The following is a 110914-nucleotide window of genomic DNA, read 5'->3' as shown; positions in this document are numbered from 1 at the left end:
GCTCCTGCCGCCGACCGATCGGCAAAGCCCACATAGGCGACGATCGAATTGCCGACGGCGACGCAGGCGCGGCTGACCATGCCGAGATCGAGCGGCATCGCGCGCAGGACATTCGCGTCATAGGCCGTCCGCACCAGCGCCGCGCCATCGTTGCTCAGGGTCGGCGGATTGCCTTTTGCCGTCGTCGCGTCGAGGCGCTTGATCAGCGTTTCCGCCGATGTGATCAGCCCCTCGGCATCGGCCGAAGGGTCGGCGGCGCTGGCGGGCGCAGCCCCGGCGAACGCGGCAACGGCGAGCAGGACGCCCAAAAAGCAGGACCGGAATGTCATTCTGTTTCCCCCAACCTGTGACCCCTGCCGATCCGTACGCAGCCCGCCGCGGCTTGGCCAGAGGCAATCGCGCCGCGCCGATTGCGCCTGCACCGCAGCTTGCTTAGAGTGATGTCAATAACGCGCACGAAGGGTCCCCCACCTCGATGAACAGCCTCCACGACTGGTCGCACGACTACCGCCATCCGACGCCGTGGGACCAGCCGTTCGAGCCGCTGTCGCTTCCGGACATGCTTGCCGCCAGCGTCGCAAGAAAGGGCGATGCGCCGATGCTCGATTTCATGGGTCGGCGCTTTTCCTATGCCGAAGTCGCAAGCGGCGTCGCACGGGTTGCCCGCGGGCTGCAGCTCCAGGGGGTCGGCAAGGGTAGCCGGGTCGGCCTCTTCCTTCCGAACGTCCCGCACTATGTCGCGGCCTATTATGGCGCGCTCGCTGTCGGCGCGACCGTCGTCAATTTCTCGCCGCTCTATACCGTCGCCGAACTCGAGGCGCAGGTCGAGGATTCGGGCACCGACACGCTGGTGACCATCAGCGCCGCCGCGCTGCTTCCGACCGCGCTCGCGGTGCTCGACGGGTCGAGCCTGAAGCGGCTGGTCGTGGGGTCAGTCGCGGGCGGTCTGCCGGCCGCGAAATCGGTCCTCTACCGCCTGTTCAAGAAGAGCGAGGTCGCGGCGCTTCCCGACGATCCGCGCGTGATCCGCTTCTCGGCGCTGGCCGACAATGACGGCAAGCCGGAGCCGGTTGCGGTCGATCCCGAAACCGACATCGCGCTGATCCAGTACACCGGCGGCACGACCGGCACGCCAAAGGGCGCGAAGCTCACGCACCAGAACCTCACCGCCAATGCGCGGCAGGTGAATGCCATCGACCCCGATCATGACGCCGGCGACCGCATCCTCGGCGTCCTTCCCTTCTTCCATGTGTTCGCGAACACCTGCGTGCTCAACCGCACCGTCCTCAACGGCGGGATGATCGCGATGCTGCCGCGTTTCGACGCGAAGGCCGCGCTGCAGACGATCACGCGGACGAAGGCGACCGCGCTGCCCGGGGTGCCGACGATGTATCAGGCGCTGCTCGATCATCCCGATATTGCGAAGACCGATTTCTCCTCGCTGCGCGTCTGCATCTCGGGCGGCGCGCCGATGCCCGCCGAGCTGCGCGAGAAATTCATCGCCGCAACCGGCGCGTCGCTCGTCGAAGGCTATGGCCTGACCGAAAGCTCGGGCGTCGTTGCCACCAATCCCTATGACGGTCCGGTCAAGCCCGGCACGATCGGCCAGCCGCTTCCGGCGACGCACATCCGCCTGCTCGACAAGGAAGACCCGACGAAAGACGCGCCCGCCGGCGAACCCGGAGAACTCGCGGTCAAGGGGCCGCAGATCATGCAGGGCTACTGGAACCGGGCGGACGCGGACAAGGACAGCTTCACCGCCGACGGCTGGCTGCGCACCGGCGACGTCGCGACGATCGAGGCGGATGGCTATATCCGCATCGTCGACCGGCTGAAGGACATGATCGCGGTGGGCGGTTTCAAGGTCTATCCGAGCGTGATCGAGGCGCATCTGCACGAGCATCCCGCGGTCAAGGAGGCGATCGTCCTCGGCGTACCCGACAGCTACCGCGGCGAGGTACCCAAGGCGTTCGTGACGCTGGAGGAAGGCTTTCAGGTCTCGGGTGAAGCGCTCGCCGCCTGGCTCAATCCGCAGCTCGGCAAGCATGAGCGCGTGAGCGCGGTCGAAGTGCGACTGAACCTGCCCAAGACGATGATCGGCAAGCTCGACCGGAAAGCCCTGCGTGCGGAGGCGGGGATCTGAGCTCCCGCACACCCCTCCCGTCACCCCCGCGAAGGCGGGGGTCCAGCTTCTTGATGGGATAGACCATGGCCAAAGGCGGATATGTCTACATCATGGCCAATCGCTACCGCGGCACAATCTATATCGGCGTCACCGCCTATCTCCCGCATCGAATCGTCCAGCATCGCGATGACAAAGGCGCAGAGTTCTGCCTGAAATATGGCCTGAAACGGCTCGTCTACATGGAGCGACACGAGGACATCCGCGACGCCATCGCCCGTGAGAAGGCGCTGAAGAAATGGAATCGCGATTGGAAATTCCGCCTGATCGAGGAGGGCAATCCCGATTGGCTCGATCTCTTCGAAACTCTCAACGGTTGAAAAAGCTGGACCCCCGCCTTCGCGGGGGTGACGACGGATGGCGAACAAATGTTGCAATGAGATATTGTAACCTTGGCCATGTTATGCCATATCAATCCTCGTAGTTGGACCAACGGAGTAGAGGGTGACCCGAGTCGCCGATCATAGTCATGCCTGGCCGCGCTTCGGTGCGCTGGTTCGGGCTGCGCGCGATTCGCGGCCGCTGACCTCGCTCACCGGTGACCAGCTTGCGATGGGCCTGTCGGGACTCTGCCTCGTCCACTGCCTCGCCAGCACGATCTTCTTCGCGTCGGTCGCCTCGGTCGGCGGGGCGCTGCTCAATCCCGCCTTTCACGAAGTCGGCCTCGTCATCGCGATCGGCTTCGCGCTCGTCACGCTCGTCTCGGGCGTGCTCAGCCACGGCTATATGATGCCCTTTGCCGTCGGCTGCTTCGGGCTCGGCATGATGGCCGGCGCACTGTCGCGCCCGCACGACGGCAGCGAGATTCTCGCGACGATGATCGGCGTCGCGGTCGTCGCGCTCGGTCACGACCTCAACCGCCGCGCGCGGAACTAGGTAGCGCCCGCAGCTTGCGGGTGCCCTCCAAACAACATACATTGTTCCCGACTGGGGCAAGCAGGCGCGGGTGCCGCGCATAAGGAAACGCCGATGGGCAAGCATGAACATCCGCATGTCGAGGCGACCGGCGCCTCGCTCGCCAGCGCCGCACAGGCCGCGCTCGAAAAAGGCGGCGAAGCGTGGACCGACATGCGCGCCGAGATTTTCGACGCGGTCGCCGCGATCGGCAAGCCCGCAAGCGCCTATGAAATCGCGGACATCGTGTCGCAGAAGCGCGGCAAGCGGGTCGCGCCGAACAGCGTCTATCGCATCCTCGACCTGTTCGTCGCGAACAACCTCGTGCGCCGCGTCGAGAGCGCGAACGCCTTTGTCGCGAACAGCCATCCGGGCTGCCTCCACGACTGTATCTTCCTGATCTGCGACAGCTGCGGCACCGCGGTGCATGTCGACAACGACAAGCTGTCCGACGGCGTGCGCGCCGCTGCCGAAGCCACCGGCTTTGCTGCCGAGCGCCCGGTGATCGAGGTGCGCGGCAAATGCACCGAGTGCCAGTAAGTTGAATCCGCACGAGCTGCCGGCAGCACGCTGGTGGCTCGCGGCGCTATTGTTCGGCATCGGTGTCCTGATCGTCGGCGCGGTCCTGGGCTACACATTTCCGCAGGCAAGCCATTCCGCCGATCCGGGCTATGGAGCCCCGGTGCTCGCATTCGAATTCGTGCGCGGACAGGACGATCTGCTCCGGGTCTTCGGCCCCGACACCGACCCGATGCAGGTCGCACGGCTCGCCGCGATGCGTACCGGCAACGAACGCGACTATCTCTATATGCTGCTCTATGCAGGCTTTCTGGCGAGCGGACTTGTGGCGCTCGGCCGCGAGCTGCGGTCGCGCCCCTTGCTCGCCGCGGCCGGGCTGCCGATCCTTGCCGCGCTGTGCGACGCCTACGAGAACTGGCTGCTCTTCGATATCCAGGCCGCCTTCACGGCGGGCGATTATTCGCCGGCGATGGCGAGCCTGCCTTACCCTGTGATCGCCAAATTCCTGCTGCTCGCCGTCACCAATGTCGCGATCGGCTTCGCGCTCGCGCAGCTCGGGCGCTGGTGGCTGCTCGCCGGGACGCTCGTGATCGTCGCTGCGGTCCCGACGGTGATGGCCGTCACCGCGCCGGAGAGTTTCGGCTGGACATTGATCGCGGCGGCGGGCGGCGGCTGGGTCGCGCTGCTTGCAACCGCAGCGATCGCCAGCTGGAGGGCGCTCGCGAAGAAGCGGCCGCTCGCCGATTCCGAAGCAGCGGCATCGCGGCCCCGCACCGCACCGGCCGGGGCCGCAACGCCGCGCAGGATGTTCGGCAAGCGCAAGAGCTAACCCCTTCCCACCCCGCCCGCCCGGGTCTAGGGAGTCGGCGAATCCTGACACAGGAATTGAAGGGGGCTGCACCCATGAACACCGTCGTCATCCGCGAGGACGATCTCATTGAAACGATCGCCGACGCGCTCCAGTACATCAGCTATTTCCATCCGATGGATTATATCCGCGCGCTCGCCGCGGCCCATGAGCGCGAGGTCTCGCCCGCCGCGAAGGACGCGATGGCGCAGATCCTCTCGAACAGCCGCATGTGCGCCGAGGGGCATCGCCCGATCTGCCAGGACACGGGCATCGTCACCGTCTTCATCAAATGGGGCATGGACTGCCGCCTCGACAGTCCGCGCAGCCTGCAGCAGGTCGTCGACGAGGGCGTGCGCAAGGCGTACCTCCACCCCGAAAACAAGCTCCGCGCCTCGATCCTCGCCGACCCGGCATTCAGCCGCGTGAACACCAAGGACAACACGCCGTCGGTGCTCAACGTCGAGATGGTCCCCGGCGCCAAGGTCGTGATCGACGTCGCCGCGAAGGGCGGTGGCAGCGAGAACAAGTCGAAGTTCAAGATGATGAACCCGTCGGACTCGATCGTCGACTGGGTGCTCGAAATGGTGCCGCAGATGGGCGCCGGCTGGTGCCCGCCGGGCATGCTCGGCATCGGCATCGGCGGCACCGCCGAAAAGGCGATGCTGCTCGCGAAACAGTCGCTGATGGATCCGATCGACATGACCGAGCTTCTCGCGCGCGGGCCTTCGTCGCCGACCGAGGAACTGCGCATCGAGCTGTATGAAAAGGTCAATGCGCTCGGCATCGGCGCGCAGGGACTCGGCGGCCTCGCGACCGTGCTCGACGTCAAGATCGCCGACTGGCCGACGCACGCCGCGTCGAAGCCCGTCGCGATGATCCCCAACTGCGCCGCGACGCGCCACGCGCATGTGACACTCGACGGCAGCGGCCCGGCGTTCCTCGAACAGCCGGTGCTCGCCGACTATCCGCAGATCGACTGGGCGCCCGACAAGGCAGCGATCCGCGTCGACCTCGACACGCTGACTCCCGAAGTGGTCGCGAGCTGGAAGCAGGGCGACCGCATCCTCCTGAACGGCAAGATGCTCACCGGCCGCGACGCCGCGCACAAGCGCATCGCCGACATGCTGGCGAAGGGCGAAGAACTGCCCGTCGAGTTCAAGGGCCGCGTCATCTATTATGTCGGCCCGGTCGATCCGGTCGGCGAGGAAATCGTCGGCCCCGCCGGCCCGACGACCGCGACGCGCATGGACAAGTTCATGGACATGATGCTCGAACAGGGCCTGCTCGCCTGTGTCGGCAAGGCCGAACGCGGCCCCGCCGCAACACAGGCGATCGCGAAGCACAAGAGCGCCTATCTGATGGCGGTCGGCGGCGCGGCGTACCTAGTCGCGCGCGCGATCAAAGGCAGCAAGGTCGTCGGCTTCGCCGACCTTGGCATGGAGGCGATCTACGAGTTCGAGGTCAAGGACTTCCCCGTCACCGTCGCGGTCGACAGCGAAGGCCAGAACGTCCACGTCAACGCGCCGAAGCTGTGGCAGAAGCGGATCGCGGACGAGGGGTTACTCGAGAAGGCGTGAGGCTTTCTTTGTAAGGCGCTCCGATACAAGGTGACGGCGGTAACAGCCGCAGAATTGATCACTATGGGGCAGATCCTGTCGAAAGGATCTACCCCATGGGCGATAACTCTGAAGCGGCTTTGCTGAAGGCCCGGTCACAACGAAATCGCAAGCATCGTTTCAAAAATTCGCCGTCACCCCGGCGGAGGCCGGGGTCCCGCCTTCTCGACCCGAAACCTCCGAAACGGTGAGATCCCGGCCTCCGCCGGGATGACGATGCCGGGTAGGGTCGCGCAATGCGCCGACCCTGCACCTATATTCTTACGAATCGCAGCAATATGCTCTTCTACATCGGCGTGACGAGCGACATCGCGACGCGCATGACGCAGCATCGCGCTGGAGAAGGCTCTTCACATTGCCGCCGCTATAAGATCTACAAGCTCGTCCATGCCGAGTTTCACGCGACCATGCATGAAGCCATCGCGCGCGAGAAAGCCCTCAAGGAATGGCATCGCGACTGGAAGCGACGGCTGATCACCGAAAGCAATCCGGAGTGGGAGGATTTGTTCGACAAGCTGTTGGCTTGATGCATAACTGGCGAGATCCCGGCCTTCGCCGGGATGACGTTGGAGGGATCACATCATGGCGAAGAGCGAAGACATCGACCTTTACTCGCCGCTCCCGCCCGAAGAGATCGCGCGCAAGCTCAAAGTCATCATGGACGATCCGATGCCGACCGCGACAGCGCGGGTCTTCGGCAACGGCAGCCAGTATGACATGACGCTGCGCTATGCGCGCCGCAATGTGCAGAATCCAATGGCGCCCACCCTCGAAGCCGCGATGGAGCCGCAGGGCGAGGGTACGCGGATCACCGGCACGCTCGGCCAGACACGGTCGGGCCGCCTCTTCCCCTTCGTCTGGCACGGCTTCCTGTCGCTGTTCGTCATCGTCGGGGCCACCGTCGCCTGGTTCGTGCCCGACGCCTTGCTTTTCGGCGCCATCTTTGCCGGCATTCCGCTTTTCATGATGGTCATCGGCGCGGTCTCCTTTCGCGCAGGCGCGGCAAAGGACAATGAGGACCGGCGCGAAATCCTGCGCTTCCTGACCAAGGAACTCGACGCGAGGCCAGCCGCCTAGCGCTGGCTGCGCATACGCTCGACGAACAGCGCGACATCCATCGCCTCGTCGCCGGGCTCGCGCGGCGCATATTCGGCAAAGGCGGCATAGGCCTCGGCCCAGCGCTCCTCCATCCGCACGACATTGTACGGATGGCTGACGAGGTAGAACCCGCCCGCCTCCATTTGCGGCACGATGCGCTCCGCGAAGACATCGGCGTCCATCGCTGGCGCGGCGTGGCGCGTCATGTCGGATTTGACCCAGCCCGGGATGATGACCCCGACCTCGACATTCGCGGGCGCCTCGTTGCGCAGCGTGTCCATCAGGCCGACGACCGCATGCTTGCTCGCCACGTAAATTCCGCCGTTCCGGCGCACCGCATTGAACAGGCCGTTCTCGGACGCGGTCGCGTAGATGGCCGACGGTAGCCCGTCGTCGCGATACCGCCGCCCGAAGGTCCGGACACAGTTCCACACGCCCCAGAAATTGACCTCCATCAGCGCGCGCGCCGCCGCATCGTCGGTGTCGAGGATTTCGCTGCGCACCCCGCCGACACCCGCGTTGGCGATGATGGCATCGGCGCGTCCATGTCGCTCCCACGCAAAATCTGCGAGCACATCCACGGCAGCCGCGTCAGTGACATCGCCGGCAAGCGAACACGCATCGATCCCGAGCACGCCCAGCGCTTTCACCGCCTCGGCCAGCTTGTCCGCGCGCGGCTCGAACAGGATGATCCGCGCGCCCGCGCCGCCGATCCGCTTTGCCAGCGCAAAACCGATCCCCGTCGCCCCGCCGGTGATGACGACGCTCTTGCCCTGAAAGTCCATGACCCCTCTCCTTCCTTGCAAGGCTAGGCGCGCTGCGCCATCAGCGTCAACGCAGCAGGGGATCCCATATGACCTTCACCCTCACCCCCATCGGCCACGTCCGCGGCGGCCGCACCGACGCGATCGACGACGACTGGGGCGCGAGCCGCGCGACGATCGCGCTCGACGCCGCGAACTTCACGCCCGACGCGCTCGCGGGGCTCGCCGATTTCAGCCATGCCGAGGTGATCTTCCTGTTCGACAAGGTGCCCGACGAAAAAATCGAGACCGGCGCGCGCCATCCGCGGAACCGCGCCGACTGGCCGCTCGTCGGCATCTTCGCGCAGCGCGGCAAGAACCGCCCCAACCGCATCGGCCTCACCACCTGCCGCATCGTCGCGGTCGACGGGCTGAGCGTCGAGGTCGAGGGGCTCGATGCGATCGACGGCACGCCGGTACTCGACATCAAGCCGGTGATGGTGGAGTTTCTTCCGCGTGGGGATGTGCGGCAGCCCGACTGGTCGCACGAATTGATGCAGGGATATTGGGTCAAACCGTAACGACAGCGAAAAGGGGTTCAGCATGCGCGACGACGATCAGGCTTTCCAGACGATGTTCGAAAGGCGCGGCCTGCTGCGCGGTGCCGCGATGCTCGGCGCCGGCGCCGCGGTGATGAGCCCGCTTCCCGCGCTCGCCGCGAGCAGCCAGAGCGCCGCGATCCGCAAGGCCGCCGAAGCCGGCAAGGAAGCCTCGATCAAGCGGCTGCGCGACTGGATCGCCCTTCCCTCGATCGCCGCCGAGAACCGCAACATGCCCGAGGGTGCGGCCTATATGGCCGAGCTGGCGAAGGACGCCGGCTTCACCAATGTCGAGATCGTCCCGACCGACGGGCATCCCGGCGTCTTCGGCACGATCGACGTCGGCGCGAAGCGCACACTCGGCATCTATTTCATGTACGACGTGAAGCAGTTCGATCCCGCCGAATGGTCGTCACCGCCGCTCGAAGGCAAGATGGTCGACAAGCCCGGCTTCGGTATGTCGATCGTCGGTCGCGGCGCGGTGAACCAGAAGGGCCCCGAATCGACCTTCCTCGCTGCGCTCCACGCGATCCGCGCCGCCAGGGCGAAGCTGCCGGTGAACATCGTCCTCGTCTGCGAGGGCGAGGAAGAGATCGGCTCGCCGCACTTCCGGCAGGTCGCTACCAAGCCGAACGTCCTTGCCGCGCTCAAGAAGTGCGACGGCATCTTCATTCCCTTCGCCTCGCAGGACAAGACCGGCGCGGTCGACGTCAATCTGGGATCGAAGGGGATCATCGAGCTCGAACTGATCGCAAGCGGTGCGAAATGGGGCCGCGGGCCGAAGGGCGACGTCCACTCCAGCCTGAAGGCGATGATCGACTCGCCCGCGTGGCGGCTGGTGCAGGCGCTCCAGACGCTCGTCACCCCGGACGGCAACACCCCGGCGATCGAGGGCTGGTTCGAAAATGTCCGCCCGCTGACCGACCGCGAAAAGGCGCTGATCCGCGAAGCCGCGAAGGGCGCCGACGAGGCGGCCGACAAGGCGGCGCTCGGCGTCAACGTCTGGATCGACAATCTCAAATATGACGACGCGCTGATCCGCCTCGCGCAGGAGCCGACGGTCAATATCGAGGGCCTGGTCGCGGGCTATACCGGCCCCGGCGGCAAGACGATCCTGCCCGGCAAGGCGGTCGCGAAACTCGACCTCCGCCTCGTCCCCAACCAGACGCGCGCCGAAGCCGAGAAGAAGCTGCGCGCGCATCTCGACAAACATGGCTTCACCGACGTCGAGATGAATGTGTCGGGCGGCTACGACCCGACCGAAGTCGCCGAGGACAGCCGCCTCGTCCGCACCGAGCTTGCGACCTACAAGACGCTGGGCGTCAAGGCGAACATCAACGCGCGCCTCGCGGGAAGCTGGCCCGGCGCGACCTTCACCGCCCCGCCGGTGTCGATCCCCGCCGCGCACTACGGAATCGGCCACGGATCGGGTGCGCATGCACCCAACGAATATTATCTGATCGATTCGACCAATCCGAACGTCGCGGGGATGGTCGACGCGACGATGGGCTTCGTCGAATTCCTCTACACGCTCGCAGCGATCAAGTAGGAGGCAGAAAATGAGCGGGCTCAACGGCGTCGCGCATGTGATCCTGACGGCGGGCGATTTCGCCCGCTCGACGGCGTTCTGGCGCGACGTCATCGCCTATCTCGGGCTCAAGAAAGTGCTCGACAGCGACTATATGCTCTACGGCGTCGGCGGCCGCACCGCGATCGGCATCCGCACGCCCAGCCCCGAAAATGCCGGAAAGCGCTTCGACCAGGGCGCGCCGGGGCTGCATCATGCCTGCTTCCGGATGCGCGACCGCGCGGCGGTCGAGGCGATTCATGATTTCCTGAAGGACCGCGATGATATCCATATCGTCCACGCTCCGCAGGAGGAGCCGTGGGCGCCCGGCTATTATTCGATCCTGTTCGAGGACCCCGACGGCATCCGCATCGAATTCAACCATGTCCCCGGCGCGGGCCTGCTCGTCGACGGCGAAGAGATCGGCGGCGCCGACGCGTTCGACGGCAGCTAGAATCCGTACACGAGGGTGAAGCGCGTCAGCGTGTCGACCTTCTCGATCCCCGGCGGCGGGTTGCTGTCGATCTCGGCCGAATAGGCGACCCGCGCCGACAACGCGCCGGTCAGCTTCGCATTGAGCGCGGTCAGCGAACTCGCCGTGGTATTGCGTTCGCCGACGATGGTCGAGGCGACCTGGGTCAGCCGGACGGTCGGCGACAGCTGCCAGCCGAAGTCGAGGCCGGCGAGCGCATTGATCTCGCTCTCGTTCCGGCCGCTGGTGAAATCGGTCTGCCGCCAGGTCGGCCCGCCCTTGAGGCTGAGCGTCAGGCCCTTGGTGTCGATCACCTTGTAGCCAAGCCCGGCCGACAGGTTCCAGCGCGCGTCATATCCCAGGATGCGGTCCTGTTCCCAGCGGCCCAGCCCATAGGCAAAGCCGCGATCGCTGAATTTATACTGCGGCTCGGCCTCGACCAGAAAGCGCTCGACCGAGGTTCGGCCGTTTGTGCGCTGATAGTCGGCCTGCGCGCGGAACCGGTAATCCCACTCAAGCCCCTTGCGCGTCATCGCCAGCCCCGCGCTCAATCCCTTCGAGCGAGTGTTGCCGGTGGCGAGCGAGGCGCCGATCTGCCCCTCGCCCTTCCAGTTCTGCCAGATTTTCGCCGCCGCCAGCTTCGCGCGCGCCGCTGCGGCCGCTTCGTCCTTGATCCGCTGTTTCTCGGCCCGATAGGCGACCACCCGCGCATCGATCTCGGCCGCCTGCTCGGGATTCGTTTCCTTCGCCAGCTTGGCGACCGCCTCGACATCGCCGTCCTTACCGCTCGCGATGGCGGCGGCGAGCAGTTCGCCGATCGGGTCGGGGGGAAGCGCCACGCGGTACGCGCTCCGATAATAGGCGACCATCGCATTGATTTCGCCGAGGCTGGCGGGGTTGGTCTGTCTTGCCAGCCTGACCACCGCCTCCACATCGGTATCCTCGCCGGTGGCAAAAGCGGCGTCGATCATCGCACGCACGGCATCGGGCAGCGGCGGGTCGGGCGGCACCAGCATCGTGGGGAGCGGACCGGCCAGCACCGGGTCGACGAGCGCGGGATTCGGCTGCAGCGAATCCCCGGGCTCCTGCGCGGCATGAGCCGGGGCCGCCGCCAGCACAAGCAGGCCGAGGGCCGCGAAGCGGGGGAGAGAGGTCATCGAAGGTTCCTTCTTCGGGGGATCGGGTTCGTTCGACCGGCGCAGGCGTGCACGACGCCACATCCGGCGTGTCCATAACCTGAAAGAGGCTGGCATTTCCACCCCGCCTGCCCCATCTGCAAACCTATGCTCATCGCGATCATCGCCATTTTCTGCGCCGGCGTCGGCAATTTCGCCATGCACCGGGCCTTCATGGAAAGCGACGATCCGCTGGTACAGCAGATGGTGAAGCCGCTCGCCGACAGGGTCGGGCCGAACATCACCTATATCTTCGAATTCCTGCTGCTGGTCGGCGCGATGGCGATCGCGACGCGCAACTGGTTCACCGGCCTGCTGCTCTATGGGCTTTATACCATCTTCAATGCGATGGCGTTCAGCTGGGTGATGCACCGGCCGCGCTGAAGTGCCAGGCGGGGCCGTCGATCGGCAGGCCCTGCGCCTGCAACCGGTCGAGAACGCCGTCCTTCTCGGCAAGAATCCGCAGCGGCACGACAGCGAGCGTCACCCCCGGCTGCGCGGTGGCATCGCGGATCGCGCCGACCCATTGCTGGCGCAGTTCGGGGCCGAAGCTGTCGTTTGTCCACGGCCAGCAGCGTCCGAGCGCTTCCTCGAGCGGATTGGCCATGACGGCGGGCACGTCGAAGCGGGTCCAGGCCTCGCCGCGCGCCGTCACTATGTCCGGCCCGGCCTCGGTCGCCGTCATCGCCGCCTCGAGACAGGGAATGTGCGTTTCTGGCGCCGCGGCGAACAGGTTGTCGAGCATGTCTTCGCCGCGCACCTCGCCGACGGGCTGGGTCGGAATCTTCGACTGGCGTGCCGCCTTGCGCACGACATCGGACGCGTCGTCGGCGGTGTCCCTGTTGAACGAAAGCCGCTTCGACAGCAGGTCGAACGCGGTCATCAGGAAGTTCGAGCGTGCATAATCCTGATCGAACCGCGTTTCGAGCGCCTGCAGCCGCTTCATCTGACCGGCATCCAGATAGTCGGAAGCGACGCGTCCCTTCGGCAATTTCACAAGCCCGCCGCCCTTGAAGATTAGGCGCAATATGTCGCCTGGCGACACCTTGGCCTTCGTTCCCAGAATGACCCGCTGCGCGCGATCGGTCGCGCCTTCGAGGCGTTCGGGACGCCACGGTGTCGCCTTGGGCACCCCCGCAATCTCGCCGACCAGGACGACGGTGCCTGCGGCGGTCCGGATCGTCCACATCGGCGCACCCGAACGGCGCGCGGTGACGACGATATCCTCGCCCGCATCGGCCTCGGCCACGGGGTCGGAGGCAATGGCATGCGATGCCGCGGGCGCTCCTGCGGCCAGCAACAGCGCCACCAGCGCCGCCCTTACGCGACCCCGTGGTACCACCACACCCCATCGCGATCCTCGCGCTTCACGCGTCCCTCGACCTCGAGCCGCTTCAGATGCGCGAAGGCCTCGCCGGTCGCCAGATTCTGGTTGTGACCGCCGATCGGGCGGTTGAACAGCAACGGAAAGCTGTCGATCGCGCGCATCGGCTTTTCGGCAATCGCCTCGGCGAGCTTGTAGAGCCGCATGCGATGCTCGTCGCGCAGCGCCATCAGCCGGACATGAAGCCCCCGGAAGGGTTCGCCATGCGCGGGGCAGGTGATCACGTCGCCCGGGATCGTCGCGATCAGCTTGTCGATCGACGCCAGCCATTCGCCGAGCGGATCGGCGTCGGGTTCGGTGATGTTGACCGACACGTTCGAACTGATCCGCGGCAGCACCTGGTCGCCCGAGACGAGGACGCCCTCGCGCTCGTTCCACAGGCACGCATGTTCGGGGCTGTGCCCCGATCCCGTGACGACGCGCCATTGATGTTTGCCGAAGTCGAGCCGTTCGCCGTCACCGATGCGGACATAGGAGCGCGGCAGCGTGAAGATCATGCGCTGGAACATGTTCCAGCCGCGCGCGCGCTGCTCCTCGATCACGGCCTCGTCCCAGCCCGCGGCGCGTGTTTGCGTCAGCACTTCGTCGGGCGCGGTGTCGGAGGAATCGGCGACGATCGCGCGTGCGGTCAGCATCTCGCCGCGCGTCATCCACAGCTTCACGCCCTGCTTCTTCGCGATCCAGCCGGCGAGGCCGATATGATCGGGATGCAGGTGGGTGCCGAAAACGCGCGTGATCCGCGTGCCGTTCAGCGCGCCGGCATAAAGCGCCTTCCACGCATCCGAACAGATCGTCAGGCAGATGCCGGTGTCGACGATCGCGACGCCGTCATGGTCGTCGAGCAGCCAGCTGTTGATGTGGCCGAGCGAGCCCGGCATCGGCAGCCGCGCCCAGCTGATCCCGTCGGCGATGCGGATCGTCTCGCCCGCACCCGGCGCGGCCTCGCCCCACGGATAGACGAGCCCGGCGTGGCTGGTCGCGGTAAAGCTGTCGTCCTGGGTCAGCGAGGCGTCCGGCGAGCCGCTGGCCGCCGGAATATTATCCTCGTCGCTCGCTCCGGCCCCGGACATCGGCTTACGTCAGGCTTCGCCGTCGGCCTGTGCCTCTTCGGCCGCGCGTGCTTCGGCGGCGGCGGTGCGTTCGGCGCGCAGCTCTTCGAGCAGCGCTTCGCGATCGCCTTCGAGGCGGCTGTCCTCGGGCGCCTTGATGCCGGCCTTCTTCGCCGCCTTGGCGACGAGCGCGTCGAGTTCGCGCTGCGAGCAGAGGCCGAGCGTGACCGGATCCTTCGGCACGATGTTCGCGCTGTTCCAGTGGCTGCGGTCGCGGATCGCGCCGATCGTGTTGCGGGTGGTACCGATCAGCTTGCCGATCGCGCCGTCCGACACTTCGGGATGGTTCTTCAGTATCCAGGCGATGCCGTCGGGCTTGTCCTGGCGCTTGCTGACTGGGGTATAGCGCGGGCCGCGGGTGCGGCGGATCGTGTCCTGCGCCTGCTTGGTCATCTTGAGCTTGTAGTTCGGGTCGGCCTGACCCTTTTCGATCTCTTCCATCGACAGTTCATGCGCGCGGACCGGATCGCGGCCGGTATATTTGGTCGCGGCAGTCTCGTCGGCGATCGCCTGGACCTCGAGGATGTGGATGCCGCAATATTCGGCGATCTGAATGAAGGTGAGGCCGGTGTTGTCGACCAGCCAGGCGGCGGTCGCGTGCGGCATCAACGGGGTGGCATCGGCATTGGCCATGACTGCTCTCCAAAAGCGCAAATAATAAGGGCCGCCCCTCGCGGGGCGGCCGGACATTGGCGGCGGATATATGCCGGATTGACGAAAGGGGCAAGTGCGGGGATTCGCGGCCCGATATTCAGCGACGCGTACGCCAGCTTTCGTCGGGCCGTTCGGGTGCGGGAACGGCAAGCATGAGCAGACGCCGGAAGATCGCCGACAATTCGGCGCCCTCGCGCTGGCCATGGTTGAGACCCCGCGTAACCTGCCATCCCGCGGCCTGGACCCGCAGGTCCAGTCCCGTGCCGTCCGTCACCACACTGATACCTTCACCGTCATTCCCCGGCGTGAAGGTGCCGGGCGGCGGCGTGACATGCGGGACGATGGACCGGGCGACCGTCTCGTAATCGGCGGCGGTCAGCGGCACTTCCCAGCGGGTTTCGACATCATAGATATTGCAGTCATAGCGGCCGAGCAGACGCACGACCGACAGCGTGGCCGGCTGGCCATGCGTACGCTGGAAAAGGCGGATCACCCACGCACGCTGCGGAAACTCCAGCGATGGCACCGCCGCAAAGGTGACGACATTGCTGAACTGGCTGACCTCGGGCAGGTCGGCCGATTCGATCGCGGGCGGCATCCGCTGCGGTTTCGTCGGACACGGCCGCTTGGCCGCGTGCAACGGAGCCGCAAGACCGACAGCGATGAGGAAGACCAGGAAAAGTCGCAGCATCTTGAATCCATCCCCTTGATATCCCGAGATAGAATCCAAAAGCGCGAGCCCGTCAACCGGCCATCGCCACGAACCCCGGCTCGGCCTCGAGCCGCGCGATCCAGCGCTGCACCGCGGGCGTATCGCCCAGCGAAAACAGTCCGCTGTCTTCGGCGACATGCGTATAGGCATAAAGCGCGATGTCGGCGATCGACAGGTCGGGCCCCGCGAACCAGTCGTGCCGCGCCAGATGCTCGTCCATCAATGCCAGCGCGGCCTTGCCCGCTTCCTGCTTCGCCGGGACGAGCGCGCGCTGGAGATCGGTGAAACTCGCCTCGCCGATCCACCGCATCCAGAAGCGCAGCGTCGCGATGTTCGGTTCATGATTATATTGTTCGAAGAACATCCAGCGCAGCATGTCGGCGCGGTCGAAGCGGTCGTGCGGAACAAGGTGCGTGCCGTCGGCGAGCCAGAAACAGGCAGCGTTGCTTTCGGGCAGGAAGCGGTCGCCGATCTGCAGCACCGGGATACGCCCGTTGGCATTGACGTTGGTCAGGAAGTCCGCCGTCCGCGTCTCCCCCTTCATGATGTCATATTCGCGCCGCTCGATCGGCATTTCGAGAAACGCCGCCGTCAGCCGGATCTTGTAGCAGTTTCCGCTCGCGGCATATTCGTGAAGGATCGGCCAGTCGCTCATTGCGCCCCCCGGGATCTGGTGAATCGCCGCCGTCCCCCGACGCGCCGGCCGCGTTTCTATGCTGCGATCCCTGAAGCGTCGCAAGCGGTCATGCCAGGAATTGTTCGCCTATCTGGCCAGCAGGCCCCTGACGACGCCGAGTACCGAGGTCGCCGCGACAACAATCGCGACCCCGGCGAAAAGCGCGATCGCGCCCCAAGGATAGAATCCGAACGGATCATGCGCCGGGCGATCCAGCCAGATCAGCGAGAGGAGAAGGAGCGGCGCAAGGCAAAGCGTGGCCCAGACCACATGCCGCCGCGCGATCACCGCGACGACACAGCACAGGGCCCAGGCAAGGAACAGCAGCATCGGCAAAGATTATCGCGCGTGACAGCGCCTTGCAATCGCAAGCATCGCCGCGGGTTCAATCCACGGTCAGCACGATCTTCCCGACATGCGCCCCCGCCTGCATCCGCGCATGCGCGGCGCTGGCTTCGGCGAGCGGGAAGCTCTGGTCCATCGCGGGCTTCCAGCCGCCTTCGGACAGACGCGGCCAGAGCGTACGGTGGATCTCGTCGGCGAGCAGCGCCTTGAACTCGCTGCTGCGCGCACGCAGCGTCGAGCCGGTCATCGTCAGGCGGCGGCGCATCAGCTGCGATATGTCGATCTCGACCTTCGCGCCGCGCTGGAACGCGATGGTGACGTGGCGGCCATCCTCGGCCAGACATTCGAGGTTGCGCGGCACATAGTCGCCGCCGACCATGTCGAGCACGACCTCGACCCCCTTGCCGCCGGTGAAGGCCTTCACCGCCTCGACATAATCCTCGGACGAATAGTCGACGGCAAGGTCGGCGCCGAGCGCGCGCGCCGCGTCGCATTTGTCGGCGCTGCCGCAGGTGACGATCGTCCGGATGCCGAACAGCTTGCACAGCCCGATCGCGGTGGTGCCGATCCCGCTGGTGCCACCGTGGATCAGCGCGGTCTCGCCCTCGCGGACATAGGCACGCTCGAACAGATTGTGCCACACGGTGAAGACGGTCTCGGGCAGCGCTGCGGCCTCAGCCATCGAAAAGCCCGCGGGAACCGGCAGGCAGCTGCCGACCGGCGCGACGCAATATTCGGCATAGCCGCCGCCCGCGATCAGCGCGCAGACCGACTGACCCAGAAGCTCGGGATCGCCCCCCGGCCCAACCGCGACGACGGTGCCCGAAACCTCGAGCCCCGGCAGGTCCGACGCGCCCGGCGGCGGCGGATAAAAGCCCATGCGCTGGAGGACGTCGGGGCGGTTCACCCCCGCCGCGGCGACGCGGATCAGTGCCTCCCCCGGCCCCGGCTGCGGCACCGGCCGCGCCTCGGGCACCAGCACTTCGGGTCCGCCCGGTTCGCGGATCGCGATGGCGGTCATGGTCGCTGGCAGGCTAGTCACTGATATTCCCCCACATTCATTCGGGCGTCCCCACAACGCCCATGCCCCGCCTTATTGACAGAGGTGCGACACGGGTCAACAGTCGCGCGCCTTCGATCAGGGCTCGCGAGAGAGGATGTGCCATGGACGATGACGACCTTCCCCGCCGCCGCGACGATATACTTGCGGCGCTGATCAAGCAGCCGCTCGACCCGCTGTCGGTCGACGAACTCGACGACCGCGTCGCAGTCCTCGAAGGCGAGATCGAACGCGTGAAGGCGCACAAGGCCGCCGCGGGCAGCTTCAAGGCGAGCGCCGAGGCGCTGTTCCGCAAGGGGTGACGACTAACGACCTATTGCGGGCGTTGATTTCACGCTTTGTTATTCCGGAGGCTCAAAATCTTGGCAGGGCCAGCATGACGACGGGCGGAAAGCTTCCGCCCGCTATCGTCAAATAATAGCGCCCCGAGGAGCCTTGCTCCTTTGTGATGACATCGACCTCTTGATTCTGAAACCACACCCAGAAACGGTGAGTGCCGGCATTGATCCAGTCAACGATCTGATCGGTGAGGAACAAGCTCTCGCCCACCTTTACCGCAGCAATATGATGCGTCCGGCCATTCCCGGCACCTTCGCGGACGGCTATAATCTCATAACTGGCCATATCTTGAAGTCCGATCCTGTTTCGCGTCACATCTAGTATCTGACTGGAACGATGCGGATCCGATCAATGGCGCCAGGGGACGCACGCGACCGGGCGATGGCCGCGGCGCGAAGTTCATCGAGAGCGATTGCTTCATAGCCGTTTTCATCGGGCTGCATGGGAAGGTCGGTTTCGACGACGAGAATGATCTTTCGCGCAAGGCCGTCGATTTCCCACTCGAACCAGCAGCGCACGATATGGCTCGCACCTTCGCGATCATCCTCCATGGGGCGCATCCTGAACTAGGGATCGTGCGCGGAGTTCTCGCTCCACGCTTGCATAGCCAGCCTCGCTTTGCGTCGCGACGACGATGGGACGCCCGCTCAGAATTGCGTCTTCGGTGTTGAGAAAGTCGATTGCTGCGTCCCGCCCGCCGAGCAGCTGGAACGCCAGCGCGCTGATCGCGCCTTGCCTCTGCGCATCCTCCGGCGCAAGCGGCGTGACCTTGCGATTTCGCCGAAACGGGTTTGTGCGCGCGCTCGTCAGGGCGATGCGGGGCTTCTCGTGCTCAGGCGTCATTGGCCTGCTCTCCTTCTGCTCCGCTTCCGGAGCTCTGGCGCCGGAGCGCGGCACGCGCGTCGTCGATGTTCGAATACCGGAATGGCCCCACCCGGAACTGTTCCACATATGTGTGGACAATGCCTTCGTCCGATATCGATCTGAACGGCTGGAGATGCACGGCATCGCCTTGATGCAAATCGGGCAAGTCAGGCAACTTGGCCGCTAGCGCAGCCAGCTTGTCCTCGTCGAGGCCAAGCGCGCGATAGATGTCGCGTCCGATAACCCAGATATCCTCTTGGATCTCCGCAAGCCGACCGACGATGTCGTCAAGGCCCAATGACGCCCTTTCCTCCACGGTCATGGCAAGCGCCTCGTTGACAAGTAATTCGGCGATCAGCGTGTCGCCAAGGAAAACCGGATAGCCTGAGGCAGGCTCGGAAACTGGCGGATCGGCCGTTGGGCCACCATGTCCGGGCGCCACAAGCGCAGCAAAGCCGTCCGCAAGGCCCCGGCGCTCGCGATACTCGTTGATCCGCTTCGCATAATAGCGCGGCAAGTCGAAGTTCGGGAGTAAATGGCCATCGCGCCGCGCCTGGCTCACTGCCATGAGCGCCATCTGATGATGATAAAGAAGTTGATTGAGATCCATGTCAGCCTCCCTTTTTGCGGGAGCGCTATCGTCTCTCAGGCATCGGCATGCAGAACAAAGCCGACGATAGAACATAGATGGGGGTTGCAGCACCTTCTTTCAAGATGATGTGCCGGCTCGCCGGTTACCCGACCTGTCGGATGACCGCTTTCTACCCCAAAGCAGACTCCACGCTCGCAGAATCTCAACCTCTCATTAATCATAAAACAACGGTGTCATCGTAATTTCACACACGCCTCCGCTTTTCCCTTGCGGTGGGGCGGCGGCATCGCCACGTTATGTTCCTAAGGGGGCCGCCATCTCCCCGGCCTGGTCCCCGCAAGGAGATGAATGACCATGCCGTCTTTTTCGGAAAGCCTCGAAAAGACCCTCCATAACGCTCTGAAGGCCGCTTCGGAGCGCCACCACGAATATGCGACGCTCGAGCATCTGCTCTATGCGCTGATCGACGACGATCATGCCGCCGAAGTGATGCGCGCCTGCGGCGTCGCGCTCGACGATCTGCAATCGGCGGTCGTCCATTATCTCGACACCGAACTCGACAGCCTGAAGGTCGAGGGACACAGCGACCCGTCGCCGACGAGCGGATTCCAGCGCGTCGTCCAGCGTGCGATCCTGCATGTCCAGTCGTCGGGCAAGGACGAGGTGACGGGCGCCAACGTCCTCGTCGCGCTTTTCTCCGAACGCGAAAGCTATGCCGTCTATTTCCTGCAGCAGCAGGATCTGACGCGCCTCGACGCGGTCTCCTACCTCAGCCACGGCGTCGGCAAGGGCGGCAAACCCTCGCCCTCCGCCGAGCCCGAGGAAAAGGAAGAGACGAAGGACAAGAGCGAGGGCAAGTCCAAGAAAGAAACCGCGCTCGACCAGTTCACCGTCAACCTCAACGAAAAGGCGAAGGGCGGCAAGGTCGACCCGCTGATCGGCCGCAGCGCCGAGGTCGACCGCACGATCCAGATTCTCTGCCGCCGCAGCAAGAACAACCCGCTCTATGTCGGCGATCCCGGCGTCGGCAAGACCGCGATCGCCGAAGGCCTCGCGCGCAAGATCATCGAGGGCGACGTGCCCGAGGTGCTGCTGCCCGCGGTCATCTATTCACTCGACATGGGCGCGCTGCTCGCGGGCACGCGCTATCGCGGCGATTTCGAGGAACGGCTGAAGCAGGTCGTCTCCGAACTCGAGGGCCTGCCGCACGCGATCCTGTTCATCGACGAGATCCATACGGTGATCGGCGCCGGCGCGACGAGCGGCGGCGCGATGGACGCGTCGAACCTCCTGAAGCCCGCGCTGTCGGGCGGCGTCATCCGCTGCATCGGTTCGACGACGTACAAGGAGTTCCGCAACCACTTCGAAAAGGATCGCGCCCTGCTGCGCCGGTTCCAGAAGATCGACGTGATCGAGCCGAGCATCGAGGATACGAAAAAGATCCTCGCAGGCCTCCGCGAAGCGTTCGAGAGCCACCACAACGTCAAATACACCGCCGACGCGATCAACGCCGCGGTCGAGCTGTCGTCGCGCTACATCAACGACCGCAAGCTGCCCGACAAGGCGATCGACGTGATCGACGAGGTCGGCGCGATGCAGATGCTCGTCCCGCCGTCGAAGCGCCGCAAGACGATCACCGCGAAGGAGATCGAGGCGGTGATCGCGACGATGGCGCGCATTCCGCCCAAGTCGGTGTCGAGCGACGACAAGAAGGTTCTCGAAACGCTCGAGACCGACCTGAAGCGCGTCGTCTTCGGCCAGAACACCGCGATCGAGGTGCTGTCGTCGGCGATCAAGCTCTCCCGCGCGGGCTTGCGCGATCCCGAGAAGCCGATCGGTAACTATCTCTTCTCGGGCCCGACCGGCGTCGGCAAGACCGAGGTCGCGAAGCAGCTCGCGTCGATCATGGGCATTCCGCTCCAGCGCTTCGACATGTCCGAATATATGGAACGCCATTCGGTCAGCCGCCTGATCGGCGCGCCTCCGGGCTATGTCGGTTACGATCAGGGCGGCCTGCTCACCGATGCGATCGACCAGAACCCGCATTGCGTGCTGCTGCTCGACGAGATCGAGAAGGCGCATCCCGACCTGTTCAACATCCTGCTGCAGGTGATGGACAACGGCCGCCTGACCGACCACCACGGCAAGACCGTCGACTTCCGCAATGTCATCCTGATCATGACGACCAATGCGGGCGCCAGCGACATGGCGCGCGAGTCCATCGGCTTTGGCAACTCGACGCGCGAGGATGTGCAGGAAGAAGCGGTGAAACGCATGTTCACCCCCGAATTCCGCAACCGCCTCGATGCGATCGTGCCGTTCGGCTATCTGCCGCCCGAGGTCGTGGCGCGCGTCGTCGACAAGTTCATCCTGCAGCTCGAGCTGCAGCTTGCCGACCGCAACGTCCACATCCAGCTCGACGACGGCGCCCGCGAATGGCTCACGTCGAAGGGTTATGACAAGCTCTATGGCGCACGTCCGATGGGCCGCCTGATCCAGGAAAAGATCAAGCAGCCGCTCGCCGAGGAACTGCTCTTCGGCAAGCTGGTCCATGGCGGCGAGGTCAAGGTGAAGATGAAGGAAGGCGAGGACGCCAAGGTCGGCAACCCGCTCACCTTCGAAATCACCCCCGCCGCGCCCAAGGCGGCCAAGGGCAAGGCGAAGGCCAAGCCCGAAAAGGCGGCAGAATAAGGCCGGATAAAGGTGACGGGGCGGCCATGGTGCCGCCCCTCGCTTTTTGAGGCATCAGCGACTATATCGTCCCCATGTACGACTATGTCTCCGTAACCGCCGACGAAGCGTCGGCACCCGCCCGCGTCCGCGACGGTACGATCAAGCTGCACGACGCGGCGGGCTTTGCCGGGATGCGCAAGGCGGGCCGGCTGTCGGCCGAAATCCTCGACGCGCTCGTCCCCTTCGTCCAGCCGGGCGTGACCACGGCGGAGATCGACGATCTCGTGCGCACGATGATGCTCGACGGCGGCGGCATCCCCGCGACGCTCGGCTATCGCGGTTTCACGCACAGCTGCTGCACCAGCATCAATCATGTCGTCTGCCACGGCATTCCCGACGACAAGCCGGTGCGCGAGGGCGATATCGTCAATATCGACGTCACGACGATCATCGACGGCTGGCACGGCGACACCAGCCGCATGTATCTGGTCGGCGACGTGCCGATCAAGGCGAAGCGGCTTGTCGAGGTCACCTATGAATGCCTGATGCTCGGCATCGAGCAGGCGAAGCCCGGCAACCGCATGGGTGATGTCGCGCACGCGATCCAGAGCCATGCCGAACGTCACCGCTATTCGGTCGTCCGCGACTTCTGCGGCCACGGCCTCGGCCAGATGTTCCACGACGCGCCCGAAGTCGTCCACGCCGGCCGTCCCGGCACCGGCCCCGAACTCCGCCCCGGCATGTTCTTCACGATCGAGCCGATGATCAACACCGGCAAATATGCGGTGAAGATGCTGCCCGACGGATGGACCGCGGTAACGCGCGACCGCTCGCTCTCGGCCCAGTTCGAACACAGCATCGGGATCACCGAGACCGGCTGCGAGATTTTCACCGCCAGCCCCAAGGGCCTGAACGCGCCGCCCTGGCAGTAAGGGCGGCCACCCCCTCTCCGACCCCCCATTTTCCCGCTTGCGCCTCCGGCGCTTCGGGCGCAGTCTTGACGTTAACGTCAACGATAGGCGTGGGAGAGGGATATGGCGAAACGGGTCTTTTCGGCCGTACTGCTGGGCAGCGCGGTTCTGGCACTGGCGGCGTGTAACGCATCGAAGAACGACAGCATCTCGGGCGCATCGCTCGACGACGCCGAAAAGGCCAGCGAGGCCTTGCTCAAGACCGGCGGCAACGGCGATAACTGGGCCGGCATCGGCTACAGCTACGACGAACAGCGTTTCAGCCCGCTCACCGACATCAACGACAAGAATGTCGGCGAACTCGGCATCGCCTGGTTCGCCGATCTGGAGGACGCGCGCGGGCAGGAAGCGACCCCGGTGGTCGTCGACGGCACCCTCTATGTCAGCCACGCCTGGTCGAAGGTTGACGCGTGGGACGCCGCGACCGGCAAGAAGCTGTGGTCCTTCGACCCCAAGGTTCCCGGCGAACGCGCGGTCAGCGCGTGCTGCGACGTCGTCAACCGCGGCGTCGCCGTCTGGGGCGACAAGCTGTTCGTCGGAACGCTCGATGGCCGCCTGATCGCGCTCGACAGGAAGAGCGGCAAGGAGCTGTGGTCGACGCAGACCTTCGACACCTCGAAACCCTATACGATCACCGGCGCCCCGCGCGTCGTGAAGGACATGGTGCTGATCGGCAACGGCGGCGCCGAATTCGGCGTGCGCGGTTACGTCACCGCCTATGACGCCGACACCGGCAAGGAGCGCTGGCGCTTCTACACCGCCCCGAACCCGAACAAGGAAAAGGACGGCGCGGTCAGCGACGATATCTTCGCGTCAAAGGGCAATGCGACCTGGTCCGACAAGGGCGAGTGGAAGGTTTCGGGCGGTGGCGGCACCGTGTGGGACGCGATCGTCTATGACAAGGATCTCGACCAGATCTATCTCGGCGTCGGCAACGGCAATCCGTGGAATCATGGCGAGCGCTCGAACGGCGAGGGCGACAACTGGTTCCTCTCGTCGGTCGTCGCGCTCGATGCCACGACCGGCAAGTATAAGTGGCACTATCAGGAAACGCCGGGCGAGACGTGGGACTATACCGCGACCCAGCCGATCATCCTTGCCGAGCAGGCGGTAAACGGCAAACCGACCAAGGTGCTGTACCACGCGCCGAAGAACGGCTTCTTCTTCACGATCGACCGCACGAACGGCAAGCTGATCGATGCCAAGCCGTTCGTCGACGGGATCAACTGGGCGACCGGATACGACATGGCGACCGGCCGGCCGATCGAGAAGCCCGAGGCGCGCTTCTACAAGACCGGCAAGCCCTTCATCGCGATTCCGGGCGCGCTCGGCGCGCACAACTGGCATCCGATGAGCTTCAATCCGAAGACCGGCCTCGTCTATATCCCCGCGCAGCAGATCCCGCAGGGCTATCTCCAGGACATGGACGAGCTCGACAAGCGCAAGGTGCTGGGCTTCAACGTCGGCACCTCGCTCAACAAGACGATGCTCCCCGACGACAAGGCGGCGTTCAAGGCGGCAATCGCCGCGACGACCGGGCGGCTCGTGGCCTTCGATCCACGCACCGGCAAGGTCGCGTGGGGCGTCGACTATCCGGCGGCATGGAACGGCGGGACGATGACCACCGCGGGCAATCTTGTCTTCCAGGGGACGAGCACCGGCCGCTTCCGCGCCTATACCGCCGACACCGGCAAGCAATTGCTCGATCTCGACATGCAGTCGGGGATCGTCAGCGCGCCCTCGACCTTCCGCGTCGGCGGCGTCCAGTACATCGCCTTCCAGACCGGCAAGGGCGGCGCCTTCCCGCTCGTCGCGGGGGTCGCGGGCGGCGTGACGCGCAAGCTCCCCAACCTGCCGCGGCTCGTGGTGCTCAAGATCGGCGGCACGGCCAAGCTGCCCGCTCTCGCTGCCGCGACCCCGCTCGCATGGAACCCGCCGCCGCAGTTCGGCACGCCGGCACAGATCGCGACGGGGAAGGCGCATTTCGGGCGCTATTGCATCGTCTGTCACGGCGACAGCGCGATCGGCAACGGCTTCACCCCCGACCTGCGCGTTTCGGGAGCCCTTGCCAACGCCGACGCCTGGAAGTCGGTGATTCTGGACGGCGCGCTGAAGGACCGCGGGATGGTCAGCTTCTCCAGCGTCCTGACCCCCGCCGACGTCGAGGCGATTCGCGCCTATGTCATCGACCGGTCGAACTGGACCAAGGCGAATCTTGCCGACACGGCGGCGCCCGTCGGGCGCTGACCGGAGCGATTGCCTATTTTTTGAACACCGAATCCGCGGCGTTGCACACAGGTTGGGCAACGCCGCAACCTCCTGTCACAAATCTTGCCGAAAGCTTGCGATTCGCCAATTGGCACGGCTTTTGATTGGTGCAAGATGATGGGGCCTCAGCGACTCAAGGAGGAGCAAACCGGACCAGGCGGGCCCTGATCCGGCTTTGGCTGCAGGCACGAGAGACAGACCCAGTGGGGGACAAGACGCGTGAAGAAGATTGAGGCGATCATCAAGCCGTTCAAGCTCGACGAGGTGAAGGAAGCGCTGCACGAAGTCGGCGTCAGCGGCATCACCGTGACCGAGGCCAAGGGCTTCGGCCGGCAGAAGGGCCACACCGAACTTTATCGCGGCGCCGAATATGTCGTCGACTTCCTGCCGAAGGTGAAGCTGGAAGTGATCGTCGAGGACAGCCTCGCCGAACGCGTCGTCGAGGCGATTGCCGCGGCCGCGCAGACCGGCCGCATCGGCGACGGCAAGATTTTCGTGATCCCGGTCGAGACCGCGCTGCGCATCCGCACCGGCGAACGCAACGAGGACGCGCTGTAAGAGGCCCGACGCTCTCCAATCCTGTTCAACCAGACCCCGGCGCCAGCCGGACATCATCGCAAGAAGGAAGTATCTACCATGGCTACGAAGCCCAAGGATATCATCGCGCGGATCAAGGAAAACGACATCGAGTGGGTCGACCTGCGCTTCACCGACCCCAAGGGCAAGTGGCAGCATCTGACGATGTGCGCCGGCGTGATCGACGAGGACGCGCTCGAAGACGGCCTGATGTTCGACGGTTCGTCGATCGAGGGCTGGAAGGCGATCAACGAGTCCGACATGATCCTGATGCCCGACCTCGACGCGGTGTATGACGACCCCTTCTCGGCGACCCCGATGCTCGTGATCTTCTGCGACATCGTCGAACCCTCGACCGGCGAAGGCTATGCCCGCGACCCGCGCACCACCGCGAAGCGCGCCGAGGCCTATGTCGCATCGACCGGCGTCGGTGACACCGTCTATGTCGGCCCCGAAGCCGAATTCTTCATGTTCGACGACGTCCGTTTCGAGACGGGCTACAACAAGTCGGGCTTCGAGATCGACGACATCGAGCTGCCGACCAACACCGGCCGCGCTTACGAAGGCGGCAACCTTGCCCACCGTCCGCGCGCCAAGGGCGGCTACTTCCCCGTCGCGCCGGTCGACAGCGCCGTCGACATCCGCGCCGAGATGGTCTCGACGATGCTCGAAATGGGCCTGCCCTGCGACAAGCATCACCATGAAGTCGCCGCCGCACAGCACGAACTCGGCCTGACCTTCGGCACGCTCACCGAAACCGCCGACCGCATGCAGATCTACAAGTACGTCGTGCACCAGGTCGCGCATGCCTATGGCAAGACCGCGACCTTCATGCCGAAGCCGATCCGTCAGGACAATGGTTCGGGCATGCACACGCACATCTCGATCTGGGAAAAGGGCAAGCCGCTCTTCGCGGGCAACGGCTATGCCGGCCTTTCGGACATGTGCCTCTATTTCATCGGCGGCGTCATCAAGCACGCCAAGGCGCTGAACGCCTTCACCAACCCGACGACGAACAGCTACAAGCGCCTCGTCCCGGGCTTCGAAGCGCCGGTGCTGCTCGCTTACTCGTCGCGCAACCGTTCGGCCTCGTGCCGCATCCCCTACGGCGCGGGCGCCAAGGCGAAGCGCGTCGAATTCCGCTTCCCCGACGCGATGGCGAACCCCTATCTCTGCTATTCGGCGCTGCTGATGGCGGGGCTCGACGGCATCCAGAACAAGATCCACCCCGGCGACGCGATGGACAAGAATCTGTACGACCTGCCGCCCGAGGAACTGGCCGAAGTCCCGACCGTCTGCGGCTCGCTTCGCGAAGCGCTTGACTCTTTGCTCGCGGACCATGATTTTCTGCTCAAGGGCGACGTCTTTTCGAAGGATCAGATCGAGGCCTATGTCGAGCTCAAGTGGGCCGAAGTTTACAACTTCGAGCAGACGCCCAGCCCGGTCGAGTTCGACATGTACTACAGCGCCTGATCACTGGCAGGCGCTACAAGGGGGGGCGTCCGGTCTGGGGGGATCGGACGCCTTTTCAATATCTGGCGGTTACAAGGCCTAGCGGCTCATCATCCCGCGCCGGCCGATCGCGACGAACGACCCCGCGAGCATCATCGCCGACAGCGTCGTCACGACGTCGATCGGCGTCAGCGCGAAGCCGAAGCCCAGAAAGTCGGCTGCTCCCCAGAGCGTCAGCAGCACCCAGCTGAGGCAGAAAGCCCAGAAGCAGCCCTCGAGCCCCAGCTGGCGATTGAGTTCGTCATAGCGGTCGCGCCACGCCCAGCTCGCGACGATCCCGCCCGCGACCGCGACCGCCAGCGCCGCCATCGCGACCCCTGCAGGAACCGGACCGGCATCGAAACCCGGCGCCCGTGCGACCGCGAGCAGCAGCAGAACGAGGCCCAGCGTGCCCATCGTGATGACCGAGGTCATCATGCCCGCCCGTTCCTCGCGAAGTTCCTCGACATCGCCGACGTTCAGCAATCGCGCGCCGGCGCGCGGGGCCGCGAGGCCGAAGCCGACGAGCGCCGCCATCATCGCATAGACCAGACCGACCGTCGCCAGTGCGACACGCGACGGCCCCATCGCATCGAGCAGCGCCGATCCCGCTATCCCGAGCGCCCCGGCCGCGATCACCGCCCCGAAGGCGCCGCCCGCGAGCAGCTTGAGGATCGTTCTTTTCCATTTCGGGGCGGCATCCTGCGTCATCGCGTTCATCCTTCGTCCTCCGGCAGCCAATGGTCGATAAACAGCTCGCGAACCTCGAGGCCGAACAGCCGTGCCATACGCAACGCGAGCGGCAGGCTGGGATCATATTTGTCGGTCTCGACCGCATTGATCGTCTGGCGCGACACGCCGAGCCGGCGAGCGAGTTCGCCCTGACTCCACCCCGCCCGCTCGCGGCAATCACGCACCCGGTTTTCCAAACGACCATCCTTTCGCCTGTCAAACACTCTTTACACTCATCCATGCGGTCTGTCAAGAACTCTTGACACACAGCCCGGCGGCGACGGAGGTTAAGAAACCCGATTAACGGTGGTCCGCTTTGCCTGTTGCGACCCCGGACCGCGGATGGCACATTGCCGGTCGAGGGGGCGCGTGTAGCGAAAGGCTGATCGGCCATGCGGTTGCGTGTCTCCCCTGCTCCTCTCCTGATCCTGCTACTGGCGTCCTGTGGTGGCGGAGGGGGTGGCGGCGGAGGTGGCAATCCGCCGCCCGCCAACAATTCGCCGCCCAGCTTCACTTCGGCGCAGACCGCGAGCATCGCCGAAAACATAACCGCGGCCTATCAGGCAACGGCGAGCGATCCCGACGGGGGCACGCTGACCTTCACGATCGACGGCGGCGCCGACGCGGCGCTCTTCTCGATCACCGCAGCGGGGGCGCTTCGCTTCAACGCCGCGCCCGACTACGACCTGCCCGGCGATGCCAATGGCGACAATGTCTATGCGGTGACCCTCCGCGTCAGCGACGGCAGCGCCAGCGCGACCCAGCCGGTCAACATCACCGTCACCAACAGCCGCGAGGGCATTTCTGTCGTTCGCGTCGGAACGGGTTTCAGCCAGCCGCTCTATGTCGCGCCGATCCCCGGCAGCACCAATGTCTATGTCGTCGAGAAGGGCGGCGACGTCTATCGCTTCGACCCCGCGAACGGCAGCCGGACGCGCGTGCTCGACATCACCGACATTTCGACGAGCGGCGAGCGCGGGCTGCTCGGCCTAGCTGCCTATCCCGATCACGCAACGTCGCAGCGGCTGCTCGCGGTGGCGACCGCCGCCGACGGGACGGTGCAGGTCCGCCGCTACACGCTCGGCCAGCCGAACAGCTCGACGGTGTACGACACGGTGCTCGGCGTGCCGCATCCCGGCGCCGACAACCACAACGGCGGCTGGATCGGCTTCGGCCCCGACGGGCTCGTCTATGTCGGCATCGGCGACGGCGGCGGGGGCGGCGACCCGAACAACAACGCCCAGAACACCAATCTGCGGCTCGGCAAGATCCTGCGCTTTACCGTGGGCGCGAACGGCAGCAGCTATGCCCCCGCGCCGGGCAATCCCTTCCTCGGCGGCGGCGGCGATCCCTATGTCTACGCCACTGGCCTCCGCAATCCGTTCCGCGCGTCGTTCAACGGCTCTACGCTCGTCATCGGCGATGTCGGGCAGGGCGCGGTCGAGGAGGTCGACCTGCTCACCACGACGCAGCCCGGCGCCAATTTCGGCTGGCGCTTCAAGGAAGGAACGCAGACCTATTCGGGCACGCCGCCTGGCGGCCTCATCGACCCCGTCGTCGAATATGGCCATGGCAGCGGCCCGCGGCAGGGCAATTCGATCACCGGCGGCTATGTCTATCGCGGCCCGGTGACCTCACTCGCCGGGCAATATGTCTTTGCCGACTTCGTCTCGGGCAATATCTGGTCGATCCCCTTTTCCAGCTTCGCGGCGGGCCAGACGCTGCCGTCGTCGCGCCTCGCGCGGCGCAACGAGGATTTTACGCCCGACGCCGGCACATTGAGTTCGATCGCCTCGTTCGGCGAGGACAGCGCGGGCAATCTGTTCATCGTCAGCATCGGCGGCGACATCTTCATGGTGCGCCCCGGCTGACCGCTTGCGGCAACGCGTCGGCCGCGCCACAAGGGGATGTCCAGAGGAGTCCCCCATGAAATCATTGCCTTTCGCCGCTCTCGTCGCCCTGCAGCTCGCGCTCGCGCCCACCGCGCACGCCAAACTCACCGCGGCCGAGACGAAGATGGCGAAGACCGTCGAGGCCGAGAAGGACCGCAGCCTCGCGCTGCTCGAGAAGCTCGTGAACCAGAACAGCGGTTCGCAGAATCTGGAGGGCGTCGAAAAGGTCGGCGCGATGATGCGCGCCGAACTCGAACCGCTCGGCTTCAAGGTCGAGTGGAAGGACATGCGCGACACCGGCCGCGCCGGCCATCTGATCGCGACGCATGTCGGCAAGCAGGGCGGCAAGCGCCTGCTCCTCATTGCGCATCTCGACACCGTGTTCGAACCCGACTCGCCGTTCCAGACATTCGTCCGCAAGGGCGACATGGGTGAAGGCCCCGGTGCGGGCGACGACAAGGGCGGGATGGTCGTCGTCGTCGCGGCGCTGCGCGCGATGCAGGCGGCGGGCACGCTGAAGGACGCGAACATCGAATTCCACATGACCGGCGACGAGGAGGACTCGGGCACCCCGATCGAAAAAGCGCGCGCCGACCTGATCGCGGCGGGCAAGCGCGCCGACGTCGCGCTCGATTTCGAGGGACTCGTCCGCGACAACGGCGCCGACATGGGATCGGTCGCGCGGCGCTCGTCCGATAGCTGGACCGTCACCGCAACGGGCAAGAGCGCGCACAGCTCGGGCATTTTCAGCGCAGCGGCGGGCGACGGCGCCATCTATGAACTGACGCGCATCATCCACCGCTTCCGCACCGAACTGCCCGAACCGAACCTGACCTTCAACGTCGGGCTGATCGCCGGCGGGCAGCAGGCCGACCTCGACGCCGGCGGCATTCGCGCCACCGTCAGCGGCAAGACGAACATCATCGCCGGCACCGCAGTCGCCCGCGGAGATCTGCGTGCGCTGTCGCCCGAACAGATCGAGCGGGTGAAGGCAAAGATGGCCGCGATCGTCGCCGAGCATGCGCCCGGCACCGATGCGAAGATCAGCTTCGACCCCGGCGGCTATCCGCCGATGGCGCCGACCGACGGCAACCGCGCGCTGCTGGTGAAGCTCAACGGCGTGAACCGCGACCTCGGCCTCGCCGAAATGGCGCCGCTCGATCCGCTCAAGCGCGGCGCGGGCGACATCAGCTTCGTCGCCGCCGACGTCGACGGGCTCGCCGGACTCGGGCCGTACAGCACCGGCGACCATGCGCCCGGCGAGGCGGTCGACATCCCGAGCATCAGCCGGCAGGCAACCCGCGCTGCCATCCTGATGTCACGCCTTTCTGCTGAAAAGCGCTGACCCGCCAGTTTTCGCAGTTGGCCGTGCTTGATTCATCGGGCACAGTGATTAGGTAGCAATCCGAGACGTAAATTCACGCCGATGGGAGAATGAAAATGAGCACCGAAACGCACATGAAGCAGCACTACATCGGCGGCAAATGGGTCGACAGCCAGGGCGGCAAACTCCACGAAGTCATCAACCCCGCGACCGAAGAGGCGGCCTCGACCGTCGTGCTCGGCACCGCGGCCGACGTCGATGCCGCAGTCGCCGCCGCGAAGGAGGCCTTCAAGACCTTCTCGCAAACGACGCGCGAGGAACGGCTCGACCTGCTGAACCGCATCGTCGAGGAGTATAAGAAGCGCGGCGCCGATCTCGCCAAGTCGATGGCGAGCGAAATGGGCGCCCCGGTCAGCTTCGCGGGCACCGCACAGGTCGGCGCCGGGATCGGCGGCTTCCTCGGCACGATCGCCGCGCTCAAGGATTTCAGCTTCACCGAAAAATATGCCGCGGGCGTCATCGCCTATGAACCGATCGGCGTCGTCGGCATGATCACGCCGTGGAACTGGCCGCTCAACCAGATCGCGCTGAAGGTCGCCCCGGCGCTCGCCGCCGGCAACACGATGATCCTGAAGCCGTCGGAAGAATGCCCCGGCAACGCGGTGATCTTTGCCGAAATCCTCGAAGCTGCAGGCGTCCCGCCGGGCGTGTTCAATCTCGTCCAGGGCGACGGCCCGACCGTCGGCAACGCGATCTCGTCGCACCCCGGTATCGAAATGGTCAGCTTCACCGGTTCGACCCGCGCCGGCATCCTCGTCGCCAAGGCGGCGGCTGACACCGTCAAGCGCGTCCATCAGGAACTCGGCGGCAAGTCCCCGAACATTGTCCTGCCCGACGCCGACCTTGAAGCCGTGCTGCCGCCGACGGTGCAGGGCGTGCTCGTCAACACCGGCCAGAGCTGCATCGCGCCGACCCGCATTCTCGTCCAGAAGGACCGCGAGGCCGAGGCCATCGGCGTCATCAAGGCGATGTTCGACGGCACGCAGGTGGGCGATCCGCAGGCCGAGGGCGGCCATATCGGCCCCGTCGTCAACAAGGCGCAGTATGACAAGATCCAGGGCCTGATCCAGTCGGCGATCGACGAAGGCGCGACGCTCGAAACCGGCGGCACCGGCCTGCCGTCGAACGTCAACCGCGGCTATTACATCAAGCCGACGGTCTTCTCGGGCGTCACGCGCGACATGCGCATTGCCAACGAGGAAATCTTTGGTCCCGTCGCGACGATCATGGCCTATGGCGACCTCGACGAAGCCGTCGATATCGCCAACGACACCGAATATGGCCTGTCGGCGGTCGTCTCCGGCGACCCCGCCAAGGCGGCCGAAGTCGCACCGAAGCTGCGGGCAGGCATGGTCGCGGTCAATGCGTGGGGCCCCGGTCCGGGCGCGGCGTTCGGCGGCTACAAGGCATCGGGCAACGGCCGCGAAGGCGGCGTGTTCGGCCTCAAGGATTTCATGGAAGTGAAGTCGATCAGCGGCATCCCCGCCTGATCGCATCCAAAGCCTGATTGACGTCGGGGGCGTAGCGGTTAAGCGGGCGGCATGACCACCCGCTCGCCGCTCGCCCCCGACTCTTTTCCGGCTCTCCCCGATATCGCCGGGGTGACGCGCCGCGTTGCGCGCGCGCAGTACAAGAACTGGGACCGCTGCGACCTCACCTATGTCGAGCTCGCGCCCGGCACGACCGTCGCGGGCGTCTTCACACGCAACGTCTGTTGCTCGTCCGAAGTCGAGCTCGGCCGCGAACAGGTCAAGGGCGGCACCGGCCGCGCGCTGATCGTCAACGCAGGCAACAGCAACGCCTTCACCGGCTATCGCGGCCGCGAGGCGGTCGAGCAGATCATGGAACAGGTCGCGGGCCACCTCGGCTGCGCGTCGAGCGAAGTCTTCGTCAGCTCGACAGGCGTCATCGGCGTGCCGCTGCCCAAGGACAAGGCCCGCGCCGGGGTCGAGGCTGCGCTGACGGCAGAGCCCTGCTCGTGGGAAGCGGCCGCGGAGACCATCTGCACCACCGACACCTTCGCCAAGGGCTCGACCGCGAGCGCGATCGTCGGCGACAAGACCGTCCACGTCGCGGGCATCGTGAAAGGATCGGGCATGATCGCCCCCGACATGGCGACGATGCTCGGCTATATCTTCACCGACGCCGCCGTCGCGCCTGCCCTGCTGCAGGAGATGCTGAGCGAGGCGACCGGCGGCAGCTTCAACAGCATCACCGTCGACAGCGACACCTCGACCAGCGACACGGTGCTGCTCTTCGCAACCGGACGGGCGGGCAACACGCCGCTCGCGACGCGCGACGATCCCGGCGCCGACGCACTTTACGCGGCGATCCGCGCCGTCGCGCTCGACCTCGCGCATCAGGTCGTCCGCGACGGCGAAGGCGCCTCGAAATTCATCGAAATCCAGGTCACTGGCGCGACGAGTGACGACAGCGCGAAACGCGTCGCGCTCGCCATCGCCAATTCACCGCTCGTGAAGACCGCGATCGCGGGCGAGGACGCGAACTGGGGCCGCGTCGTGATGGCGGTGGGCAAGGCCGGCGAACCCGCAGACCGCGACCGGCTCGCGATCCGCTTCGGCGACCATTGGGTCGCGAGGGACGGGCTGCCCGTCGACGGCTACGACGAAGCGCCCGTCGCGGCGCATCTGAAGGGTCTCGATATCCGCGTCGGTGCCGATCTCGGTCTGGGTGAAGGCCGCGCCACGGTATGGACCTGCGACCTGACGCACGGCTATATCAGCATCAACGCCGATTACCGGAGCTAGGCCGATGCTCACCATCTGGGGCCGCCTCAACTCGCACAACGTCAAAAAGGTCGCGTGGTTCGCGGTCGAACTCGGCCTTCCCTTCGAACGCCACGACGTCGGCGGGCAGTTCGGGATGGACGCCGCCTATCTGGCCAAGAACCCCAACGCGCTGATCCCGACGATCGAGGACGACGGCCTCATCCTGTGGGAATCGAACGCGATCCTGCGCTACCTTGCCGCACGGCATGGCGGCGAGCGCTTCTGGCCCGCCGACCCAGCGGCTCGCGCCGCCGCCGACAAATGGATGGATTGGCAGGCGGGCTATGCCGACGCCCAGCGCGACGCGTTCCTCAACATGGTTCGCAGGGCTCCGGCCGATCGCGATACCGCGGCGGTCGCCGCATCGGCGGTGCGATGTGCGAAGCAGATGGCGATACTGGATCGGGCGCTGGCGCAATCGCCCTGGCTCTCGGGCGCCGAATTCGGCATCGGCGACATTCCGATGGGCGTTTATGCCCACACATATTTCTCGATCGATATCGAGCGGCCGGCGCTGCCGTATGTCGAGGACTGGTATGCGCGTATCAGGGCGCGGCCGGGCTACGCCGAACAGGTCATGATCCCGCTGACCTGAAAACAAAAGGCCCCGGCTTTCGCCGGGGCCCGATGTTCGGTCAGAGAGCGCCTTCGAGCCAGCCCTTGAGCGCGCTCTTCGGCGCAGCGCCGACCTTGGTCTCGGCGATCTCGCCATTCTTGAACAGGATCATCGTCGGGATACCGCGCACGCCATATTTGCCCGGCGCGTCGGGATTTTCGTCGATGTTGATCTTCGCGATGACGACCTTGCCGGCGAGCTCGTCCGAGATTTCCTCGAGCGACGGGCCGATCATCTTGCACGGACCGCACCATTCGGCCCAGAAATCGACGAGGACGGGGGTGTCGCTGTCGAGCACGTCAGCCTGAAAGCTGGCGTCGGTGATGGCTTTGGTACCCATAGTCTGAACTCCTGAAATTCCTTTGGCCCCAAGCTAGGGCGTCGGCGCGTCCGGCTCAAGAGCCGAACCCGGCAAATTCGCCTTGGTTGCCAGCAAGCCGGGCTTGTGCGCGTCGAGCAGCGCGTCATCGAGCACGATCAGCCGCGGCGCAGCGGAGTAGAGCAACGCCGCCTCGACCCGCCGGCCGGGAAAGATCACGCGCAGTGCGTCGCGATAGGCCGCCATCTGACGCAGATACGCCGGCTGCACCGCTCCCGCGCTTTCGGGCACATGTCGACCGGTCTTGTAGTCGATCACCGTCACCGCTTCGTCCGTTACCAGCAGCCGATCGACGATCCCCGCAACGACCATGCCATCGACCACCGCCGACAGCGGCACCTCGGCAAGGCTGCCGGGGCCGAAGATCGCGGCGTGGGCGGGATCGTCGAGCACCGCGAGCACTTCGCCGACCATCGCCGACCGCGCCGCGTCATCGAGCGTCGGCGCCTGCAAGCCGAGCCAGCGCAGCGCCGCCTCGCGCCGCCTGTCCGCCCCGACCGGCGGCAATCGCTCGAACAATGCATGGAGCAGCAACCCGCGCTCGACCGCGGCAACGCGCGCCGCCCCCTGCGGCGGCACCGCGACATCGTCCTCGCCCAGCGCCGACGGCGCGAGCGGGCGAGGCGGCCGCGCTTCCTCGGGCGCGGGCCGGTGCGCCCATTCGGGGAGCACCAGCGCGGGCGCCGCGACCTTCGCGGCCTTCTCCTTCTTAGCCCATTTGCCGGCATTTGCGCGGTGGACGCGGCGCTGTCCCCACGCCCCCGCCTCCTCCCATTCGCTGCCCATGCCGGCGAGCACGTCCTCGACCGCCGCGTGCCAGCTTCCCTCGGGGATCGATCGGTCGGCCTTCTTCGTCACACCGGCAACGACGAGGATTTCCTCGGCGCGCGTCATCGCGACATAGAAGAGCCGCCAATGCTCCTCGGCCGCGGCCCGCGCCGCCGCCGCATGCGCATCGGCCAGCTTGCCGTGCCGCTCGTCGGCGGGCACGGCAAACACCGGCAATTTCTCCCAAGCCGCGACATCGACGCTGAACGGACGGTGCCCCACCCCGGCATCGTCGGTCGCATCGGCAAGGATCACGATCGGCGCCTGCAGGCCCTTCGACCCATGCACCGTCATCACGCGCACGACGTCGCTGCGCGCCTCGGTCTGGCGCTTGATATCGGCGGCGCTCGCCGACACCTGCGTCAGGAAGCCGAGCAGCGACACGGTCTCACGGCTCTCGAACGCCAGCGCCTGATTCAGAAGCTCGTCGATCGGATCGCGCGCTTCGCGCCCCAATCGCGCATAGAGCCGCCGCCGCCCGTCGATCGGCCCCGACAGCACCGTCTCCAGAAAGCGGAACGGCGTCGTGAAGTCGGCCATGCCGAGCAGGTGCCGCAGCGCCGCCATCGCCGCCGCGGGTACATCGCCCTCGCTCGCTCGCAGATGCTCCCACAGCGCCGCGCGGCCGCGCCCGTGCGTGCGCGCGTAAAGCTCGTCCTGCGTCCAGCCGATCAGCGGCGACACGAGAAGCGAGGCGAGATTGAGGTCGTCGAGCGGCTGCACCGCGAAGCGCATCGCTGCGATCAGGTCCTGTACCGCAAGCGGCTGGGTCAGCGCGAAGCGATCGACGCCCGCGACGGGCACATGCAACGCCTGCAACCGCGCGACGATCCGCGCCGCCAGATCGCGGCGGCGGCGCACGAGGATCATGATATCGCCCGGCAGGACGGGCCGTCCGTCCTTGCCGTTCGCGATCCAGTCCTGCACCTCGTCCGCGATCGCTTTCGCGAGCCGCATCGAGGCGGGATCCGAAGCGGGCGCGCTCCCGTCGCCCTCTCCTTCGCCGCCGTCGTCGTCGGCCGCGGCATCGAGCGCCTTGCCCACCGGCAGCGGCTGCCACAGCTCGACCTGCCCCGCATGCACCTCACGGAATGGCCGGTGCGGCGGCTCCTCGCCGTCGAGCCCCATTGCCGCGGCACCGCCCGCCGCGAGCCAGGCATCGACCACCGACAGCACCGCCGGGGTCGAGCGATAATTGGAGACGAGATCGACCTGCCGGAACGGCTGCCCGCCGATCTCGCCCATCGCGTGGAACATGTCGCGCGCGGTTGCGAAGGCCTTGGGCTCGGTCCCCTGAAAGCCGAAGATCGCCTGCTTGCGGTCGCCGACGGTGAAGAGCGTGCGGATGCGCTCCTCCTTCGCCCCGACGCCTGCGAAAAACTCCTCGGCCAGCGACAGCACGATGCCCCACTGGCGCATATTCGTATCCTGCGCCTCGTCGACGAGGATGTGGTCGGTGCGCTGGTCGAGCTTGAAGCGCACCCATTCGCCGAAGCTGCTGACGCGCAGCAGCGATCCCGCGAGCGTGATCAGATCGTCGAAATCGGCCAGCCCCTGCTCGCGCTTGGCGAGGGCATAGCCCTCGACAAAGCGGCTCCCGAGTTTCCACGCGGCTGCGAGATCGTCCGCCACGCGCATCGCGGTCGCCGTCCCGAGCAGCCTTTGCACCGCATCGACGATCCGCACGGCGCTGTCGACGCAATCGGTCATCTTGCCCTTGTCGCCCGCGAAATCGGCGCGCAGCTCGCCCTTGCCGGTCAGGAAACAGCCGAGCAGTTCGCCAAGCATCGCGGCGCGCTTCGCCGGATCGGCGATCAGCCAGCCGATCATCACATCGTTGCACGCCAGCCCCGTCTTGGTGCCCCAGTCGGCCCCGCTCGCCGCGACCGCCCTGATATCGCCCTCGTCGATCACCCCCGCCGCAAGCTCGCTTGTCACCCACGCATCGGGATCGCCGCCCGGCAGGTCGAACGCCGCGCGCAGGTCATGCGCCGACGGCGGCAACGCCGCACGCGGCCCGCCGAACACGCTCGCGCAACTCGACAGGAAAGACAGCGCCGCATCCTGCCCCAGCCGCCGCGACAGCATCGCCGCCGCCTCGCGCAGCACCGCGCGCTCGTCATCCTCTTCGAGCAGGCGGCTGAGCACCTGCCGCTGCAACGCCCCTGCCTCATCCTCCTCGATCGCCCGAAAGCCCGGAAGCAGCTTCGCCTCGAGCGGGAAACTCGCGAGCAAAGTCTGACAGAAGGCGTGGATCGTCTGCACCCGGATCGCGCCGCCCGGGCTGTCGATCACCGTCGCGAACAGGGATCGCGCGCGCGTCATCAGCCCCGGCCGGTCCCACTCCAGACCCAGCGCACGGAGGTCGAGCCGTAGATCGCCGTCGTCCATCCGCACCCACGCCGCGAGCCGCTCGTGGATGCGGTGCGCCATCTCGGCCGCGCCCGCCTTCGTGAAGGTAATGCAGAGGATCGCTTCCGGCGATACCCCGTCGAGCATCAGCCGCAGCACGCGCGCTGACAGCACCTGCGTCTTCCCCGTCCCCGCCGACGCGCCGAGCCAGACATGGCTTTCGGGATCGGCGGCGGCGCCCTGCCGCGGGTCGAGCGTTGCAAGGCCGGACGGCTTGCTCATGTGCCCTCCTCCCCGCGCCCAAACCATTCGTCGCGGCGCATCAGCTGATCGTATTCGCCATAGCCCGCGGCTTCGCCCGGCACGAAGGGCGCGTCGCCGAACAGGTAGAGCGCCGCGAGCTCCGCCAGCGCATCGGCGGCATGATCGATCGCCTGCCCGGCATTCTTGAGGTCGCTGCGCGAGCCATATGTGTTCGATATCTTCCCCGCACCGCCCGCGCGGCGATCGGGCCGCAGACTCCAATATTCGAGCGCCTCGACCGGCGCCGCAGCGACATCCGCCATCCCGCCCTCGCGCGCGATCAGCCCGAGCAGGCCGAGCTGGTTGTCGAGCTTGTCAAACGCCGCCTTCGCGCTCGGCGCACCGCCCGATTTATAGTCGACGATCGACAGCCGCCCCTGATCGTCGCGGTCGATCCGGTCGGCCTTGCCGTGCAGCGTCAGGCCGTCCGCGACATATTCGCCCCGCACCTCGACATCGACAGGCGTGCGATCTTCGCGATCCCAGACCTGCGCCGCCGCCCAGCGCAACGCCGGCTCGATCCGCGGCAGCCAGAAAGCGCGCGCGATCGCATCGAGCGCGGCATCCTCGCGCAACGCCACCAGCTCTGCCTCGAACCCGTCGCGCGTTGCGCCGCCGCGCACCCAATCCTCGAACAGCCGATGCACCCGCGTCCCGCGCCAGCGCGGATCGGGCGCGGCGCTCAGCGGATCGAGCGCCGACAGACCGAGCATCTGGTTCGCATAATAGCCAAAGGGATCGCGCGCGAGCCGATCGACCGCGGTCACGCTGATCCTGCGCGGGCGGTCGTCGACCGGCGGCCGCGGCGCGGGCCTGCCCACCGGCTGCGCACCGCCCGCAGGCAGATCGAGTTCGGCCGCGAGCCGGGTCAGCGCGACACCCCCCGGCATCGGCTCGGGCAGATCGCCCGCCAGCGCCGCCAGCCGCAACCAGAAGCGCGACGCCACCGCCGGATCGCCGCCGCTTCGGTGCGCGCGTGTGACGACGATCTCGCGCGCCGCCAGCGCGCTCGCGAAATCATGCGCCGCCATCCCCTGCTGCCGCTCGGGCGCGGGCAGGCCGAGCAGGCGCCTGATGCCCGGCGCGAGCCATGGATCGGGCTGCGTCGCCGCGGGCCAGCGCCCCTCGTCGAGCCCGCCGAGGATCATCAGGTCGGCGCGCTGCAACCGCGCCTCCAGCAAGCCCCAGATGAACAGGCGCGGATGCCCCCCATAGGGCGGCCGTACGCTCGCCTGCGCGAGCAGCTGGCCCAGCATATCGGGAAAGTCGGCGGGATCGACGAGCGCCGGCCCGTCGCCGCGCGCCAGCGCCCATTGGTCGAACAGTTCGGCGAGCATCCGCCCCGCCGGTCCCGCCCAGACCGCGTCGCCGGTGAGCCATTCGGCCGCCTGCTGCAGCGCCGCCAGCAAGGTCGCTGGCGGCGTCGGCCCGGAGAAGGGTGCCAGCGCCGCGCTCAGTGCCGCCGACACCTCGTCCCACCAAGGCAGCAATTGCAACGCCAAGCCATGCCCGCGTGCTTTCGGATCGGCGACGCGTTCGGCAATCCGCGCGCTCACCCCGTCCCATCCCGGAAGCAGCCCCGGCTCGCGCAGAATCAGGTCGAGCCGCCGCAGCTGATCGAGCCACGCCGTCCGCCCTTCGCCCTTGCGCACCAGCGGATGCCCCAGCAGCGACACCAGCGCGACCGGATCGAACTCCGCCGCGAGCTTAGCCAGCAACAACAGCAACGCCCCCGGCGGCGTCCGCGACAAGGGCTGCCCCGCACTGTCGTCGACCGAAATCCCCCAGCGCGCGAGCGCCGCCGCGACGCGCTCGGCCAGCCCGCGGTCGGGCGTCACCAGCGCCGCGGTCCGCCCCGGCGTCTCGATCGCCTCGCGCATCAGCAGCGCGATCCCCTGCGCCTCCTGCCCGTCGTCGGCGAACACCGTCCCCGAAATCCCTGCGGCCGCTGCCGACAGGTCGCCCGCCGCCTGCCACTGCGCGGTATAATCGGCCGGCGCGAAGAGCAGCGAGACGAAGGAGGTGCGCGCGGCGGGACCGTCGAATTCCGAGGTCGCCTCCCACTCGACCACTTCGTCGCGGCTCGCGCCCATCCGGTCGAGCAGCAGCTTCAGATGATATTGTGGATGCGTCTCCAGCGGCCGCGCCGGATTTTCGGGATCGGGCCGCGTCGGGCCGAGCGCTCCCCACTCGTCGGTCGCCATCAGCCGGTCGACGCCCGGCAGCACGACCATCCCGCGCTCCATATCGGCGACCGTGCGCAGCAACCGCGCGATCGCGGGCGCGGCCGTCGTGATACCCGCCGCAACAACAAAGCGCGCGGGCGGCATCGCGCGCCACCCTTCGGTCACACGATCGAGCAGCCGGTTGCGCCGTTCGGCGCGGTCGATGCTCCCGGTCTTCGCGAGCACCGCCGGCCAATGATCGACGAGCAGCCGCAGCCGTCCGAGCGACGCCTGCCAATGTCCGGCGAACGCCCCGAGGTCGAGGTCGACGAGATCGCCGACGCGCACCTCCTCATAATGCAACTGATCGATCACCCGCGCGAGCCCGTCGGCAAGCTGGAAGGCCGCCGCGCCTGCAATCGGCGCTTCGCCCGCCGGCGTGTGGCGCTCGATCAGCTCGGCAAGCAGCAGGCGCCGCCGCAACGCATCGATCGCGGGCGGTAGCGGATCATCGTCGATGGCATCGAGCGCCAGCGCGACGCTTTCATCGAGATCGGCGTCGCCGATCACCGCGAGCCGCGGCATCAGCAGCCCCGTCCCGCCCGCGCGCACGAACGCCGCCTGCACCGCGCTCCGCGCGCGGTTGCTCGGCAACAGGATCAGCCCCTCGGCCAGCCCCAGAGCGCCGTCTGCAAACTCCGCGATAATTCCGGCGGCGAGCGCGTCGGCGAAGGCCCGGTGGACCGGGATCGAAAAAATGCGCGGCTTCGCGTCAGCCATCCGTCAGCGCGGCTTCGGTCGGCGCAATCGCCGCAGGCGTCCCGACATCGAACCACTGCCCCATATGCGACAGGCCATAGAGCCGTCCCGCGGCGATCGCGCGGTCCCAGAAGATATTGGTCGAAAAGGCCGCCTCGGGCGCATCGACGAGCAGCCGCCGCGACACGAGCTGGATGCCGGTATAGACGAAGGGCGCGATCCGCCCCGGCTTGCGCCGCGACAATTGGCCGTTGGGATCCATATGGAAATCGCCCTTGCCGCCGTGCCCTGCCGCGCTCGCCTGCCGGATGACCAGCAGCAGCGCGTCCATCTTCGTATCGTCCCAGTGCCGGGCGAGGTTGGCGATGCTGTCCTGCGGCCCGTCGGTCCAGATATTGTCGCTGTTGACGATCAGGATCGGGTCGCCGGTGAGCAGCGGCAGCGCCTTCATCATCCCGCCGCCGGTTTCGAGCAATTGCGTCCGCTCGTCCGACACCGCGATCGTGAAGCTGCGCTTCTGCGCCGCCAGATGCGCTTCGAGCGCGTCGGCGAGATAATGGACGTTGACGACGACATGGCCGATACCCGCCGCCTCGATCCGGTCGAGGCTGTGATCGATCAGCGCCTTGCCCGCGACGCGCACCAACGGCTTCGGCCGCGTCGCGGTCAGCGGGCGCATCCGCTTGCCGATCCCCGCCGCCATCACCATCGCGCTTTCGATCTTCGCCGTCACAACCAAGCCTCCGCCCGTTTCGAAACGGGGACATTGGCGTCAAACCATTGCCGAACGGGGACAAGCGCCGGATGCTGCAAATCGCGTTCGAGCAGCCCCCACATCCGCGGCTGGAACTGGCGGTATCCGGGCTTGCCGTCGCGCTTCCACAGCCGGACGAAGACGCCGAGGATGCGCGTGTTGCGCTGCGCCGCGAGCGCCCAATAGGCGTTGCGGTACGTCTCGCCCTGCCCCGTCGCCGCGACATAGCGGTCGAGCATCGCCGCCTCGACGCTCGGCGTCACGTCGCGCCGCGCGTCTTCAAGCACCGAGGCGAGATCATAGGCCGGATGTCCGACGAGCGCGTCCTGAAAATCGAGCAGGCCGTAATGCGCGATCCCGTCCTGCCCCTGCACCAGCATGATATTCTCGGCATGGAAATCGCGGAGTACCGTGACGCGCGGCAGACCGTCGCTTTCGACCGGCGCCAGTGCCGCTTCCCACGCCGCGCCGAACCCGTCGCGGTCGACCTCCAGATCGAGCGCCGGACAATACCAGTCGGTGAACAGCATCACTTCATCGAGCCACTGTTCGAGCCCGTGTACCGGCAGCCCCGCCATCGCCGGACGCGCATGCAGGTGAACCAGCAGGTCGGTCACGCCGGCATAATAGTCGGCTTCCTTGTGCAGCGCTTCGTCGACCGTTTCGCGCAGCCGCACATCGCCGAAATCCTCGATCAGCAGCAGCCCCTGCTCGAGGTCGCGCGCGATGATCGTCGGCGCGTTCAGCCCCTGGTCGCACAGGAATTCCGCAATCGCGATGAACGGACGCGGGTCCTCGTGCGGCGGCGGCGCGTCCATCAGCACCGCCTGCCGGTCGCCGTCGACGACGCGGAAATAACGGCGGAAGGACGCGTCCCCCGCGAGCGGCAAAATCCGGGCGTCACCCCAGCCATGAGCGGCGAGGAACGCCGGGGCGTGGGCGGGCGGAATCATCGGAGCGGCCATCGCGCTTCCCAAGCCGCCGGCACTTCGGCTGTCAAGACGCGCGCGTCGCCTTCACCCGAAATCCGCAAGGTCAACGCCTCGGGCCAGCCCTGCGCACCAAGTCGCTCGGGCCATTCGATCAGCAACGCGCCGTCATAGAGATAATCGTCGAGCCCGAGTTCGATCAGCTCGTCCTCTTCCTCGATGCGGTAGAGATCGACATGTGCGATCGCCAGATCGACCTCGGGCGGCGCATAGGGCTGGACGATCGCGAAAGTCGGGCTCGGCGCTTCGCCGGCAAGCCCGCGCTGTTTCAGGATCGCGCGCGCCAGCGTGGTCTTGCCCGCCCCCAGATCGCCCGATAGCAGCACAACGTCCCCGGGCATCAGCGCCGCGCCGATCGCCTCGCCGATCCGTCCGGCCTCCTCCAGCGAATAATCGGCACGGAAATTCACGCGCGCGGCAGGCTCACGCGCACCAGCGTCCCCTGCCCCTTCTCGCTCATCACCTCCATCGTTCCGCCGTGCGCGGCGACGAGCTGGCGCGCGAGCGCGAGCCCGATCCCGCCGGTCTGGGTGCCAGCCTGCGTGCCCTTGGTCACCGCAGCGACCGCTTCGGGCATCCCGGGGCCATTGTCGGAAACGACGATCTCGACCCCCCTGTCATCGCCGTCGGCGTGGAGCAGCACGCGCCCGCTGCCGCGCTTGACCGGCGCAGTGAAGCGGATCGCATTGTCGAGCAGTCCGCCGATCACGCGTCCCAGCCGCGACGCATCGCCTTCGATCACGCCAAGCGTCGCCGAAAGCTGGCTGGCGAGCTCCATCTTCTCCGCATCGGCGAGGATTCTCGCTTCGGCGAGCGCCTTGTCGAGCAGCGCGCGGACGTCGACCGGCGCGCGTTCGACGGCAAGCGTCCCCGCCTCGCCCTGCGCAAGGTCGAGCACATTGTCGATCTGGCGCCCGAGCACACCGACCGAATCCATGATCGCGTCGACATACGCCTTGGCGGGCGCGGGCAGTTCACCCGCATAGCCCGCCTGCAGCATCTCTCCGAAGCCGCCGATCGAGGTCAGCGGCGTGCGAAGTTCATAGCTCATGCGCGAGAGGAAAGCGGTCTTGACCTTGTCGGCCGCCTCGAGCGCCTCGTTGCGTTCACGCAGCGCGCCTTCCATCTTCCGGCTCGCGGTGATGTCGAGCATGATCAGCAGCGCATTGCCGTCGGGCAGCGGGATCGACGCAAAGTCGAAATGACGCCCGTCGGCGAAGCGGACCTCGCCGACACGTTGCGTGCGCTCCAGCGTCGCGGCGCGGATCACTTCCTGCACGATGCTGATCTGGTTGGGCTTGGCGAGCCGGTCGGCGAGCCCGCCCATCAGCACGTCGACGCGCGGATGCGCCGCGAGCGTGTGCTCCTCGACATTCCACAGCCGGCGGAAGCGCTGGTTCCACAGGTGCAGACGCCCGTCGGGGGCGAACACCGCGACCGCTTCGAACAGATTGTCGAAGGTCGCCGTGCGCACCCGCAGCAACGTGTCGCGCGCACCGGCCAGCTGTACCTGTTCGGTGCGGTCCTCGGCGATCAACAGCAGGCCGCCATCGGGGGTCGGCTGCGCGACGACGTGCAGGTGCGTCCCGTCGCGCAGCAGCCACTCCTCCTCGCTCGCCTCGGCGCGTGCGAACCAGTCGACATGCGCCTGCCGCCATTCGGGATAGTCGCGCACCTCGGGGGTCCGTCCCCCCTCGCGCCAGAGGTCGAGCAACCGGGCAAAGGGGCGCGCCTCGGACACATCCTCCGCCGACAGGTCGAACAGGCGCCGGAACGGCTGGTTCGCGAAGACAAGCCCCTGATCGGGGCCGAACTGCGCGACCGCGGCCGACAGCCGGTCGAGCAGCTCGCGCTGGGTGTTGACGAAGCGGCGATGCGCGCCGCGCTCGCTTTCGAGCTCCTGGATGTCGATGGCATAGCCCGCGATCCCGATCACGCGGCCACCTTCGGGCGCCAGCGGAACGTCGACGACGCGCATGATTCGCCGCTCGCCCTCGATCGTCACGGGCACGGTTCGCTGTTGCGCCGATCCCGCAGCGCGCGCCGCTTCGGCGGCATCGCTCGCGCTGACCCCCGCGATCGGCTCGCACAGTTCGATCCCGCCCTCGATCACCGTCCCGGCGCTCTTCGCCTCGACCGCGCGGACATAGGCATTGTTGACGAGCGCGAGCCGCATGTCGCTCTCGCGGAACCACATCGGGAAGGGCGCGGCCTCGATCAGACCCGACAGCGCCTCGAACGCCGCCATCGCCTCGTCGCGCTCGTGCCGCGCCTGCGCCAGCGACTGCTGCCCGTCGGTCGCGTCGCTCATCCAGAGGAGGACGCTGCCGGGTCCGCCGACCGCGGGCGGTGCCGCGGCGCCGTGAAAGACGATCGTCCGGCTGCTGCCCTGCGGCCTCACGCTGAGGACGAAAGGCTTTGCCCCGCGCTGCGCGCCGAGGATCGCCTGTCGCAACTGCTCGTGCCCGGCCGGGTCGAGTCCCGCGTCGAGCCCGCGCAATTCGTCGAAATTGCGCGGTCCCTGCGCCAGACCGAGCCAGCGTCCGAGCCGCTCGCTCGCCTCGATCCGCCAGTCGGCGCGGACGATCACCGGCAGCTGCGGCGATGCCTCGACCAGACTGGCAAGCCGCTCGGTCTGCCCGGCGACGAACGCCGAACGGCGCTGCATCGCAATCCCGCGGCCGACCGCCCACACCCCGGCGAGCAGCCAGAGCGCGACGAACAGCCCGACGGCAAAGAGCGCCCCCGACGACAAGGTCATGGGAGCGCCACCGCGGGAGAGGAGGGATGGGCCGACGGGCGAATTGCCATCCGACCGCCCTATCGCCTGTATCCGCCGGTTTCAATCGCCCGGCGTCAGGCCGGGCGATGCGGGCGGTTATCGGCCGCCCGGAAGGCTGTGGCTTTCGAGTCACACAAATTTCTAAAATTGTCGCAAATTGTCGCGCGCGCTTGATTTGATGTTAAAGCTCTGGAACCCTTGGTTTTGCTCGGGTTGTCCCCCCAAAAGTCCGGGAGCGCGCTTGACCTTGTGTTAAGGCCTGTCGGGCAAGAGGCTGCCTGAACGATCAAAAAACCAGGGAACAGCTATATGAAAATGATTCAAGGGACTGCGCTTCGGGCGCGGCGGCAACTCGGTTTGGCAAGCCTTTCGGCACTCGCGGTCATGCTCGCGGCGCCGGCACACGCACAGGACGAGGTGCAGGGCGACCAGCAGGCGGACGAAACCGCGGACAGCGCCGACACCGGCGAAGCGATCATCGTCACCGGTTCGCGCATTCGCAGGCCCAACCTTGAATCGCAGGTTCCCGTCGTATCCGTCGGCGGCGAGGAGTTCTTCCAGCAGGGCCGCACCTCGATCGGCGACGTTCTCAACGACCTGCCGTCGCTGCGCAGCACGATCGGCCAGTCGAACTCGACGCGCTTCCTCGGCACCTCGGGTCTCAACATCCTCGACCTTCGCGGCCTCGGCACCCAGCGCACGCTCGTGCTGCAGAACGGCCGCCGTCACGTCGGTTCGGACATCCTCAGCAACGCGGTCTCGGTCGATACCAACCAGATCCCGACCGACCTCATCGAACGCGTCGACATCGTCACGGGCGGCAGCTCGGCCATCTATGGTTCGGACGCGATCGCGGGCGTCGTCAACTTCGTGCTGAAGCGCGACTTCGACGGCCTCCAGATCCGCGGCCAGTCGGGCATCAGCCAGCATGGCGACGCCGGCCAATATTATGTCAGCGGCGTGTGGGGCACCAACTTCGCCGAGGGCCGCGGCAACGTGGCGGTCAACGTCGAATATGCCCGCCAGGAAGACTGGTACGCCTCGCAGCGCAAGTCGTATCGCACCCAGAACACCTTCGTCCAGGTCGACAGCGATCCGTCGGGCCTGACCAACGGCAGCGACGGCATCCCCGACTCGGTCTTCACGCGCGATGTTCGCAGCGGCCTCTATTCGAACGGCGGCACGTTCCTCGGCTGCTGCGATGCGAGCGGCAATTATCTGCAGCCCTATCTCTTCCGCCCCGATGGCACGCTGACGCCGCAGACCGGCGATTTCATCGGCGTCCAGGCCTATCCGACCGTGGTCGGCGGCGACGGCAACAATTTCCGCGACGGCACCCAGACGGGCTTCTCGCCGGCGCTCGACCGCGTCAGCGTCAACCTGATCGGTCACTTCACCGTCAGCGACGCCTTCGAGCCCTTCATCGAAGCGAAATATGTCCGGACCAATTCGCTCGGCAACGCCAGCGGCCCGTTCTTCTTCTCGGGCGGCACCACCGGCTCGCCGCGTGAAGTGTTCAACACCGACAACCCGTATCTGAACCCGCAGGCGCGCCAGTTCCTGCTCGACTATTACGGTTCGGCGACCGACGTGCCCTTCTATTTCCAGAAGAACGTCGTCGATCTCGGCAACCGCGAGGAAAAGGCGCAGCGCGAAACCTTCCGCATCGTCGCCGGTGCCCGCGGCACCTTCAACGACGACTGGACCTATGAAGTTTCGGGCAACTACGGCGAGTTCACCGAGTCGACCCGCATTCTCGGCAACCTGAACGTCCAGCGCTTCCTGCTGGCGATCGACGCGGTCGATCAGGGCCTGTTCCAGAATGGCGTCGCCAACGGCAATATCGTCTGCCGCGCGCAGGTCGATCCGACCGCCGCGATCGCGTTCGAAGGTGCACGCCTGCCCGCCTATGCGCAGGCCCAGCTCGCGAACGACGTCGCCGCCTGTAAGCCGGCGAACATGTTCGGCGAGGGCAATATCTCGCAAGACGCCAAGAACTACATGATCCAGGACACGGTCTCGCGCGGCAAGATCACGCAGCTCGTGTTCAGCGGCTTCCTCAGCGGCGATTCGAGCCAGTGGTTCGAACTGCCCGGCGGCCCTGTCGGCTTCGCGATCGGCGCCGAATATCGCCGCGAGACGAACGACTATACGCAGGATCCGCTCGTCGACGCGGGTCTGACCTTCTACAACGCGATCCCGACCTTCAACCCGCCGGCGTTCGAAGTGAAGGAAATCTATGGCGAACTTCGCGTCCCGATCCTCGCCAACATGCCCTTCTTCCACGAACTGACGCTCACCGGCGCCGGTCGTATCGCGGACTACAAGGGCAAGACCGGGACCGTGTACGCCTATAACGGCGGCGTCGAATGGTCGCCGATCGAGGATATCCGCTTCCGCGCGCAATATGCCCGTTCGGTGCGCGCACCGAACCTGACCGAGCTTTACACGCCTGCCGGTCAGAATTTCGCGCCGGGCTTCGCGGATCCGTGCGACGTCAACAATATCGGTGACGCGCCGAACCGTGCCGCCAACTGCGCCGCTGCGGGCATTCCGAACGGAACCGCGATCCCGTATCTGCAGTCGCTGCCGTACCTGTCGGGCGGCAACCCCGATCTGGATGCAGAAAAGTCCGATTCGTGGACGATCGGCGGCGTCTTCCAGCCGCGCTTCCTGCCCGGCTTCTCGGCGTCGGTCGACTATTACAACATCACAGTGAACAACGTGATCGTCCCGCTCGACGCGCAGACGATCGTCGATGCCTGCTATGATTCGGAATCGACCGTCAATTCCTTCTGCGGCCTTTTCACCCGCAACGGCAACGGCACCGGCCCGAACCAGGAGGCGCCGTACCAGATCATCTCGAACAGCCTGCTGTCGGGACCGGTCAACTTCGCGAAGCTGAAGGTTCGCGGGATCGACGTCGAAGCTGCCTATCGCAAGAATTTCGGCAACTTCTCGCTCAACACGCGCATCCAGTACACGCACGTTCTCCAGAACGACAATTTCCTCGATCCGCTCTTCCCGACCGTCGCCGACCGCGTGCGGTACGAGCTGGGCGATCCGGCGGATGCGTTCAACTGGAACGTCGAACTGAAGCACGGCAAGGTGACCTTCGGTTACCAGATGCGCTATATCGGCAAGATGACGCCGGGCGCGGTCGAGAACATCCAGTCGGTTCAGGGTCGCCCGCCGGAGAATGAGGATGCGTTCGACATCCGCTACTATCCGGACGTGATCTATCACGACCTGCGTCTGCAGGTTGATGTGAACGACAAGTTCAACGCCTATTTCGGCGTCGACAACGTCGGCAACCGCCTGCCCCCCTATGGCCTCACCGGCATCGGCGGCGGCAGCGGCATCTACAACAATATCGGCCGCTTCTTCTACGCGGGCGCCGTCGCCAAATTCTGACGGACAGCCTTTCGGGGCGAAGGAAAGGACCGGGAGCCGCGCTCCCGGTCCTTTTTTTGTGGCGCGGCGGGGTAGCCGGCGGCAAGAAGGCCGCAATGTCCCTGTCCTCCGGAACCTGCTGATCATGGCGACCGACGGTGTCGGCACGCTCGAACAGGCGCTCGCCAACGGGCGCGGCCTGCTGGCGCACGACCCGCGCGGCGCGCTCGAACAGGCGCATGCGATCCTGACGGTCGATGGTCGCAACTATGATGCGCTGCGCCTGCGTGCCGCCGCGCTGCGCCGCCTCGGCGACAGCGACGGCGCCGAGCGTACCGAACGCCACGCGCTCGAGAATTTCGGCCAGAGCCGCACGCTCGGTGCCGCGGCGGCGGCGCTGGCGCGCGGTGACCTCCGCGCGGCGGAGCATATGCTGCGCCCGCATCTCGCGGCGAACCCCGACGAACCGGGCGCGCTGATCATGCTGGCCGAACTCGTCAACATGCTCGGCGGCTACGCCGAGGCCGAGGCGCTGTTCCGCCGCGCGCTCGCGATCATGCCGAATTTCGCGGAGCCGCGGCTCGGCATCGCAACGGTGCTGTTCCGTCAGGGACGGCCCGACGCCTCGGTTGTCGAGCTTCAGGCCATCCTCGCAGCCGACCCCGGCCATGAGGGGGCCACGCGTCAGCTTGCCAACACGCTGGGGCACCTCGCCCGCTATGACGAGGCGCTCGCCGTGTACGAACGCTTCCTCGCCGCGGCGGAGGGCAGCGAAGCCGCGCGCGTCGGCTACGGCCATATGCTGAAGACCGTCGGACGCACTGAAGAGGCCATTGCGGCGTACCGGCATGTCCTGTCGCAGCGCCCGGAGCACGGGGAGGTCTGGTGGAGCCTTGCCAATCTGAAGACCGTGCGCTTCGATGCAGACGATATCCGACAGATGGAATCCGGGCTCGGCGCCCCAGGACAATCGCCGGGCGACCGCGCCCAGCTGCATTTCGCGCTGGGCAAGGCGCTCGAGGATGCGGGCGACCACCACGCCGCCTTCGACCATTATGCCAGCGGCAATGCCCTCGTCCGTGCCGGAATGCCCTACGACGCCGCAGCATTTGGCGACGATGTTTCCCGGACGATTGCGGCGCTGCCCGCAGGGCTGTTCACGGCACGAGGCCACGAAAGTGAGGCGCCGATCTTCATTCTCGGCATGCCGCGCGCGGGATCGACGCTGATCGAGCAGATCCTCGCGAGCCATTCACAGGTCGAGGGAACCGCCGAGCTTCCCTATATTCCGGAGATCGCGCGCGAACTGATCGTCGAGATGCGCCAGCCCTTTCCCGAATTGCTCGCAGGGCTGCCCGATGCGCGCCTGAGGGAATTGGGGCAGCGCTACCTCGACCGCGCGCGTTTCCACCGGAGTTCGGACCGCCCGCGCTTCATCGACAAGATGCCGAACAACTGGTTCGACATCGGCCTGATTCTGCTGGCTTTACCCTACGCCCGGATCATCGACGCGCGGCGGCATCCGCTCGATTGCGGCTTCTCGAACTTCAGGCAATATTTCGCGCAGGGGCAGGCCTTTTCCTACGACCTTGCCGACATGGGGAATTACTACCGCGACTATGTGCGGCTGATGGCGCATATCGACGCCATATTGCCGGGCCGCGTGCACCGCGTGATCCACGAAGAGTTGCTCGCCGATCCCGAAGGCGAGACGCGCCGCCTGCTCGCGGCGCTCGACCTGCCGTTCGAGGAAAATTGCCTGCGCTTCCACGAAAACAGCCGCGCGGTGCGGACGGCGAGTTCGGAGCAGGTGCGCCGCCCGATCAATCGCGACGGCGCCGGGCGCTGGCGCGCCTATGAGGCATGGCTCGGCCCGCTGAAGGATGCCCTGGGGCCGGCGCTCGAAAGCTATCCGGACGCACCGGAACGCTGAGCGGGGCGCCGCATCGCTGCGGCGCCCCTCCCGCAATCAATAGCGGTAATGGTCAGGCTTGAACGGGCCTTCGACCGGAACGCCGATATAGTCGGCCTGCTTCTGGCTGAGCTGGCTGAGCTTCACGCCCAGCTTTTCGAGGTGCAGCGCCGCGACCTTTTCGTCGAGGTGCTTGGGCAGGACGTAAACGTCGTTCTTGTACTGGTCGCTGCGGGTCCACAGTTCGATCTGCGCGAGCGTCTGGTTGGTGAAGCTCGCCGACATCACGAACGACGGGTGGCCGGTCGCGTTGCCGAGATTCACCAGACGGCCCTTCGACAGGATGATGATCTGCTTACCGTCGGGGAATTCGACCAGGTCGACCTGCGGCTTCACTTCGGTCCACTTGTAATTGGCGAGCGCCGCAATCTGGATCTCGCTGTCGAAGTGGCCGATGTTGCAGACGATCGCCATATTCTTCATCGCCGCCATATGCTCGGCAGTGATCACATCGGCGTTGCCGGTCGCGGTGACGAAGATGTCCGAGCGCTTCACGGCTTCGTCCATCGTCACGACCTCGAAACCTTCCATCGCCGCCTGCAGCGCGCAGATCGGGTCGATTTCGGTGACGAGGACGCGGGCACCGCCGTTGCGGAGCGACTGGGCGCTGCCCTTGCCGACGTCGCCGAAGCCGGCAACGGTCGCGACCTTGCCCGCCAGCATCACATCGGTGCCGCGGCGGATCGCGTCGACGAGCGACTCTTTACAGCCATAGAGGTTGTCGAACTTCGACTTGGTGACGCTGTCGTTGACGTTGATCGCGGGGAAGGGCAGCTCGCCCTTCTTGGCGATGTGGTACAGGCGGTGGACGCCGGTCGTCGTTTCTTCCGACACGCCCTTGATCGCCTTGACGGTCTTGGTGAGGTAGCCCGGGTTCGCCGCGACGAACGCCTTCAGCGCGCGCTGCATCTCGATCTCTTCCTCATTCTCGGGCGCCGGCATCGTCTCGCCGGCTTCGAGCTTCGCGCCCCACAGCGCGAACATGGTGGCGTCGCCGCCGTCGTCGAGGATCAGGTTGCACGTCGTGCCGTCTTCCACGCCCCAGTCGAAGATACGGCCGACATAGTCCCAGTAATCGGCAAGGCTCTCGCCCTTCACCGCGAACACGGGGACGCCCGACGCGGCGATCGCGGCGGCGGCATGGTCCTGCGTTGAGAAGATGTTGCACGTCGCCCAGCGCACTTCGGCGCCGAGCGCGGTCAGCGTCTCGATCAGCACCGCGGTCTGGATCGTCATGTGCAGCGAGCCGGTGATGCGCGCGCCCTTCAGCGGCTGCGACGCGCCGAATTCGGCGCGCAGCGCCATCAGGCCCGGCATTTCGGTTTCGGCGATGTTGATTTCCTTGCGCCCGAAATCGGCGAGGCCGATGTCGGCAATCACATAGTCACGGGTGTCGGCGGCGAGAGTGGCCACGGGGGATCTCCATATTGGCAAGTACGACCGCAGGCGAGCGGTCCCGAATTACGCGAGTAATTATGGGGCGCGCCCTAGCCGAAAGCGCGTCGGCGATCAAATATAAAGTTTTCTTTATATCTTCAGGATTGCCGAGGTGACCCGGCGCGCTTCAGGCACGACTCAACCGCCCGGAATGCGGGCCCCGCCGAAAATAAATTTTAGCGCGATTCAAATGTGACAGTCCGCCGTGCGCAACTGTGACACAGGATACCGAAAGCCAAGATCATGAAAATCCGGACTTATAATACGCCTTGGCGATTAGCCTAATTCGCCTTTGTGACATCAGTGTTACAAAGGGTCCGGAATATTGACTTTTCCCGGGGCGAGCGAGAAAATCGGCCAAAGTTTTCGGGGAGATAGATAGATGAAAAAAATTCTGCTGCCGCTCGTCGCGCTCGCTTTCGCGACCCCTGCCGCGGCGCAATCGATCGTCGTCAACGGCGCGGAAGAGACTGATTCGACGCCGCTGTCGGTCGCCTATGAGGAACTCAGCGCCGGCCGGAACGCAATGGCGGTCGACAAGCTGACGCACAGCACGCTCGACCGCGACGACCCCTCGCGCCTGATCAACCTCGGCACCGCCTATGCGCGCCTCGGCCAGACCGCCGAAGCGCAGACCGCATACAAGGCCGCGATCACCAGCGACATCCGCTACGACGTCGAACTCGCGAACGGCACCTATATGGATTCGCGCTGGGCCGCCCGCACCGCGCTCGCCAACCTCAACGCCGGCAAGCCGCTTCTCGCGCTCGCGCGCTGATGAAAATTACGCCTCACCGCCCTCGGTGGTGAGCAGGCGGGAGTCCACACCCGCTTCGGCGAACGCCGCCTGCCAGCGACTGGCGGGCGGCGTTTCGAACAATATGGCATCGCTTCCCGGCGTCACATGCCAGCCGTGGCGGACCATTTCCTCTTCGAGCTGCCCCGGCGACCAGCCAGCATAGCCCAGCGCGACGAGCCAGTGCGACGGGCCGCGGCCTTCCCCGATCGCGCGCAAGATGTCGTGCGAGCTCGACACCATCCAGCGGTCGGCGACCTGGATCGCCTCGGCGCCCGCCCAGTCGCGGCTGTGGATCACGAAGCCGCGCGTCTGCTCGACCGGGCCGCCCAGATAGACCGGTTGCTCCAGCGGCTCGTCATGCTCGATCTCGAGCTGGTCGAGCACCGCGCCGACCGTCATCCCGTCGATCGGGTCGGCGATGCCGATCCCCATCGCGCCATCCTCGTCATGGCTGACCATCGCGATCACGGCATGCTCGAAACGGGGGTCGCCGATTCCGGGCAACGCGAGCAGCAGCTGGCCGGTAAAGAAGGTCGGCGTCGTTTCCATGCCCCTGTAATGCCCCGCGCGACAAAAAGGGTCCAGCGCGTTCGGCAAATAGATCCACATGCTTGACTCGCCGCCGCCGCGCCCCAATGTCGCGCCCGAACCAATCCCCTCGAGTGAAAGGATGCCTCAATGACGATCCAGACCGGCGACAAGCTGCCCGACGCGACCTTCGTGAAGGTTACCGAAAACGGCCCCGAACAGGTCACCACCGCCGATTATTTCAAGGGCCGCAAGGTCGCGCTCTTCTCGGTCCCCGGCGCCTTCACCCCGACCTGCTCGGCCAAGCACCTCCCGGGCTTCGTCGACAAGGCCGACGAGCTGAAGGCCAAGGGCGTCGACGAGATCGTCTGTACCGCGGTCAACGACGCCTTCGTGATGGGCGCATGGGGCAAGAGCGCCAGCGCCGGCGACAGCGTCACCATGCTCGCCGACGGCAACGGCGCCTTCGCCGACGCGGTCGGCCTGACGATGGACGGCACCGCCTTCGGCATGGGCAAGCGCGGCCAGCGCTTCTCGATGATCGTCAACGACGGCGTCGTCGAACAGCTCAACGTCGAAGCCCCCGGCGAATTCAAGGTGTCGAGCGCCGACCATATGCTCGAACAGCTCTAAGGACAGGCGGGGCGGCTCCGCATCGGGCCGCCCCTCTTCCCTTTTGTCATATTTTCGTGCAACAGCGTCGCGATGACATCCAACTCATCGCAAGACACCTCCGATCCCGCAGCCCTCGTTGAAGGGATCATTACCGAGCTTCAGGACAAGTTCCGCACCTCGGTTGCCAACCTCAAATCGGCCATCGCCGCCTATGTGCACGATCGCACCCTGCCGCCGGCCGACGCCGCCGCAACGGGGCTGTTCGACTATCCGGCAATCCGCCTCGTCACCACGGGTGAGCAACGCGAGGGGCAGAAGGGCCATAACCTCGCCTTCGGCCGTTTTGAACGCGCGGGCGAGTTCGTCACCACGGTCACACGTCCCGACCTGTTCGCCGATTATCTCCGCGACCAGCTCACCTTGCTCGCACGTCACTATGACATCGAACTGTCGGTCACGCGCACCGGGCAGCAGATCCCCTTCCCTTATGTGCTCGACGCCAGCGACGGGTCGGACATGGGCGGCGTCACCCCGCTCGAACTCGCGCGCCATTTCCCGACCACCGAGCTCGCCGACATCGGCGACGAACTCGCCGACGGCCTGTTCGGGCAGGATCCCGCCGCACCGCAGGCGCTCGCCTTGTTCGACGCGCTGCGCACCGACTTCTCCCTCGCGCGCCTTCGCCACTACACCGGCACCGCGCCCGAGCATTTTCAGCGCTACATCCTCTTCACTAACTACCACCGCTATGTCGACGAATTCGTCGCATGGGCCGGCGCGCAGGTCGGTCAGGGCCGCTACACCGCGCTCGCGGGCGCTGCGGGGCTCTACGTCGACCAGCCCGGCGTCAACGCCAGCGCGCTCGTCGCCGACAGCGCCTGGCGGCGGCACCAGATGCCCGCCTATCACCTGATCGCCCCTGACGGCGGCGGCATCACCCTCGTCAACATCGGCGTCGGTCCCTCGAACGCGAAGACGATCTGCGACCATCTCGCGGTGCTGCGTCCCGAGGCATGGCTGATGATCGGCCATTGCGGCGGCCTTCGCCCCAGCCAGCGCATCGGCGACTATGTCCTCGCCCACGCTTACCTCCGCGACGATCATATCCTCGACGCGGTGCTGCCGGTCGAAATCCCGATCCCGCCGATCGCCGAAGTGCAGGTCGCGCTCGCGAGCGCCGCCGAAGCGGTGTCGGGCGCCACCGGCGCCGACCTCAAGAAGCGCATGCGCACCGGCACCGTTGTCACCACCGACGACCGCAACTGGGAGCTGCGCTACACCGATAGTGCGCTGCGCTTCTCGCAATCGCGCGCGATCGGCATCGACATGGAAAGCGCGACGATCGCCGCGCAAGGCTACCGCTTCCGCGTCCCCTACGGCACCCTGCTCTGCGTCAGCGACAAGCCGCTCCACGGCGAACTGAAGCTGCCCGGACAGGCAAACCGCTTCTACGAGGAAGCGATCGCAGCGCATCTCCAGATCGGCATCCGCGCGTGCGAGACGATGCGCGACGAGGGCGCCAAGCTCCACAGCCGCAAGCTCCGCGCGTTCAACGAACCGCCGTTCAGATGAACGGCGGGGGCAACGAGCCGCCGTTCCGTTGACGGATCGGGACTTCGCCCACGCGCCATTCCCACACCCGTTCACCCTGAGCTTGTCGAAGGGCCGTTCTTCCCTTTAACGTCGGAAGAAAGGACAGCCTTTCGACAAGCTCAAGGCGAACGGGAGAAGGAAAGCGAATGGCCAACTCGGATCGACCCCCAACCCTCTCCCGCTCCATCGCCGGCCGTGTCGCGATCGTCACCGGCGCGGCGAGCGGCATGGGCCGTGCAACCGCGTTGCTGCTCGCGAGCGAAGGCGCGAAGGTCGCGGTCACCGACCTCGATCTTGCCGCCTGCGAAGCCGTCGCCGCCGAGGCCGGCCCGAATGCCAAAGCCTTCGCGCTCGATGTCGCCGACGGCGAGGCGATCAAGGCCATAGTCGCAGCCATCGCCGATCATTTCGGCGGCATCGACATCCTCATCAACAACGCCGGCGTTTCGAGCTTCGCCCCGCTCGACGCGGAGGATGAATATGAGGCGATCTGGCACCGCGCGCTCGCGGTGATGCTGACCGCGCACCAGCGCATGGTCCGCTCCGCGCTTCCGTGGCTCCGCCAAAGCGACGCCGCACGCATCGTCAACATCGCCTCGACCGAAGGTCTCGGCGCAACGCCCGGCGATACGCCCTATGTCGCCGCCAAGACCGGCGTCACCGGCCTGACCCGCGGCCTCGCGGTCGACCTCGGCAAGGACGGCATCACGGTCAACTGCATCTGCCCCGGCCCGATCCGCACTGGCATGACCGACAAGGTGCCCGAAGAGGACAAGGCGCTCTTCGCGAAGCGCCGCACCGCGCTCCGCCGCTATGGCGAACCCGAGGAAGTCGCGCACGTGACGCTCAGCCTCGTCCTGCCCGCGGCGAGCTATATCACCGGGGCAGTGATCCCCGTCGATGGCGGACTGATGGCGCGGAATGCCTAGCACGCTTCTGACGGTTCGACAGCTACCGGATGCCCCGTCCGGCTGGTTCAAGCATCGTCACGCCGTCATGGATGACGGCCGTCTGGGAATACTGCGTATTGATCGGGACTTTTCCGACCAGCTGCCTTGGGACCAGAAATGGACGGGCGAGATACGCGCGCTGTTCACCCTGTTTGACGGCGAAGCCGAGGAGTTCGTTTGCGAATTGCCTGCATTTCGCTGGCCCTGTTTCGACCGCCTGTCGAACGGCGACATTGTCGTCGTTGAATCACGGGGGAGAGATAATGCACATATCTTTGATCCGGGTGGCCGACGAAAAGCACAGTTCGATGTTGGTGACGGCGTTGAACATATAATCGTAACGCCGGATGACCGGATATGGGTGGGCTACTTCGATGAGGGCATCTTCGGAACAGAGCAACTACCCGACGGCAACTGGCCACCCCCCAGCTCTGGGCTTGCCAGTTTCGACCCGTCGGGCGAATGCGTTTGGCAAGCGCAGACGAAAGATATCCGGATCGACGATTGCTATGCGCTTGGCGCCAATGGCGAACAGATATGGCTCTGCCCCTACAGCGACTTCCGGATCGCCTCGATAAAAAGTGAGCGTGTCCAGAGCTGGACGAACGGCATATCCGGCGCACGCGCCATCGCCGCTGCGGGACATCATGCCATTCTCGCGGGCGGATATTCTCCAAAGCAGAATAGGCTGGCCCTTCTCACATTGGAGAACGGAAATGCGAAGCAGCTTCGGGAAACCGATCTCGCTCTATGTCAGGACGCGCAGATGATTGGGCGCAATGGCGTGCTCCACGTTATCGACGATACGCGCTGGGTACAGCTGTCGGTCGATCACTGGGTAAACTCGCTAACGCCCTGAGCGCCGACTGCTCTGCGCGCCTACACCTCCAACCCCATCAACCCCGCACAATCATCCCACAGCTTCGCGCATGCCGCATCGTCGCGCGCCAGCGCCGACTGCTCGATCCGCACCAGCGCCGGATTGCGCACCGACCAGTAATCGCCCTGCGCCCCGGCATAGGCCGGCTCCGCCGCCAGCGCCGCGAGATATTCACCCGACAGCGCGATCGTGCTCTTGCGGTCGCGCTTCATCGTGAGCGGCAGGATCAGGCTGACCAGTGACGATATAATCTTCCCGCTCGACCGCGCCAGCCCGGTCCACGGCACATAGCCGGGGTCGAAGCTCATCGCGGCGAGGTCGGGACGCCGGCGCGCCAGTTCGCGCGCGGTCATGATATTGGCGAGCTTCGACGAACTATAGGCGCGAAATGCCTGCGCCTGATCCTTCTTCGGCAGCGTCGGGTCGCGATCGGGGTACGCCAGCCATTCGGCATTGGCGTGCGCGGGGGGCGTCACCAGCGTCTTTTCCTCGGGATCGTGCGTCCCGCTCCCCGTGAGGATCACCCGCGCGCCCGGCGCGAGATGCGGCAGCAGGCGAAGGAGCAGCCGGAAATGCGCAAGCTGGTTGACGGCAAAGGTCCGCTCGAAACCGTCCGCGCCCGTCTCCAGCTTCGACGTCTGCAGCCCCGCATTGAGCACCAGCGCATCGACCGGCTGCCCATTCGTCACCGCCTCGGCAAAGCGGTCGACCGATGCGAAATCGTCGAGATCGAGCGGCAGCGCCGCGGCGCGCCACGCCGCATCGACCGCCTCGGGGCGCCGCGCCCCGATGGTCAGCCTGTGCCCGGCGGCCGCGAGCCGCCCCGCCGCATTGGCTCCGAAACCCGATGTCGCGCCCGTCATCACTATGTGCATGATCGCGTGTCCCTATATTGGTTGGTCGACCAACCAAATAGCTATCGGCGCGATGCGTTGCAAGGGCTCACATCGTCAAAGCAGGATTATTCGCCTTAGCGCAGCCCCGCGCGCATACCCGCCGCCCATTCGCCCAGCGCCTCGCGCATCGGGAAATCGGGCTGCGTCAGCCATGACAGCATCATGCCCTCGAACGCCGCCTTGGTCATGCGCGCGCGCAGCCGATCGCCGTCGTCGGGCGCGTCGCGCCCCGCCCCTGCGGCAAAGATCGTCGCCAACCGGCCGCGCACGGCCGCATTGCCCGTCTCCAGCCATTCGGCCAGCCGCGTATCGTTCATCGCGCGCGCGCCGAGCGCCAGCCGGACGCGGAACAGGTCGCGATTGGCGTCGAGCGTCGCCGCGGCGAAGGTAACATAAGCATCGAACAGTTCGGCCCTGGGGGTCGCCTCGACCAGCGCATCGATCTCTGCCAGATAATGCGCGGTCGCGCTTTCGACCGCGGCCTCGATCAGCGCATCCTTGCTCGCGAAATGATAGTGGAGCAGCCCCGGATTGACCCCCGCCTCGGCGGCGATCGACTTGACGTTGGTGTCGGCGAGCCCGTCGCGCGCGACCGCGCGGAATGCCGCGTCGATCAGCTTGTCGCGCGTGCTTTGTCCGGGGGTGGTCTTCGTCGCCATGCTCGCGCGATAGGGCATGGCGGCGGGTTTGGGCAAGGTGGGGCGGTAATCACCCCGTTCGTCATCCCGGGCTTGACCCGGGATCCGCCTTTTCCTTCAAGAGAAGGCAGGCCCCGGATCGAGTCCGGGGTGACGAGGAATGAGTGGGCGGCCTGAGAAAATGCCGCCCCTTCAAGTTCAAACCGCCTCGCTCACCGGTAACGCGGCGCCGCGTCGCGCTTCGACAGGTTCGGCCCCATCGCGAGCCGCGCGGCATAATAGGTCTTCCACTGGTCTTCGTCGGCGAGCGGCGGGATCGTCACTTCCTCGCCGCGATCGAGCCCGGTCAGCGCCGCGTCGACCAGATCGCCCGCACCCATCACCATCTCGGCGGGGAACGCATCGACATCCTTGCCCGACCGCTCCCAGATTTCGGTGCGCGTCGCGCCGGGGAGCACCGCCTGGACATGGAAGCCCTTTTCGCGGCCGGTCGTCGCGAGCGCATGGCTGAGGTTGAGCAGGAACGCCTTCGATCCGCTGTACACGCCTTCGAACGTCTCGGGCGCGAGCGCGAGGACCGAAGCGATGTTGACGATCGCGCCCTTGCCACGCGCGCTGAACGCCTTGCCCGCCGCGATCGCGAGCCGCGCCGCGGCGGTGATGTTGAGCGCGATGATCGTCTCGATCTCGGCCGCGCTATTCTCAAGCGTCCCGCCGTTCAGCGACATGCCGGCGTTGTTCACGAACAATGTGATCGCGGCATCGTCGATCAGGCGCTGTTCGATGCGCGTCACATCGTCGCTCTTGGTCAGGTCGGCGGCGATCACATCGACCGCCACGCCGGTTTCGGCGCGCAGCTTCGCTGCGAGGTCTTCCATCTGCGCGCCATTGCGCGCGACGAGGATCAGGTCGTGCCCGCGCTTGGCGAGGCGGTCGGCATAAACGGCGCCAAGGCCGGTCGAGGCACCCGTGATCAGGGCCGTTCCAGTGGGAATCGTCATTGTCATTCTCCTTTGCAGGCGGCCCTCTATCGGGTCACTTGCAAAATGATAGTGACTGCCCCATATGACTTCAATGACCGACGACGAAAATAATTTGGGGACCTGCCCCGTCGACCGCGGGCTGATGCGCGTCGGCGACCGCTGGAGCATCCTGATCCTCCGCGACATCGAACGCGGGCTCACCCGCTATGACCAGATGCGGACCAGCCTCGGCATCGCGCCGAACATATTGGCGCGGCGGCTGTCGGCGCTCGCCGAAGCGGGGCTGATCGAAAAGCGGCGTTACAGCAGCCGCCCGCCGCGCGACGAATATCTGCTCACCGAAGCCGGGCGTGATTTCTTGCCGATCCTCGCCGCGATCGGCGCGTGGGGAGCAAAGTACAACGGCACGGGCGCACTCACGCGCCAGATCGACGTCGAGACCGGCAAGGCGATCCGGCCGGTCGTCGTCGACGCCAACACCGGCGCGCCGATCGGCTCGCGCCCGCTCGAGTTCGAATATCCAGGCTAACTACTTGTACATGCCCTCGCGCAAATTGATCCCGTGCTCGATCCACACCTTGAGCGCGCACAGCATCTGCGACCAGCCCTGACAATTGCCGTAGGAGGCGCCGAGCGCGCCCTGATTCTCGCGCCAGCCTTCCTCGGCGATCTCGACGAGCGTGCGGCCATCGTCGAGCCCCTTGAAGCTCATCGTCACGCGCGTGCGGTAATCGGCGTCCTTCAGATCGCCGCCCTCGACATTCGGCGCCTCGCCCTCATTCGCCTGCCATTCGAGGACGATCTTCTCGTCTTCGACGACCTCGATCACATACACCGGAAACGCACCCGGAAAGTCGTGGAAGTCCCACTCCACCGTCGCGCCGGTCTCCAGCCGCCCCTTCGCGCCGCCCGTCGTGAAATAGTGCGACAGCTTCGCGGGGTCGGCGACCGCCTCGAACACCTCGTGCACCGGCTTCGCAATCCGCGCCGCAACCCGAAATTTCAGTTCCATCGACACTCTCCGCTTGATTCTTCGCCATTATGTTATATATTTATAACATGTCAATCCACGAAGAATATGATCGTGTTTTCAAAGCCCTGTCATCGCACGTCCGCCGCCAGATGCTCGATACGCTGAGGGACCAGCCGCTGACAACCGGCACGCTGTGCGGCAACTTCGCCAACATCGACCGCTGCACGGTGATGCAACATCTGAAGGTGCTGGAAGACGCCGGCCTCGTGATCGCCGAGCGCCGCGGCCGCGAACGATGGAACCATCTCAACGCGATGCCGATCCAGGACATCCACGACCGCTGGATCGGCCCGCACGCCGCCGCCGCAACCGCGCGGCTCGCACGGTTCAAACAGTCGGTCGAGGCGCAATGAAAAAGGCCGGGGCGTCGCCACCCCAGCCTTTTCGTCTCGATCCGAACCTGGCTTACCAGCCTTGCGGCTTGCCCTTGTTCTGTTCGTCGAGCCATTTCTTCAGCGGCGCGAAATAGTCGGCCATTGCCTTGCCCGACATCTCGCGGCTGCCGGTGAAGGCCTGCAGCGCGTCGGGCCAGGGCTTCGACGCGCCCATTTCGAGCATCGCGTTCAGCTTCGCGCCGACCTCCTTGTTGCCATAGAAGGAGCAACGGTGGAGCGGGCCCTTCCAGCCCGCCTGCTTGCATGCCGCCTGGTAGAATTGGAACTGCAGCACCCGGGCGAGGAAGTAGCGCGTGTACGGCGTGTTACCCGGTATATGGAACTTCGCGCCCGCGTCGAACGCGTTCGCCGGCCGCTCGCCCGGCGGCACGATGCCCTGGTACTGCTTGCGCAGGTCGGTCCACGCCTTGTTGTAGTCGGCGGGCTTGATCGAACCGTCGAAGACGCCCCAGCGCCAGCGATCGACGAGCAGACCGAAAGGCAAGAACGCAACCTTGTCCATCGCCTGCCGCAGCAGCAGCCCGATGTCCTTGTCGGCGCTCGGCACCTTCGATTTGTCGAGCAGGCCGATGTCGACCAGATACTGCGGCGTGATCGACAGCGCGACGAAATCGCCGATCGCTTCATGGAAGCCGTCGTTGGCGCCATTGAGATACAGGAACGGCTGCTTGTTATAGGCACGCTGGTAATAATTGTGGCCAAGCTCGTGGTGGATCGTCGTGAAGTCGTCGGCGTTCACCTTGATGCACATCTTGATCCGGATATCGTCCTTGTTGTCGACGTCCCATGCCGAGGCGTGGCAGATGACCTCACGGTCGGCGGGCTTCAGGAACTGGCTGCGCTTCCAGAAGGTTTCCGGAAGCGGCGCGAAGCCGAGCGACGAATAGAAATTCTCGCCCGCCTTGACCATGTCGAGCGGACCCTTGCCCTTTTCCTTGAGCAGATCGCCGACGTCATAGCCCAGGTCCCCCGCGCCCTGCGGTTTCACGAGGTCGTAGATATTGCCCCATTCCTGCGCCCACATATTGCCAAGCAGATCGGCGCGGATCGGGCCGGTCTTGGGCTGCACGGCGTCGCCATATTTCTCGTTCAGTTTCCAGCGGACATAGGTGTGAAGCGCCACATAAAGCGGCTTCATGTCCTGCCAGATCTTCTCGGTGGTCTTGGCGAACTCCTCCGGCGGCATGTCGTAGCCCGAGCGCCACATCGCGCCGGTGTCGGCGAAACCCAGTTCCTTCGCCCCCGCGTTCGCGATGCCGACCATCTTGACGTAATCGTCCTTCATCGGCGCGCCGACATTGTTGTGCCAGCTCGTCCACATCTCGGCGAACTCGGCAGGCGTGCGGTTGAGATTGCCCATCTCGGCCTCGATATCCGAGCCGGAGATTTCCTTGCCGTCCAGCGTGCCGCGGCCCTTGCCGTACTGTGACTGCAGGTCGGTCGCGATATTGTTGAGCTCGGTCGCGGCGCCGGGCGTCGTCGGCGCCGGCAGCACGATGCCGGTGCGCAGAATATCGAGCTTGCGCTTCGTATCGGCGCTCAGCCCTGCGACATTCATATATTTCGCGGCTTCGAGCGCATATTTGACCGACTTTTCGGTGCCGACCGCGTTGATCCGCGCCGCCATCGCATCGGTATCCTCGGTGATGTAGGTCGCGTTGACCCAGTTCACCTGGCTTGCTTCGACGGTATAGTCGAACAGATCCTTTTCGACCGAAGCGATAAACGCGTCGGCGTCCGCAGCGGTGGGGGCGGACTGGGCGAAAACGGGGGTCGCCACCGCAAGCGACAGGGCAAGCGACAGCGTCGAGATCATGGCTTTCATGGGGGTGCGTCCTCTGGATATTTTCCCGCGCTCTGGGGCGCGATGCCGCGCAATCTGGACCGCCCCCGCGGCCCGGTCAAGCGGTGAGGAACGCCGCCATCGCCTCGCCCATCCCGGGCTGCGTCACGCTGGACATGTGCGTGCCGGGAATCGTCGCAAGTCGCGCATCGGGCAGCACCGCAGCCAGCTCTTCGGCCGAGCCGTTGTCCTGATCCTGCTCGCCGCAGACGAGCAACGTCGGCATCGTCAGCGCCGCCAGCATATCGGGCGTCGTGTCGGTGAAACTGTCGAGCAGCAGGCTGGCCGCGACGCGGTCGACCTTCATCGTCTTCATGAACTGGATCGACATCCAGGTGTCGTCGCCACGCTTCGCCGTTTCATATTCGGCGATGACGCGCTGGAAGAACCGTCCGCGCCTCGCCCAGCCGGCAAGTCCGGCAAGCCCCATCCCGCCGAGGATCAGCTTGCGTGGTTTCATCCCGGCAACGACGGCGCGCGTGCTGGTCCGTGCGCCCAGCGAAAAACCGCCAAGATCGAAATCGGCAAGGCCCAGATGCGCGATCAGGTCTTCCAGATCGTGCACCAGCACATCGGGCGGGTAGTTTTCGGGCTCGTGCGGCGCATCGCTCGATCCATGGACGCGAAGATCGGGCATGATCATGCGAAAACCCGCGTCGGCAATGCGTGCGGCGGTACCGAACCTGATCCAGTTGACTTCGGCATTCGAGAACAGGCCGTGGAGCAGCACGACAGGCCGCCCCTCGCCCGTTTCGCGCCAAGCCAGCCGCACGCCGTCGCGTGCCTCGAAAAAGTCCGGTTCGATTGTCATGCGCGCCGCTATGCGCCGTCAGCGGCCGGTCGCGCAAGCGCCGATCAGCGCGGCTGGAGACCCTTTTGGTCCATCCGCCATTTCGCCATTTCGATGCGATCCTGACCGAAGAAGGGCTCGCCGTCGAAAACGAGCGTCGGCACGCCCCAATGGCCTGCGATCTCAAGCGCGACCTGGTTCGCCGCAATCTCGTTATCCAGCGCCTCGGCATCGGCCTCCGCCTCGGCATCGAGTTCTGCGAGACTGAGCCCCGCGCGCCGCGCGGCGCCCGCCAGATGGTCGCCGAGATGCCAATCCTGCGCCCCGCCCCAGATGAGCTGCGCGACCTCGTGACAGAAGGCCAGGCTCATGCCCCGCCGCGAGGCCGCCTGTCCCATCCGGGTCAGGCGATAGATATAGGGCTGCTCGGCCGCAATCTCGCGCGTCATGATGTTCTGGACGATCGGGTCCGGGCGCGGCGGGCCGAAAGGTATCCCGTGAAACTGCGCGACGCGGATCATGTCGCGCATCGTATAGCTCAGCCAGTTGGGGTGATTGCGCTCGAAGAAATCGGGCTGACGGATCGCCAGCGGGTAAACCGGCCGCAGATTGATCGAAAGATCGTGGCTCGCCGCGAGCGCGCGATAGCGCCCGATGCAAAGATAGGAATAGGGCGAGCGAAAGGACCAGAAGAGGTCGGCGGTCAAAGTCATGGGCATATCCTGCCGAAAAAGTCCGGGAGCGCAAGCACCTGTAAAAAAATTTTACACCAAATCAGATATTTCGCATCTGCAGCAAAGCTGCATTGAATATAGTAGCAATTGCTATTATATCCTCTGCCATGAGCGAGACGATTGGCTATCTGCTGAACGATAGTGCACGGCTTTTCCGGCGTGCTTTCAATGCGCGTACCCGCGATACGGGAATTACCGCGCTGCAATGGCGGTTGATCACCTATCTGAAACGGCACGAAGGAATCCGGCAAGGTCCGCTCGCGGATTTGCTCGAGGTCGAGCCGATCACCCTGTCGCGGATGGTTGACCGGCTCGCCGAGGCCGGGCTGGTCGAGCGGCGCGCCGATCCCACCGATCGTCGCGCGTGGCGGCTTTACCTGACCGATCGCGCCGGCGAGATGCTTGGCGAGATGCGCCCGATCGCCGAAAAGCTCACCGAAGAAGCCACCGAAGGGTTGAGCGAGGCCGAGCGCGAACAGCTCGTCGCGCTCGTCGAAAAGGTGCGCGCCAACCTCTCCCGCCGCGAATGCCAAAAAGAGACCGCATAATGGACCAGCTCTCCCCCTCCCGCCCGAAAGCCGAAGACGCCGCACCGGCGCGTGCGCCCAAGGCCGATCCCCTTCCGCCGCCGGCGCAGCCGGTCGTCGGGGCCGAAGAGGCGCCCCGGACGAGCTGGCGTACGCGCTTGCTGATGTTCGGCCTTCCCGCCGTGCTGCTTGCCGCGGGTGGCTGGTACTGGCTGACGAGCGGCGGGTCCGTGTCGACCGACAATGCCTATGTCCAGATGGACAAGGTCTCGATCGCCGCCGAAGTCGGCGGTCGGATCACCGAGGTCGCGGTCAAGGACGGCCAGATGGTGCAGCGCGGCCAATTGCTCTTCCGTATCGACGGCGAACCCTACGCGCTGACAGTCGCGCAGGCGAATGCCGCGATCGACTCCGCCAATGTCGACGTCGGCAATCTGTCGGCGAGCTACGCGGCAACGGGCGTCGACATCAAATCGGCCGAAGAGAGCCTCGCTTTCGCACAGTCCAATTTCGCACGGCAGGCGGCGCTGATGGACAAGAGCTTCACGACCAAGGCCGCCTATGACGCCTCGAAACATTCGGTCGAACTTGCGCGCGCGCAGCTGGCAGCGGCGAAGGCCGACGCCGCCGAGGCCCGCGCCAAGCTTGCGACCGGCGGCAGCGGGGTCAATCCGCAGGTCGAGGCCGCGAAGGTCCAGCGCGCGCAGGCCGAGGTCAATCTCGGCCGTACCGAGGTGCGCGCACCGAGCGCCGGCCGCATCGCGCAATCGGACCGCCTGCTGATCGGCCAGATGATGGTCGCGGGACTGCCCGCGGTGACGATCGTCGATACCGGCCATCCTTGGGTCGAGGCCAATTTCAAGGAAACGGATCTCGCCAACATGCGCGTCGGCCAGCGCGCCGAAATCAGCTTCGACGCTTATCCGGGGTTGAAGGTGCGCGGCCATGTGCTGACGATCGGCGCGGGTACGGGCAGCGAATTTTCGGTGCTGCCGGCGCAGAATGCGACGGGCAACTGGGTGAAGGTCACGCAGCGCGTTCCGGTGCGGATCGCCTTCGACGAGAAGCCGTCGCGCGACATGATCGCCGGCCTGTCGGCCGACGTCCGGGTCTTCACCAGGTAGGGCAGAACCGATGGCAAGCCGCGCCCTGCCCCGCCGACCCGCCGGCCCGGCGGCGATCGACGACGCGATTCCGCTGTATGAGCAGGTCCGGTACCGCGGGCTGCTGACGGTCGCGGTGATGGGCGCGTCGGTCATCCAGATCCTCGACACGACGATCGCCAACGTCGCGATCCCGCACATGCGCGCCGCGCTCGGCGCGACCAGCGAGACGGTGAACTGGGTCCTGACCAGCTATATCATCGCCGCCGCCGTCGCGATGCCGATCACCGGATGGCTCGCCGATCGCATCGGCCGCCGCCGCCTGTTTCTGGGCGCGGTCACCGGCTTTATCCTTGCCTCGATGGCGTGCGGCGCCGCCCAGAATCTTGAGGAAATGGTGATCTTCCGCTTTCTGCAGGGGATCAGCGGCGCGTTCATCGGGCCATTGAGCCAGTCGGTGATGCTCGACATAAACCCGCCCGAACGACACGCCCGCGCGATGTCGATCTGGGGCATGGGGGTCATGGTCGGGCCGATCATGGGTCCTATCCTCGGCGGCTGGCTGACCGAGTCGGTCAACTGGCGCTGGGTGTTCTACGTCAACCTGCCCGTCGGGCTGGTGACGCTCGCGCTGATGTGGGCGCTGCTTCCGGCGACGAAGACCAGGACGCGCAGGTTCGACCTGTTCGGATTCTCGATGCTCGGGCTCGGGCTGGCATCCTTGCAACTGATGCTCGACCGCGGCGCACAGCAGGACTGGTTCAACAGCGCCGAGATCTGGATCGAGGCCGGGGTATCGGTGGCGTGCCTGTGGATGTTCGTCGTCCACCTTTTCACGAGCCGCGAGACGCTGTTCAATCGCCAGCTGTTCCAGGATCGCAATCTCGTCACGGCGATGGGCTTCATGGTCGTGATCGGGATCGTGATGTTCGCATCGATGGCGCTGCTGCCGCCCATGCTGCAGAATCTGTTCGGCTGGCCGGTGATCGACACCGGGTGGGTGCTCGCGGTGCGCGGGATCGGCATTCTGATGAGCATGTGGGTTGCCGGGCAGTTGCTCGGCAAGGTTGATGCCCGCTGGATGGTCGGGACGGGGCTCGCCGTCGCAGCGCTCTCGCTCTGGCAGATGAGCCACTGGTCGCTCGAAATGGGGATGCAGCCCGTGATCGTCAGCGGCCTCGTGCAGGGCGTCGGCATGGGGCTCGTCTTCATCCCGCTCAACACCATGGCCTTCGCTACGATCCCGCCGCAGTTCCGCACCGACGGATCGAGCCTGATGAACCTGCTGCGCAGCATCGGCGGCTCGGTCGGCATCTCGATCGTCACCACTCTGCTCGGCGCCAATATCCAGACGAGCCACGAGGATCAGGTCGCGCATATCACCAACAGCTCGACCAGCCTCCTCGATCCATCGACCGCCGACCGCTTCGGAATCCTCGGCGACACCGCGATGGCGATGGTCAATGCCGAGATCAACCGGCAGGCCTCGATGGTCGCCTATATCGACGATTTCTGGATGATGATGTGGGTTACGCTCGCCGCGCTGCCGCTCGTCCTTCTGCTGCGTCCGCCAAAAGCCGGGGCGGCGAAGGCGTCGGCCGCCGACATGGGGCACTGAGCCTCAGGTCGAACCGCGCGCCATTGCCAGCGCCATGAACGCGGCCGGATCGGGATTCTCCTCGAACGTCGCGATCCCCTCCGGAATCGCGATCCACGCCCTTTTCCGCTTCGTCCACAAATGCGCGAAGGGCACAAGCGCGGACGGATCGTCCAGCGTCCCGGCGCGCACGATCGCCATCCCCGGCCGCTGGCTGTTCAGGTTATAGACCCGGCTCAGGCAGTCGGGGCAGTGATGGTGCGTGCTGACCCCGCCCGTCGGACGCGGAAACTCCACCGTCGTGCTGCGCCCCTCGATCGCCAGCGAATCGGTCATGACGATCAACTGGTCGGCAAAGGCGCTCGCGGTCGACTTCTGGCAGTCGAGGCAATGGCAGACATAGTTGAGCAGCGGCCCGTCCTGCGCGATCCGGTACCGCAATTGCCCGCAGCGGCAGCCGCCGGTGACCTCGCCCGCCATCAGCGGAAGAAGCAGTTGGCGCCGGCGAACAGCGCGTCGATCTTCGCGGCTTCGCCGGGCTCGGCGAACATGCCGCCAACGACGGCATCGCCGCTGCCGATGCTGAACTCCTCACCCAATGTGCTGTCCTCGACATCGATGATCGACACCGATTCCTTCGCCTTCGCGCGGGTCGTACCGATGCCGATCCCGCTCATCGTCGAATATTCGGAGGCGCCATTTTCGTTGCCGAGGAACCAGCCCACGAACTTGCCGTCCTGGAAGTTGAGCGTCATCGCGTCGAAACGCGTGAATTCCATCGGCCCGGCGCCGCACTCCTCGTTGGTGCTGCGGTCGTCGGCCTTGCCGGCGACGCGCGCGAGCGCTTCCTCGGCCTGCGCGCGGGGAACCCCGAAGGCGAGCAGGCTGGTCTTGCCATTATTCTTGTCGACGAAGCGCAATCCCTCGCCGTCGAGACTGATCGCAGTGGTCGCGGCGGCCGGGCCGTCGGCCTTCGCTTCGGGCATCGGCGGCGCATCGACGGTGTCCTCGCCGGCGACGGGCTTGTCCGCGGCGGGTTTGCAGGCAGCAAGCAGGGCAAAGAGAGTGAGTATCGCAAGTTTCCGCATCGTCTATCTCCTGCCTGCGAAGGGCAGCACCAATACCGCACCCAATGTCGCCAGCGCCATATCCTTTTGGGCGTCCCAGATGTCGCCCTGCTGTCCATTATAGCGATCGGCCGTTTCTCCCGCGGCCACGATGGTCAGCAGCCATTCGAAAATCTCGTAGAGACACGAGATGGCGAGCACCCAGCCGAGGGCCGCCAGCGCGGCGCCACGCGGGCCCAGCCCGCCCCGGCGCCGGGCGATCTCGGCCACCGGAATAACCGACAGCGCCCCGAACGCGAAGTGGACCAGCCGGTCGTAATGGTTGCGCGTCCAGCCGAAGGCCTCCGACAAGGTCGATCCGGCAAGCGCCTGCGCCCAGTCGTCGTACGGGACATTGCTGTAGGCGTAGCGTCCGCCGAGCGTGTGAAGCGCAAGGAACAGGACGATGCAGGCGACCGACGCGGTCGTCAGCGGCCAGCGCCGCAGCAACCAGGGCGACGTGAGCAAAAACACGGCGGTCGGAATATGCTGGAGCAACGCGACCTCGGGATAGGGCTGGTCGACCTGTGCGAGCAGCAACAGCGCAAGCAGCAGGCCGAGCAACCAGCGCTGCGGCTTGGGGATCGAGGCGGTCACCAGCGCAGCGACATGCAGCTGAGCCCCGCATCGATCCGCGCGATCTCGTCGGTGGCCATCGGGCAGATATCCACGCCGCGCGCCGCGAGCAGATCCTGCGTCGCCCGCCAGCGCTGCCCGACCAGCACCGTATCGCGAACGCGCAGGATGTTCGCCGCGCCCTCTTCACCGGGCGGGGTCAGTACGACCTCCAGCCCGGCAAATTCCCGGCAGTCGCGCATCGCGGGGACCGCAAGGATCGTCGTCTCGTCGATCAGGCTGCAACCGGTCTTGAAATGCAGGACGCTCTTCGGCGTTTCCGCAATCTCGGCCCGATGGCCGAGGTCAGCCAGAAGTCCTGCCAGTTCCTTGGCGCCGGTGCGGTCGGTGCGGTCCGAAAGACCGATGATCACGCGATCGGCGAGGCGCAGCACGTCGCCGCCGTCGGCGTGGCCGAGACCCGTCATCGCGAGCAGCCGCGGATGGCGTTCCGCCAGCGCCTCGCGGATATGCGCCACCTCGCCCGCCCGCGTCGGCGCGCCGGGACGGAGCAGGATCGCGCCTTCGGGAAAGGTCAGTGCGACGTCTTCGGTGAACAGCGCGTCGGGGAAATCGTCGAGCGGCGGCAGCACGTCGACCGCGAGGCCAAGCGCGCGCAGCGTCCTGACATAGGCTTCATGCTCGGCGAGCAGGGTCGCGAAATCGGGGTCGGGCCCGCCGCCCGCACGAATGCCGTTGACGGCCGAGGGGGCGGGGGTGCGGCAGAGCGCGCGGGTGAAGGCGAAGGGCGAGGTCATCGCCCTTCCCTACCCGTTCGCATCCCGAAGTCGAGATGCAAACGGGAAACGGATGGGGCTCAGCCCTTCTTCAGGTGCCGGCGGCCGAGCAGTTCGGCGATCTGCACCGCGTTCAGCGCGGCGCCCTTGCGCAGATTGTCGCTGACGCACCAGAGGTTCAGCCCGTTGTCGACGGTGCTGTCGTCGCGCACGCGGCTGACGAAGGTCGCATAGTCGCCGACGCATTCGACGGGGGTAATGTAACCGCCGTCCTCGCGCTTATCGACGAGCATCACGCCCGGCGCCTCGCGCAGGAGACGCTGCGCATCTTCGGCCGACAGCTCGTTCTCCATCTCGATGTTGATCGCTTCGGAGTGGCCGACGAACACGGGAACGCGAACGCAGGTCGCGGTGACCTTGATCTTGGGATCAAGGATCTTCTTGGTCTCGACGACCATCTTCCACTCTTCCTTGGTCGATCCGTCCTCAAGGAACTTGTCGATGTGCGGAATGACGTTGAAGGCGATCTGCTTGGTGAACTTGTTGATGTCCTTCTCGTCGCCGACAAAGATCTGGCGCGTCTGGTTCCACAGCTCGTCCATGCCCGCCTTGCCCGCGCCCGACACCGACTGATAGGTCGAGACGACGACGCGCGTGATCTTCGCGGCATCGTGCAGCGGCTTCAGCGCGACGACCATCTGCGCGGTCGAGCAGTTCGGGTTCGCGATGATATTCTTCTTCGTATAGCCGTCGATCGCGTCGGGGTTCACCTCGGGCACGATCAGCGGCACGTCGGGGTCCATGCGATAGAGCGACGAATTGTCGATCACGACGCAGCCCGCCGCGGCGGCCTTGGGCGCGTGGATCGCGGTTCCGTCGCTGCCGATCGCGAAAATCGCCATGTCCCAGCCGGTCCAGTCGAAATTCTCGATATTCTGGCATTTGACGGTCTTGCCGGTATCGCCGATCTCGATCTCGTCACCCTGGCTGCGCGACGATGCGACCGCGGCCAGTTCGGCAATCGGGAATTCACGCTCGGCCAGGATGGCGAGCACTTCGCGCCCGACATTGCCCGTCGCACCGGCGACAACGATACGATAACCCATTTACTCACTCCTCAGCGTAAGAAACTTAGGTGGAACTAACTCAGACTTTCCAGCGGAAATGGCCGGTCAGCGGATGGTCGAACAGCGCATCCTCCTCGCGGGCGCCACCGCCGATATTATGGATCACAAGCGGCGTGCCCGTGACATTCTTGCGGTCCGACACGATGCCGGTGTGCGGCAGCCGCCCGCCGACCATCTGGGTGAAGATGTCACCCGGCCGCCAGTCTGTCGGATCGGTTGTCACCGGCACCGCCGCCTTCTGCCGACGCCAATAGGTGGCGAGGTTCGGAACGCGGCGATGGTCGATGTTGCGGTCGGGACGGCCGAGGCCCCAATTCTTCGGATAGGCGCCAAAGTTGGCGCGCATGTCGGCGTTTACAAGGGCCTGCAAGTCGAGCGCCAGCGCGTCGCGGAACGCGCGGATCACGACGTCGGTGCACACGCCCTTTGCGCGATCGACATCGCCGTTCGGGAAGGCCAGCACCGTATAGGCGGGGTCATAGCGCAGCGTTACGCCGATCTGCTTGCGCGCCGCCGCGACGAGCCGCTGCGCATTGGTTGCCGCAAAGGCTTCCCCAGCGAATCCAAACGCGCCCCAAAGACAAAGGGGCGCCGCGCCGATGAAGGCGCGGCGTGACGGCTGGAAAGAGGAATATGGCTGCGACAAATTCGTTTCGCCCAAATGAAAACGACCGGCTCTGCCTGTTGGCGGAACCGGTCGTTTTTGAAAGCTGTTTCGGCTTTGTAGAGGAGAAGCTCTCCTTAGCCTTCGCCGGCTTCCGACCGGTAATCGCGGCGTTCCGCAATACGAGCCGATTTACCAGTGCGACCGCGCAGATAGTAAAGCTTCGCACGACGGACGGCGCCCTTGCGGACGACGGTAATGCTGTCGATGTTCGGCGAATAGAGCGGGAAGACGCGCTCGACACCTTCGCCGAACGACATTTTGCGCACGGTGAAGTTGGAGCCCATGCCCTTGTTCGAGCGCGCGATGCACACGCCTTCGAAATTCTGGACGCGGGTGCGTTCGCCTTCGACCACCTTCACGCCGACCTTCAGCGTGTCGCCGGGACGGAAGGTCGGAATGGTCTTGCCAGCCTTGGCAATTTCTTCGGCTTCGATCGTCTGGATGAGGTTCATGTCCTCTAGTCCTTTTCTTTTCGCCGCGCGTCAGAGGCAGGTCGGTCCCGAGCGCCCTCGTGGCGCTCCCAAAGGTCCGGCCTGCGTAACCGTGTATGATCCTCCGCCTGTCGTTTCCGCCAGGCGGCGATCTTCGCATGATCCCCCGATCGCAGCACTTCGGGGATCGTGCGCCCTTCCCATTCAACGGGCCGGGTATAGTGGGGATATTCCAACAAACCGTTTTCAAACGATTCGTCATCTCCACTTGAAGCCGCGCCCATTACGCCGGGAAGCAGCCGAATGCAAGCGTCGAGCAGCAGCAGCGCCCCCATCTCTCCGCCCGACAATATGATGTCGCCCATCGACACCTGTTCGATGGGCCGCGCGTCAAAGATACGCTCGTCGAATCCCTCGAACCGGCCGCACAGGATGATCGCGCCCGGCCCTGCCGAAAGCGTCCGCACGCGCGCCTGCGTGATCGGTGCCCCACGCGGTGTCATCGCCAGAATCGGCAGGTCGGGATTCGCCGCGACCGCATGGTCGACCGCCGCCGCCAGCACGTCGGCCTTCAACACCATTCCCGCGCCGCCGCCCGCGGGCGTATCGTCGACAGTGCGATGCTTGTCGGTTGCAAAGTCGCGGATCTGCACCGGCACGCACGACCAGACGCCAGCCTCGAGTGCGCGGCCCGCCATGCTGTGCCCCAGCGGACCGGGGAACATGTCGGGATAGAGCGTCAGGGGAACAGCGGCGAAACTCATGGCAGCGGCTCCCATAGCGGCTCGGGGATCATCTGGCGATCCATCTCCAGTTCCTCGTGCAGCCATTCGCGAAAGCGCTCGATCTTGCGCACGCCCACCCGGTTGGCGCGGTGGACGAGATAATTGCCGGTGCCGGGCTCGTAGATCGTCTCGAACGGCCGCACGAGCCGTCCCGCCTCGAGCTCGACGCGCCAATAGAGCGGCGTCATCAGCGCGATGCCGAAACCGCCCTGCACCGCGATCGCCTCCTGCAACTGGCTGTCGAGTTCGATCCCGCGGCGCGGCGGCGGGGGCGTGCCGATCCCCGCCTGCGCGAGCCAGCCTGCCCACCACGGATCGTTCGGCGCGAGGCGTTCGACACGAAGCAGATCGGCGGGCTCGGCGATCGCGTGCACATCGCGAAAGGCCGGCGAGCAGATCGGCGTGACATGGCTGCGGAAAAGGAAGTCGGTGCGCAGCCCCGGCCAGTTGCCGTCGCCGGTGCGCAGCGCGACATCTACATTGGTCGCGTCGAAATCGACAAGATCGTTCGACATCAGCAAGCGCACCGCGAGGTCGGGGTGGCGGAGCTGAAAGCGCCCGATCCGCGCGCTGAGCCACGTCCCGCCGAGCGTCATCGCCGCGCTGATCGTCAATATGTCGGCATCGTCATTGCTGAGCGCGCCGAAGGCGTCGCCCATCGCGGCAAAAGCTCCGCTTATTGCCGGAAGCAGGCGCTGCCCGGTTTCGGAGAGCCGCACCCGCCCCTTCTCGCGCACGAAGAGCGCACGGCCGAGACGCTCCTCGAGCTGGCGGATTTGATAGCTTACCGCTGCTTGCGTCATGCCGAGCTCGTCGGCAGCGCGCGAGAAATTCTGGAGGCGAGCGGCGGCTTCGAAGGCGCGAACGGCGGCAAGCGGCGGCAGTTTCGACATGCCCAATATATAAGTCTGCCTTATGATATATGCCAGAGCTTTTGTTGGCTTTGCGGCGTCCGGGGGCGCATTTGAAGGGCACACGCCAGAAAGGAGAAAAGCGATGATGGAAGAACATTTCATGCGCAGCTGGACGCATGGGCACGAACGCCTGAGCGCCGATCTCGATCGCGGGATCCAGTGGCTGAAAGCGGCATTCCGCCGCTTCGCCGAGCTTGTCACGCCGATCCATGCACCGGGCGAAGACGCCTATTTCGATTGCGCCGTCCCGGCGCGCCGCCTCGCCAAGCGAGCAGCAGTTCCGGTGCGGATCACGAAACGTCGCTGAGCAGCGGCGCGGGCCTGCCGCCCCACCCCCTTGCAAAGGGGCGGCAGGCCGAAAGCGCTAGGGCGCGACCCGAAACCGGAGCGCCTGGACAGTTACGGGATTCGTCGGCGCGAGCAGGAGTGCCCCGTCAAGCTTGCCCTTTTCGCAATTGAGGCGAAACGCGGTGGACATCGCGCCCGTCGGCGCCAGCGGCTCATCCGCGGGGCATTCGCCGACCTCTGCCTTCAGCCTGGCAAATTCGGCGGCCCAGTTTTCCGCCGAGCGGTCCATCAGGAAATTCATCGCCAGCCTGCCCTTGAGCGGCTCCAGAGTGCCGGCCGCATAGGCCGCCTTCGATGCCGCATACATCTCGGCAACCGCCGGAGACACCGGCACCGGCCGGCTTTCGAGCAGCCCCGCACGGTCCATCGCGACTGCGGCATCCCACGCCGGAGCCGATGGCCCCGCATAGGTACGGTTCGACAAAGCAAAGACGCCCACGCCATAGTCGGGCATCAGCATCACATGGCTGCCATATCCGGGATAGCCGCCGCCATGGGCAAGCGTCAGGCCAAGGTCGCAGTCCTGCGCGACGCGCCAGCCCATGCCATAAGCGGAGGCCTGCTTGCACGCGGTCGCGCCGCTCGATCCGTTGCGGGTCGTGACCGAAACGAAGTTCAGCCCCTGCGCGATCTCGCGCACCGTTGATCGCTTGACCGGACCATTGTCCGCATCGTCGCGCGCAGGCCAGGCGGACAGCAGGAAGGCGACCCACTTTGCATAATCGTTCGCGCTGACCTGCAGCCCGCCCATCGAATTGAACGCGCCGTCGACCATCTCGGGTTCGGCGGTCCAGCGCTCATTCTCCCAGCGATAGCCGAGCGCCGTGCGCGCCTTGGGTGCGTGCGGCGCGTCATAGCCGCTGCTCGTCATGCCGAGCGGGGTCAGGATCGTCTGGCGGACATAGTCCGTGTACGCCATCCCGGATGCCTTCGACACGATCCGGCCGAGCAGCGCATAGCCGAAGTTCGAATATTCATGGGCCGCCTGCGGGACGCGGCTGAACGGCACCCCCGCCGCGATCATCTTCGTGAATTCGTCTTGCGGCAGCACCTGCTGGCGGTCGCCCCACGGATCGTCGGTGACGAAACCGCCGACATGCTGCAGCAGGTCGCGGATCCGGATACGCGGACTGTCCTTCGTCGGATAGGTCCAGCCCTTCATCTCGGGGATATAATCTTCGGCAAGATCGTCGAGGCGAAGCTTGCCGTCGTCGCGCAGCTTCAGGATCGACAGCGCGGTGAACGCCTTGGTCATCGAAGCGATGCGGAACAGGCTGTCGGGCGTGACCGGCCGCTTGTTGTCGATGTTCTGGACCCCGAGCCCTTTCACATAGGCGAGCTTGCCGTCCTTCACGACGCCATAGACGAGGCCGGGAACATGCTGGTCGGCCTGGAATCTGGCGAACAGCGCGTCGATTTCGGGGGCGAGCTGGTCGAAGGTTTTGGCGGTGGAGTTCTGGGCGAACGCGGGAATCGGAACCGCCAGCATGAGCGCCAAAACAAGACCTGTCTTCCTGCGCATAGTCCCTCCATAGCCAATCACTGCGTGGCTAACAGCATGGCGGAAAACCGACAATCGCCGATCAAGGCACCTTCGTCACCCCGGACTTGGCCCGGGGTCCATTTTCGCCAGCGCTGGAAGATAGATCCCGGATCAGGTCCGGGAAGACGAATAAGGCAGCCGACCGCTATTCGACGAACGCCGCGGCGATCGTCACGCCGTCGTCGCTCCACGCCGGAACCGCCTGCGCGTTCATCGGCACCATGAAGCGCACCGGTTTCCTGCCGGGCTCGGCCGCCTTCTCGATTTCGAGGATATCGCCCGCGCCGAAATTCTCGACCGCGGCGACATGGCCGATCGCGGCGCCGTCGGTCGAGACACACGGCAGCCCGATCAGGTCATGATGATAATATTCCCCGTCGGCCAGCGCCGGCAGCGCCGAGCGCGGGACGGTGAGGACGGTGCCGCGCAAGGCTTCAGCCGCGCTGCGATCGGTCACCTCGGCGAAGGTTGCCACCGCGCCCTGGTTCGCCGGGCGCACCGACTTCAGCGTCAGCTTGCGCTCGCCGGCATTAAAAACGGAAAAGGCGCGGAGGCTCTCCGCGCCTTCGCCGAACAATTTGAGACGCACCTCGCCCCGCACCCCGTGCGCGCCGGCGATGGCGGCAAGGGTGACGGGGCGGTTTGCGTCGGCCAAGGCTTAGCCTTCGGCCTTTTCTTCGCCGGCTTCTTCAGCGGGCGCTTCTTCGGCAGCAGCTTCTTCAGCAACCGGGCCGCCTTCGGCGACCTCTTCGGCGATCGCAGTCGCGTCGTCGGCGGTCGCGTCGGCCGGGACTTCTTCGGCGACGGCGTCGGCAACCGCTTCGGCGGTTTCTTCGCTCTTCACCGAACCGGTTGCGTCCGATTCAGCAGCTTCGGGAGCAGCAGCTTCTTCGGCCGGAGCGGCTTCTTCAACCGCTTCGGGTTCCGGCGCCGGGGCGGCGGCGGCTGCAGCTGCCGCTTCTTCGGCGTCAGCCAGCTTCTGGGCCTTCTCTTCGGCGCGTTCCTTGGCCTTCTCGCCGGGGACACCCTTGTTCGGGTTGTTGCGGGCGGCGCGTTCCTTGACGCCGGCGGCATCGAGGAAGCGGGCAACGCGATCCGACGGCTGCGCGCCGACGCTCAGCCAATGCTTCGCACGGTCGGCGTCGAGCTTCACGCGCTCCGGATTATCCTTGCCAAGCAGCGGGTTGTAGCTGCCGATGCGCTCGATGAAGCGACCGTCGCGCGGGCTGCGCGAGTCGGCGACGACGATCTTGTAATACGGGCGCTTTTTCGAACCGCCGCGCGAAAGGCGAATGGAGGTAGCCATGATATTTTCCTTCTGAGTCTAAACTTGGTTGTCCGGGTTATTTCTTTTTATTCATCAGGTTGGCGAGTTCGGGCGGGATCGCTCCGCCGCCAAGACCGGGAAGCCCGCCGAGGCCGCCGCCACCCATGCCGCCGCCGCCGAGGCCGCCCATTCCGCCGCCGCCCTTGCCGAACAGCGCGCCGAGGCCCTTGAGCCCGCCCATCTTGCGGATCTTCTTCATCGCGGTGGACATTTCCTGGTGCATCTTCAGCACCTTGTTCACCTGCTGCACCGTCGTGCCCGAACCGTTCGCGATACGGATCTTGCGCTTCGCAGTCAGGATCTCGGGCTTCGCGCGCTCCTTCGGCGTCATCGACCCCATGATCGCGTCGAAGTGGATCAGCATCTTGTCGTCGGCGCCGCTCTGCGCCATCGCCGCCTGCGCCTTCTTCATCCCGGGGATCATCCCGGCAAGCGCACCGATGCCGCCCATACGGCGCATCTGGTTGAGCTGGGTCCGAAGATCGTCGAGGTCGAACTGACCCTTCGCCATCTTCTTCGCCATCGCCTCGGCCTCTTCGGCCTGGATGGTCTCCGCCGCGCGTTCGACGAGGCTGACGACGTCGCCCATGCCGAGGATGCGGCCCGCGATGCGCGAGGGCTGGAAAAGTTCGAGCCCGTCGAGTTTTTCGCCCGTACCGGCAAATTTGATCGGCTTGCCGGTCACCGCGCGCATCGACAGCGCGGCACCGCCGCGCGCGTCGCCGTCCATACGAGTGAGCACGACGCCGGTGAGGGGCACCTGGTCAGTGAAGCGCTGCGCGACCTGTACCGCGTCCTGACCCGTCAGGCTGTCGACGACGAGCAGCGTCTCGGCCGGGTTCGCCGTGCGCGACACCGCCTGCATCTCGTCCATCAGCTGCTGGTCGACGTGGAGGCGGCCCGCAGTGTCGAGCATCAGGACGTCGAAACCCTGAAGCTTCGCGGCCTGCATCGCGCGCTGGGCAATCTCGACCGGCTGCTGGCCGGCGATGATCGGCAAGGTCGCGACATCGATCTGGCTGCCGAGGACGGCAAGCTGTTCCTGCGCCGCGGGGCGATTGACGTCGAGCGACGCCATCAGCACCTTCTTGCGTTCTTTTTCCTTGAGGCGCTTCGCGATCTTCGCGGTCGTCGTCGTCTTACCCGACCCCTGAAGGCCGACCATCATGATCACGGCGGGAGGGGTGACGGCGATTTCGAGCTCGGCGGTTTCCGACCCGAGCATTTCGGTCAGCGCGTCGCTGACGATCTTGACGACCTGCTGTCCCGGGGTGACCGAGCGCAGGACATTCTGGCCGATCGCCAGTTCGGTGACCTGATCGACGAAGCTGCGCACGACGGGCAGCGCGACGTCGGCTTCCAGAAGGGCGATTCGCACTTCGCGCATCGCGGCGCGCACGTCGGCCTCGGTCAGCGCGCCGCGGCCGCGGAGCTTCCCGAAAACATCGCCAAGCCGATTGCTCAGACTGTCGAACATGCGCCTAAAAAGTCCCTTCTGACGACCGCAACGCAAAACACGCCGGTGAGCGAAACCTCGCCAACCAGCGGTATCCGTGGACAGTATTTTCCGTCGCGGATGTCGTATCTGCCCGGGTGCAATATGCCTCCGGACGCGGCGCCTTTACGCAAAAACGCCCGGAAACGCAAGCGCCGCGTCGCGCCCGCACTTAACGCAAAGTTCACCGCTCCCCGCCATAAAGGGCGCGATGGTGGGGAATGAAAACATGATGGCGGAACCGAAGCCTCGCAACCGCAGCGAGGATGCGAAGCGGGATATCATCGCGGGGGGCATCGTTGTGGCGGCGATCGTCCTGTTCGTGGGGACCGGCGGCAGCGTGATGCAGGCGGTGGTTCGCGGGCTGATCGGCATCGGCGGCGGCCCCGACAAGGTATTGTCGGTCGCGCTGATCCTGAACATCGCGCTGATCCTGTTCGGTTGGCGCCGCTATGAAGATCTCAATCGCGAAATCCGCGAGCGCACCGACGCCGAACAGCGCGCACGCTATCTGGCCGATACCGATCCGCTGACGGGCTTTCTCAATCGCCGCGCACTGCTGGCCAAGGGACAGCAGATGATCGCGACCGCGACCGCCGAACACCGCCATGTCGCACTCTTCCTGCTCGATCTCGATCACTTCAAGACCGTCAACGACATCCATGGCCATGCCGCGGGCGACCGCGTGTTGCAGGTCGCGGCCGAACGCATCAGCGCGGTGCTGCCCCCCAATGCGACCAAAGCCCGCCTCGGCGGCGACGAGTTCGTCGCGATGCTGCAGTTCGAACCCGGCGTTCGCGGCAATATCGACGCGCTCGCGGCCGAACTTGTGACGACGCTCGAAGCCACCGTCGCGCATGACGCACAGCAGATCCGCATCGGCGCCTCACTCGGTATCGCGCTCGCGACCGACGCCAGCATGACGATGGAAACGATGGTCCGGCAGGCCGACATCGCGATGTATCATTGCAAGGACGAAGGCCGGAACCGTCACATCTGGTTCGAACAGGGCATGGAAATGGCGGTGCAGGTCCGCAACCAGATCGAGACCGGCATCCGCGACGGCATGCCGCGCGGCGAATTCGTTCCGCATTTCGAGCCGCAGGTCGATATCGCGAGCGGCCGCCTGCTCGGCTTCGAGATGCTCATGCGCTGGGAATCGCCCGAATATGGCCTGATCCCGCCCGAGCGCTTCATCCCCGTGGCAGAAGAGAGCGGATTGATCGGCGAATTGTCGCTGCAGGTGATCCGCCATGCGATGGAGGCGGCCAAGAGCTGGGATCCGTCGATCATGCTCGCAGTGAATATCTCGCCCCAGCAGCTCAAGGATCCGTGGTTCAGCCAGAAGCTTACCAAGCTGCTCGTCGAGGTCGGCTTCCCCGCGAGCCAGCTCGAGGTCGAAATCACCGAAAGCTCGCTGTTCGAGAATCTGCCGCTGGTCCGCTCGATCGTCACCAGTCTCAAGAATCAGGGCGTCTCGCTCAGCCTCGACGACTTCGGCACCGGCTACAGCTCGCTGTCGCATCTGCGCGCGCTCCCCTTCGACCGGATTAAGATCGACCGCAGCTTTATCGCCGCGATGCGCGGCAGCGCCGACGCGCAGGCGATCGTCGTCGCGATCGTGCGGCTTGGCGAGAGCCTTGCGATGCCGATCACCGCCGAAGGCGTCGAGGACGAGGCGACGGCGATCGAACTGACGCGGCTCGGCTGCTCGAAGGGGCAGGGCTGGTATTATGGCCGGGCGACCTCGGCCGAGGACACTGCGCGCCTGCTCGCCGACCGCGGCCTGCTTCGCGCGCCGGCGCTGCCGCAGGGCGGCTCACCCGGCGCGGGCGAAGAGCCGCTGCGCAAGACGGCATAGGGCCCACATCGCTAGACTTCGCACGCTCGCGCCCTTACATGCGCGAGCTATGGCGGACCGCTTCACCAAGATGCACGGCCTCGGCAACGACTTCGTCGTGATCGATGCGCGCGAGCAGAGCGTCGAGATGACGCCGGCGCGTGCGCACGCGATTGCCGACCGGCGTCACGGCATCGGCTGCGACCAGCTGATCCTGCTCGAACCGTCGACCAAGGCCGATGTGAAGATGCGCATCTTCAACGCCGACGGCGGCGAGGTCGAGGCGTGCGGCAATGCGACGCGCTGCGTCGCGACCCTGCTCGGCCAGCCCGCCGTGATCGAGACGCTGGGCGGGATGCTCCGCGTCACCCCCGCCGACGGCGGCGCCGAAGTCGTGCTCGGCGAACCCGTGTTCGACTGGGAGCATATCCCGCTCGCGATGCCGATGGACACGCGCGACATGCCGGTTGCGTGGGACGAACTGGAACATGGCGCGGCGGTCAATGTCGGCAATCCGCATATCATCTTCTTCGTGCCCGAGGCCGACGCCGTCGCGCTCGACGAACTCGGCCCGCGGATCGAGACCGACCCGCTGTTCCCTGAGCGCGTCAACGTCAATGTCGCGAGCCTCGACGGCGAAAACCAGCTCCAGCTTCGCGTCTGGGAGCGCGGAGTCGGACTGACACAGGCGTGCGGCACCGGCGCATGCGCGACCGCGGTTGCGGCGATCCGCGCCGGAAAGGTACAGTCGCCCGTGACCGTCTCGCTGCCCGGCGGCGACCTGATCATCCGTTGGGCGCCCGGTGAACCGATCGTGATGAGCGGCGCCGCGACGCGCGTGTACGACGGCGAGACCGACTGGACGCGCTTCGGATGAGCGTTGCCACCGCCGACCGCGTCGAGGTCGTCAATTTCGGTTGCCGGCTCAACATCGCCGAGGGCGAGGCGGTTCGTGCGGCCGTAAAGGCGGCGGGTGCGCCCGATACGATCGTCTTCAACAGCTGCGCAGTGACCGACGAGGCGGTGCGGCAGGCGCGGCAGGCAGTACGGCGCGCGCTGCGCGAGCACCCCGGCGCCGAGGTCGTGGTCACCGGTTGCGCCGCGGAGCTCGAACGCGATGCCTTTGCGGCGATGGGCGCGCGCGTCGTCGCGAACGATGCCAAGGGCCTGGCGCAAAGCTATGGCGGTGCCGCTATCCCGGCTTCGCCGACCTACGCCCCCGCCCTCTCCGGGCCCGACCACGCCCGCGCGTTTCTCGGCGTCCAGACGGGCTGCTCGCATAGCTGCACCTTCTGCGCGACGGTCATCGCGCGCGGCACCGCCCGCTCCGCGACCGCCGGCGCCGTCGTCGACGCCGCGCGCATCGCGCTCGACCGTGGCCAGCGCGAGATCGTCCTGACCGGCGTCGACCTTGCCAGCTATGGCGACGACAGCGGCACAAGCCTCGCGGCGCTCGTCGAAGCCTTGCTGGCGTTACCGGTCGAGCGCCTGCGCCTCTCGTCGCTCGACCCGGATCGTGTCGACGACGCGCTGTTTGCGCTGCTGACGCAGGAAGCGCGCCTGATGCCGCACGTCCACCTGTCGCTGCAGGCAGGCGACGACATGGTGCTGACGCGGATGAAGCGCCGCCACCGCCGCGCCGATGCCGTGGGCCTGACCGAACGGCTCAAGGCGGCCCGCCCCGAAATCGCCATCGGCGCCGACCTGATCGCCGGATTTCCGACCGAGGATGACGACATGTTTGCCAACAGCATGGCCCTGATCGACGATTGCGACATCGTCTTCGGCCATATCTTTCCCTACAGCCCGCGCGCCGGAACGCCCGCTGCACGCATGCCCCAGGTCGGCCGCGGCATTGCCCGCGAGCGGGCCGCAAAGCTGCGCGAGGCCAACGCCTTCCGCCGTCAGCGTTGGCTCGATGCCCAGGTCGGCCACACCGCCTCGATGCTCGTCGAGCGCGACGGGCTGACCGGCCATGCCGAGAATTTCGCCGCGTTGACGCTCGCGAGGCCCGCCGGGCCCGGCAGCATTGTTCGCGTCCGCCTGACCGGCCGCGACGGCGACAGGATGATCGCGGCATGAGCGGTCTCAGCTGGAGCGAACGGCTGCTCGGCGGCCTCAGGCGCACGTCCGAGCGCCTTGGCGAGAATCTGTCGGGACTGACCGGCAAGTCGCGTCTCGACGACGAGGATCTCGACCGCATCGAGGACGCACTGATCACCGCCGATCTCGGCCCGACGATGGCCGCGCGCATCCGTGACCGTCTGTCCGAACGCCGCGACGTCGCCGCAAACGGCACCGACGAACTGCGCAAGGTCGTCGCCGAGGAAATCGGCGCGGTGCTGCGCCCGGTTGCCGAGCCGCTCGAGATCGATGCCTTCCCGCGCCCGCAGGTGATTCTCGTCATCGGCGTCAACGGATCGGGCAAGACGACGACGATCGCCAAGCTGGCGCACCTGTTCCAGGAACAGGATTATGGTGTGATGCTCGTCGCGGGCGACACCTTTCGCGCCGCTGCGATCGGGCAACTGAAGGTCTGGGCCGAACGGCTCGACGTGCCGATCATGGCGGGACCCGAGGGTGGCGACGCCGCCGGAATCGTCTTCGACGCAGTCAAAAAGGCGACCGCGACCGGCATCGACGTGCTGATCGTCGACACCGCGGGCCGCTTGCAGAACAAGCGCGAACTGATGGATGAACTTGAAAAGATCAAGCGCGTCCTCGGACGCCTCAATCCCGCCGCGCCACATGATGTCGTGCTCGTCCTCGATGCGACGACCGGGCAGAATGCGCTGTCGCAGATCGACGTCTTCCGCGAGGTCGCGGGCGTGACCGGGCTGGTGATGACCAAGCTCGACGGCACTGCGCGCGGCGGCGTCCTCGTCGCCGCGGCCGAACGCCACGGCCTTCCCATCCACGCGATCGGCATCGGCGAGACGATCGACGACCTCCGTCCCTTCGACGCCGACGAAATTGCAGGCATCATTGCCGGAAACATCCGATGAGCGACCAACTCCCGACAGGCCCCGAAGCGGTCCCCGCGCCGCCGCCCGCCAAACATGGCGGACTGAATTTCGCGATCGACTTCGCGCCGCTGCTGATCTTCTTCCTGACCTATAAGCTGAACTCGGGCGGCGAAGGCGCCTTTGCGGCCACGACCGCTGCGATCAAGGGCACCGTGGCTTTCATGGTCGCGATCATCGTCGCGATGGCCGTATCGAAATGGAAGCTCGGCAGGATTTCGCCGATGCTGTGGATGTCGAGCATCCTCGTCCTCGGTTTCGGTGCGCTGACGATCTGGTTCCACGACGAGCGTTTCATCGTGATGAAGCCGACAATCATCTATGCCGCATTCGCGGTGCTGCTGCTCGGCGGCTGGTGGTTCGGGCGGCCGATGCTCAAATATCTGCTGCAGTCGGCGCTCGATGGCCTGACCGAAAGAGGCTGGCTGCTGCTGTCGCGCAACTGGGGCCTGTTCTTCGCCGCGCTCGGCATCGCAAACCATGTGATGTACGAGATGATCCAGGCAAAGCAGATGAGCTTCGACCTGTGGCTGACCATCAAGGTCTGGGGGGTAACGGCCCTTTCCTTCCTCTTTACGCTGAGCCAGGTCCCGGTGATGCTGAAGAACGGACTCGCCATCCCCGAAGAAGCCGCCGCCGACAAAAGTTGAGTCCGGCCCCCTTCGCTGTCATATCGCTGTCACCGGGTCCGGGTCGCACGGCACCGGAAACAAGCGAGGGGGAATGCATATGGACAAGTTTTTCGGGAATCTGCACGCGGTACTGATTGCCGGGCTGGTGCTCGCGATCGCGCTGATGCTGGGGCTTAACGGCCAGTATTTCACAGACGGTATAACCGCAGGCAACGCGATCCTGCGCTGGCTGCACACCTTCTTCGGCATCCTGTGGATCGGGCTGCTCTATTATTTCAACTTCGTCCAGATTCCGACGATGCCCAAAATTCCGGCCGAACTGAAGCCCGGCGTATCGAAGCATATCGCGCCTGCTGCGCTGTTCTGGTTTCGCTGGGCGGCGCTGATCACCGTACTCCTCGGGCTGGGCATCGCCTTTCACAACAAATATGCGATTCCGGCGCTGACCTTCTCGGACCCCAATTTCAAGCTGATCGGGGCGGGCATGTGGCTGGGTCTCGTCATGGCATTCAACGTCTGGTTCGTGATCTGGCCGAACCAGAAGAAGGCGCTGGGCATCGTCGAAGCCGACGACGCGACGAAAGCCGCCGCCGCGAAGACCGCGATGATCTTTTCGCGGACCAATACGCTGCTGTCGATCCCGATGCTCTATGCGATGGTGAACGCCAACAACGGCTGACACCGGCCAATCTTCGGAAAAGGGCGCCCCGCGGAACCGGGGCGCCCTTTTCGTTTCAGCCTTCGATCGCCGCCTTGTGCATGCGGCCGTTATGCACATAGTGCGCGACGCCCATCTGCATCCCCGCGGCCTGCGCATCGTCGATCTCGCGCACCCGTCGTGCGGGCGATCCCGCCCAGAGTTCGCGATCGGGGATTTCCTTGTTCTCGGTGAGCAGCGCGCCGGCCGCAAGCATCGCGTCGCTGCCGATGCGGCAGCCGTTCATCACGGTCGCCTTCAGCCCCACGAACGCGCGGTCGGCGAGCGTGCAGCCATGCACCATCGCCATATGCCCGATCAGCACATCCTCGCCGATGATCGTCGGAAAGCCGTCGGGGCGGTGCGGCATCGGGCCGTCGCAATGGACGACGCTGCCGTCCTGGATATTCGAGCGCGCGCCGACGACGATGCGACTGACGTCGGCGCGAAGCACGCAATTGTACCAGATGCTGACGTCCGGCCCGATCACGACATCGCCGATGATGCGGCAGCCGGGCGCGATGAAGGCGCTCGGGTCGATCTGCGGCGTCTTGCCGTTCACACTGATGATGCTGACGTCGCTATAGGTCATTCAGGTCTTCCCGATCAGGTGACCCCAGAGGAGGATGGGCAGGGTCGAGGAATAATCGTCGGTCCAGCGCGTGAAGCCCGGGCGTGAGGCAAGGGGCACCCATACGCCATCCTTGCTTCCCTGCTTGCGCGGTTTCAGGCCGCCCGTCAGCTGCTGCATGCGCTCCGGCGTCGCGGTCAGCGCAACCCAGTTCGAGGACGTCAGATTGCCATAATCGCGCGCCATCGGATCGGTGGCGCCCGACGGGTCGAGCCGGATGGCGGCACTCCAGCCGCGCGCCTTTGCTTCGGCGGCGAGGACCGGCTCGAGATCGAAAAAGCGGTTCGAGATGTGAATGAGCAGGATACCGCCGGGCTTGAGCGCCCGCGCATAGATGCCGATCGCTTCTTCGGTCAGCAGATGCAGCGGGATGGCGTCGGACGAGAAGGCATCGATGACCAGTATGTCGAACTGCGCCGGCGGCAGCTTCGCGATCTGCAACCGCGCGTCGCCGATCACGATCGGCACGTCGGGTGCACATTTGCTGATGAAGGTGAATTTCGAGGGATCGCGCGCGATTTTGGCCATCGCGGGATCGATTTCGAAGATCGTCCATGCCTGACCGGGACGGCGGTAACAGGACAGCGTCCCGGCACCGAGCCCGACGATGCCGACGGACGCATTCGGCCCCGCAAGCGCGTTCGCCTTGTCGAGCGTCAGGCCGACCCCGGACTTGTGACCGTAATAGGTCGTCGGTTCGAGTTGATGTCCTGCATCCGTCCGCTGAAGACCGTGAAGCGTCGTACCGTGCGCCAGTCGCCGCTGGTTGCGATAGGCATCCTCGGTGACCGTATAGACCCCGAAATAGCTGCGGACCCGCGAACCGTCGGTGCTGTTCTTCAGCGTCTCGACACCGCCGACACCCAGCATCAGCATCGCGATCGCCAGCACATAGGCCCAGCGCCAGCCGATCACGAGCAGGCCGACCGCAAGCGTGATCCCGGCCCAAAGGCCGTTCAGACCGTTGAAGGTGCCGTTCCAGTCGCTCGCCAGTTTCCAGCTGGCAAAGGCGCCCACCGCCAGCAGCAGCAGGACCACGGGAAGCGGTTTCGAAATCTTCAGCCACTGTTCCCACGGGAACAGCGCCGGCAGCGGCAGCAACATCGCCGCGGCGAGAACCAGAATCGGATGTTCGTAAACCCAGTCGAACAGCAGCGGTGCGATAAGCGCCGCAAAGAGCCCGCCGAGCACGCCGCCGGCGGACATGATCAGATAGAAAAGGGTCAGATATTGCGGTGAGGGGCGAAGATGGTGCAGATAATCGTGCAGCGTGGTCGCAACGACGAACAGCATCACCAGGCTCATGAACGCGATCAGCATCGTCCCGCCGCTCGTGCTGAGCAACGCCTGCCCGCCGGCAATCAGCAGGATCGCGGGCGCAAGCACGCGGAACGTTCCTTTCACCGATTCGGCGTTCGAGAATGCGATCGAGAAGCTGAGCAGATAGAGGCCGAGCGGCAGGACCCAGAGCAGCGGCATCGCGACAATGTCGGTCGTGAGATGCGTCGTCGTCGACAGCATGAGTCCCGAAGGCACGGCAGCGATCAGCAGCCAGTGGAGCTGGCGGCGAAGCGTCGGACGCGGTTCGTCCGCCCCGGCGGCGACATCTTCATGAACGACATGGCTGTTCCATCGCGCCGCCGCGGCCGCGGCGACGAGCAGGAGGAGCAAGGCATAGCCGCCGGTCCAGCCCCAGCTTTGCATCGCGAGCGGCATGTTCGGCTCGACGAGCGCGGGATAGCTGATCAGCCCCGCGAAGCTGCCGAGGTTGGAGGCAGCGTAGAGATAATAGGGGTCGCCTGCGCGGCTATCGGCGGCGAACCAGCGCTGCATCAGCGGCGCCTGCGCCGAGACGACGAAGAAGACCGGCCCGATCGAGGCGAGCAAGAGCAGCGGCACCCACAAGGCTTCCTGCCCCGGCGCCGGGGGCGCGATCTGCGCGATGCCAAGCGGCAGCCATAGCGCCGCGAGCACAAACAGGGCGATATGGATCATCGCCTGCCGCCGGATTTCGAAACGGCCGAGCCAGTGCGCATAGGCATAGCCGCCAAGCAGCAGCGCCTGATAGACGAGCATCGCGCTGTTCCATACGGCCGGCGCGCCGCCCAGTTTCGGCAGCACCATGCGCGCCACCATCGGCTGGACCTGGAAAAGCAGGAAGCTGCCGACCAGAATGGTCAGCACGAAAAGCCAGCGGCGCGGCGTCTGCGTCATCTATCCCCCACCCGGCCGGTCAGTCGTTCAAAAGTCGCGCCGCATGCAACGCGTGATAGGTGAGCACGCCCGACGCACCGGCGCGGCGGAAAGCGAGCAAGGTTTCGAGTACGAGCGCATCGCGGTCCCCGGCGCCCGCCGCAGCGGCCGCCTCGATCATCGCATATTCGCCCGACACCTGATAAGCATAGACGGGCACCGCGAAATGATCCTTAACGGCGCGCACGACGTCCAGATACGGGAGCCCCGGCTTCACCATCACGCTGTCGGCGCCCTCGGCGAGATCCTGTTCGACCTCGCGCAGCGCCTCTTCGACGTTGGCCGGGTCCATCTGATAGGTCTTCTTGTCGCCCTTGAGCAATCCGCGCGAACCGACGGCGTCGCGGAACGGGCCATAGAAGGCCGAGGCATATTTGGCGGCATAGCTCATGATCTGGACATGGCCAAAGCCCTCCATCTCGAGCGCTTCGCGGATCGCGCCGACACGGCCGTCCATCATGTCGCTGGGCGCGATAATGTCGGCGCCGGCGCGCGCCTGATTCAGCGCCTGACCGACAAGGACATCGACCGTCTCGTCGTTGAGGACATAACCCGCATCGTCGATCAGCCCGTCCTGGCCGTGGCTGGTGTAGGGATCGAGGGCGACGTCGGTGAGCACGCCGATCGCGTCGCCGAGCGCCTGCTTGATCGCAGCGACCGCCTTGCACATCAGATTGTCGGGATTGAGCGCCTCGGCACCGTCGGCGCTCCGCCGGTCGGGCTCGGTATAGGGAAAGAGCGCGAGGCACGGGATGCCCGCAGCCGCCGCTTCCTTTGCGCGCTCGACGATCCGGTCGACCGACCAGCGCGAGACGCCCGGCAGGCTGGCGATCGGTTCTTCTGTCGCGGTCCCCGGACAGACGAAAAGTGGCCAGATCAGGTTCGAGGGGGTCAGATGGTTCTCGCGGACCATCGCGCGGCTCCAACCGGTGCGGCGCGTGCGGCGCAGGCGCAGGTCGGGATAGGCGGCATGAGTCATGCGGCGTGCATAGCGACGCGGCGGCGCGGGGCAAATGGTTATTGGTTTCGCGTCGCGGTTGTCAGAGACCGCCGGCGCGCTTCGTCGCGACGTCGGCAAGCGAGCCGAGCTTTGGCCCTTCGGCGGGCCTGACGGGCGCAGCGTTCATCGCGGCGCCCGGAACGACCGACGTCAGCTGGCGGATGCGCGCACGGAAATCGGCGAGCGCCTTGCCTTCGAGCTGCGCCCGCGTGACGAACGACACCGACATCGGATTCACCGCCACGCCGTTGCGATAGACTTCGAAATGGAGATGCGGCCCGGTCGAAAGGCCAGTCGAACCGATATATCCGATGACCTGGCCGCGCGAGACATGCTGGCCGGGGCGCACCGCGATGCGGCTCATATGGCCATAGCCGGTGCCAAGGCCCGCTCCGTGGCTGAGCTTCACATAATTGCCGAAGCCGCCGGTGCGGCCGGCGATGGTGACGAGGCCGTCGCTCACGGCATAGATCGGCGCGCCGTAACCGCCGCCGAAATCGACGCCGCTGTGCATCCGCTTGTAGCCGAGGATGGGATGGCGGCGCATGCCGAAGGTCGACGTGATACGGCCGTTGGTCGGACGACCGACGCCGCCCGAGCTCTGCTGGCCGACGCCCGATGCCTCGAACCATTGGGTGCGGCCGTCGACGGTCCATTCAATCATCGACAGCTTCGGCTTCCCGCCGCGAACGAGGCCCGCGTAGAGAAGCTTGCCGGTTTCGCTCTCGCCCGTTTCGGCGCGGCGATGGTCGACGATGATATCGAACTCGTCGCTCGCACGAATGTCGCTGCCGACCGAAATCTGGCGGCCGATAACGCGGAGATAGGACTGGATCGATTCGGGCGATGCGCCTGCGGCGCGCGCCGAGCGATACAGGCTGTCGCCCACGCGCCCGCGGATGCGCAGCGGCGTCGCGTCGACCGCAATCGGGATGCGGCGCATCACGAGCCGGCCGTCGATCCGCTCCATCTCGATCCTGAGGTCGAAGCGCGCGCGCATCGCAAGCGCCTCGACCGGGCGGGGCATCGTGCGCGCAGCGCGGCGACCGAGGATCAGGTCGATTCGGGTTCCCGGCGCGATATCGGCGAGCGGCACGGCGCCCGACACCTGGCTGGCCAGCGCCGCGGCATCGGCACTGCCGACGCCGGAGCGTTCGAGCAGGCGCGCGAAGCTGTCCCCCGCGCCAAGCGTCGCGGTCAGTTCGATCTGCGGGCGCTCGGGCGTCTGCGCCAGCGGGCGAACCGCATCGGTTGCCGCCATATGGCGGCCGGTGTCGCCGCCATAGGCCAGCGGCACGATCATCTGCGCACGCGCCTCGTTGAAATCGGCGGCGCCAAGCACCGGCGTGCCGTGCGCCTCCAGCGGCCGGATGCCGGGGAAGGTCGCAATCGCCGCGCCGCAGAGAAGAGTTAATGTCGCAAGGCCGCGCCACCATTCGCGCGAGCCGATATTGTCGCCAAGATCGGGAACAAGATCGAGCAGCGCGAGCCGGTCACGCCAGGTCGGCCGGGACTCGCCATCGCCGTCCGCCGTCCGCAGCGGAATCGCCTGCGCCATCGAAAGCGCGGCCGCATTGCCGGAAATCCCCGCAAGGGATCCATGGCCCGCAATGGGTTCGTGGCGCTGGAACAAGAAGTGCAACCCCCGCTCGACGGGCCTCCCTAGACCCGGCCGTCGATGATCTTTTCGACCGTTCGTCTGTAAAGAAAGGTCGTTAAAGTCAATTTAATGCCCTGCGCCGCCGCCGCCGTTGCGGCGGGCCGTGGCGGCGGCACGCCGTGACGTGCCGTCCGGCAGAAAATACGACCCCCGGGGCCGCCGTTCGACGATCGCCTGTTGCGCCCGGAACGCGCGCATGCCAGCAGAGGGAACAAGACAATGGCGTCACCCTCTTCCCACCTGGTCAAGGCTGTCCTTGGCCCCACCAACACCGGCAAAACCCATTTGGCGGTCGAGCGTCTGACCGCCCGGTCGAGCGGCATGATCGGCTTCCCGCTTCGCCTGCTTGCGCGCGAGGTCTACGACCGGGTCGTCGCGATCAAGGGACCGGCGGAGGTCGCACTGATCACCGGCGAGGAGCGGATCATGCCGCCCGGCGCGCGCTATCTCCTCGGCACGATGGAGGCGCTGCCGGTCGACCGCGATGTCGCCTTCGTCGGGATCGACGAAGCACAGCTCGGCGCCGATCCCGAACGCGGCCATGTCTTCACCGACCGCCTGCTCCGCGCACGCGGCCGCGAGGAGACGATGATCCTCGGGTCGGCGACGATCCGGGGACTCGTCAAAAGCCTGGTCCCCGAGGCCGAAATCATCACCCGCCCGCGCTTCTCCACCCTGAGCTATGCCGGCACGTCGAAGCTGTCGCGGCTGCCCAAGCGCTCGGCGATCGTCGCCTTTTCCGCCGAAGAGGTCTACGCGATCGCCGAAATGCTCCGCCGTTTCTCGGGCGGCGCCGCGGTCGTCATGGGCGCGCTCAGCCCGAAGACGCGCAACGCGCAGGTCGCGATGTTCGAGGCGGGCGAGGTCGATTATCTCGTCGCCACCGACGCGATCGGCATGGGGCTCAACCTCGACGTCCAGCATGTCGCCTTCGCGAGCCTGCAGAAGTTCGACGGCCGCCGCCTCCGCCGCCTGACGATCTCGGAAATGGCGCAGATCGCGGGGCGCGCCGGGCGTCACCAGCAGGATGGCAGCTTCGGGACCGTGGGCCTGCCGCAGGGCGGCTTCACCCCCGAGGAAATTCTCGCGATCGAGGGGCATCATTTCCCGCCGCTGGGCAGCCTGTTCTGGCGCAACCCGTCCCCGCGCTACGACACGCTCGACCGGCTGCTCGCCGATCTGGCGCAGCCGCCGACGGAGCAAGTGCTGCGCGCCGCGCCCGAGGCTGTCGACCTGGCCGTACTCAAGCATCTGGCGGGCGATATGGAAGTCCGGATGCGCGCCGGCGAAGCCGAAGCCGTCGAGCGCCTGTGGGACGTCTGCGGGCTCCCCGATTTCGAGCAGCTCGGCGCCGAACATCACAGCCGAACCGTGCTGAAGCTCTGGCAATGGCGCACGAGTGGCGACGGGATGATCGATCCCGACTGGTTCGCGAAACGCCTCGCCCGGCTGGACGACGTCGACGGCGACATCGACCAGCTTGCCAGCCGGATCGCTGCGGTGCGCACCCTCTGCTTCATCGCACAGCGCGGCGACTGGATCGCCGGCGGGGCGGGCTGGACCGAACAGACGCAAGCGCTCGAATCGCGCCTCTCCGACGCGCTCCACGCCGCGCTCGCACAGCGTTTCGTCGACCGGCGGCTGGCGCTGCTGCTCCGCGACGCCGGACAGCGCCACGCGGCGCTACCGGTCGCGGTCGGGCCTGACGGCACCGTCGCGGTCGATGGCGAGGCAATCGGCACACTCAGCGGGTTTTCCTTCAAGGTCGACGCGAAAGCCCGCGCAAGCGACCACCGCCTGCTGCTCGCCGCTGCCGAAAAACATTTGCGCGGCGAGCTGTCGCGCCGCGCGGCGACGCTCGCCGCCGGCGAAGACAATGGCCTGACGCTCGTCAGCGAACCCGGCACCGCGCCGCGCCTCGCCTGGCACGGTCATGTCGTCGCGACGCTCGCGCGCGGGCCAACGCTCGTCCAGCCTTCGATCCAGATCGATCCCTCGCTCCGCCGCCTCGAGATCCAGCAGGTCCAGGCGATTTCGGAACGGCTGCAGGCCTTCGTCGCGCAGCAGCTCGCGCGCCATGCCGCGCCACTCGCCGCGATGGGGGAAGCCGCGGGCGACCTTTTCACCCCGCCCTGCGTCCGGGCCCTGCTCGCCGCGCTCGTCGATGGCGGCGGCACGGCAAGTCGCACCGCGGTCGAGAGTCAGCTTGCGGCAATCACCGCGGACGAGCGCCCGCAACTCCGCAAGCTCGGCCTCACCATCGGCTCGCTCGACATCTTCCACCCCCAGTTGCTGAAGCCCGAGGCGGTGCGCTGGCGCGCCGCACTGATGGCGGCGCAACAGGGAACGGCGATTCCGGCGCTGCCACCGCAAGGCGCGGTCATCCAGAAGAGCGGAAACCACGCGGCGCTCGTCATCGCGGGCTTCCGCCGCTGCGCCAACGGCTGGCTGCGGATCGACATGGCTGAAAAGCTGGCGCGACAGGCGCATGCCGCGCGCATGCAGGCCGCGGCGGCGCCGACCGCGCCCGTTGCACGCGGCGAAGCCGATCATGACGAGCATCCCGATGGCGTCGACCAGGTCGCGCTTCCAGGCTTCGCGATCGATCCCGCGCTCGCCACCTCGCTCGGCCTCGACGAAGAGACGCGCCGCGCCCTGCTGGGCAGCTTCGGCTTCCGCAGCGTCGGCGATCCCGCGCTCGAGCGCTGGCGCTGGGCCGGACTCAAGCGCAGCGACAGCCGCGAGCGTCGCAAGCAGGGCAAACGGACAAAGCGCCCAGAGGCCGCGCCCAAGCCCGCCCCCCACGGCGAACGCCCGCCCTCGACAGCGAAACGGGGCAAGAACCGGCGCGGCAAGCCGGCCAAACCCGCCGGGGCAGTGGCGCGTCCCCCGCGCCCCGACCGGCCGCCTCGCCGTGGCCCGTCGCCCAACAGCCCCTTCGCCGGCCTCGCCGCCATGCTTGCCGACGCACGGAAGGACTGATGGCGAGTCCCGGCGCAGCAGGAAGCATCCGGCTCGACAAGCTGCTCTGGTATTTGCGCTTCGCGCGCTCGCGCAGCATCGCGCAGGCCATGATTGCCGCCGGACACATCCGGCTCGACGGGCGCCGGATCACCCGCGCCTCGGCGTCGGTGCATGCAGGGTCGACGCTGGTGCTGCCGGTCGGTGAACGAATCGAGGTGATCCGCCTCCTGTCGTTGCCGCTACGCCGAGGCCCCGCGCCCGAAGCGCAAGCCTGCTACACCCGGCTGGACGGCGAGGCTCCCGCCGCCGCCAGCTGAACTATCGGCGGCAGAGGAAAAGCTGCCTGCGAAATAGGTGGCAATTCGCGTACCGAATGAGAGTGATTCGCAACTGTCGCTTTGCGTTGACGCGCGATATTCGCGCGTCCTAGAGGCGGGTCCGATCAGTGTCCGGACGGCAAGGGTGCCGCCGGCCAAGGGAGCCAAAGCCCATGACCTATGTCGTCACCGACGCCTGCATCCGGTGCAAATATATGGACTGCGTCGAGGTATGCCCCGTCGACTGTTTCTATGAGGGCGAGAACATGCTCGTCATCAACCCGAACGAGTGCATCGACTGCGGCGTCTGCGAACCCGAATGCCCGGCCGAAGCGATCCTGCCCGACACCGAGAGCGGCCTTGAAAAATGGCTGGAAGTGAACAGCAAGTTCAGCGCCGAATGGCCGAACATTACGGTCAAGAAGGACACGCCGGCCGACGCCGACGAATGGAAGGGCGTCGAGGACAAGTACGAGAATCATTTCTCGGCGGAACCCGGCGAAGGCGACTGAGCCCTCCGACAATCGAAATACCGGGGCGGGACATCCCGCCCCTTTTTTTGCCCCCTTGAATCCCTTTCGCCGCGCGCCGATGTAGGATGGCGGAGGGGCAGCCCGCCGGTCCTCGGCGCGGCGACCCGAAACTTGTAAGGACTTTTTCCCGATGATCGATCCGCTGGCCGCCCTTGTTCCCGTCGTCGTCGAACAGACGAGCCGCGGCGAACGCAGCTTCGACATTTTCTCGCGCCTGCTGCGCGAACGGATCATCTTCGTCACCGGCGAGGTCGAGGACAATATGGCTTCGCTGATCACCGCGCAGCTGCTGTTCCTCGAATCGGAGAATCCGAAGAAGGACATCTTCATGTACATCAACTCGCCGGGCGGCGTCGTCACGGCGGGCATGGCGATCCACGACACGATGCAATACATCCGCCCGCGCGTCGGCACCTTCTGCATCGGCCAGGCCGCCTCGATGGGCAGCTTCCTGCTCGCGGCCGGCGAACCCGGAATGCGCGTCGCGCTTCCCAACGCCCGCGTGATGATCCACCAGCCGTCGGGCGGCGCACGCGGCATGGCATCGGACATCGAAATCCAGGCGCGCGAGATCCTGCGCATCCGCAAGCGGATGAACGACCTTTATGTGAAATACACCGGCAAGTCGCTGAAAGAGATCGAGAAGGCGATGGATCGCGATACCTTCCTCGAGGCCGAGGAAGCCAAGGAATTCGGACTCGTCGATCATGTCTTCGGATCGCGCCCGCCCGCCGATGGCGAGACCGGTGCCGCGACCCAGAGCGAAGGCCCGACGCCCTGAGGCGCAACGCGGTCGGGGACCGAAAGGGAGCGCTAACCGCGTTTCTTGACGCCCCCTTTGCCGCAAGCCGATACGAGTAGACATTGTCCCGATGTCACCCAATTGCCATATTGTAATTGGGTGACCGCGGACTAGGATATTGACGGCAGCGCCCCTTTTGGGTCTGCCAGAGGACTATATATGACCAAATTGAGCGGCTCGGACAGCAAGAGCACTCTTTACTGCTCCTTCTGCGGCAAGTCGCAGCACGAAGTTCGCAAGCTCATCGCAGGACCGACCGTGTTCATCTGCGACGAGTGCGTCGAACTTTGCAACGACATCATCCGCGAAGAGATCAAAGGCGGGGTTGCCGCACGCAAGGACGGCGCAGTGCCGACGCCGCTGGAAATCTGCCAGCATCTCGACGCCTATGTGATCGGCCAGAACAAGGCCAAGCGCGTGCTCTCGGTCGCGGTCCACAACCATTACAAGCGCCTCGCCAATTCGGGGCGCGGCGAAGACGTCGAACTGGCGAAGTCGAACATCCTGCTCGTCGGTCCGACCGGCAGCGGCAAGACGCTGCTCGCGCAGACGCTCGCGCGCTTCCTCGACGTGCCCTTCACGATGGCCGACGCGACGACGCTGACCGAAGCCGGCTATGTCGGCGAGGATGTCGAGAACATCATCCTGAAGCTGCTGCAGGCCAGCGACTATAATGTGGAAAAGGCGCAGCGCGGCATCGTCTATATCGACGAGATCGACAAGATCAGCCGCAAGGCCGAGAATCCCTCGATCACGCGCGACGTGTCGGGCGAAGGCGTGCAGCAGGCGCTGCTCAAGCTGATGGAGGGCACGACCGCGAGCGTTCCGCCGCAGGGCGGCCGCAAGCATCCGCAGCAGGAATTCCTGCAGGTAGACACCACCAACATCCTCTTCATCGCAGGCGGCGCGTTCGCCGGCCTCGAAAAGATCATCGGCGACCGCCTGCAGGGCAAGTCGATCGGCTTCGGCGCGCATGTCGCCGGCCCCGACGAGCGGCGCACGGGCGAAACGCTCAAGCAGATCGAGCCCGAGGATTTGCTGAAGTTCGGCCTGATCCCCGAATTCGTCGGACGCCTGCCCGTCATCGCGACGCTCGAGGATCTCGACATCGACGCGCTGGTCAAGATTCTGGGCGAACCCAAGAACGCGCTGGTCAAACAGTACAAGAAGCTGTTCGATCTGGAGGAGGTCGCGCTGACCTTTACCGACGATGCCCTGATCGCGGTCGCGAAAAAGGCGATCGAACGCAAGACGGGCGCACGCGGACTCCGCTCGATCGTCGAGGCGATCCTGCTCGACACCATGTTCGACCTTCCCGACCTGACCGACGTGGTCGAGATCGTTGTCGACAAGGATGTCGTCGAGGGCCGCAAGGATCCGGTCCGCGTCTATGCCGACAAGGCGAAAGAGGCCGGCGACGCCGCCTGAGTCGCTGGGGAACGGCGCCCTCGGGTGCCGGCCCATGTTGCATTGCAGCAACAGTTGCACGAAAAAATGCATATCCGCCTGTGGATAATTCCGCCGGCGGCACGCAAATTCGCGCTTTTTTGACCTTTACCCCGTCCCCGCACCCTTCGCGGCTTGCACTGTCACAATTGCTGTCACAATCGTGCCACATGCGGGCTTCAGGGGCGCTCGCAGGACAGGCGCGCCCCATGTCGCGCGTCTGCCGAATGCCACCACCAAGGGGACAACCTGATCATGACTCTACGTAACACGCTCGCCGCTGGCGCCGCGATGCTTCCGCTCGCGCTGCTGTCGACGCCGGCTTTTGCCCAGTCGACCGGCTCGCAGGATTTCGAAAACGAAATCGTCGTCACCGGCACCAGCACGAAGAACGGCGTCGCAGGCGTCATCGCGCCCGACACGACCAAGGCGAAGGTCGTCCTGACCCAGGAATTCATCGCCCGCCAGTCCCCCGGCCAGACGATCAACGACGTCATCAACCAGCTCCCGGGCGTCAGCTTCCAGAACAACGACCCGTTCGGTTCGGCCGGCGGCAAGATGACGATCCGCGGTTTCGACAACACCCGCATCAGCCAGACCTTCGACGGTATCCCGCTGAACGACTCGGGTAACTATGCCCTCTACTCGAACCAGCAGCTCGATCCCGAACTGATCGAGCAGGTCAACGTCAACCTCGGCTCGACCGACGTCGACAGCCCGACCGCCGCCGCATCGGGTTCGACCGTCAACTACCGCACCCGTACCCCGGGCGAGGAATTTGGCGTGAAGCTGGTCGGCTCGGCCGGCGACTTCAACTTCTTCCGCGTCTTCGGCATGATCGACACCGGCGTCCTGACCCCCTGGGGCACGCGCGCGTTCATCTCGGGCAGCTCGTCGACCAACGACACGGTCTTCAGCAACGTCGACCAGCCGACGTTCAAGGCGCACCGCGGCCGCATCAACAAGAAGCAGTTCAACGCGAAGATCTATCAGCCGATCGGCGACGACGGCGACTTCGTTGCGGTCTCGGGCCACTATAACGAAAACCGCAACAACTTCTTCGGTTCGGTGCCGCTGCGCAACGACGCCAACCGCGTCGTCGGCTCGGCTTCGACCAACCGCTTCCCGCTGACCCGCGACGAACGCGACTATGGCATCGCCCGCTGCCAGATCAACACCGCCGCCCGTCCGGGCGTCGCCGACGTTGCCAACAGCTGCGGCTCGACCTTCGACGAGCGCATGAACCCGTCGAACACCGGCAACATTCGCGTCAACTCGCGCTTCACGCTCGCTCCGGGCCTCGTCCTGACGGTCGATCCGAGCTTCCAGTATGTGAAGGCGAACGGCGGCGGCACCGTCGTCGGCCAGGAAGCGCGCCGCGACGTCAACCCGACCGGTGGCGCCGCGAACTGCAACACGACGGCGAACGGCGCCGCAGTGAGCTGCCAGACCGGTTACATCGGCGGCGTTCCCTACTATGGCCGCGACCTCAACGGCGACGGCGACCTGCTCGACACCGTTCGCGTCCTGGCGCCCAGCCAGACCGGCACCCACCGCTACGGCGTGATCGCCGGCCTGCGTTACGAGCTCGACGATGCGAACACCTTCCGCGTGTTCTACAGCCTCGATCGCGCGCGTCACCGCCAGACCGGTGAAACCAACTTCCTGCAGCTCAATGGCCAGCCGACCGATCCGTTCCCGATCAACGATCCGCTGACCGACGTGAACGGCAACGTCCTCGAAAAGCGCGACCGCAAGTCGATCGCGACGCTGAACCTGTTCGGCGGCGAGTATCGCGGCGAATTCGGCCAGCTGACCGTGCAGGTCGGCGGTTCGTACAAGATGTTCAAGCGCGACCTGAACAACTATTGCGCCACCTCGAGCGCGACCGGCTTCGTCGAATGCTTCGGCACCAACGATGCGGGTCTGGCGGCTTGGCTTGCCGCCAACCCGACGGTGGTCGTTGCGCCGGGCGTCACCGCTCCGGTCCAGGGTCCGCAGCAGCGCATCCGCAAGTACAACAAGTTCACGCCAAACGTCGGCCTGACCTTCGACGCGACCGACGCGCTCAGCGTTTTCGCCAACTATTCGAAGGGCGTCCAGGTTCCGGGCACGGACAACCTGTACAACGCGTTCTACTTCCCGACCGCCAGCGAGCAGGCGAATCCGAAGCCCGAAACGACCGACAACTTCGACGTCGGCGTGCGCTACACGACCAGCAAGATCCAGGGCCAGCTCGGCCTCTGGTACACGATCTTCAACGATCGCCTTGCCTCGTCGTTCGATCCGGAAACCGAGCGTAACGTCTATCGTAACCTCGGCCGCGTCGACAAATACGGCATCGACGCCAGCATCTCGTACCGTCCGATCCCCGAATTCTCGGTCTACGCCTTCGGTTCGTACCTGAAGTCGAAGATCAAGGACGATGTCGTGAACGGCGTCTGCTCGGCAGTCTCGCCGACCTGCGCCGCAATCGGCGATCCCATCTATGCCCTCACCAAGGGCAAGCGCGAATCGGGCTCGCCGACCTTCACCCTCGGTGGCCGCGTGCAGGGTCAGCTGGGTCCGGTCGAACTGGGCGCACAGATCAAGCGCACCGGTCCGCGTTACGTGAACGACCAGAACCTTCCGCTGGTTCAGACCATCAACAACGTCGTGACGACCGTCTGGGGCGCGAAGGCTCCGGCCTACACGCTGGTCGATCTCGACGCGCGCGTCGGCCTCGACTGGGCCGGCCTTGGCGACAAGGTCTACTTCCAGTTCAACGTCACCAACCTGTTCGACAAGCTCTATGTCGGCGGTTTCGACGGCCAGCTGGCGAACAACACGGTGCCGAACGTCAACATCGGCGCTCCGCGGACCTTCATCGGCTCGCTCATCGTCGGCTTCTAAGCCGCACGGACGAACAGAAATCGGGCGCGGGAGGAAACTCCCGCGCCCTTTTTCATGCCTGCAAGATCCTGAAAGGGGCCGGCTCCGCCGACTGCCGGCGGGATCAGCCGGCGGCGAGACGCCCAGCGGTATCCTGAACCAGCGCGATCATGTTCGGCACGCCCTGCGTCCGGTTCGATGACAGCTGGCGCGTCAGATCAAAGGGCGCCAGCGCGGCGGTAACGTCCATCGCCGCGACGTCTGCCGCGGGCCTGTCCTGCACTGCGGCGAGGACGAGCGCGACGATCCCCTTGGTGATCGCGGCGTTGCTGTCGGCAAGGAAATGCAGCCGGCCGTCATCCTGCGGGACCGGATAGACCCAGACGCTCGCGCTGCATCCGCGCACCAGCGTCGCGTCGGTCTTGAGCGCATCGGGCATGGGCTCCAGCTCGCGGCCGAGTTCGATCAGCAGGCGATAGCGATCGTCGCCGTCGAGAAAGTCATATTCTTCGAAGATATCGTCGAGGCTGCGCATGGCGGCGCCCCTTGCATGTTTCCGCGACAGGGGAAAGCCCCTGAAACGCCATCGGCCCGCTCCCCTGTCAGCCCCGGGACTGCGGGGGACTGACAGGGGAGCGGGCCGATGCCAGCGCTCTCGGGGGATCCTAGAGGTCGACCCCCGCGGCGATGGCTTCAAGCTTGCGCAGCCGTTCCTTGAGGTCGGCGATCTCGATCCGCGATCCGGCGTGCGGCACCGCTGCATCCTGCGCCGGAGATATATGGCCGGCGGCAAGTTCGTCGCGCTTCAGCTGGATCCAGTCGCGCCAGCCGCGGAGCGCGACCAGGCTGACGATCATCAGCGCGCTCAGCGCGACGGCGGCGGGGATCAGGTTCGTTGCGAGGTCAGAAGCAATATTGGCCATGGTTCGGCTCCTTCTTCGTCACATGTCTTACGGGTGCGACCGGTCGCGGAGGCTCTCGATTTCCTGATCGAGCGTGACGGCGCGATTATTGTCGGTGGCGATGCGTTCGAGGACCTGGATGCGATCCTTGAGTGCGCGGATTTCGGCCTGCAGCGCCTTGGTTTCGGCGTCGTTCCCGGCATTGCCGACAAAATATTCATTGCCGTGGCGGTCGCGGCGCATGCCGTGCTTGGCGCGGACGATGCTGCCGATCGTCACGATGAGGACGATGCCGACTACCATTTCAAACGGGCCCATGGGGAGGTTCCTTTCGTCTTTGTTCAGTTCAGCGGCGTGTCGCGCAGCTTTTCGATCTCTTCGGCGACATCGACGCCCTTGTCGGTCGCGATGCGTTCGAGAACGCGGACGCGCGCTTCGAGCCGTTCGGTGTGCGCCGCATATTGCGCGGCCTTTTCGGCGGTCATCGCGGCCTGCGTCTCGATCATCTTCTGCTGATGCTTCGACCAGAAGATGAAGCCGGCGAGCAGAAAGGGAGCGAGCGGCACGAGAATCCAGATGGTGTCACCCATGACCGTTCCTCCTCAGTTCGCCGGACGCCGCAGCGCCTCGATCTCGTGGCTCAGCCGGTGGCCTTCGTCGGTCACGATGCGCTCGACCACCGCGAGGCGGTCCTTCACCGAGCCAAGTTCGGCGCGCAGCTGGGCATTTTCCTGGCTGACCAGCTTGATGCGTTCCATCGCTTCGTCGCTGGTCTTCGGATAGATCGCCTTGCCCCAGCTGTTTTCGAGCGGGTAGCCGTTCTTGACGCGCAGCCAGGTGGTGAAGACCCAGCCGCCGACCCCGGCAAGGCCGACGATCGCGGCGACGGGGGCGATGGTGTTCAGGACGTCGAGATTCATGATTGTCTATCCCTCTCAGCGCAGGCGGTCGATCTGGTCGGCGAGCTGCGCAGCCTGGCCGTTGCTTTCGGTTGCGATGCGTTCGAGCACCGAAATGCGTTCCTCGAGCCGGCCGATCTGGCCGACGAGCTTGGCATTCTCGTCCGATAGCAAGGCGATTTTTCGATCAGCGTCGACATCGGTTCGATGAACCGTACCACCCCATTCATTCTCAACGGGATAGCCGTGCTTGGCGCGGATCCAGGTGGTGAACATCCAGCCGCCGATCGACAGGGCGATGATGGCGAGGACGAAGGTAGGACCACCGAAATTCATTTGTCTTCTCCCTGTTGCTTCCGGTTGGTGCCCGATTACCGGAGAGCGTCGATCTCGTCGGCGAGCCGGCGATTGTGGCTGGTGTAGTAAAGTTCGATGTCGGCAAGGCGGCGGTCGATGTCGCGGAAGCGCGAGCGGATGTCGCGGGTCGAGGCGCTGGGGTTCGAGCGGACGCCCTGCCAGAACTTCGCTTCCTCGTTCGAGCCGTAGAGCGCGAAAGGCTTCGGCGTTCCCATCCAGGCTACCATCCAGTAGGCGATCAGCGTCCAGGGAAAGCCGCCCATCAGGGTCAGGAGGACCGCGCCGACACGGACCCAGAGGACGTCGATCCCGCTATAGTCCGCGATCCCGGCGCACACGCCGCTCCATTTGGCGTTCTGCTTGTCGAGGTAGAATTTTGTGCGGCTGGCAGACATCTTCAATTCCTCCGGCTCGTGCTGTTGTTTTCCAGTTGCGCCAGTTCTTCATCGCTACGGACCGCGGGGCGGAAGTCGGGATGGTCGGCGCTGATGATGCGTTCGACGGTGTGCAGGCGGTTTTCGAGCCGGCGCGCCGTGTCGTACAGTTCGTCGAGCAGCTGCTCGTCCTCTCCGGTCAGCGTCTTGGCCTGCTTCCACTTCGTGATGTAGTGGAGGATCAGCCAGGGCAGACCGAGGAAGAGGGTACCGATGACGATCGGAACGATGATGATCTCTTCCATCGGTCCGGCTCCTTACTTCTTGCCCTGCGCGGCCTTCAGCGCGGCGAGTTCGTCGGCAACCTTGTCGGCGGCCTGCAGTTCGGCGATCTCCTCGTCGAGCGACTTCTTGTAACCGAGACCCAGCGCATCGGCGCGGCCTTCGGCTTCGTCGACGCGGCGTTCGAGGATCTCGAAGCGCGAGAAGGCGTCTTCGACGCGGTCGCCGTTGGTCATCTCGCGCAGCTTGTAGCGGTTCTCGGCGCTTTCAAGGCGATTGACGACGCTCGACTGGCGGGCGCGTGCTTCGCTGAGCTTCTTCTGCAGCTTGGCGATGTCGGCTTCATAGCCCGTCAGCGCGTCGTCTAGGACGGCGATCTCGGCCTTCAGCTTGTCGGCCATGTCGCCGGCCTTCTGCTTTTCGACGAGCGCGGCGGTGGCGAGGTCTTCGCGGTCCTTCGACAGCGCGAGTTCGGCCTTTTCCTTCCAGCTGTCCTGCAGGCTTTCCAGCTTGGCGATGTGACGGCGCATTTCCTTCTGGTCCGCGATCGTGCGGGCGGCCGAGGCGCGGACTTCGACGAGCGTTTCATTCATCTCGAAGATGATCTGGCGGATCATCTTTTCGGGATCTTCCGCGCGGTCGAGCAGGTCGGTGACGTTGGCTGCGATGATGTCGCGGGTTCGTGAGAAAATACCCATGTTGAAACTCCTGTCGAAAACTTGGTCCTGTAAAAAGCTGGTGCCGGGGCGGGGCAAGGGGGAGAGTGCCCCGGCACCAGCGTGCCGGTCAGACCATCTGGCTGACCGCCGGGGTTGCTGCAGCGACATCGTAAAGCATGTTCGGCTGGTCGATCACGCCGACGAAGATCGCCAGCGCTCCGACCGCGCTCAGCGCGAAAGTGGCGGCCTGGGCAAACATCGTCTTCATGGTTCTACCTTCCTTTTTTCGCTGCACCGGAGCGTCTGCGCCGGTTCGCAAATATCTTTGCAGGAGGCGTGCCAATTGAGTGGATTGGCGGAAAAGTGCCAAAGTTCCCGTGCAGAATAGGAGATGCGGCGATTTGCCTTGCCAATCAGCGGGAAAATTTGCCAATGATTGGGAATGGAGCGCGAAACGCAGTTCATCGGTCAGTCGGCCGCCTTTCAGGACGCGGTCGATCGCGCAAGCCAGGCGGCGGCGCTCGACCGCCCCGTGCTCGTGATCGGCGAGCGCGGAACCGGCAAGGAGCTGATCGCCGAACGCCTCCACCGCCTGTCGTCGCGCTGGGACCGCCCCTATGTGATCATGAACTGCGCCGCGATGCCCGAAACGCTGATCGAGAGCGAGCTGTTCGGGCATGAGGCCGGCGCCTTCACCGGCGCGACCAAGACGCGCGCAGGGCGTTTCGAGGAAGCCGATGGCGGCACGCTGTTCCTCGACGAGCTGGCGACGATGTCGATGGGCGCACAGGAGCGCCTCCTGCGCGCGGTCGAATATGGCGAGGTCACCCGCGTCGGTTCGTCACGCCCGATCCGCGTCGATGTCCGCATCGTCGCCGCGACCAACGAGCATCTGCCCGCGCTGGTCGACGACAATCGCTTCCGGGCCGACCTGCTCGACCGCCTCTCGTTCGAGGTCATCACCCTGCCCCCGCTCCGCGCGCGCGAGGGCGATATCGAGGTGCTCGCCACTTACTTCGGGCAGCGCATGGCCGCGGTGCTCGGCTGGGACGAATGGCCGGGCTTCGGTCCGCGCGCGCTGGCCGCGATGGAGGGCCATGACTGGCCGGGCAACGTCCGCGAACTGCGCAATGTGATCGAACGCGCGATCTACCGCTGGGCGGACCCCGAACGGCCGGTCGATGCGCTGAGTTTCGATCCGTTCGCGAGCCCTTGGCAGCCCGCGGCGCGCAAGCCCGCGACAAGGAGCGAAGCCGCGCCGGCATCGGCCGGCGAGGCAACCCCGACGATTGTGGCGCATGAAGCGCCGTCGACCACGGTGAGCGACCTGCGCGCCGCGGTCGACGCGTTCGAAAAGCAGATATTGTCCGACACGATGGCGCGCTGCCGCTTCAACCAGAAGGTCGCGGCCGAAGCGCTGGGCCTCAGCTATGACCAGATTCGCCATGCGCTGAAGAAGCATGGGCTGAATCAATAGGGATTACTCCCCCGGCAACTGGCCGGTCAGCGCCTCGATGACCGCATCCTGTGCCGACGCCGTGTCGGCGAGCTTTTCGCGCAAGGCGTAGACTTCGGGCAATCCATCGACGGCCTCGTCGATGCTGCGTTCAAGATAAAGGCGATCGATGTCGGCAAGCGCGTTGGTCAGCGGCGCGCGCGCGGCGATCAGGCGCGAGATCGCCTGCTGCGCGACGACCCAGCGCTCGCTGGCGACCGGCGCGCCGGCAGCGGCCGAGACGAGCGAGGCGGTGTTGCCGCGTTCGGCGGCAAACGCCTGCTGCGCGGCAGCGGCGTCGGATTCCCAGCGCTGGAGGCGACCCGCGAGATCGGTCGGGAGCGGGCCCGGCGGCGTCACCACGACGCTGGGCGGCGCGACGTCGAATCGGCCCTCGACCGGGCGCTTGGCGAGCGACGGCGCCCCCGCGCTGCTACCCTGCGCGGCAGCGCAGCCGGATAGCGACAGCGCGCCGCCAAGGGACATCAAAAGAAGTGTGCGCTTCATGACTGCCCTGATATGAGCGCCCGCGCATCGCAGCAAGCGCCGAATCGGGATGTTGCCCGCTCCACCCGTCGCACCGTCCTTTTTCCTTAAAAAGCACGGAAATATGCGGTTGACAGCTCACGGATTGAACGCTAGTGGCGCTGACTTTCCCGCATGCCGGAAAAATCGCCCGCTTCGGCAGGTGACTGGTGCGCGGGTGTTCTAGTTTCTGATTGGATGGAAGACCATGTTCGCAATCGTGCGCACGGGCGGAAAGCAGTATCGCGTTGCCGCCGGAGACAAGATCGCCGTCGAGAAGATCGAGGGTGAAGCCGGAGACACCGTGTCGCTGGGCGACGTCCTGCTGGCCGGCGACGGCGGCGAAGTGAAGGACGCCAAGGGCCTCACCGTCTCGGCCGAGATCATCGCGCAGACCCGCGGCGAAAAGGTCATCGTCTTCAAGAAGCGCCGTCGGCACAACTATCGTCGTCGCAACGGCCACCGCCAGTCGCTGACGCTGCTGCGCATCCTTGCCGTCGGCGAAGCCAAGAAGGCCGCGCCGAAGAAGGAAGCCGCGCCGAAGAAGGAAGCCGCGCCGAAGGCCGAAGCCGCTCCGGCTGCCGAAGCTGCCGCGCCGGCCGCCGAGAAGAAGGCTGCTGCGCCGAAGAAGGCGGCCGCGCCCAAGGCCGAAGCTGCCGCCGAAAAGAAGCCCGCTGCCAAGAAGGCAGCCCCCAAGAAGGAAGCCTGAGCGCGGCAACGCAGCTCGGTTCCCCGAACGAGATAAGGAGTTAGGTCATGGCACATAAGAAAGCAGGCGGTTCGTCGCGCAACGGTCGCGACTCGCAGGCCAAGCGCCTTGGCGTGAAGAAGTTCGGCGGTCAGGAAGTGATCGGCGGCAACATTATCGTGCGCCAGCGCGGCACCAAGGTGTACGCGGGCGTCAACGTCGGCATGGGCAAGGACCACACGCTGTTCGCCACCGCCGACGGCCGCGTCCGATTCCACGATGGCAAGCTTGGCCGCAAATATGTGTCGGTCGACGCCATGGCGGAAGCAGCCGAATAAAGGGCGATCTGCACGGGTCGCCCATCAAGGGATGACCCGGAGCCGTCCTTCCGCCCACAGCGGAAACAGGTTCGAAAAGAGGGAGACGGGTCACCCCCGGACTCCCTTTTTTCTTGCCCGGAATCCGTGAAACGGAATTTTAGGCGCGAAAACAGGGCCATCCATCTCCCTCATGACTTACCTGTCGTCAAAGCGTCACCATCTGGCGTCAGGGCGACAGGCGACTGGGAGTGAAAAGAATGTTCGCGCGTACCGAAAGATTGTTGCTGCGGCCCGGCTGGCAGGAGGACGCCCCCGCCCTCGCGCGGGCGATCGGTGAGGAGGCGGTCGTTCGCAATCTCGCCCGTGCTCCCTGGCCCTATGGCGAGGAAGAGGCGCAGAAGTTCCTGAGCCTGCCCGTCGATCCGGACCAGCCGCGTTTCCTGATCTTCGCCCGCACCGGCGGCGCCCCGCGCCTCGTCGGCGGCTGCGGCATTTCGCCGGGCCCCGAAGGTTCGCTCGAAATGGGCTATTGGATCGCACGCCCCTATTGGGGCCTCGGCTTTGCGACCGAGGCCGGGCGCCAGCTCGTTCGCATCGCGCGCGCGATGAACCTGCCGAAACTCGGCGCCGGCCATTTCCTCGACAACCCGGCGTCGGGCGCGGTCCTTCGCAAGCTCGGCTTCAAGCCGACCGGCAAGGTGACGCAGCGCTATAGCGTCGCGCGCGGCGGCGAGGCGGCCTGCGCGCTGTTCGAGGAAGGCGACGGGGACGGCAGCGATGCCGTCACCCCTATGCGCGGCCGCATCACCGGCGACGACGACTTCCGACAGGAAATCCGCCTGATGGCAGCCTGATCTTTCTCCCCTCCCGCTTGCGGGAGGGGTTGGGGGTGGGCCAGCGACGGTTGGTTATACGCCCACCCCGCTGCGACTAGCGAGCCAGCTCGCAAGTCTCGCACCCCTCCCGTAAACGGGAGGGGCGAGGTCTTTTACCCCCGAAGCTTTCCGGCCATGCCGAGAATATCGTCGAGCGGATTGCCGTCGCCATTCTGGTCGACGAGCTTGCCGAGGCCGCCCAGCACGCCGCCGAGACCGCCGCTCGCCCCCGCGGCTCCGCCACCGCCGAGCATTCCGCCGATCAGGTCGCCGAGGCCGCCGGCGCTTCCGCCGCCCTGACCTTCGCCGCCCTGCTTCGCCATATAGCCCGCAACCATCATCGCGAGGATCGGCAGCATCTTCCTGAGCAGCCCCGAATCGAGGCCGGTCTGGCCGGCGGCATGGTCGGCGACCGTCCGGCTGACATCCTTCGACCCGAAGATCTGACCGAGCACGTCATTGCCCGCCTCGACCGGCGTTGGCTGCGATCCGAGCACCGCGTCGAGCAGGCCGCCGCCGCCGAGCTGACCGATCAGCCCGCCGAGTCCCTCGGCCCCCGCGCCCGTCGTCGCCTGCTTCTGGAAGCCGCCGAGGATCGCGGGCAGCAGTGCCTCTGCCCCCTGCTTCGCCAGCGCAGGCGGAATACCGAGCTCGCTCGCCATCGATTCGATGCCGCCGGCCTGCGCCAGAATGTCGGTCAGATTCATATGCAATTCTCCCACTTCGGCGCGGGGTCGATACGCGCCGATGGGCGTTATCATAGGCCTCTGGCGCGCGAAGGACGAGCCGTTCATTTCACTGTCATTTTCAAGTGCCTAGGTCCATCCTGCGGTCCTGCGACTCGCCCCTCCGGGCAGGGGCCGCGCATCTTAGTGGGAGCAAAAACATGAGCATTTTCGGCAAGATCAAGGACGCGATCTTCGGCAAGGCGCAAGCCGCCGAGCCCGCCGCCGCGGCACCCAACCCCATCGGATCTGCGATCGACGCCGCGACCAGCGCGATGGCGACTGCAGCGGCGGCCGCGCCGACCGCGATCAGCGATGTCGATGTCGAGGCGATCCTGTCGGCCGAGGCCGCAGGCAAAGACCTCAACTGGCGGACGTCGATCGTCGACCTGATGAAGCTGCTCGGCATCGATTCGAGCCTCGACAACCGCAAGGAGCTGGCCACCGAGCTCGGCTACACCGGCGCGCTCGACGGCAGCGCCGAGATGAACATCTGGCTGCACAAGGCCGTGATGCGCGAACTCGCGGCGAATGGCGGCAAGGTCCCGGCAGACCTCACCGACTGACGGACAGCCGATAATTTTCGACGGGGGTCGGGAGAGCGCAGGCTTTCCCGACCCCTTTTCGTTGACCGGCGCGCGGCGGTGCCTAGACAGGTTTCAACAGAAACAAGGCACCGGGGAGCTTTTGCCGTGAACCATATCTCGACTCCGATCAGCCGTCGCCAGACGCTCACCGCGCTGGGCGCCGGCGCCGCGGGCCTTGCCATCGCGGGTCCGGCTTCGGCGCTGCAGGCGCCCGCAAAGACCGACGCGCAAAAGCTGCTCGATTCGGTCGCGGACAATCTTCTCGCGCTGTCGCCCGAGGGCGCGACCGCGCTCGGTATCGACACCGGCGCGCGCGCGGCCGAGCGCGGCAAGCTCGGTGATCGGTCGGCCGCGGGAATGAAGGCAGTTGCCGATACGCTGAAGGCCGATCTGGCGCGCGTCCGCGCGTTCAATGCCGACGGACTCGACCATGCCACGCGTACCAGCCTGGCGGTCGTCGACAGCGCCTACAGCGTCGCACTCGACGGTTTCGCCCAGCCCTATGGCGACGTCGCGGTCGGCGGCTGGCGCAACACGCCTTACGTGGTGATCCAGAATGTCGGCGCCTATCTCGACGTCCCGAAGTTCCTCGACAGCGACCATCCGGTGAAGAATGCCGCGGATGCCGAAGCCTATCTGTCGCGCCTCAATGCCTTTCCCGGCGTTCTCGACGGCGAGACCGACCGGCTGAAAGCTGCCGGAGGTCAGGGCCTGATCGCTCCCGCCTTCCTGATCGACAAGGCCGTCAAACAGCTCGAAGCGACGCTTGCCGACGCAAAGGCGGGCGGCGGGATGGTCGACAGCCTCGTCACCCGTACCGCCGCGGCGAAGATCGCGGGCGACTGGTCGGCGCGTTCGTCGAAGATCGTGCAGGGCCCGGTCGCCGCGGCGCTCGAACGCCAGCTCGCCGAGCTGAAGGCGCAGCGCCCGAAAGCGACGATGGACGCCGGCATGTGGGCGCGCCCGCACGGCGACGAATTCTATGCCTGGGCGCTTCGTGCGTCGACGACGACGCGCATGACCCCCGACGAGGTCCATGCGATGGGCCGCGAACAGCTCGCCGAACTGCACGGCCGGATGGATCCGATCCTGAAGAAGCTGGGTTACACGAACGGCTCGGTCGGCGACCGGATGAACGAACTCGCGAAAGACCCGCGCTTCAAATTTCCCGACAACGACGCCGGCCGCGCCGAGATCGTCGCCTATATCCAGACCTGGCTCGGCAAGATCCGCGCGCAATTGCCGCGTGCGTTCCGCACGCTGGTGAAGGGCAATGTCGAGGTGAAGCGGCTGCCGCTCGCCGAGGAACCCGGCGCGCCCGCGGCCTATGGCGGGGCAGGGTCGATCGACGGCAGCATCCCCGGCCGTTTCTGGATCAACCTGCGCACTACCGACCTGCACAGCAAATATTCGCTGCCCGACCTCGCAATGCACGAGGCGATCCCCGGCCATGCGTGGCAGGGCGAATATGCCAACCAGATGCCGCTCATTCGCACGATGCTGGCGTTCAACGCCTATAGCGAAGGCTGGGCGCTCTATGCCGAACAGCTCGCCGACGAGCTTGGCCTGTACGACGATTTCGAGGTCGGGCGGCTCGGTTATC

114 protein-coding genes and 1 pseudogene (2 of these 115 only partly in view) are annotated in these 110914 nt (G+C 65.9%); 54 read left to right on the top strand and 61 right to left on the bottom strand.

Features of this window, described 5'->3' with window-relative positions:
* On the bottom strand, positions 1–329 hold the start of the coding sequence (locus tag L7H23_RS13610; protein WP_237836406.1) for a hypothetical protein. The gene continues 448 nt to the left of window position 1, outside the view; the window shows 329 of its 777 coding nt (coding positions 1–329); it begins with the start codon at positions 327–329; the stop codon falls past the left edge of the window.
* A gap of 146 nt (positions 330–475) precedes the next feature.
* On the opposite strand from L7H23_RS13610, the gene L7H23_RS13605 reads away from it, so the two are divergent.
* From L7H23_RS13605 to L7H23_RS13570, 8 genes are all read left to right on the top strand, one after another.
* A complete protein-coding gene (locus L7H23_RS13605) occupies positions 476–2143 on the top strand; it encodes a long-chain fatty acid--CoA ligase (protein WP_237836405.1) in 1668 nt (555 codons plus the stop codon).
* Between the two features lie 65 nt (positions 2144–2208).
* On the top strand, positions 2209–2502 hold the full coding sequence (locus L7H23_RS13600) for a GIY-YIG nuclease family protein (RefSeq protein WP_237836404.1): 294 nt from the start codon (positions 2209–2211) through the stop codon (positions 2500–2502).
* 232 nt (positions 2503–2734) lie between these two features.
* Complete coding sequence (locus L7H23_RS13595; protein WP_237839255.1) at positions 2735–3058, top strand: MerC domain-containing protein; 324 nt, start codon at positions 2735–2737, stop codon at positions 3056–3058.
* 93 nt (positions 3059–3151) lie between these two features.
* The gene (locus tag L7H23_RS13590; RefSeq protein ID WP_237836403.1) at positions 3152–3616 is read left to right on the top strand and encodes a transcriptional repressor; all 465 of its coding nucleotides are present in this window, start codon (positions 3152–3154) and stop codon (positions 3614–3616) included.
* A gap of 1 nt (position 3617) precedes the next feature.
* Positions 3618–4424: a hypothetical protein gene (locus L7H23_RS13585; RefSeq protein WP_237836402.1), complete on the top strand. Its 807-nt coding sequence runs from the start codon at positions 3618–3620 to the stop codon at positions 4422–4424.
* Between the two features lie 74 nt (positions 4425–4498).
* Positions 4499–6022, top strand: a complete 1524-nt coding sequence (locus tag L7H23_RS13580) for a FumA C-terminus/TtdB family hydratase beta subunit (protein WP_237836401.1) — start codon at positions 4499–4501, stop codon at positions 6020–6022.
* Between the two features lie 275 nt (positions 6023–6297).
* Positions 6298–6588, top strand: a complete 291-nt coding sequence (locus tag L7H23_RS13575) for a GIY-YIG nuclease family protein (protein WP_275671201.1) — start codon at positions 6298–6300, stop codon at positions 6586–6588.
* Positions 6589–6643: 55 nt separating this feature from the next.
* Positions 6644–7138 (top strand): hypothetical protein, encoded by a 495-nt coding sequence (locus tag L7H23_RS13570; protein ID WP_237836399.1) that lies wholly within the window; start codon positions 6644–6646, stop codon positions 7136–7138.
* Here the strand turns inward: L7H23_RS13570 and L7H23_RS13565 are convergent.
* Positions 7135–7944 (bottom strand): SDR family NAD(P)-dependent oxidoreductase, encoded by an 810-nt coding sequence (locus tag L7H23_RS13565; protein WP_237836398.1) that lies wholly within the window; start codon positions 7942–7944, stop codon positions 7135–7137. The two genes, L7H23_RS13570 and L7H23_RS13565, sit on opposite strands and share 4 nt — an antisense overlap.
* A 68-nt stretch (positions 7945–8012) precedes the next feature.
* Between L7H23_RS13565 and L7H23_RS13560 the strand changes: the two genes are divergently transcribed.
* The 3 genes from L7H23_RS13560 to L7H23_RS13550 are packed head-to-tail and all read left to right on the top strand — an operon-like array spanning position 8013 to position 10522.
* Entirely contained in the window at positions 8013–8483 is a 471-nt protein-coding gene (locus tag L7H23_RS13560) for an SAM-dependent methyltransferase (RefSeq protein ID WP_237836397.1), read from the top strand.
* A 22-nt stretch (positions 8484–8505) separates the two neighbouring features.
* Positions 8506–10050, top strand: a complete 1545-nt coding sequence (locus L7H23_RS13555; protein WP_237836396.1) for a M20/M25/M40 family metallo-hydrolase — start codon at positions 8506–8508, stop codon at positions 10048–10050.
* A 10-nt stretch (positions 10051–10060) separates the two neighbouring features.
* Positions 10061–10522 (top strand): VOC family protein, encoded by a 462-nt coding sequence (locus L7H23_RS13550; protein ID WP_237836395.1) that lies wholly within the window; start codon positions 10061–10063, stop codon positions 10520–10522.
* Here L7H23_RS13550 and L7H23_RS13545 read toward each other — a convergent pair.
* Positions 10519–11697, bottom strand: coding sequence for a DUF481 domain-containing protein (locus L7H23_RS13545; protein ID WP_237836394.1), 1179 nt, complete (start codon positions 11695–11697; stop codon positions 10519–10521). The genes L7H23_RS13550 and L7H23_RS13545 overlap by 4 nt on opposite strands.
* A 126-nt stretch (positions 11698–11823) precedes the next feature.
* On the opposite strand from L7H23_RS13545, the gene L7H23_RS13540 reads away from it, so the two are divergent.
* A complete protein-coding gene (locus tag L7H23_RS13540) occupies positions 11824–12099 on the top strand; it encodes a hypothetical protein (protein ID WP_237836393.1) in 276 nt (91 codons plus the stop codon).
* On the opposite strand, the gene L7H23_RS13535 is transcribed toward L7H23_RS13540, so the two are convergent.
* From L7H23_RS13535 to L7H23_RS13505, 7 genes are all read right to left on the bottom strand, one after another.
* Positions 12071–13024 carry a TraB/GumN family protein gene (locus tag L7H23_RS13535; protein ID WP_237836392.1) on the bottom strand — a complete coding sequence of 318 codons (954 nt, stop codon included), beginning with the start codon at positions 13022–13024 and terminating at the stop codon, positions 12071–12073. The two genes, L7H23_RS13540 and L7H23_RS13535, sit on opposite strands and share 29 nt — an antisense overlap.
* An 11-nt stretch (positions 13025–13035) precedes the next feature.
* Entirely contained in the window at positions 13036–14169 is a 1134-nt protein-coding gene (locus L7H23_RS13530; protein ID WP_237836391.1) for an MBL fold metallo-hydrolase, read from the bottom strand.
* A 9-nt stretch (positions 14170–14178) separates the two neighbouring features.
* Positions 14179–14814, bottom strand: a complete 636-nt coding sequence (locus tag L7H23_RS13525) for a DUF1013 domain-containing protein (protein ID WP_237839253.1) — start codon at positions 14812–14814, stop codon at positions 14179–14181.
* A gap of 145 nt (positions 14815–14959) precedes the next feature.
* Positions 14960–15553 carry a hypothetical protein gene (locus tag L7H23_RS13520; protein ID WP_237836390.1) on the bottom strand — a complete coding sequence of 198 codons (594 nt, stop codon included), beginning with the start codon at positions 15551–15553 and terminating at the stop codon, positions 14960–14962.
* A gap of 52 nt (positions 15554–15605) precedes the next feature.
* Entirely contained in the window at positions 15606–16229 is a 624-nt protein-coding gene (locus L7H23_RS13515; protein WP_237836389.1) for a glutathione S-transferase family protein, read from the bottom strand.
* Between the two features lie 108 nt (positions 16230–16337).
* Positions 16338–16580, bottom strand: a complete 243-nt coding sequence (locus L7H23_RS13510; protein ID WP_237836388.1) for a hypothetical protein — start codon at positions 16578–16580, stop codon at positions 16338–16340.
* Between the two features lie 55 nt (positions 16581–16635).
* Positions 16636–17616, bottom strand: a complete 981-nt coding sequence (locus L7H23_RS13505) for an NAD(P)H-quinone oxidoreductase (protein WP_237836387.1) — start codon at positions 17614–17616, stop codon at positions 16636–16638.
* A gap of 143 nt (positions 17617–17759) precedes the next feature.
* On the opposite strand from L7H23_RS13505, the gene L7H23_RS13500 reads away from it, so the two are divergent.
* Complete coding sequence (locus L7H23_RS13500) at positions 17760–17957, top strand: DUF1192 domain-containing protein (protein WP_237836386.1); 198 nt, start codon at positions 17760–17762, stop codon at positions 17955–17957.
* 52 nt (positions 17958–18009) lie between these two features.
* Here the strand turns inward: L7H23_RS13500 and L7H23_RS13495 are convergent, their stop codons facing one another.
* From L7H23_RS13495 to L7H23_RS13480, 4 genes are read right to left on the bottom strand one after another with little or no spacing between them, the layout of a single operon-like run.
* Positions 18010–18279, bottom strand: a complete 270-nt coding sequence (locus tag L7H23_RS13495; protein ID WP_237836385.1) for a hypothetical protein — start codon at positions 18277–18279, stop codon at positions 18010–18012.
* Between the two features lie 32 nt (positions 18280–18311).
* Complete coding sequence (locus tag L7H23_RS13490; protein WP_237836384.1) at positions 18312–18545, bottom strand: hypothetical protein; 234 nt, start codon at positions 18543–18545, stop codon at positions 18312–18314.
* The gene (locus tag L7H23_RS13485; RefSeq protein WP_237836383.1) at positions 18535–18837 is read right to left on the bottom strand and encodes a hypothetical protein; all 303 of its coding nucleotides are present in this window, start codon (positions 18835–18837) and stop codon (positions 18535–18537) included. Before L7H23_RS13485 ends, L7H23_RS13490 begins: the two co-directional genes overlap by 11 nt.
* On the bottom strand, positions 18827–19468 hold the full coding sequence (locus L7H23_RS13480) for a hypothetical protein (protein ID WP_237836382.1): 642 nt from the start codon (positions 19466–19468) through the stop codon (positions 18827–18829). Before L7H23_RS13480 ends, L7H23_RS13485 begins: the two co-directional genes overlap by 11 nt.
* A 336-nt stretch (positions 19469–19804) precedes the next feature.
* Here L7H23_RS13480 and clpA point away from each other — a divergent pair, with 336 nt between their 5' ends.
* The 5 genes from clpA (at position 19805) to glnA (ending at position 27411) form a co-directional block, all read left to right on the top strand.
* Positions 19805–22141: an ATP-dependent Clp protease ATP-binding subunit ClpA gene (clpA, locus tag L7H23_RS13475; RefSeq protein WP_237836381.1), complete on the top strand. Its 2337-nt coding sequence runs from the start codon at positions 19805–19807 to the stop codon at positions 22139–22141.
* 74 nt (positions 22142–22215) lie between these two features.
* Positions 22216–23055, top strand: coding sequence for a type I methionyl aminopeptidase (gene map, locus L7H23_RS13470; protein WP_237836380.1), 840 nt, complete (start codon positions 22216–22218; stop codon positions 23053–23055).
* 102 nt (positions 23056–23157) lie between these two features.
* Positions 23158–25341 (top strand): PQQ-dependent dehydrogenase, methanol/ethanol family, encoded by a 2184-nt coding sequence (locus tag L7H23_RS13465; RefSeq protein WP_237836379.1) that lies wholly within the window; start codon positions 23158–23160, stop codon positions 25339–25341.
* A gap of 240 nt (positions 25342–25581) precedes the next feature.
* Positions 25582–25920 (top strand): P-II family nitrogen regulator, encoded by a 339-nt coding sequence (locus L7H23_RS13460; RefSeq protein ID WP_237836378.1) that lies wholly within the window; start codon positions 25582–25584, stop codon positions 25918–25920.
* Between the two features lie 78 nt (positions 25921–25998).
* A complete protein-coding gene (glnA, locus tag L7H23_RS13455) occupies positions 25999–27411 on the top strand; it encodes a type I glutamate--ammonia ligase (protein ID WP_237836377.1) in 1413 nt (470 codons plus the stop codon).
* Between the two features lie 78 nt (positions 27412–27489).
* Here glnA and L7H23_RS13450 read toward each other — a convergent pair whose 3' ends face one another.
* Both L7H23_RS13450 and L7H23_RS13445 read right to left on the bottom strand, forming a co-directional pair.
* Entirely contained in the window at positions 27490–28140 is a 651-nt protein-coding gene (locus L7H23_RS13450; protein ID WP_237836376.1) for a hypothetical protein, read from the bottom strand.
* 5 nt (positions 28141–28145) lie between these two features.
* Complete coding sequence (locus tag L7H23_RS13445; RefSeq protein WP_237836375.1) at positions 28146–28358, bottom strand: helix-turn-helix transcriptional regulator; 213 nt, start codon at positions 28356–28358, stop codon at positions 28146–28148.
* 195 nt (positions 28359–28553) lie between these two features.
* Between L7H23_RS13445 and L7H23_RS13440 the strand changes: the two genes are divergently transcribed.
* From L7H23_RS13440 to L7H23_RS13420, 5 genes are all read left to right on the top strand, one after another.
* The gene (locus tag L7H23_RS13440) at positions 28554–30032 is read left to right on the top strand and encodes a PQQ-dependent sugar dehydrogenase (RefSeq protein ID WP_237836374.1); all 1479 of its coding nucleotides are present in this window, start codon (positions 28554–28556) and stop codon (positions 30030–30032) included.
* A 55-nt stretch (positions 30033–30087) separates the two neighbouring features.
* A complete protein-coding gene (locus tag L7H23_RS13435; protein WP_237836373.1) occupies positions 30088–31398 on the top strand; it encodes a M20/M25/M40 family metallo-hydrolase in 1311 nt (436 codons plus the stop codon).
* A gap of 95 nt (positions 31399–31493) precedes the next feature.
* Positions 31494–32927 (top strand): aldehyde dehydrogenase family protein, encoded by a 1434-nt coding sequence (locus tag L7H23_RS13430; protein WP_237836372.1) that lies wholly within the window; start codon positions 31494–31496, stop codon positions 32925–32927.
* 51 nt (positions 32928–32978) lie between these two features.
* Positions 32979–34205 carry a bifunctional glutamate N-acetyltransferase/amino-acid acetyltransferase ArgJ gene (gene argJ, locus L7H23_RS13425; RefSeq protein WP_237836371.1) on the top strand — a complete coding sequence of 409 codons (1227 nt, stop codon included), beginning with the start codon at positions 32979–32981 and terminating at the stop codon, positions 34203–34205.
* Between the two features lie 4 nt (positions 34206–34209).
* Positions 34210–34821, top strand: coding sequence for a glutathione S-transferase family protein (locus L7H23_RS13420; protein WP_237836370.1), 612 nt, complete (start codon positions 34210–34212; stop codon positions 34819–34821).
* Between the two features lie 40 nt (positions 34822–34861).
* Here L7H23_RS13420 and trxA read toward each other — a convergent pair whose 3' ends face one another.
* Genes trxA through L7H23_RS13385 form a run of 7 tightly spaced genes read right to left on the bottom strand, consistent with a single transcriptional unit; the run spans position 34862 to position 46132 of the window.
* Complete coding sequence (gene trxA, locus L7H23_RS13415) at positions 34862–35182, bottom strand: thioredoxin TrxA (RefSeq protein WP_237836369.1); 321 nt, start codon at positions 35180–35182, stop codon at positions 34862–34864.
* A 33-nt stretch (positions 35183–35215) separates the two neighbouring features.
* Positions 35216–38683: a double-strand break repair helicase AddA gene (addA, locus tag L7H23_RS13410; RefSeq protein WP_237836368.1), complete on the bottom strand. Its 3468-nt coding sequence runs from the start codon at positions 38681–38683 to the stop codon at positions 35216–35218.
* Positions 38680–41649 (bottom strand): double-strand break repair protein AddB, encoded by a 2970-nt coding sequence (gene addB, locus L7H23_RS13405; protein WP_237836367.1) that lies wholly within the window; start codon positions 41647–41649, stop codon positions 38680–38682. Before addB ends, addA begins: the two co-directional genes overlap by 4 nt.
* On the bottom strand, positions 41642–42361 hold the full coding sequence (locus L7H23_RS13400) for a nucleotidyltransferase family protein (protein ID WP_237836366.1): 720 nt from the start codon (positions 42359–42361) through the stop codon (positions 41642–41644). Before L7H23_RS13400 ends, addB begins: the two co-directional genes overlap by 8 nt.
* Positions 42358–43347 (bottom strand): phosphotransferase, encoded by a 990-nt coding sequence (locus L7H23_RS13395; protein ID WP_237836365.1) that lies wholly within the window; start codon positions 43345–43347, stop codon positions 42358–42360. The genes L7H23_RS13400 and L7H23_RS13395 overlap by 4 nt, the downstream gene beginning before the upstream one ends.
* A complete protein-coding gene (gene tsaE, locus L7H23_RS13390) occupies positions 43332–43781 on the bottom strand; it encodes a tRNA (adenosine(37)-N6)-threonylcarbamoyltransferase complex ATPase subunit type 1 TsaE (RefSeq protein WP_237836364.1) in 450 nt (149 codons plus the stop codon). Before tsaE ends, L7H23_RS13395 begins: the two co-directional genes overlap by 16 nt.
* On the bottom strand, positions 43778–46132 hold the full coding sequence (locus L7H23_RS13385; RefSeq protein ID WP_237836363.1) for a PAS domain-containing sensor histidine kinase: 2355 nt from the start codon (positions 46130–46132) through the stop codon (positions 43778–43780). Before L7H23_RS13385 ends, tsaE begins: the two co-directional genes overlap by 4 nt.
* A 330-nt stretch (positions 46133–46462) precedes the next feature.
* Here L7H23_RS13385 and L7H23_RS13380 point away from each other — a divergent pair, with 330 nt between their 5' ends.
* Both L7H23_RS13380 and L7H23_RS13375 read left to right on the top strand, forming a co-directional pair.
* The gene (locus L7H23_RS13380) at positions 46463–49567 is read left to right on the top strand and encodes a TonB-dependent receptor (RefSeq protein WP_237836362.1); all 3105 of its coding nucleotides are present in this window, start codon (positions 46463–46465) and stop codon (positions 49565–49567) included.
* A 124-nt stretch (positions 49568–49691) separates the two neighbouring features.
* Entirely contained in the window at positions 49692–51479 is a 1788-nt protein-coding gene (locus tag L7H23_RS13375) for a sulfotransferase (RefSeq protein ID WP_237836361.1), read from the top strand.
* Between the two features lie 36 nt (positions 51480–51515).
* On the opposite strand, the gene ahcY is transcribed toward L7H23_RS13375, so the two are convergent.
* Positions 51516–52931, bottom strand: a complete 1416-nt coding sequence (gene ahcY / locus L7H23_RS13370; RefSeq protein ID WP_237836360.1) for an adenosylhomocysteinase — start codon at positions 52929–52931, stop codon at positions 51516–51518.
* Between the two features lie 406 nt (positions 52932–53337).
* Here ahcY and L7H23_RS13365 point away from each other — a divergent pair, with 406 nt between their 5' ends.
* Positions 53338–53733, top strand: coding sequence for a hypothetical protein (locus L7H23_RS13365; RefSeq protein WP_237836359.1), 396 nt, complete (start codon positions 53338–53340; stop codon positions 53731–53733).
* A 6-nt stretch (positions 53734–53739) separates the two neighbouring features.
* On the opposite strand, the gene L7H23_RS13360 is transcribed toward L7H23_RS13365, so the two are convergent.
* On the bottom strand, positions 53740–54303 hold the full coding sequence (locus L7H23_RS13360; protein ID WP_237836358.1) for a YqgE/AlgH family protein: 564 nt from the start codon (positions 54301–54303) through the stop codon (positions 53740–53742).
* A gap of 129 nt (positions 54304–54432) precedes the next feature.
* On the opposite strand from L7H23_RS13360, the gene L7H23_RS13355 reads away from it, so the two are divergent.
* The 4 genes from L7H23_RS13355 to L7H23_RS13340 all read left to right on the top strand — a co-directional run bounded on the left by L7H23_RS13355 (position 54433) and on the right by L7H23_RS13340 (position 58299).
* Complete coding sequence (locus L7H23_RS13355; protein ID WP_237836357.1) at positions 54433–54915, top strand: peroxiredoxin; 483 nt, start codon at positions 54433–54435, stop codon at positions 54913–54915.
* 72 nt (positions 54916–54987) lie between these two features.
* Complete coding sequence (locus tag L7H23_RS13350) at positions 54988–56469, top strand: AMP nucleosidase (protein ID WP_237836356.1); 1482 nt, start codon at positions 54988–54990, stop codon at positions 56467–56469.
* Between the two features lie 167 nt (positions 56470–56636).
* Complete coding sequence (locus L7H23_RS13345; protein WP_237836355.1) at positions 56637–57419, top strand: SDR family NAD(P)-dependent oxidoreductase; 783 nt, start codon at positions 56637–56639, stop codon at positions 57417–57419.
* Positions 57420–57486: 67 nt separating this feature from the next.
* The gene (locus tag L7H23_RS13340) at positions 57487–58299 is read left to right on the top strand and encodes a hypothetical protein (protein ID WP_237836354.1); all 813 of its coding nucleotides are present in this window, start codon (positions 57487–57489) and stop codon (positions 58297–58299) included.
* 20 nt (positions 58300–58319) lie between these two features.
* On the opposite strand, the gene L7H23_RS13335 is transcribed toward L7H23_RS13340, so the two are convergent.
* The 3 genes from L7H23_RS13335 to L7H23_RS13325 all read right to left on the bottom strand — a co-directional run bounded on the left by L7H23_RS13335 (position 58320) and on the right by L7H23_RS13325 (position 60855).
* Positions 58320–59195: an SDR family NAD(P)-dependent oxidoreductase gene (locus L7H23_RS13335; protein ID WP_237836353.1), complete on the bottom strand. Its 876-nt coding sequence runs from the start codon at positions 59193–59195 to the stop codon at positions 58320–58322.
* Between the two features lie 95 nt (positions 59196–59290).
* Entirely contained in the window at positions 59291–59875 is a 585-nt protein-coding gene (locus L7H23_RS13330; RefSeq protein WP_237836352.1) for a TetR/AcrR family transcriptional regulator, read from the bottom strand.
* Positions 59876–60066: 191 nt separating this feature from the next.
* On the bottom strand, positions 60067–60855 hold the full coding sequence (locus L7H23_RS13325; RefSeq protein ID WP_237836351.1) for an SDR family oxidoreductase: 789 nt from the start codon (positions 60853–60855) through the stop codon (positions 60067–60069).
* A gap of 73 nt (positions 60856–60928) precedes the next feature.
* Here L7H23_RS13325 and L7H23_RS13320 point away from each other — a divergent pair, with 73 nt between their 5' ends.
* The gene (locus tag L7H23_RS13320; protein WP_237836350.1) at positions 60929–61366 is read left to right on the top strand and encodes a helix-turn-helix domain-containing protein; all 438 of its coding nucleotides are present in this window, start codon (positions 60929–60931) and stop codon (positions 61364–61366) included.
* Here the strand turns inward: L7H23_RS13320 and L7H23_RS13315 are convergent, their stop codons facing one another.
* The gene (locus L7H23_RS13315) at positions 61367–61849 is read right to left on the bottom strand and encodes an SRPBCC family protein (RefSeq protein ID WP_237836349.1); all 483 of its coding nucleotides are present in this window, start codon (positions 61847–61849) and stop codon (positions 61367–61369) included.
* 47 nt (positions 61850–61896) lie between these two features.
* On the opposite strand from L7H23_RS13315, the gene L7H23_RS13310 reads away from it, so the two are divergent.
* Positions 61897–62223 (top strand): helix-turn-helix domain-containing protein, encoded by a 327-nt coding sequence (locus L7H23_RS13310; protein WP_237836348.1) that lies wholly within the window; start codon positions 61897–61899, stop codon positions 62221–62223.
* A 52-nt stretch (positions 62224–62275) separates the two neighbouring features.
* Here the strand turns inward: L7H23_RS13310 and L7H23_RS13305 are convergent, their stop codons facing one another.
* From L7H23_RS13305 to L7H23_RS13295, 3 genes are all read right to left on the bottom strand, one after another.
* Entirely contained in the window at positions 62276–64090 is a 1815-nt protein-coding gene (locus L7H23_RS13305) for a M2 family metallopeptidase (RefSeq protein ID WP_237836347.1), read from the bottom strand.
* Between the two features lie 76 nt (positions 64091–64166).
* Positions 64167–64919 carry an alpha/beta fold hydrolase gene (locus L7H23_RS13300; RefSeq protein ID WP_237836346.1) on the bottom strand — a complete coding sequence of 251 codons (753 nt, stop codon included), beginning with the start codon at positions 64917–64919 and terminating at the stop codon, positions 64167–64169.
* 44 nt (positions 64920–64963) lie between these two features.
* Positions 64964–65611: a 2-hydroxychromene-2-carboxylate isomerase gene (locus L7H23_RS13295; protein ID WP_237836345.1), complete on the bottom strand. Its 648-nt coding sequence runs from the start codon at positions 65609–65611 to the stop codon at positions 64964–64966.
* 128 nt (positions 65612–65739) lie between these two features.
* Here L7H23_RS13295 and L7H23_RS13290 point away from each other — a divergent pair, with 128 nt between their 5' ends.
* From L7H23_RS13290 to L7H23_RS13280, 3 genes are read left to right on the top strand one after another with little or no spacing between them, the layout of a single operon-like run.
* Positions 65740–66180: a MarR family transcriptional regulator gene (locus L7H23_RS13290; protein WP_237836344.1), complete on the top strand. Its 441-nt coding sequence runs from the start codon at positions 65740–65742 to the stop codon at positions 66178–66180.
* Positions 66180–67283, top strand: coding sequence for an HlyD family secretion protein (locus L7H23_RS13285; RefSeq protein WP_237836343.1), 1104 nt, complete (start codon positions 66180–66182; stop codon positions 67281–67283). The genes L7H23_RS13290 and L7H23_RS13285 overlap by 1 nt, the downstream gene beginning before the upstream one ends.
* 10 nt (positions 67284–67293) lie before the next feature.
* Positions 67294–68880, top strand: a complete 1587-nt coding sequence (locus L7H23_RS13280) for a DHA2 family efflux MFS transporter permease subunit (protein ID WP_237836342.1) — start codon at positions 67294–67296, stop codon at positions 68878–68880.
* Between the two features lie 3 nt (positions 68881–68883).
* Here the strand turns inward: L7H23_RS13280 and L7H23_RS13275 are convergent, their stop codons facing one another.
* The 9 genes from L7H23_RS13275 to L7H23_RS13235 form a co-directional block, all read right to left on the bottom strand.
* Positions 68884–69339, bottom strand: coding sequence for a GFA family protein (locus tag L7H23_RS13275; RefSeq protein ID WP_237836341.1), 456 nt, complete (start codon positions 69337–69339; stop codon positions 68884–68886).
* On the bottom strand, positions 69339–69947 hold the full coding sequence (locus tag L7H23_RS13270) for a hypothetical protein (protein ID WP_237836340.1): 609 nt from the start codon (positions 69945–69947) through the stop codon (positions 69339–69341). The genes L7H23_RS13275 and L7H23_RS13270 overlap by 1 nt, the downstream gene beginning before the upstream one ends.
* A 3-nt stretch (positions 69948–69950) precedes the next feature.
* Positions 69951–70562, bottom strand: coding sequence for a DUF2238 domain-containing protein (locus tag L7H23_RS13265; protein WP_237836339.1), 612 nt, complete (start codon positions 70560–70562; stop codon positions 69951–69953).
* Positions 70559–71338, bottom strand: a complete 780-nt coding sequence (locus L7H23_RS13260) for an arginine deiminase family protein (RefSeq protein WP_237836338.1) — start codon at positions 71336–71338, stop codon at positions 70559–70561. The genes L7H23_RS13265 and L7H23_RS13260 overlap by 4 nt, the downstream gene beginning before the upstream one ends.
* A 59-nt stretch (positions 71339–71397) precedes the next feature.
* Positions 71398–72423 (bottom strand): aspartate-semialdehyde dehydrogenase, encoded by a 1026-nt coding sequence (locus L7H23_RS13255; RefSeq protein WP_237836337.1) that lies wholly within the window; start codon positions 72421–72423, stop codon positions 71398–71400.
* A gap of 40 nt (positions 72424–72463) precedes the next feature.
* A complete protein-coding gene (locus L7H23_RS13250; protein ID WP_237836336.1) occupies positions 72464–73090 on the bottom strand; it encodes a DUF1287 domain-containing protein in 627 nt (208 codons plus the stop codon).
* 95 nt (positions 73091–73185) lie between these two features.
* A complete protein-coding gene (gene rplS, locus L7H23_RS13245; RefSeq protein ID WP_037555002.1) occupies positions 73186–73563 on the bottom strand; it encodes a 50S ribosomal protein L19 in 378 nt (125 codons plus the stop codon).
* A gap of 5 nt (positions 73564–73568) precedes the next feature.
* Entirely contained in the window at positions 73569–74306 is a 738-nt protein-coding gene (gene trmD / locus L7H23_RS13240; RefSeq protein ID WP_237836335.1) for a tRNA (guanosine(37)-N1)-methyltransferase TrmD, read from the bottom strand.
* The gene (locus L7H23_RS13235) at positions 74303–75220 is read right to left on the bottom strand and encodes a LysR substrate-binding domain-containing protein (protein WP_237836334.1); all 918 of its coding nucleotides are present in this window, start codon (positions 75218–75220) and stop codon (positions 74303–74305) included. Before L7H23_RS13235 ends, trmD begins: the two co-directional genes overlap by 4 nt.
* 103 nt (positions 75221–75323) lie before the next feature.
* Here L7H23_RS13235 and L7H23_RS13230 point away from each other — a divergent pair, with 103 nt between their 5' ends.
* Positions 75324–75548: a hypothetical protein gene (locus L7H23_RS13230; protein WP_237836333.1), complete on the top strand. Its 225-nt coding sequence runs from the start codon at positions 75324–75326 to the stop codon at positions 75546–75548.
* 57 nt (positions 75549–75605) lie between these two features.
* On the opposite strand, the gene L7H23_RS13225 is transcribed toward L7H23_RS13230, so the two are convergent.
* The 4 genes and pseudogenes from L7H23_RS13225 to ffh form a co-directional block, all read right to left on the bottom strand.
* Positions 75606–77111 carry a serine hydrolase domain-containing protein gene (locus tag L7H23_RS13225; RefSeq protein WP_237836332.1) on the bottom strand — a complete coding sequence of 502 codons (1506 nt, stop codon included), beginning with the start codon at positions 77109–77111 and terminating at the stop codon, positions 75606–75608.
* Between the two features lie 166 nt (positions 77112–77277).
* Positions 77278–77787 carry a ribosome maturation factor RimM gene (rimM, locus tag L7H23_RS13220; RefSeq protein ID WP_237836331.1) on the bottom strand — a complete coding sequence of 170 codons (510 nt, stop codon included), beginning with the start codon at positions 77785–77787 and terminating at the stop codon, positions 77278–77280.
* A gap of 204 nt (positions 77788–77991) precedes the next feature.
* Positions 77992–78438, bottom strand: a pseudogene (rpsP, locus tag L7H23_RS13215) (30S ribosomal protein S16); the annotation flags it as partial.
* A 37-nt stretch (positions 78439–78475) separates the two neighbouring features.
* The gene (ffh, locus tag L7H23_RS13210; RefSeq protein ID WP_237836330.1) at positions 78476–79936 is read right to left on the bottom strand and encodes a signal recognition particle protein; all 1461 of its coding nucleotides are present in this window, start codon (positions 79934–79936) and stop codon (positions 78476–78478) included.
* Positions 79937–80165: 229 nt separating this feature from the next.
* Between ffh and L7H23_RS13205 the strand changes: the two genes are divergently transcribed.
* The 6 genes from L7H23_RS13205 to L7H23_RS13180 all read left to right on the top strand — a co-directional run bounded on the left by L7H23_RS13205 (position 80166) and on the right by L7H23_RS13180 (position 86128).
* On the top strand, positions 80166–81815 hold the full coding sequence (locus L7H23_RS13205) for an EAL domain-containing protein (protein WP_237836329.1): 1650 nt from the start codon (positions 80166–80168) through the stop codon (positions 81813–81815).
* Positions 81816–81864: 49 nt separating this feature from the next.
* Positions 81865–82671, top strand: coding sequence for a diaminopimelate epimerase (gene dapF, locus L7H23_RS13200; RefSeq protein ID WP_237836328.1), 807 nt, complete (start codon positions 81865–81867; stop codon positions 82669–82671).
* On the top strand, positions 82668–83876 hold the full coding sequence (locus tag L7H23_RS13195) for a MiaB/RimO family radical SAM methylthiotransferase (RefSeq protein WP_237836327.1): 1209 nt from the start codon (positions 82668–82670) through the stop codon (positions 83874–83876). Before dapF ends, L7H23_RS13195 begins: the two co-directional genes overlap by 4 nt.
* Complete coding sequence (ftsY, locus tag L7H23_RS13190; RefSeq protein ID WP_237836326.1) at positions 83873–84799, top strand: signal recognition particle-docking protein FtsY; 927 nt, start codon at positions 83873–83875, stop codon at positions 84797–84799. Before L7H23_RS13195 ends, ftsY begins: the two co-directional genes overlap by 4 nt.
* Positions 84796–85467 carry an inner membrane-spanning protein YciB gene (locus tag L7H23_RS13185; RefSeq protein ID WP_237836325.1) on the top strand — a complete coding sequence of 224 codons (672 nt, stop codon included), beginning with the start codon at positions 84796–84798 and terminating at the stop codon, positions 85465–85467. Before ftsY ends, L7H23_RS13185 begins: the two co-directional genes overlap by 4 nt.
* A gap of 79 nt (positions 85468–85546) precedes the next feature.
* On the top strand, positions 85547–86128 hold the full coding sequence (locus tag L7H23_RS13180; protein ID WP_237836324.1) for a urate hydroxylase PuuD: 582 nt from the start codon (positions 85547–85549) through the stop codon (positions 86126–86128).
* Between the two features lie 55 nt (positions 86129–86183).
* Here L7H23_RS13180 and L7H23_RS13175 read toward each other — a convergent pair whose 3' ends face one another.
* The 4 genes from L7H23_RS13175 to L7H23_RS13160 form a co-directional block, all read right to left on the bottom strand.
* Entirely contained in the window at positions 86184–86738 is a 555-nt protein-coding gene (locus tag L7H23_RS13175) for a gamma carbonic anhydrase family protein (RefSeq protein ID WP_237836323.1), read from the bottom strand.
* Positions 86739–88991: a fused MFS/spermidine synthase gene (locus L7H23_RS13170; protein ID WP_237836322.1), complete on the bottom strand. Its 2253-nt coding sequence runs from the start codon at positions 88989–88991 to the stop codon at positions 86739–86741.
* Positions 88992–89010: 19 nt separating this feature from the next.
* Entirely contained in the window at positions 89011–90009 is a 999-nt protein-coding gene (hemB, locus tag L7H23_RS13165; RefSeq protein WP_237836321.1) for a porphobilinogen synthase, read from the bottom strand.
* Between the two features lie 61 nt (positions 90010–90070).
* Positions 90071–91588, bottom strand: a complete 1518-nt coding sequence (locus L7H23_RS13160) for a M23 family metallopeptidase (protein WP_237836320.1) — start codon at positions 91586–91588, stop codon at positions 90071–90073.
* A gap of 321 nt (positions 91589–91909) precedes the next feature.
* Between L7H23_RS13160 and L7H23_RS13155 the strand changes: the two genes are divergently transcribed.
* From L7H23_RS13155 to L7H23_RS13130, 6 genes are all read left to right on the top strand, one after another.
* Complete coding sequence (locus L7H23_RS13155) at positions 91910–94672, top strand: helicase-related protein (RefSeq protein ID WP_237836319.1); 2763 nt, start codon at positions 91910–91912, stop codon at positions 94670–94672.
* Positions 94672–94971 (top strand): RNA-binding S4 domain-containing protein, encoded by a 300-nt coding sequence (locus L7H23_RS13150; protein WP_237836318.1) that lies wholly within the window; start codon positions 94672–94674, stop codon positions 94969–94971. The genes L7H23_RS13155 and L7H23_RS13150 overlap by 1 nt, the downstream gene beginning before the upstream one ends.
* Before the next feature lie 173 nt (positions 94972–95144).
* A complete protein-coding gene (gene fdxA, locus L7H23_RS13145; protein ID WP_237836317.1) occupies positions 95145–95483 on the top strand; it encodes a ferredoxin FdxA in 339 nt (112 codons plus the stop codon).
* Between the two features lie 151 nt (positions 95484–95634).
* Positions 95635–96285: an ATP-dependent Clp protease proteolytic subunit gene (locus L7H23_RS13140; protein ID WP_237836316.1), complete on the top strand. Its 651-nt coding sequence runs from the start codon at positions 95635–95637 to the stop codon at positions 96283–96285.
* Positions 96286–96465: 180 nt separating this feature from the next.
* The gene (gene clpX / locus L7H23_RS13135) at positions 96466–97734 is read left to right on the top strand and encodes an ATP-dependent Clp protease ATP-binding subunit ClpX (RefSeq protein ID WP_237836315.1); all 1269 of its coding nucleotides are present in this window, start codon (positions 96466–96468) and stop codon (positions 97732–97734) included.
* A 273-nt stretch (positions 97735–98007) separates the two neighbouring features.
* The gene (locus L7H23_RS13130; RefSeq protein ID WP_237836314.1) at positions 98008–100644 is read left to right on the top strand and encodes a TonB-dependent receptor; all 2637 of its coding nucleotides are present in this window, start codon (positions 98008–98010) and stop codon (positions 100642–100644) included.
* Positions 100645–100747: 103 nt separating this feature from the next.
* Here L7H23_RS13130 and L7H23_RS13125 read toward each other — a convergent pair whose 3' ends face one another.
* The 10 genes from L7H23_RS13125 to L7H23_RS13080 form a co-directional block, all read right to left on the bottom strand.
* A complete protein-coding gene (locus L7H23_RS13125) occupies positions 100748–101158 on the bottom strand; it encodes a SufE family protein (RefSeq protein WP_237836313.1) in 411 nt (136 codons plus the stop codon).
* A gap of 130 nt (positions 101159–101288) precedes the next feature.
* The gene (locus tag L7H23_RS13120; protein WP_237836312.1) at positions 101289–101546 is read right to left on the bottom strand and encodes a hypothetical protein; all 258 of its coding nucleotides are present in this window, start codon (positions 101544–101546) and stop codon (positions 101289–101291) included.
* A gap of 27 nt (positions 101547–101573) precedes the next feature.
* Positions 101574–101843, bottom strand: a complete 270-nt coding sequence (locus L7H23_RS13115; protein WP_237836311.1) for a hypothetical protein — start codon at positions 101841–101843, stop codon at positions 101574–101576.
* Positions 101844–101866: 23 nt separating this feature from the next.
* On the bottom strand, positions 101867–102115 hold the full coding sequence (locus L7H23_RS13110; RefSeq protein WP_237836310.1) for a hypothetical protein: 249 nt from the start codon (positions 102113–102115) through the stop codon (positions 101867–101869).
* Positions 102116–102127: 12 nt separating this feature from the next.
* On the bottom strand, positions 102128–102445 hold the full coding sequence (locus tag L7H23_RS13105; protein WP_237836309.1) for a hypothetical protein: 318 nt from the start codon (positions 102443–102445) through the stop codon (positions 102128–102130).
* Between the two features lie 15 nt (positions 102446–102460).
* Positions 102461–102760 (bottom strand): hypothetical protein, encoded by a 300-nt coding sequence (locus L7H23_RS13100; protein WP_237836308.1) that lies wholly within the window; start codon positions 102758–102760, stop codon positions 102461–102463.
* Between the two features lie 35 nt (positions 102761–102795).
* Positions 102796–103176, bottom strand: coding sequence for an envelope stress response membrane protein PspC (pspC, locus tag L7H23_RS13095; RefSeq protein ID WP_054731198.1), 381 nt, complete (start codon positions 103174–103176; stop codon positions 102796–102798).
* 2 nt (positions 103177–103178) lie between these two features.
* Positions 103179–103460, bottom strand: a complete 282-nt coding sequence (pspB, locus tag L7H23_RS13090) for an envelope stress response membrane protein PspB (protein ID WP_237836307.1) — start codon at positions 103458–103460, stop codon at positions 103179–103181.
* Positions 103461–103472: 12 nt separating this feature from the next.
* Positions 103473–104135 carry a phage shock protein PspA gene (gene pspA, locus L7H23_RS13085; RefSeq protein WP_237836306.1) on the bottom strand — a complete coding sequence of 221 codons (663 nt, stop codon included), beginning with the start codon at positions 104133–104135 and terminating at the stop codon, positions 103473–103475.
* An 88-nt stretch (positions 104136–104223) separates the two neighbouring features.
* Positions 104224–104364, bottom strand: coding sequence for a hypothetical protein (locus L7H23_RS13080; protein ID WP_237836305.1), 141 nt, complete (start codon positions 104362–104364; stop codon positions 104224–104226).
* Positions 104365–104538: 174 nt separating this feature from the next.
* On the opposite strand from L7H23_RS13080, the gene pspF reads away from it, so the two are divergent.
* Entirely contained in the window at positions 104539–105573 is a 1035-nt protein-coding gene (pspF, locus tag L7H23_RS13075; protein ID WP_237836304.1) for a phage shock protein operon transcriptional activator, read from the top strand.
* Positions 105574–105576: 3 nt separating this feature from the next.
* Here pspF and L7H23_RS13070 read toward each other — a convergent pair whose 3' ends face one another.
* Positions 105577–106098 carry a hypothetical protein gene (locus L7H23_RS13070; protein WP_237836303.1) on the bottom strand — a complete coding sequence of 174 codons (522 nt, stop codon included), beginning with the start codon at positions 106096–106098 and terminating at the stop codon, positions 105577–105579.
* A gap of 226 nt (positions 106099–106324) precedes the next feature.
* Between L7H23_RS13070 and rplU the strand changes: the two genes are divergently transcribed.
* The 3 genes from rplU to L7H23_RS13055 all read left to right on the top strand — a co-directional run bounded on the left by rplU (position 106325) and on the right by L7H23_RS13055 (position 107978).
* Entirely contained in the window at positions 106325–106825 is a 501-nt protein-coding gene (gene rplU / locus L7H23_RS13065) for a 50S ribosomal protein L21 (protein ID WP_237836302.1), read from the top strand.
* A 47-nt stretch (positions 106826–106872) separates the two neighbouring features.
* Positions 106873–107142, top strand: a complete 270-nt coding sequence (rpmA, locus tag L7H23_RS13060) for a 50S ribosomal protein L27 (RefSeq protein WP_058455005.1) — start codon at positions 106873–106875, stop codon at positions 107140–107142.
* Positions 107143–107381: 239 nt separating this feature from the next.
* Entirely contained in the window at positions 107382–107978 is a 597-nt protein-coding gene (locus L7H23_RS13055) for a GNAT family N-acetyltransferase (protein ID WP_237836301.1), read from the top strand.
* Between the two features lie 134 nt (positions 107979–108112).
* On the opposite strand, the gene L7H23_RS13050 is transcribed toward L7H23_RS13055, so the two are convergent.
* Positions 108113–108706, bottom strand: coding sequence for a DUF937 domain-containing protein (locus L7H23_RS13050; protein WP_237836300.1), 594 nt, complete (start codon positions 108704–108706; stop codon positions 108113–108115).
* A 179-nt stretch (positions 108707–108885) separates the two neighbouring features.
* Here L7H23_RS13050 and L7H23_RS13045 point away from each other — a divergent pair, with 179 nt between their 5' ends.
* Together L7H23_RS13045 and L7H23_RS13040 are read left to right on the top strand one after the other, a co-directional pair.
* On the top strand, positions 108886–109290 hold the full coding sequence (locus L7H23_RS13045; protein WP_237836299.1) for a DUF3597 domain-containing protein: 405 nt from the start codon (positions 108886–108888) through the stop codon (positions 109288–109290).
* A 126-nt stretch (positions 109291–109416) separates the two neighbouring features.
* Positions 109417–110914, top strand: the 5' portion of a protein-coding gene (locus L7H23_RS13040) for a DUF885 domain-containing protein (protein WP_237836298.1). It continues 344 nt past the right edge of the window; only the first 1498 of its 1842 coding nucleotides appear in the window; it begins with the start codon at positions 109417–109419; its stop codon lies off the right edge, out of view.

The sequence above is a fragment of the Sphingopyxis sp. BSN-002 genome, assembly GCF_022024275.1.
In the GTDB taxonomy this organism is placed as follows: Bacteria; Pseudomonadota; Alphaproteobacteria; order Sphingomonadales; family Sphingomonadaceae; genus Sphingopyxis.
Note: the sequence above shows the minus strand (reverse complement) of the source record. Positions and strands in the feature narration are given on the sequence as shown.

What these genes read in the sequence shown, in the direction of transcription:
- L7H23_RS13605 (WP_237836405.1), top strand. Translation starts at nt 476, where the DNA reads ATGAACAGCCTCCACGACTGGTCGCACGACTACCGCCATCCGACGCCG.
- L7H23_RS13600 (WP_237836404.1), top strand. Translation starts at nt 2,209, where the DNA reads ATGGCCAAAGGCGGATATGTCTACATCATGGCCAATCGCTACCGCGGC.
- L7H23_RS13595 (WP_237839255.1), top strand. Translation starts at nt 2,735, where the DNA reads ATGGGCCTGTCGGGACTCTGCCTCGTCCACTGCCTCGCCAGCACGATC.
- L7H23_RS13590 (WP_237836403.1), top strand. Translation starts at nt 3,152, where the DNA reads ATGGGCAAGCATGAACATCCGCATGTCGAGGCGACCGGCGCCTCGCTC.
- L7H23_RS13580 (WP_237836401.1), top strand. Translation starts at nt 4,499, where the DNA reads ATGAACACCGTCGTCATCCGCGAGGACGATCTCATTGAAACGATCGCC.
- L7H23_RS13575 (WP_275671201.1), top strand. Translation starts at nt 6,298, where the DNA reads ATGCGCCGACCCTGCACCTATATTCTTACGAATCGCAGCAATATGCTC.
- L7H23_RS13570 (WP_237836399.1), top strand. Translation starts at nt 6,644, where the DNA reads ATGGCGAAGAGCGAAGACATCGACCTTTACTCGCCGCTCCCGCCCGAA.
- L7H23_RS13565 (WP_237836398.1), bottom strand. Translation starts at nt 7,944, where the DNA reads ATGGACTTTCAGGGCAAGAGCGTCGTCATCACCGGCGGGGCGACGGGG.
- L7H23_RS13560 (WP_237836397.1), top strand. Translation starts at nt 8,013, where the DNA reads ATGACCTTCACCCTCACCCCCATCGGCCACGTCCGCGGCGGCCGCACC.
- L7H23_RS13555 (WP_237836396.1), top strand. Translation starts at nt 8,506, where the DNA reads ATGCGCGACGACGATCAGGCTTTCCAGACGATGTTCGAAAGGCGCGGC.
- L7H23_RS13550 (WP_237836395.1), top strand. Translation starts at nt 10,061, where the DNA reads ATGAGCGGGCTCAACGGCGTCGCGCATGTGATCCTGACGGCGGGCGAT.
- L7H23_RS13545 (WP_237836394.1), bottom strand. Translation starts at nt 11,697, where the DNA reads ATGACCTCTCTCCCCCGCTTCGCGGCCCTCGGCCTGCTTGTGCTGGCG.
- L7H23_RS13540 (WP_237836393.1), top strand. Translation starts at nt 11,824, where the DNA reads ATGCTCATCGCGATCATCGCCATTTTCTGCGCCGGCGTCGGCAATTTC.
- L7H23_RS13530 (WP_237836391.1), bottom strand. Translation starts at nt 14,169, where the DNA reads ATGTCCGGGGCCGGAGCGAGCGACGAGGATAATATTCCGGCGGCCAGC.
- L7H23_RS13525 (WP_237839253.1), bottom strand. Translation starts at nt 14,814, where the DNA reads ATGCCGCACGCGACCGCCGCCTGGCTGGTCGACAACACCGGCCTCACC.
- L7H23_RS13520 (WP_237836390.1), bottom strand. Translation starts at nt 15,553, where the DNA reads ATGCTGCGACTTTTCCTGGTCTTCCTCATCGCTGTCGGTCTTGCGGCT.
- L7H23_RS13515 (WP_237836389.1), bottom strand. Translation starts at nt 16,229, where the DNA reads ATGAGCGACTGGCCGATCCTTCACGAATATGCCGCGAGCGGAAACTGC.
- L7H23_RS13510 (WP_237836388.1), bottom strand. Translation starts at nt 16,580, where the DNA reads ATGCTGCTGTTCCTTGCCTGGGCCCTGTGCTGTGTCGTCGCGGTGATC.
- L7H23_RS13505 (WP_237836387.1), bottom strand. Translation starts at nt 17,616, where the DNA reads ATGACCGCCATCGCGATCCGCGAACCGGGCGGACCCGAAGTGCTGGTG.
- L7H23_RS13500 (WP_237836386.1), top strand. Translation starts at nt 17,760, where the DNA reads ATGGACGATGACGACCTTCCCCGCCGCCGCGACGATATACTTGCGGCG.
- L7H23_RS13495 (WP_237836385.1), bottom strand. Translation starts at nt 18,279, where the DNA reads ATGGCCAGTTATGAGATTATAGCCGTCCGCGAAGGTGCCGGGAATGGC.
- L7H23_RS13490 (WP_237836384.1), bottom strand. Translation starts at nt 18,545, where the DNA reads ATGGAGGATGATCGCGAAGGTGCGAGCCATATCGTGCGCTGCTGGTTC.
- L7H23_RS13485 (WP_237836383.1), bottom strand. Translation starts at nt 18,837, where the DNA reads ATGACGCCTGAGCACGAGAAGCCCCGCATCGCCCTGACGAGCGCGCGC.
- L7H23_RS13480 (WP_237836382.1), bottom strand. Translation starts at nt 19,468, where the DNA reads ATGGATCTCAATCAACTTCTTTATCATCATCAGATGGCGCTCATGGCA.
- clpA (WP_237836381.1), top strand. Translation starts at nt 19,805, where the DNA reads ATGCCGTCTTTTTCGGAAAGCCTCGAAAAGACCCTCCATAACGCTCTG.
- map (WP_237836380.1), top strand. Translation starts at nt 22,216, where the DNA reads ATGTACGACTATGTCTCCGTAACCGCCGACGAAGCGTCGGCACCCGCC.
- L7H23_RS13465 (WP_237836379.1), top strand. Translation starts at nt 23,158, where the DNA reads ATGGCGAAACGGGTCTTTTCGGCCGTACTGCTGGGCAGCGCGGTTCTG.
- glnA (WP_237836377.1), top strand. Translation starts at nt 25,999, where the DNA reads ATGGCTACGAAGCCCAAGGATATCATCGCGCGGATCAAGGAAAACGAC.
- L7H23_RS13450 (WP_237836376.1), bottom strand. Translation starts at nt 28,140, where the DNA reads ATGACGCAGGATGCCGCCCCGAAATGGAAAAGAACGATCCTCAAGCTG.
- L7H23_RS13440 (WP_237836374.1), top strand. Translation starts at nt 28,554, where the DNA reads ATGCGGTTGCGTGTCTCCCCTGCTCCTCTCCTGATCCTGCTACTGGCG.
- L7H23_RS13435 (WP_237836373.1), top strand. Translation starts at nt 30,088, where the DNA reads ATGAAATCATTGCCTTTCGCCGCTCTCGTCGCCCTGCAGCTCGCGCTC.
- L7H23_RS13430 (WP_237836372.1), top strand. Translation starts at nt 31,494, where the DNA reads ATGAGCACCGAAACGCACATGAAGCAGCACTACATCGGCGGCAAATGG.
- argJ (WP_237836371.1), top strand. Translation starts at nt 32,979, where the DNA reads ATGACCACCCGCTCGCCGCTCGCCCCCGACTCTTTTCCGGCTCTCCCC.
- L7H23_RS13420 (WP_237836370.1), top strand. Translation starts at nt 34,210, where the DNA reads ATGCTCACCATCTGGGGCCGCCTCAACTCGCACAACGTCAAAAAGGTC.
- trxA (WP_237836369.1), bottom strand. Translation starts at nt 35,182, where the DNA reads ATGGGTACCAAAGCCATCACCGACGCCAGCTTTCAGGCTGACGTGCTC.
- addA (WP_237836368.1), bottom strand. Translation starts at nt 38,683, where the DNA reads ATGAGCAAGCCGTCCGGCCTTGCAACGCTCGACCCGCGGCAGGGCGCC.
- addB (WP_237836367.1), bottom strand. Translation starts at nt 41,649, where the DNA reads ATGGCTGACGCGAAGCCGCGCATTTTTTCGATCCCGGTCCACCGGGCC.
- L7H23_RS13395 (WP_237836365.1), bottom strand. Translation starts at nt 43,347, where the DNA reads ATGGCCGCTCCGATGATTCCGCCCGCCCACGCCCCGGCGTTCCTCGCC.
- L7H23_RS13385 (WP_237836363.1), bottom strand. Translation starts at nt 46,132, where the DNA reads ATGACCTTGTCGTCGGGGGCGCTCTTTGCCGTCGGGCTGTTCGTCGCG.
- L7H23_RS13380 (WP_237836362.1), top strand. Translation starts at nt 46,463, where the DNA reads ATGAAAATGATTCAAGGGACTGCGCTTCGGGCGCGGCGGCAACTCGGT.
- L7H23_RS13375 (WP_237836361.1), top strand. Translation starts at nt 49,692, where the DNA reads ATGGCGACCGACGGTGTCGGCACGCTCGAACAGGCGCTCGCCAACGGG.
- L7H23_RS13365 (WP_237836359.1), top strand. Translation starts at nt 53,338, where the DNA reads ATGAAAAAAATTCTGCTGCCGCTCGTCGCGCTCGCTTTCGCGACCCCT.
- L7H23_RS13360 (WP_237836358.1), bottom strand. Translation starts at nt 54,303, where the DNA reads ATGGAAACGACGCCGACCTTCTTTACCGGCCAGCTGCTGCTCGCGTTG.
- L7H23_RS13355 (WP_237836357.1), top strand. Translation starts at nt 54,433, where the DNA reads ATGACGATCCAGACCGGCGACAAGCTGCCCGACGCGACCTTCGTGAAG.
- L7H23_RS13350 (WP_237836356.1), top strand. Translation starts at nt 54,988, where the DNA reads ATGACATCCAACTCATCGCAAGACACCTCCGATCCCGCAGCCCTCGTT.
- L7H23_RS13345 (WP_237836355.1), top strand. Translation starts at nt 56,637, where the DNA reads ATGGCCAACTCGGATCGACCCCCAACCCTCTCCCGCTCCATCGCCGGC.
- L7H23_RS13340 (WP_237836354.1), top strand. Translation starts at nt 57,487, where the DNA reads ATGGATGACGGCCGTCTGGGAATACTGCGTATTGATCGGGACTTTTCC.
- L7H23_RS13335 (WP_237836353.1), bottom strand. Translation starts at nt 59,195, where the DNA reads ATGCACATAGTGATGACGGGCGCGACATCGGGTTTCGGAGCCAATGCG.
- L7H23_RS13330 (WP_237836352.1), bottom strand. Translation starts at nt 59,875, where the DNA reads ATGGCGACGAAGACCACCCCCGGACAAAGCACGCGCGACAAGCTGATC.
- L7H23_RS13325 (WP_237836351.1), bottom strand. Translation starts at nt 60,855, where the DNA reads ATGACGATTCCCACTGGAACGGCCCTGATCACGGGTGCCTCGACCGGC.
- L7H23_RS13320 (WP_237836350.1), top strand. Translation starts at nt 60,929, where the DNA reads ATGACCGACGACGAAAATAATTTGGGGACCTGCCCCGTCGACCGCGGG.
- L7H23_RS13315 (WP_237836349.1), bottom strand. Translation starts at nt 61,849, where the DNA reads ATGGAACTGAAATTTCGGGTTGCGGCGCGGATTGCGAAGCCGGTGCAC.
- L7H23_RS13310 (WP_237836348.1), top strand. Translation starts at nt 61,897, where the DNA reads ATGTCAATCCACGAAGAATATGATCGTGTTTTCAAAGCCCTGTCATCG.
- L7H23_RS13305 (WP_237836347.1), bottom strand. Translation starts at nt 64,090, where the DNA reads ATGAAAGCCATGATCTCGACGCTGTCGCTTGCCCTGTCGCTTGCGGTG.
- L7H23_RS13300 (WP_237836346.1), bottom strand. Translation starts at nt 64,919, where the DNA reads ATGACAATCGAACCGGACTTTTTCGAGGCACGCGACGGCGTGCGGCTG.
- L7H23_RS13295 (WP_237836345.1), bottom strand. Translation starts at nt 65,611, where the DNA reads ATGACTTTGACCGCCGACCTCTTCTGGTCCTTTCGCTCGCCCTATTCC.
- L7H23_RS13290 (WP_237836344.1), top strand. Translation starts at nt 65,740, where the DNA reads ATGAGCGAGACGATTGGCTATCTGCTGAACGATAGTGCACGGCTTTTC.
- L7H23_RS13285 (WP_237836343.1), top strand. Translation starts at nt 66,180, where the DNA reads ATGGACCAGCTCTCCCCCTCCCGCCCGAAAGCCGAAGACGCCGCACCG.
- L7H23_RS13280 (WP_237836342.1), top strand. Translation starts at nt 67,294, where the DNA reads ATGGCAAGCCGCGCCCTGCCCCGCCGACCCGCCGGCCCGGCGGCGATC.
- L7H23_RS13275 (WP_237836341.1), bottom strand. Translation starts at nt 69,339, where the DNA reads ATGGCGGGCGAGGTCACCGGCGGCTGCCGCTGCGGGCAATTGCGGTAC.
- L7H23_RS13270 (WP_237836340.1), bottom strand. Translation starts at nt 69,947, where the DNA reads ATGCGGAAACTTGCGATACTCACTCTCTTTGCCCTGCTTGCTGCCTGC.
- L7H23_RS13260 (WP_237836338.1), bottom strand. Translation starts at nt 71,338, where the DNA reads ATGACCTCGCCCTTCGCCTTCACCCGCGCGCTCTGCCGCACCCCCGCC.
- L7H23_RS13255 (WP_237836337.1), bottom strand. Translation starts at nt 72,423, where the DNA reads ATGGGTTATCGTATCGTTGTCGCCGGTGCGACGGGCAATGTCGGGCGC.
- rplS (WP_037555002.1), bottom strand. Translation starts at nt 73,563, where the DNA reads ATGAACCTCATCCAGACGATCGAAGCCGAAGAAATTGCCAAGGCTGGC.
- trmD (WP_237836335.1), bottom strand. Translation starts at nt 74,306, where the DNA reads ATGAGTTTCGCCGCTGTTCCCCTGACGCTCTATCCCGACATGTTCCCC.
- L7H23_RS13235 (WP_237836334.1), bottom strand. Translation starts at nt 75,220, where the DNA reads ATGTCGAAACTGCCGCCGCTTGCCGCCGTTCGCGCCTTCGAAGCCGCC.
- L7H23_RS13230 (WP_237836333.1), top strand. Translation starts at nt 75,324, where the DNA reads ATGATGGAAGAACATTTCATGCGCAGCTGGACGCATGGGCACGAACGC.
- L7H23_RS13225 (WP_237836332.1), bottom strand. Translation starts at nt 77,111, where the DNA reads ATGCGCAGGAAGACAGGTCTTGTTTTGGCGCTCATGCTGGCGGTTCCG.
- ffh (WP_237836330.1), bottom strand. Translation starts at nt 79,936, where the DNA reads ATGTTCGACAGTCTGAGCAATCGGCTTGGCGATGTTTTCGGGAAGCTC.
- L7H23_RS13205 (WP_237836329.1), top strand. Translation starts at nt 80,166, where the DNA reads ATGGTGGGGAATGAAAACATGATGGCGGAACCGAAGCCTCGCAACCGC.
- dapF (WP_237836328.1), top strand. Translation starts at nt 81,865, where the DNA reads ATGGCGGACCGCTTCACCAAGATGCACGGCCTCGGCAACGACTTCGTC.
- L7H23_RS13195 (WP_237836327.1), top strand. Translation starts at nt 82,668, where the DNA reads ATGAGCGTTGCCACCGCCGACCGCGTCGAGGTCGTCAATTTCGGTTGC.
- ftsY (WP_237836326.1), top strand. Translation starts at nt 83,873, where the DNA reads ATGAGCGGTCTCAGCTGGAGCGAACGGCTGCTCGGCGGCCTCAGGCGC.
- L7H23_RS13185 (WP_237836325.1), top strand. Translation starts at nt 84,796, where the DNA reads ATGAGCGACCAACTCCCGACAGGCCCCGAAGCGGTCCCCGCGCCGCCG.
- L7H23_RS13180 (WP_237836324.1), top strand. Translation starts at nt 85,547, where the DNA reads ATGGACAAGTTTTTCGGGAATCTGCACGCGGTACTGATTGCCGGGCTG.
- L7H23_RS13175 (WP_237836323.1), bottom strand. Translation starts at nt 86,738, where the DNA reads ATGACCTATAGCGACGTCAGCATCATCAGTGTGAACGGCAAGACGCCG.
- L7H23_RS13170 (WP_237836322.1), bottom strand. Translation starts at nt 88,991, where the DNA reads ATGACGCAGACGCCGCGCCGCTGGCTTTTCGTGCTGACCATTCTGGTC.
- hemB (WP_237836321.1), bottom strand. Translation starts at nt 90,009, where the DNA reads ATGACTCATGCCGCCTATCCCGACCTGCGCCTGCGCCGCACGCGCCGC.
- L7H23_RS13160 (WP_237836320.1), bottom strand. Translation starts at nt 91,588, where the DNA reads ATGGCGCAGGCGATTCCGCTGCGGACGGCGGACGGCGATGGCGAGTCC.
- L7H23_RS13155 (WP_237836319.1), top strand. Translation starts at nt 91,910, where the DNA reads ATGGCGTCACCCTCTTCCCACCTGGTCAAGGCTGTCCTTGGCCCCACC.
- L7H23_RS13150 (WP_237836318.1), top strand. Translation starts at nt 94,672, where the DNA reads ATGGCGAGTCCCGGCGCAGCAGGAAGCATCCGGCTCGACAAGCTGCTC.
- fdxA (WP_237836317.1), top strand. Translation starts at nt 95,145, where the DNA reads ATGACCTATGTCGTCACCGACGCCTGCATCCGGTGCAAATATATGGAC.
- L7H23_RS13140 (WP_237836316.1), top strand. Translation starts at nt 95,635, where the DNA reads ATGATCGATCCGCTGGCCGCCCTTGTTCCCGTCGTCGTCGAACAGACG.
- clpX (WP_237836315.1), top strand. Translation starts at nt 96,466, where the DNA reads ATGACCAAATTGAGCGGCTCGGACAGCAAGAGCACTCTTTACTGCTCC.
- L7H23_RS13130 (WP_237836314.1), top strand. Translation starts at nt 98,008, where the DNA reads ATGACTCTACGTAACACGCTCGCCGCTGGCGCCGCGATGCTTCCGCTC.
- L7H23_RS13125 (WP_237836313.1), bottom strand. Translation starts at nt 101,158, where the DNA reads ATGCGCAGCCTCGACGATATCTTCGAAGAATATGACTTTCTCGACGGC.
- L7H23_RS13120 (WP_237836312.1), bottom strand. Translation starts at nt 101,546, where the DNA reads ATGGCCAATATTGCTTCTGACCTCGCAACGAACCTGATCCCCGCCGCC.
- L7H23_RS13115 (WP_237836311.1), bottom strand. Translation starts at nt 101,843, where the DNA reads ATGGGCCCGTTTGAAATGGTAGTCGGCATCGTCCTCATCGTGACGATC.
- L7H23_RS13110 (WP_237836310.1), bottom strand. Translation starts at nt 102,115, where the DNA reads ATGGGTGACACCATCTGGATTCTCGTGCCGCTCGCTCCCTTTCTGCTC.
- L7H23_RS13105 (WP_237836309.1), bottom strand. Translation starts at nt 102,445, where the DNA reads ATGAATCTCGACGTCCTGAACACCATCGCCCCCGTCGCCGCGATCGTC.
- L7H23_RS13100 (WP_237836308.1), bottom strand. Translation starts at nt 102,760, where the DNA reads ATGAATTTCGGTGGTCCTACCTTCGTCCTCGCCATCATCGCCCTGTCG.
- pspC (WP_054731198.1), bottom strand. Translation starts at nt 103,176, where the DNA reads ATGTCTGCCAGCCGCACAAAATTCTACCTCGACAAGCAGAACGCCAAA.
- pspB (WP_237836307.1), bottom strand. Translation starts at nt 103,460, where the DNA reads ATGGAAGAGATCATCATCGTTCCGATCGTCATCGGTACCCTCTTCCTC.
- pspA (WP_237836306.1), bottom strand. Translation starts at nt 104,135, where the DNA reads ATGGGTATTTTCTCACGAACCCGCGACATCATCGCAGCCAACGTCACC.
- L7H23_RS13080 (WP_237836305.1), bottom strand. Translation starts at nt 104,364, where the DNA reads ATGAAGACGATGTTTGCCCAGGCCGCCACTTTCGCGCTGAGCGCGGTC.
- pspF (WP_237836304.1), top strand. Translation starts at nt 104,539, where the DNA reads ATGGAGCGCGAAACGCAGTTCATCGGTCAGTCGGCCGCCTTTCAGGAC.
- L7H23_RS13070 (WP_237836303.1), bottom strand. Translation starts at nt 106,098, where the DNA reads ATGAAGCGCACACTTCTTTTGATGTCCCTTGGCGGCGCGCTGTCGCTA.
- rplU (WP_237836302.1), top strand. Translation starts at nt 106,325, where the DNA reads ATGTTCGCAATCGTGCGCACGGGCGGAAAGCAGTATCGCGTTGCCGCC.
- rpmA (WP_058455005.1), top strand. Translation starts at nt 106,873, where the DNA reads ATGGCACATAAGAAAGCAGGCGGTTCGTCGCGCAACGGTCGCGACTCG.
- L7H23_RS13055 (WP_237836301.1), top strand. Translation starts at nt 107,382, where the DNA reads ATGTTCGCGCGTACCGAAAGATTGTTGCTGCGGCCCGGCTGGCAGGAG.
- L7H23_RS13050 (WP_237836300.1), bottom strand. Translation starts at nt 108,706, where the DNA reads ATGAATCTGACCGACATTCTGGCGCAGGCCGGCGGCATCGAATCGATG.
- L7H23_RS13045 (WP_237836299.1), top strand. Translation starts at nt 108,886, where the DNA reads ATGAGCATTTTCGGCAAGATCAAGGACGCGATCTTCGGCAAGGCGCAA.